Annotated in this window: 104 protein-coding genes (2 of these 104 running past the window's edge); 35 read left to right on the top strand and 69 right to left on the bottom strand. The window is 73.2% G+C overall.

What is annotated here, in order from left to right; genetic code table 11:
* The 3 genes from pepN to EIZ62_RS24900 all read right to left on the bottom strand — a co-directional run.
* Nucleotides 1-476 carry the 5' portion of an aminopeptidase N gene (gene pepN, locus EIZ62_RS24910; RefSeq protein WP_156694915.1) on the bottom strand. Its footprint begins 2008 nt before the window's first position, so only the first 476 of its 2484 coding nucleotides appear in the window; the start codon lies at nt 474-476; its stop codon lies off the left edge, out of view.
* Nucleotides 477-561: 85 nt separating this feature from the next.
* Nucleotides 562-879: a chorismate mutase gene (locus tag EIZ62_RS24905; protein WP_156694914.1), complete on the bottom strand. Its 318-nt coding sequence runs from the start codon at nt 877-879 to the stop codon at nt 562-564.
* 11 nt (nt 880-890) lie between these two features.
* Complete coding sequence (locus EIZ62_RS24900; protein ID WP_156694913.1) at nt 891-1778, bottom strand: helix-turn-helix domain-containing protein; 888 nt, start codon at nt 1776-1778, stop codon at nt 891-893.
* A 165-nt stretch (nt 1779-1943) separates the two neighbouring features.
* Between EIZ62_RS24900 and EIZ62_RS24895 the strand changes: the two genes are divergently transcribed.
* Entirely contained in the window at nt 1944-3758 is a 1815-nt protein-coding gene (locus EIZ62_RS24895) for a glycoside hydrolase family 35 protein (protein WP_156694912.1), read from the top strand.
* Here the strand turns inward: EIZ62_RS24895 and EIZ62_RS24890 are convergent.
* Nucleotides 3755-4525: a S1 family peptidase gene (locus EIZ62_RS24890; protein ID WP_156694911.1), complete on the bottom strand. Its 771-nt coding sequence runs from the start codon at nt 4523-4525 to the stop codon at nt 3755-3757. The two genes, EIZ62_RS24895 and EIZ62_RS24890, sit on opposite strands and share 4 nt — an antisense overlap.
* 225 nt (nt 4526-4750) lie before the next feature.
* On the opposite strand from EIZ62_RS24890, the gene EIZ62_RS24885 reads away from it, so the two are divergent.
* Nucleotides 4751-5647, top strand: a complete 897-nt coding sequence (locus tag EIZ62_RS24885; protein ID WP_156694910.1) for a hypothetical protein — start codon at nt 4751-4753, stop codon at nt 5645-5647.
* 50 nt (nt 5648-5697) lie between these two features.
* Here EIZ62_RS24885 and EIZ62_RS24880 read toward each other — a convergent pair whose 3' ends face one another.
* From EIZ62_RS24880 to EIZ62_RS24870, 3 genes are all read right to left on the bottom strand, one after another.
* A complete protein-coding gene (locus tag EIZ62_RS24880; protein ID WP_156694909.1) occupies nt 5698-6111 on the bottom strand; it encodes a guanyl-specific ribonuclease in 414 nt (137 codons plus the stop codon).
* A 182-nt stretch (nt 6112-6293) separates the two neighbouring features.
* Nucleotides 6294-7229 carry an SDR family oxidoreductase gene (locus EIZ62_RS24875; protein ID WP_156694908.1) on the bottom strand — a complete coding sequence of 312 codons (936 nt, stop codon included), beginning with the start codon at nt 7227-7229 and terminating at the stop codon, nt 6294-6296.
* Nucleotide 7230: 1 nt separating this feature from the next.
* Complete coding sequence (locus tag EIZ62_RS24870) at nt 7231-7995, bottom strand: SDR family oxidoreductase (RefSeq protein ID WP_156694907.1); 765 nt, start codon at nt 7993-7995, stop codon at nt 7231-7233.
* A gap of 64 nt (nt 7996-8059) precedes the next feature.
* Here EIZ62_RS24870 and EIZ62_RS24865 point away from each other — a divergent pair, with 64 nt between their 5' ends.
* From EIZ62_RS24865 to EIZ62_RS24850, 4 genes are read left to right on the top strand one after another with little or no spacing between them, the layout of a single operon-like run.
* Nucleotides 8060-8830: an enoyl-CoA hydratase family protein gene (locus EIZ62_RS24865; RefSeq protein ID WP_156694906.1), complete on the top strand. Its 771-nt coding sequence runs from the start codon at nt 8060-8062 to the stop codon at nt 8828-8830.
* Nucleotides 8831-8850: 20 nt separating this feature from the next.
* A complete protein-coding gene (locus EIZ62_RS24860; RefSeq protein ID WP_156696586.1) occupies nt 8851-9687 on the top strand; it encodes a CoA transferase subunit A in 837 nt (278 codons plus the stop codon).
* On the top strand, nt 9684-10406 hold the full coding sequence (locus tag EIZ62_RS24855) for a CoA-transferase subunit beta (protein ID WP_156694905.1): 723 nt from the start codon (nt 9684-9686) through the stop codon (nt 10404-10406). The genes EIZ62_RS24860 and EIZ62_RS24855 overlap by 4 nt, the downstream gene beginning before the upstream one ends.
* Nucleotides 10406-11449 carry an NAD(P)H-dependent flavin oxidoreductase gene (locus EIZ62_RS24850; protein WP_156694904.1) on the top strand — a complete coding sequence of 348 codons (1044 nt, stop codon included), beginning with the start codon at nt 10406-10408 and terminating at the stop codon, nt 11447-11449. The genes EIZ62_RS24855 and EIZ62_RS24850 overlap by 1 nt, the downstream gene beginning before the upstream one ends.
* A 73-nt stretch (nt 11450-11522) precedes the next feature.
* Here EIZ62_RS24850 and EIZ62_RS24845 read toward each other — a convergent pair whose 3' ends face one another.
* From EIZ62_RS24845 to EIZ62_RS24825, 5 genes are all read right to left on the bottom strand, one after another.
* Complete coding sequence (locus EIZ62_RS24845; RefSeq protein ID WP_156694903.1) at nt 11523-13100, bottom strand: DEAD/DEAH box helicase; 1578 nt, start codon at nt 13098-13100, stop codon at nt 11523-11525.
* A 115-nt stretch (nt 13101-13215) separates the two neighbouring features.
* Nucleotides 13216-13419 carry a cold-shock protein gene (locus tag EIZ62_RS24840; protein ID WP_005318814.1) on the bottom strand — a complete coding sequence of 68 codons (204 nt, stop codon included), beginning with the start codon at nt 13417-13419 and terminating at the stop codon, nt 13216-13218.
* 199 nt (nt 13420-13618) lie between these two features.
* The gene (locus EIZ62_RS24835) at nt 13619-14776 is read right to left on the bottom strand and encodes an acetyl-CoA C-acetyltransferase (RefSeq protein ID WP_156694902.1); all 1158 of its coding nucleotides are present in this window, start codon (nt 14774-14776) and stop codon (nt 13619-13621) included.
* Between the two features lie 12 nt (nt 14777-14788).
* Nucleotides 14789-15406, bottom strand: coding sequence for a TetR/AcrR family transcriptional regulator (locus EIZ62_RS24830; RefSeq protein WP_156694901.1), 618 nt, complete (start codon nt 15404-15406; stop codon nt 14789-14791).
* Nucleotides 15407-15421: 15 nt separating this feature from the next.
* Nucleotides 15422-16231, bottom strand: coding sequence for an SDR family oxidoreductase (locus EIZ62_RS24825; protein WP_156694900.1), 810 nt, complete (start codon nt 16229-16231; stop codon nt 15422-15424).
* Between the two features lie 56 nt (nt 16232-16287).
* Between EIZ62_RS24825 and EIZ62_RS24820 the strand changes: the two genes are divergently transcribed.
* Together EIZ62_RS24820 and EIZ62_RS24815 are read left to right on the top strand one after the other, a co-directional pair.
* Nucleotides 16288-17403: an acyl-CoA dehydrogenase family protein gene (locus EIZ62_RS24820; RefSeq protein ID WP_156694899.1), complete on the top strand. Its 1116-nt coding sequence runs from the start codon at nt 16288-16290 to the stop codon at nt 17401-17403.
* Nucleotides 17403-18374, top strand: a complete 972-nt coding sequence (locus EIZ62_RS24815; protein ID WP_156694898.1) for an acyl-CoA dehydrogenase family protein — start codon at nt 17403-17405, stop codon at nt 18372-18374. Before EIZ62_RS24820 ends, EIZ62_RS24815 begins: the two co-directional genes overlap by 1 nt.
* Before the next feature lie 28 nt (nt 18375-18402).
* On the opposite strand, the gene EIZ62_RS24810 is transcribed toward EIZ62_RS24815, so the two are convergent.
* From EIZ62_RS24810 to EIZ62_RS24780, 7 genes are all read right to left on the bottom strand, one after another.
* Complete coding sequence (locus EIZ62_RS24810; RefSeq protein WP_156694897.1) at nt 18403-18855, bottom strand: hypothetical protein; 453 nt, start codon at nt 18853-18855, stop codon at nt 18403-18405.
* Nucleotides 18856-18951: 96 nt separating this feature from the next.
* Nucleotides 18952-19512, bottom strand: a complete 561-nt coding sequence (locus tag EIZ62_RS24805; protein ID WP_156694896.1) for a HutD/Ves family protein — start codon at nt 19510-19512, stop codon at nt 18952-18954.
* Nucleotides 19509-20225, bottom strand: a complete 717-nt coding sequence (locus EIZ62_RS24800; RefSeq protein WP_156694895.1) for a vWA domain-containing protein — start codon at nt 20223-20225, stop codon at nt 19509-19511. The genes EIZ62_RS24805 and EIZ62_RS24800 overlap by 4 nt, the downstream gene beginning before the upstream one ends.
* A gap of 44 nt (nt 20226-20269) precedes the next feature.
* A complete protein-coding gene (locus tag EIZ62_RS24795; protein ID WP_244375955.1) occupies nt 20270-21124 on the bottom strand; it encodes an inositol monophosphatase family protein in 855 nt (284 codons plus the stop codon).
* A gap of 429 nt (nt 21125-21553) precedes the next feature.
* Nucleotides 21554-23014 carry a glutamate synthase subunit beta gene (locus tag EIZ62_RS24790; RefSeq protein ID WP_156694894.1) on the bottom strand — a complete coding sequence of 487 codons (1461 nt, stop codon included), beginning with the start codon at nt 23012-23014 and terminating at the stop codon, nt 21554-21556.
* Complete coding sequence (gene gltB, locus EIZ62_RS24785) at nt 23007-27566, bottom strand: glutamate synthase large subunit (RefSeq protein ID WP_156694893.1); 4560 nt, start codon at nt 27564-27566, stop codon at nt 23007-23009. Before gltB ends, EIZ62_RS24790 begins: the two co-directional genes overlap by 8 nt.
* A gap of 487 nt (nt 27567-28053) precedes the next feature.
* Nucleotides 28054-28782: a VIT1/CCC1 transporter family protein gene (locus tag EIZ62_RS24780; protein ID WP_156694892.1), complete on the bottom strand. Its 729-nt coding sequence runs from the start codon at nt 28780-28782 to the stop codon at nt 28054-28056.
* 253 nt (nt 28783-29035) lie between these two features.
* Between EIZ62_RS24780 and EIZ62_RS24775 the strand changes: the two genes are divergently transcribed.
* From EIZ62_RS24775 to EIZ62_RS24745, 7 genes are read left to right on the top strand one after another with little or no spacing between them, the layout of a single operon-like run.
* Nucleotides 29036-30148, top strand: a complete 1113-nt coding sequence (locus tag EIZ62_RS24775; protein ID WP_244375953.1) for an ADP-ribosylglycohydrolase family protein — start codon at nt 29036-29038, stop codon at nt 30146-30148.
* Nucleotides 30148-31584 carry an ADP-ribosylglycohydrolase family protein gene (locus EIZ62_RS24770; protein WP_156694891.1) on the top strand — a complete coding sequence of 479 codons (1437 nt, stop codon included), beginning with the start codon at nt 30148-30150 and terminating at the stop codon, nt 31582-31584. The genes EIZ62_RS24775 and EIZ62_RS24770 overlap by 1 nt, the downstream gene beginning before the upstream one ends.
* Nucleotides 31520-32686, top strand: coding sequence for an ADP-ribosylglycohydrolase family protein (locus EIZ62_RS24765; protein ID WP_156694890.1), 1167 nt, complete (start codon nt 31520-31522; stop codon nt 32684-32686). Before EIZ62_RS24770 ends, EIZ62_RS24765 begins: the two co-directional genes overlap by 65 nt.
* The gene (locus EIZ62_RS24760) at nt 32683-34101 is read left to right on the top strand and encodes an ADP-ribosylglycohydrolase family protein (protein WP_156694889.1); all 1419 of its coding nucleotides are present in this window, start codon (nt 32683-32685) and stop codon (nt 34099-34101) included. The genes EIZ62_RS24765 and EIZ62_RS24760 overlap by 4 nt, the downstream gene beginning before the upstream one ends.
* Nucleotides 34098-34982: a ribokinase gene (gene rbsK / locus EIZ62_RS24755; RefSeq protein ID WP_156694888.1), complete on the top strand. Its 885-nt coding sequence runs from the start codon at nt 34098-34100 to the stop codon at nt 34980-34982. Before EIZ62_RS24760 ends, rbsK begins: the two co-directional genes overlap by 4 nt.
* On the top strand, nt 34979-36175 hold the full coding sequence (locus EIZ62_RS24750; protein ID WP_156694887.1) for a CaiB/BaiF CoA transferase family protein: 1197 nt from the start codon (nt 34979-34981) through the stop codon (nt 36173-36175). The genes rbsK and EIZ62_RS24750 overlap by 4 nt, the downstream gene beginning before the upstream one ends.
* Nucleotides 36172-37020 (top strand): HpcH/HpaI aldolase/citrate lyase family protein, encoded by an 849-nt coding sequence (locus EIZ62_RS24745; protein WP_156694886.1) that lies wholly within the window; start codon nt 36172-36174, stop codon nt 37018-37020. The genes EIZ62_RS24750 and EIZ62_RS24745 overlap by 4 nt, the downstream gene beginning before the upstream one ends.
* A 57-nt stretch (nt 37021-37077) precedes the next feature.
* On the opposite strand, the gene lgt is transcribed toward EIZ62_RS24745, so the two are convergent.
* From lgt to hisI, 11 genes are all read right to left on the bottom strand, one after another.
* Nucleotides 37078-38094 (bottom strand): prolipoprotein diacylglyceryl transferase, encoded by a 1017-nt coding sequence (gene lgt / locus EIZ62_RS24740; protein WP_156694885.1) that lies wholly within the window; start codon nt 38092-38094, stop codon nt 37078-37080.
* Between the two features lie 81 nt (nt 38095-38175).
* A complete protein-coding gene (locus EIZ62_RS24735; protein ID WP_156694884.1) occupies nt 38176-39027 on the bottom strand; it encodes a DsbA family protein in 852 nt (283 codons plus the stop codon).
* A gap of 63 nt (nt 39028-39090) precedes the next feature.
* Nucleotides 39091-39906, bottom strand: coding sequence for a tryptophan synthase subunit alpha (gene trpA / locus EIZ62_RS24730; protein WP_156694883.1), 816 nt, complete (start codon nt 39904-39906; stop codon nt 39091-39093).
* A complete protein-coding gene (gene trpB / locus EIZ62_RS24725) occupies nt 39903-41216 on the bottom strand; it encodes a tryptophan synthase subunit beta (RefSeq protein ID WP_156694882.1) in 1314 nt (437 codons plus the stop codon). The genes trpA and trpB overlap by 4 nt, the downstream gene beginning before the upstream one ends.
* 121 nt (nt 41217-41337) lie before the next feature.
* Complete coding sequence (trpM, locus tag EIZ62_RS32860) at nt 41338-41538, bottom strand: tryptophan biosynthesis modulator TrpM (protein WP_156696583.1); 201 nt, start codon at nt 41536-41538, stop codon at nt 41338-41340.
* A gap of 294 nt (nt 41539-41832) precedes the next feature.
* Complete coding sequence (gene trpC, locus EIZ62_RS24715) at nt 41833-42642, bottom strand: indole-3-glycerol phosphate synthase TrpC (protein WP_156694881.1); 810 nt, start codon at nt 42640-42642, stop codon at nt 41833-41835.
* A 137-nt stretch (nt 42643-42779) separates the two neighbouring features.
* Complete coding sequence (locus EIZ62_RS24710; RefSeq protein WP_156694880.1) at nt 42780-43322, bottom strand: DUF2752 domain-containing protein; 543 nt, start codon at nt 43320-43322, stop codon at nt 42780-42782.
* Between the two features lie 82 nt (nt 43323-43404).
* The gene (locus tag EIZ62_RS24705; RefSeq protein ID WP_156694879.1) at nt 43405-43680 is read right to left on the bottom strand and encodes an HGxxPAAW family protein; all 276 of its coding nucleotides are present in this window, start codon (nt 43678-43680) and stop codon (nt 43405-43407) included.
* A 120-nt stretch (nt 43681-43800) separates the two neighbouring features.
* A complete protein-coding gene (locus EIZ62_RS24700) occupies nt 43801-44460 on the bottom strand; it encodes a TIGR02234 family membrane protein (RefSeq protein WP_425281845.1) in 660 nt (219 codons plus the stop codon).
* Nucleotides 44461-44483: 23 nt separating this feature from the next.
* Complete coding sequence (locus tag EIZ62_RS24695; protein ID WP_156694877.1) at nt 44484-45983, bottom strand: anthranilate synthase component I; 1500 nt, start codon at nt 45981-45983, stop codon at nt 44484-44486.
* A gap of 11 nt (nt 45984-45994) precedes the next feature.
* Nucleotides 45995-46345, bottom strand: a complete 351-nt coding sequence (gene hisI, locus EIZ62_RS24690) for a phosphoribosyl-AMP cyclohydrolase (RefSeq protein ID WP_073752349.1) — start codon at nt 46343-46345, stop codon at nt 45995-45997.
* A gap of 84 nt (nt 46346-46429) precedes the next feature.
* Between hisI and EIZ62_RS24685 the strand changes: the two genes are divergently transcribed.
* Nucleotides 46430-47065, top strand: coding sequence for a TIGR03085 family metal-binding protein (locus EIZ62_RS24685; protein ID WP_156694876.1), 636 nt, complete (start codon nt 46430-46432; stop codon nt 47063-47065).
* Nucleotides 47066-47117: 52 nt separating this feature from the next.
* On the opposite strand, the gene hisF is transcribed toward EIZ62_RS24685, so the two are convergent.
* From hisF to hisD, 8 genes are read right to left on the bottom strand one after another with little or no spacing between them, the layout of a single operon-like run.
* Entirely contained in the window at nt 47118-47882 is a 765-nt protein-coding gene (gene hisF / locus EIZ62_RS24680) for an imidazole glycerol phosphate synthase subunit HisF (RefSeq protein WP_156694875.1), read from the bottom strand.
* The gene (locus EIZ62_RS24675) at nt 47879-48295 is read right to left on the bottom strand and encodes a RidA family protein (RefSeq protein WP_156694874.1); all 417 of its coding nucleotides are present in this window, start codon (nt 48293-48295) and stop codon (nt 47879-47881) included. Before EIZ62_RS24675 ends, hisF begins: the two co-directional genes overlap by 4 nt.
* Complete coding sequence (gene priA / locus EIZ62_RS24670) at nt 48292-49017, bottom strand: bifunctional 1-(5-phosphoribosyl)-5-((5-phosphoribosylamino)methylideneamino)imidazole-4-carboxamide isomerase/phosphoribosylanthranilate isomerase PriA (protein ID WP_156694873.1); 726 nt, start codon at nt 49015-49017, stop codon at nt 48292-48294. Before priA ends, EIZ62_RS24675 begins: the two co-directional genes overlap by 4 nt.
* Before the next feature lie 37 nt (nt 49018-49054).
* The gene (gene hisH, locus EIZ62_RS24665; protein ID WP_156694872.1) at nt 49055-49699 is read right to left on the bottom strand and encodes an imidazole glycerol phosphate synthase subunit HisH; all 645 of its coding nucleotides are present in this window, start codon (nt 49697-49699) and stop codon (nt 49055-49057) included.
* Between the two features lie 5 nt (nt 49700-49704).
* The gene (locus EIZ62_RS32035) at nt 49705-49872 is read right to left on the bottom strand and encodes a hypothetical protein (RefSeq protein ID WP_167536425.1); all 168 of its coding nucleotides are present in this window, start codon (nt 49870-49872) and stop codon (nt 49705-49707) included.
* A 34-nt stretch (nt 49873-49906) separates the two neighbouring features.
* Nucleotides 49907-50500, bottom strand: a complete 594-nt coding sequence (hisB, locus tag EIZ62_RS24660) for an imidazoleglycerol-phosphate dehydratase HisB (protein ID WP_023589163.1) — start codon at nt 50498-50500, stop codon at nt 49907-49909.
* Nucleotides 50497-51615, bottom strand: coding sequence for a histidinol-phosphate transaminase (locus tag EIZ62_RS24655; protein ID WP_156694871.1), 1119 nt, complete (start codon nt 51613-51615; stop codon nt 50497-50499). The genes hisB and EIZ62_RS24655 overlap by 4 nt, the downstream gene beginning before the upstream one ends.
* Complete coding sequence (gene hisD / locus EIZ62_RS24650) at nt 51612-52934, bottom strand: histidinol dehydrogenase (protein WP_156694870.1); 1323 nt, start codon at nt 52932-52934, stop codon at nt 51612-51614. Before hisD ends, EIZ62_RS24655 begins: the two co-directional genes overlap by 4 nt.
* A gap of 160 nt (nt 52935-53094) precedes the next feature.
* Here hisD and EIZ62_RS24645 point away from each other — a divergent pair, with 160 nt between their 5' ends.
* The 4 genes from EIZ62_RS24645 to ybaK all read left to right on the top strand — a co-directional run bounded on the left by EIZ62_RS24645 (nt 53095) and on the right by ybaK (nt 57126).
* The gene (locus EIZ62_RS24645) at nt 53095-54705 is read left to right on the top strand and encodes an oxidoreductase (RefSeq protein WP_156694869.1); all 1611 of its coding nucleotides are present in this window, start codon (nt 53095-53097) and stop codon (nt 54703-54705) included.
* 123 nt (nt 54706-54828) lie between these two features.
* Nucleotides 54829-55866: a hypothetical protein gene (locus tag EIZ62_RS24640; RefSeq protein ID WP_156694868.1), complete on the top strand. Its 1038-nt coding sequence runs from the start codon at nt 54829-54831 to the stop codon at nt 55864-55866.
* A gap of 5 nt (nt 55867-55871) precedes the next feature.
* A complete protein-coding gene (locus tag EIZ62_RS24635) occupies nt 55872-56612 on the top strand; it encodes an LON peptidase substrate-binding domain-containing protein (RefSeq protein WP_156694867.1) in 741 nt (246 codons plus the stop codon).
* 16 nt (nt 56613-56628) lie between these two features.
* A complete protein-coding gene (gene ybaK, locus EIZ62_RS24630) occupies nt 56629-57126 on the top strand; it encodes a Cys-tRNA(Pro) deacylase (protein ID WP_156694866.1) in 498 nt (165 codons plus the stop codon).
* A gap of 39 nt (nt 57127-57165) precedes the next feature.
* Here ybaK and EIZ62_RS24625 read toward each other — a convergent pair whose 3' ends face one another.
* Genes EIZ62_RS24625 through EIZ62_RS24610 form a run of 4 tightly spaced genes read right to left on the bottom strand, consistent with a single transcriptional unit; the run spans nt 57166 to nt 61087 of the window.
* Nucleotides 57166-57777 carry a DUF2567 domain-containing protein gene (locus EIZ62_RS24625; RefSeq protein ID WP_156694865.1) on the bottom strand — a complete coding sequence of 204 codons (612 nt, stop codon included), beginning with the start codon at nt 57775-57777 and terminating at the stop codon, nt 57166-57168.
* Nucleotides 57778-57811: 34 nt separating this feature from the next.
* Complete coding sequence (locus EIZ62_RS24620; RefSeq protein WP_156694864.1) at nt 57812-58645, bottom strand: ABC transporter permease; 834 nt, start codon at nt 58643-58645, stop codon at nt 57812-57814.
* A gap of 13 nt (nt 58646-58658) precedes the next feature.
* Nucleotides 58659-59630, bottom strand: a complete 972-nt coding sequence (locus EIZ62_RS24615) for an ABC transporter ATP-binding protein (RefSeq protein WP_208828261.1) — start codon at nt 59628-59630, stop codon at nt 58659-58661.
* A 38-nt stretch (nt 59631-59668) separates the two neighbouring features.
* The gene (locus EIZ62_RS24610) at nt 59669-61087 is read right to left on the bottom strand and encodes an NYN domain-containing protein (RefSeq protein WP_156694863.1); all 1419 of its coding nucleotides are present in this window, start codon (nt 61085-61087) and stop codon (nt 59669-59671) included.
* 223 nt (nt 61088-61310) lie between these two features.
* Here EIZ62_RS24610 and EIZ62_RS32030 point away from each other — a divergent pair, with 223 nt between their 5' ends.
* Nucleotides 61311-61478 (top strand): hypothetical protein, encoded by a 168-nt coding sequence (locus EIZ62_RS32030; protein WP_167536424.1) that lies wholly within the window; start codon nt 61311-61313, stop codon nt 61476-61478.
* A gap of 103 nt (nt 61479-61581) precedes the next feature.
* Here EIZ62_RS32030 and dnaE read toward each other — a convergent pair whose 3' ends face one another.
* Entirely contained in the window at nt 61582-65121 is a 3540-nt protein-coding gene (gene dnaE / locus EIZ62_RS24605; RefSeq protein ID WP_156694862.1) for a DNA polymerase III subunit alpha, read from the bottom strand.
* Between the two features lie 178 nt (nt 65122-65299).
* Here dnaE and EIZ62_RS24600 point away from each other — a divergent pair, with 178 nt between their 5' ends.
* From EIZ62_RS24600 to EIZ62_RS24585, 4 genes are all read left to right on the top strand, one after another.
* Nucleotides 65300-66634 (top strand): DUF2252 domain-containing protein, encoded by a 1335-nt coding sequence (locus tag EIZ62_RS24600; RefSeq protein ID WP_156694861.1) that lies wholly within the window; start codon nt 65300-65302, stop codon nt 66632-66634.
* A 76-nt stretch (nt 66635-66710) separates the two neighbouring features.
* Nucleotides 66711-67397, top strand: a complete 687-nt coding sequence (locus EIZ62_RS24595) for a hypothetical protein (RefSeq protein WP_156694860.1) — start codon at nt 66711-66713, stop codon at nt 67395-67397.
* Between the two features lie 47 nt (nt 67398-67444).
* Complete coding sequence (locus EIZ62_RS24590; RefSeq protein WP_156694859.1) at nt 67445-68260, top strand: DsbA family protein; 816 nt, start codon at nt 67445-67447, stop codon at nt 68258-68260.
* A gap of 116 nt (nt 68261-68376) precedes the next feature.
* Nucleotides 68377-70032 carry an alkaline phosphatase D family protein gene (locus EIZ62_RS24585; protein WP_156694858.1) on the top strand — a complete coding sequence of 552 codons (1656 nt, stop codon included), beginning with the start codon at nt 68377-68379 and terminating at the stop codon, nt 70030-70032.
* Nucleotides 70033-70150: 118 nt separating this feature from the next.
* On the opposite strand, the gene EIZ62_RS24580 is transcribed toward EIZ62_RS24585, so the two are convergent.
* Entirely contained in the window at nt 70151-70720 is a 570-nt protein-coding gene (locus EIZ62_RS24580; RefSeq protein ID WP_156694857.1) for a dienelactone hydrolase family protein, read from the bottom strand.
* Nucleotides 70721-70751: 31 nt separating this feature from the next.
* Between EIZ62_RS24580 and EIZ62_RS24575 the strand changes: the two genes are divergently transcribed.
* Nucleotides 70752-71945: a mechanosensitive ion channel family protein gene (locus tag EIZ62_RS24575; protein ID WP_156694856.1), complete on the top strand. Its 1194-nt coding sequence runs from the start codon at nt 70752-70754 to the stop codon at nt 71943-71945.
* 31 nt (nt 71946-71976) lie between these two features.
* Here the strand turns inward: EIZ62_RS24575 and EIZ62_RS24570 are convergent, their stop codons facing one another.
* From EIZ62_RS24570 to EIZ62_RS24550, 5 genes are read right to left on the bottom strand one after another with little or no spacing between them, the layout of a single operon-like run.
* A complete protein-coding gene (locus tag EIZ62_RS24570) occupies nt 71977-73563 on the bottom strand; it encodes a Na+/H+ antiporter (protein ID WP_156694855.1) in 1587 nt (528 codons plus the stop codon).
* A 58-nt stretch (nt 73564-73621) separates the two neighbouring features.
* Nucleotides 73622-74089 (bottom strand): GNAT family N-acetyltransferase, encoded by a 468-nt coding sequence (locus EIZ62_RS24565; RefSeq protein WP_156694854.1) that lies wholly within the window; start codon nt 74087-74089, stop codon nt 73622-73624.
* Nucleotides 74086-75027: an RluA family pseudouridine synthase gene (locus EIZ62_RS24560; protein WP_156694853.1), complete on the bottom strand. Its 942-nt coding sequence runs from the start codon at nt 75025-75027 to the stop codon at nt 74086-74088. Before EIZ62_RS24560 ends, EIZ62_RS24565 begins: the two co-directional genes overlap by 4 nt.
* Nucleotides 75028-75044: 17 nt before the next feature.
* Nucleotides 75045-75605, bottom strand: a complete 561-nt coding sequence (lspA, locus tag EIZ62_RS24555; RefSeq protein ID WP_156694852.1) for a signal peptidase II — start codon at nt 75603-75605, stop codon at nt 75045-75047.
* A 58-nt stretch (nt 75606-75663) separates the two neighbouring features.
* Entirely contained in the window at nt 75664-77214 is a 1551-nt protein-coding gene (locus EIZ62_RS24550) for a TraR/DksA family transcriptional regulator (RefSeq protein ID WP_156694851.1), read from the bottom strand.
* A 589-nt stretch (nt 77215-77803) separates the two neighbouring features.
* Here EIZ62_RS24550 and ileS point away from each other — a divergent pair.
* On the top strand, nt 77804-80935 hold the full coding sequence (ileS, locus tag EIZ62_RS24545; protein WP_156694850.1) for an isoleucine--tRNA ligase: 3132 nt from the start codon (nt 77804-77806) through the stop codon (nt 80933-80935).
* Between the two features lie 472 nt (nt 80936-81407).
* On the opposite strand, the gene EIZ62_RS24540 is transcribed toward ileS, so the two are convergent.
* From EIZ62_RS24540 to rsmH, 16 genes are all read right to left on the bottom strand, one after another.
* Nucleotides 81408-82508: a DivIVA domain-containing protein gene (locus EIZ62_RS24540; protein WP_156694849.1), complete on the bottom strand. Its 1101-nt coding sequence runs from the start codon at nt 82506-82508 to the stop codon at nt 81408-81410.
* 56 nt (nt 82509-82564) lie between these two features.
* The gene (locus tag EIZ62_RS24535; RefSeq protein WP_073752292.1) at nt 82565-82861 is read right to left on the bottom strand and encodes a YggT family protein; all 297 of its coding nucleotides are present in this window, start codon (nt 82859-82861) and stop codon (nt 82565-82567) included.
* Between the two features lie 70 nt (nt 82862-82931).
* Nucleotides 82932-83570: a cell division protein SepF gene (locus EIZ62_RS24530; RefSeq protein ID WP_156694848.1), complete on the bottom strand. Its 639-nt coding sequence runs from the start codon at nt 83568-83570 to the stop codon at nt 82932-82934.
* 142 nt (nt 83571-83712) lie between these two features.
* Complete coding sequence (locus tag EIZ62_RS24525; protein ID WP_156694847.1) at nt 83713-84432, bottom strand: YggS family pyridoxal phosphate-dependent enzyme; 720 nt, start codon at nt 84430-84432, stop codon at nt 83713-83715.
* Between the two features lie 2 nt (nt 84433-84434).
* Nucleotides 84435-85148 carry a peptidoglycan editing factor PgeF gene (pgeF, locus tag EIZ62_RS24520; RefSeq protein WP_156696581.1) on the bottom strand — a complete coding sequence of 238 codons (714 nt, stop codon included), beginning with the start codon at nt 85146-85148 and terminating at the stop codon, nt 84435-84437.
* A 30-nt stretch (nt 85149-85178) separates the two neighbouring features.
* Nucleotides 85179-86393 carry a cell division protein FtsZ gene (ftsZ, locus tag EIZ62_RS24515; RefSeq protein ID WP_156694846.1) on the bottom strand — a complete coding sequence of 405 codons (1215 nt, stop codon included), beginning with the start codon at nt 86391-86393 and terminating at the stop codon, nt 85179-85181.
* Nucleotides 86394-86671: 278 nt separating this feature from the next.
* Complete coding sequence (locus EIZ62_RS24510; RefSeq protein WP_156694845.1) at nt 86672-87532, bottom strand: cell division protein FtsQ/DivIB; 861 nt, start codon at nt 87530-87532, stop codon at nt 86672-86674.
* A gap of 13 nt (nt 87533-87545) precedes the next feature.
* A complete protein-coding gene (gene murG / locus EIZ62_RS24505) occupies nt 87546-88640 on the bottom strand; it encodes an undecaprenyldiphospho-muramoylpentapeptide beta-N-acetylglucosaminyltransferase (protein WP_156694844.1) in 1095 nt (364 codons plus the stop codon).
* Between the two features lie 6 nt (nt 88641-88646).
* The gene (gene ftsW / locus EIZ62_RS24500) at nt 88647-90071 is read right to left on the bottom strand and encodes a putative lipid II flippase FtsW (protein WP_156694843.1); all 1425 of its coding nucleotides are present in this window, start codon (nt 90069-90071) and stop codon (nt 88647-88649) included.
* A 49-nt stretch (nt 90072-90120) separates the two neighbouring features.
* Nucleotides 90121-91551 (bottom strand): UDP-N-acetylmuramoyl-L-alanine--D-glutamate ligase, encoded by a 1431-nt coding sequence (gene murD, locus EIZ62_RS24495; RefSeq protein WP_156694842.1) that lies wholly within the window; start codon nt 91549-91551, stop codon nt 90121-90123.
* Entirely contained in the window at nt 91533-92603 is a 1071-nt protein-coding gene (gene mraY, locus EIZ62_RS24490; protein ID WP_156694841.1) for a phospho-N-acetylmuramoyl-pentapeptide-transferase, read from the bottom strand. Before mraY ends, murD begins: the two co-directional genes overlap by 19 nt.
* A complete protein-coding gene (locus EIZ62_RS24485; protein WP_156694840.1) occupies nt 92600-94027 on the bottom strand; it encodes a UDP-N-acetylmuramoyl-tripeptide--D-alanyl-D-alanine ligase in 1428 nt (475 codons plus the stop codon). Before EIZ62_RS24485 ends, mraY begins: the two co-directional genes overlap by 4 nt.
* A 4-nt stretch (nt 94028-94031) precedes the next feature.
* Nucleotides 94032-95699, bottom strand: a complete 1668-nt coding sequence (locus tag EIZ62_RS24480; protein ID WP_156694839.1) for a UDP-N-acetylmuramoyl-L-alanyl-D-glutamate--2,6-diaminopimelate ligase — start codon at nt 95697-95699, stop codon at nt 94032-94034.
* A 17-nt stretch (nt 95700-95716) separates the two neighbouring features.
* Nucleotides 95717-97669, bottom strand: a complete 1953-nt coding sequence (locus EIZ62_RS24475; protein ID WP_156694838.1) for a peptidoglycan D,D-transpeptidase FtsI family protein — start codon at nt 97667-97669, stop codon at nt 95717-95719.
* A gap of 4 nt (nt 97670-97673) precedes the next feature.
* Nucleotides 97674-98084: a cell division protein FtsL gene (ftsL, locus tag EIZ62_RS24470; RefSeq protein WP_425281844.1), complete on the bottom strand. Its 411-nt coding sequence runs from the start codon at nt 98082-98084 to the stop codon at nt 97674-97676.
* A gap of 115 nt (nt 98085-98199) precedes the next feature.
* On the bottom strand, nt 98200-99156 hold the full coding sequence (gene rsmH / locus EIZ62_RS24465) for a 16S rRNA (cytosine(1402)-N(4))-methyltransferase RsmH (RefSeq protein ID WP_156694837.1): 957 nt from the start codon (nt 99154-99156) through the stop codon (nt 98200-98202).
* 378 nt (nt 99157-99534) lie between these two features.
* On the opposite strand from rsmH, the gene EIZ62_RS24460 reads away from it, so the two are divergent.
* The 4 genes from EIZ62_RS24460 to EIZ62_RS24445 all read left to right on the top strand — a co-directional run bounded on the left by EIZ62_RS24460 (nt 99535) and on the right by EIZ62_RS24445 (nt 105288).
* Nucleotides 99535-100077 (top strand): beta-class carbonic anhydrase, encoded by a 543-nt coding sequence (locus EIZ62_RS24460; RefSeq protein WP_156694836.1) that lies wholly within the window; start codon nt 99535-99537, stop codon nt 100075-100077.
* A gap of 209 nt (nt 100078-100286) precedes the next feature.
* Complete coding sequence (locus EIZ62_RS24455) at nt 100287-101486, top strand: AAA family ATPase (RefSeq protein ID WP_244375949.1); 1200 nt, start codon at nt 100287-100289, stop codon at nt 101484-101486.
* The gene (locus EIZ62_RS24450; RefSeq protein ID WP_156694835.1) at nt 101486-102865 is read left to right on the top strand and encodes a DUF58 domain-containing protein; all 1380 of its coding nucleotides are present in this window, start codon (nt 101486-101488) and stop codon (nt 102863-102865) included. The genes EIZ62_RS24455 and EIZ62_RS24450 overlap by 1 nt, the downstream gene beginning before the upstream one ends.
* The gene (locus tag EIZ62_RS24445) at nt 102862-105288 is read left to right on the top strand and encodes a transglutaminase TgpA family protein (protein WP_156694834.1); all 2427 of its coding nucleotides are present in this window, start codon (nt 102862-102864) and stop codon (nt 105286-105288) included. The genes EIZ62_RS24450 and EIZ62_RS24445 overlap by 4 nt, the downstream gene beginning before the upstream one ends.
* Nucleotides 105289-105537: 249 nt before the next feature.
* Here EIZ62_RS24445 and EIZ62_RS24440 read toward each other — a convergent pair whose 3' ends face one another.
* The 3 genes from EIZ62_RS24440 to EIZ62_RS24430 all read right to left on the bottom strand — a co-directional run bounded on the left by EIZ62_RS24440 (nt 105538) and on the right by EIZ62_RS24430 (nt 107511).
* A complete protein-coding gene (locus EIZ62_RS24440) occupies nt 105538-105933 on the bottom strand; it encodes a DUF3040 domain-containing protein (RefSeq protein ID WP_156694833.1) in 396 nt (131 codons plus the stop codon).
* A 263-nt stretch (nt 105934-106196) separates the two neighbouring features.
* Entirely contained in the window at nt 106197-106955 is a 759-nt protein-coding gene (locus tag EIZ62_RS24435; RefSeq protein WP_156694832.1) for a methyltransferase, read from the bottom strand.
* Between the two features lie 49 nt (nt 106956-107004).
* A complete protein-coding gene (locus tag EIZ62_RS24430) occupies nt 107005-107511 on the bottom strand; it encodes an SAV_6107 family HEPN domain-containing protein (protein WP_244375947.1) in 507 nt (168 codons plus the stop codon).
* Between the two features lie 295 nt (nt 107512-107806).
* Between EIZ62_RS24430 and EIZ62_RS24425 the strand changes: the two genes are divergently transcribed.
* The 4 genes from EIZ62_RS24425 to EIZ62_RS24410 all read left to right on the top strand — a co-directional run bounded on the left by EIZ62_RS24425 (nt 107807) and on the right by EIZ62_RS24410 (nt 113279).
* A complete protein-coding gene (locus tag EIZ62_RS24425) occupies nt 107807-108643 on the top strand; it encodes an ATP-binding cassette domain-containing protein (protein ID WP_244376276.1) in 837 nt (278 codons plus the stop codon).
* Complete coding sequence (locus tag EIZ62_RS24420) at nt 108615-110708, top strand: YhgE/Pip family protein (protein WP_156694831.1); 2094 nt, start codon at nt 108615-108617, stop codon at nt 110706-110708. The genes EIZ62_RS24425 and EIZ62_RS24420 overlap by 29 nt, the downstream gene beginning before the upstream one ends.
* An 11-nt stretch (nt 110709-110719) precedes the next feature.
* Nucleotides 110720-111328, top strand: a complete 609-nt coding sequence (locus tag EIZ62_RS24415) for a TetR/AcrR family transcriptional regulator (protein ID WP_156694830.1) — start codon at nt 110720-110722, stop codon at nt 111326-111328.
* Between the two features lie 436 nt (nt 111329-111764).
* Entirely contained in the window at nt 111765-113279 is a 1515-nt protein-coding gene (locus EIZ62_RS24410; RefSeq protein ID WP_208828030.1) for a phytoene desaturase family protein, read from the top strand.
* A 19-nt stretch (nt 113280-113298) separates the two neighbouring features.
* Here the strand turns inward: EIZ62_RS24410 and EIZ62_RS24405 are convergent, their stop codons facing one another.
* Nucleotides 113299-113669, bottom strand: partial view of a hypothetical protein gene (locus EIZ62_RS24405; protein WP_156694829.1) — the end only. It continues 433 nt past the right edge of the window; only the last 371 of its 804 coding nucleotides appear in the window; its start codon lies beyond the right edge, outside the window — the gene reads right to left on this strand; the stop codon is at nt 113299-113301.

Below are 113669 nucleotides of genomic sequence, written 5' to 3'. Positions count from 1 at the left end.
CCGTTGGCGAGGACGGTCCAGCGGTCGGGGGCGGTGACGGTGACGTCGAAGACGGCCTTGAGGTCGGGCTGGTCGAAGGCGGCGAAGACGCGCTGGACGTCGTCCATGAACAGCTGGGTGTAGACGTACGTCTCGCCGTCGCTGGGGTCGGTGAAGCGGTGCATGCCCTCGCCGGTGCGGGAGTAGCGCATGGCGGCGTCGACGCGGAGGGTGTGCTCGCCCTCGGTGAGGGTGAGGTGCAGGCGGTTGCCGGCGAGGGCCTCGGGGTCGAGGTGCTCGCCGTCGAGGGTGACGGAGCGGAGGGTGACCGGCTTGAGCTCGACGAAGGTGGTCCCGGCGGTGCGGGCGGTGAAGTGGACGAGGGTGGTGGAGTCGAAGGTCTCTTCGCCGGTGGTCAGGTCGAGGTCGACCGTGTACCGGTGGACGTCGAGGAGCCGGGCTCGGGTCTGCGCTTCGTCGCGCGTCAGTACGGGCATGGGGCCATGCTGCCCGATGGGGTGGGTTCGGGGCACGGGGGTTCGGCTCAGGGCTGACCTGCGCCGCGGTGCGGGTCGGTGCGGGTCAGGGTGCGGGCGCCTCGCCGGCGATCGTCTCGTGGTGGCGGATCACCTCGGCGATGATGAAGTTCAGCAGCTTCTCCGCGAACGCCGGGTCGAGGTTGGCGCTCTCGGCGAGCTGCCGCAGCCGGGCGATCTGACGGGCCTCCCGGGCCGGGTCGGCCGGGGGCAGGTGGTGGCGGGCCTTGAGGTGGCCGACCTGCTGGGTGCATTTGAAGCGCTCGGCCAGCATGTGGACGACCGCCGCGTCGATGTTGTCGATGCTCTCGCGCAGCCGCGTCAGCTCGGCGCTCACGGTGGCCTCGGTCTCGCTGGTGCTCATGGTCAGCGAGCTTAGACGTGTCCCGTGATGATCGTCGGAGGGTGTTCGGCATCCGGGATCCGGGTGCTCCAGCCGCCCGGTACGGTACGGCCCTGCTGCGCGCGGAAGCGGACGGGGGCGGTGCCGACGCGGCGGGTGAAGAGGCGGGAGAAGTAGGCGGGGTCGTCGTAGCCGACGCGGCGGGCGACGGCGGCGACCGGCAGCTCGGTTGCGGCGAGCAGTTCCTTGGCGCGGCCCAGCCGGATGCCGAGCAGGTAGTCCTTGGGGCTGCAGCCGGCGCCCCGGCGGACCGCCGTGCGCAGCTCGGCCGGGGTCATGCCGTGCCGGGCGGCGTGTTCGGCGACCGTCAGGGGCCGGCAGGCGTCGCGGGCGAGGGCCTCCAGGACGAGGTCGCCGTCGGCGTTGGTGTCGGCGCGGGCCCTGCGCAGGGCGACCAGCAGTTCGTGTACGGCGGCGGACGTCTCGACCTCCAGGAGCGGGTTGCCCCTGCGGGCGGCGCGGGCGATGCGGCCGATGACGGAGCGGGGGCCGCCCGCATCGGCGAGCGGGACGACGGGCCGGTCCGGCTCGATGTGGCCGAGTTCGGTGTAGGTGGCGGTGACCGGTCCGGTGAAGTCGACGAAGCCCTCGTCCCAGCCGGTGCCCGGGTCGGGTGCGTAGTGGTGGGGGACGCCGGGGGTGAGCCAGAGCAGGGCGGGCGCGGTGACGGTGGTGCGCCGCCCGTCGGGGAACCGGTACCAGCCGCTGCCCGCGCTGATCACGACGGCGACGTGATGGTCGAGGGTGCGGGGGCCGACGGTGGGGAGGGTGCCGTGCTGGAGCCCGACGCCGAGGCAGACGAGGCCGAGGCGTCGGTGGAGCGGGCTGGGCGTGAAGAAGCGCATCCAGGTGTGGTACATCCCCGGCCTCCCCGGCGAATCGTTGCTGCGGGCCGCTCATGTCCAAACAGTGCCGATCTTTGTCCATGGACGCGCCGTCCGCCAGAGGCCGACGGTGGGCTGTGACGGGTCGTGGCGGATCGTGGCGGGTCACGGCCAGCGGCCGGTGGCCGGAGGGGCGGGATCGTGGCTTCGTTCGCGGTGGGTGACCGGGACTTTCTGCTGGACGGCAGGCCGGTGCGGGTGCTGTCGGGCGCGTTGCACTACTTCCGGGTGCACGAGGAGCAGTGGGGCCACCGGTTGTCGATGCTGCGGGCGATGGGCCTGAACTGCGTGGAGACGTACGTCCCTTGGAACCTGCACGAGCCGGAGGAGGGCCGCTACCGGGACGTGGCCGCCCTGGGGCGCTTCCTGGACGCGGTGCGGGAGGCGGGGCTGTGGGCGATCGTGCGGCCGGGCCCGTACATCTGCGCCGAGTGGGAGAACGGCGGGCTGCCGCACTGGCTGACGGGCGGCTTGGGGCGGCGGGTGCGGACGCGGGACGCCGGGTACCTGGCGCACGTCGACCGCTGGTTCCGCACGCTGCTGCCGCAGGTGGTGGCGCGGCAGATCGACCGCGGCGGCCCGGTGATCCTGGTGCAGGCGGAGAACGAGTACGGCAGTTACGGTTCGGACCGGGGCTACCTGCGGTACGTCGCGGACCTGCTTCGGGCGTGCGGGTTGAGCGTGCCGCTGTGCACGTCCGACGGGCCCGAGGACCACATGCTGACGGGCGGGTCGATCCCGGGGGTGCTGGCCACGGTGAACTTCGGGTCGGGGGCGCGGGCGGCGTTCGGGGCGCTGCGCCGGCACCGGCCGCGCGGGCCGCTGATGTGCATGGAGTTCTGGTGCGGCTGGTTCGGCCACTGGGGAGACGGGAGCACCGTGCGGGACGCGGAGGACGCGGCCGGGGCGCTGGCGGAGATCCTGGAGTGCGGGGCGTCGGTCAACGTCTACATGGCGCACGGCGGCACCAGTTTCGGTGGCTGGGCGGGTGCGAACCGGGCCGGCGCCCTGCACGACGGGGCGCTGGAGCCGACGGTGACGTCGTACGACTACGACGCGCCGGTCGACGAGGCGGGGTGGCCGACCGCGAAGTTCTGGGCGTTCCGGGCGGTGCTGGAGCGGTACGCGGACGGGCCGCTGCCGCCGGTGCCGGAGCCGCCCGCGCGGCTGGCGGGCCGGGTGCGGGCGGCGGTGCGCGCGTGGGCGCCGCTGGCGGAGGTGCTGGAGGTGCTGGGCGGCGAGGAGTGGGACGGGCCGGTGCCGCCGTCGTTCGAGGAGCTGGGCGTGGACCGGGGCCTGGTGCGCTACCGGCTCCGGGTCCCGGGGCCGCGCCGGGCGTACCCCTTGTCGGTGACGGGTCTGCGGGACCGGGCGGTGGTGTACGTGGACGGGGTCCGCGCGGGTGTGCTGGAGGCGGAGGACGCGGTGCTGGCCGCTCCGGTGGCGGGCCCGGCGGTGGTGGACCTGTGGGTGGAGTCGCTGGGCCGGGTCAACTACGGGCCGCGGCTCGGTGAGGGCAAGGGCGTCACGGGCGGTGTGCTGCACGAGCGGCAGTACCTGCACGGGGTACGGGCGCGGGGGCTGCGGCTGGACGCGTTCACCGCGGACGGGGTGGCGAAGGTGCCGTTCGCCCGCCCGGCGGGTGGTGGGCCGGGGGCGGACGGGGCGCCCGGGGCTCCGGGGCTCTACCGGGCCGTCGCGGAGGTGGCCGGCGCGGGGGACGCGGTGCTGGAACTGCCCGGCTGGACGCGGGGGTTCGTGTGGGTGAACGGGTTCTGCCTGGGCCGGTACTGGGAGGTGGGGCCGCAGGAGTCGCTGTTCGTGCCGGGGCCGGTGCTGCGGGAGGGGACGAACGAGGTGTGGGTGCTGGAGCTGGAGGGTGCCGGGACGTCCGTACGGCTGGCGGCGCGGCGAGAGGGGCAGGCCCCGCCGGGCCTGCCCCTCACCAGGTGCTAGAGGGTCGCCGCCGCGGACTTGATGGCGGAGGCGAAGGTGGACACCTCGGTGTACACGCCCGGGTAGTTCGGCCGGGCGCAGCCCTGGCCCCAGCTGACGATGCCGACCTGTATCCAGGCACCGGCGTTGTCGCGGCGGAACATGGGGCCGCCGGAGTCGCCCTGGCAGGTGTCGACGCCGCCCTGGGTGTAGCCGGCGCAGATCTCCTCGCCGGGCACGAGGTCGCCGCCGTACGACTGCTGGCAGGAGGCGTCGGAGACGAACGGCACGGTGGCCTTGCGCATGTAGCGCTGCTGGCCGCCGCCCTCGCGGGTGGCGCCCCAGCCGGCGACGGTGAAGGTGCCGCTGTTGTACGTGGTGTTGGTGGCGATGTTCAGGGTGGGCAGGTTGATGGGCCGGGCGAGCTTGATCAGGGCCCAGTCCTTGCCCTTGCCGTTGTAGCCGGGGGCCTGGAGGATCTTGGTGGAGCGGACCTTGATGGCACTGGCGCTCTGGAGGTCGACGACGCCGGCGGTGGCGGTGATGCTGGTGTTGTTTCCGGAGCCGCTGACGCAGTGGGCGGCGGTCAGCACGATCTGCTGGGTGAGCAGGGAGCCGCCGCAGCCCATGGAGAGCCTGACCATCCAGGGGAACTCGCCCTGGGAGGCCTGGGTGCCTCCGACGACCGGCTGGGGGGCGGCGGACGCGGAGGTGGGCTGGAGGCTGACGGCGGCGAGGGCGACGGCACCGGCCGCCGCGCATCTCTTGAGGGTACGAAGGAGATTCATGTGTCTGCCTTTCGTGGGGGGTTGTGCCGTGCGCACACGACGGCCCCCGTCAGAGGCAGCTCACTGACATGGGCCCGTCAAGGCGTGTCCCGGATTATCCGGACGTGATCGGCGTCACCACAAGGCGGCGTTTTCGGCCAATCACCGGCGGGCGCGCACCGGCACCCGGGCGCCGGACCGCTCGTACAGTGGAGGGAGGTCGACGTCGCACATGGGGGTAGGGACGTGGCGAACGGCAGCGAGGTCGTGCACGGCTACCCGCACCTGGACACCGTGCGGGCGGCGATCACGGCCCTGTACCGGCGGCTGACCCCGGAGGGGCTGTACGCGTACGCGGGCAGCGTCGTCCCGGCCGACGTGGCCTTCGCCGACCACGACGACCTGCACCTGGGCGCGCAGCGGGTGGCCCACGCGCTGGTGCGGCAGCTGCGGCTGCCGGACGCGCGGATGATCGTCGGCTTCCGGGAGATGACGCACGCGGCGAGCGTCGAACTCACGGCGGGCCCGGAGTACTTCATCGAGCTGAACGACCGGTTCCGGACGCACCGCCGGGACATCGGCGCGGCCCTCGCCCACGAGATCACCCATGTGCTGCTGCACCGGCTGGACCTGGGCTTCCCCGGCACGCGGGACAACGAGATCCTGACCGACACCGTGACGACGTACCTGGGGGCCGGCTGGCTGCTGCTGGACGCGTACCGCGAGGACGGGCTGACGAGCCAGAAGCTGGGCTACCTGACGCCGGAGGAGTTCGGGTACGTCCTGGCCAAGCGGGCGCTGGCGTTCGGCGAGGACCCGTCGCCGTGGTTCACCAGCCCGCAGGCGTACGTCGCGTACGGCGAGGGGCGGGCCGTGGCGCTGCGCGACGCGCGGCAGCCCCCGCTGACGGCGGCGGGCCGGGCAGGACGGCACCGGTACGCCAGGGACCGCCGCCACGCCCGGGACCACCCGGGGGCCCGCACCGGAGCGCCGTACGCCTTCGAGGCCGGCGGGGAACGGGACGCCGGGCTGCGCGTCTCGTTCCCCTGTCCGACCTGTCACCAGCGGATCCGGGTCCCGGTCCGGGGGCGGGTACGGGCCCGCTGCGGGCTGTGCCGCACGGTGCTGGAGTGCGACACCTGAGCCACCGGCACCGGCCGCGACCGGAACGGGCCCGGCCCCGGCACCGCGGTTCAGCAGCCGTGGTCGACGAGGTCGAACGACGCGTAGTGGTCGGCGGTGTAGTAGTCCTCGCGCTCGGCGTCGCCGGTGACGACGCGGCGGGCGCCCCGGTTGTCGGCGCCGGGGGTGGTGACCGTGTACTCGTGGTAGTAGCCGGTGGTCCGGCTCGGCAGGACGCCCTCGCGGTTCTGGAAGACGGTACCGTCCTGGGGGTACGGGAAGGGGCCGCCGGCGTCGATCAGGCGGAGGGTGTCGTGGGCCTGGGAGGGCAGGGCGGAGTAGCAGATCTCACCGACCGCGGTGACGGTCGTGAGGACGGCGGGCGCTGCGGGCGTGGCCGTGGGGGCGGCCGTGGCCGGTCCTGCGAGCAGGGTGGACAGCAGCGCGGCGGCGCCGATCAGGGTGAATCGTGGGGGGATTCGCATACGCCGATGATGACGCGTGTAGACGTGGGCACGTCAACGTCAAGTGGCGTGAATTCCCCGTTTGTTGACCGGTCGGACACGTAGACGGCGAGATGGTGAACGTCCTGTCCGCACGGGCGTTCACCCCCTCACCCGGACGGGTGGCCGGATGGGGGCGGCCCGGCGGCAGGAGCGCCTCCCCGTCACTCCGCCGCCGTGCCGTACACCGGGAGCGGCGGGACGGAGGCGGCCAGCAGCTCGCGGGCGGCCGCACCGGCTTCGGCGGGGGTCCAGCGGGCCGCCTTGTCGGCGGTGGGGCCGGGGCGCCAGCCGTCCATGACGGTGATGCGGCCCGCCTCCGCCTCGAAGACCCGGCCGGTGACCCCCGCGCTCGGCGCGCCCGAGCCGAGCCAGACGACGAGCGGGGAGACGTTCTCGGGGGCCATGGCGTCGAAGCCGCCGTCTCGGGGGGCGGCCATGGCGGCGGCGAAGGTGCGCTCGGTCATCCTGGTGCGGGCGGCCGGGGCGAGGGCGTTGACCTGGACCCCGTAGCGGCCCAGTTCGGCGGCGGCCACGAGGGTGAGCGCGAGGACACCGGCCTTGGCGGCGGCGTAGTTGCCCTGGCCGACGCTGCCGAGGAGCCCGGCGCCCGAGCTGGTGTTGACGATCCGGGCGTCGGGCCGGCGGCCCGCCCGGGTTTCGGCGCGCCAGTGCGCGGCGGCGTGCCGGAGGGGCAGGAAGTGGCCCTTGAGGTGGACGCGTACGACGGCGTCCCAGTCGTCCTCGCCGAGGTTGACGAGCATCCGGTCGCGCAGGAAGCCCGCGTTGTTGACGAGCGTGTCCAGCCGTCCGAAGGCGTCCAGGGCGGTGGTGACGAGGGAGGCGGCGCCGTCGGGGGTGGCGACGTCGCCGCCGTGCGCGACGGCCTCCCCGCCGGCGGCGCGGATCTCGTCGGCCACCCGCCGGGCGGGGCCGTCGGCCGCGGGCGTGCCGTCGAGGCCGACGCCCAGGTCGTTGACGACGACCCGGGCGCCCTCCGCGGCGAAGGCCAGCGCGTGGGCGCGGCCCAGCCCCCGGCCGGCGCCGGTGACGGCGACGACGCGGCCCGCGCAGAGTCCGGTGCTTCCGGGATCGCTCATGTCAGACCTCCTGATGGGCGTTCGCGGCGTCCAGGAAGGCGGGGCGTTCGCCGCCGCCGTGGACGAGGAGCGATGCTCCGGTGATGTACGCGGCGCGGGCGGAGGCGAGGAACACCGCCGCGTCGCCCACGTCCGACGGCTCGGCGAGCCGCCCCAGCGGGACGGTGCGGGCGACCGCGGCGACCCCGGTGTCGTCGCCGTAGTGCAGGTGGGCCAGTTCGGTGCGGACCATGCCGGGGACGACGGTGTTCACCCGTACCTCCGGCGCCCACTCCACGGCCATCGAGCGGGCCAGGTGCGCCAGGCCAGCCTTGGCCGCGCCGTAGGCCGTCGTGCCGGGCGAGGGCCGCGTGCCGCTGACGCTGCCGATCATGACGACCGAGCCGCGCGCGGCACGCAGGTGCTCGTACGCGGCGAGGGACGCCGTGAGCGGGGCGAGCAGGTTCAGGCCCACCACCCGGGCGTGCTGCTCGGTGGTCCCGTCCGCCAGCGGGCGGTACGGCGTGCCGCCCGCGTTGTTGACGAGCGTGTCGAGGCGGCCGTGTGTCGCGACCACGTCGGCGAAGAGGCGGCCCGCGGCGTCCGGTTCGCGCAGGTCGACGGCGTGGAACGCGGCGTACCGCCCCGCCGTTCCGACCGGCTCCGGGGGCGGCCGGCGGGCGCAGACCACGACATGGGCGCCCGCCGCCAGGAACGCCCGCGCGATGCCCGCGCCGACACCGCGCGTGCCGCCGGTGACGACCGCGACCCTCCCGTTTAGCTCCATCCGCTGCTACCTTCCACCAGAGCGCGCCTAACAAATGTTTGGTGGAAAGGTAGCTGATCCGCCCATGGGTGTCTCCACCACGAACCCGGACCGGGGCATCGCCCTCGTCACCGTCGACTTCCCGCCCGTCAACGCCCTTCCCGTACGGGGCTGGTACGAGCTCGCCGACGCCCTGCGCGCCGCGGGGCACGACCCGGCCGTCCGCTGCGTGGTGCTGGCGGCCGCCGGGCGGGGCTTCAACGCGGGCGTCGACATCAAGGAGTTGCAGGCGGACACCCCCGACCGCCGGGCGCTCATCGGGGTGAACCGGGCCTGCGCCGAGGCGTTCACGGCCGTCTACGAGTGCGAGGTGCCGGTCGTCGCGGCGGTGCACGGGTTCTGCCTGGGCGGCGGGGTCGGGCTCGCCGGCAACGCGGACGCGATCGTCGCCTGCGACGACGCCGTCTTCGGGCTGCCCGAACTCGACCGGGGCGCGCTCGGTGCGGCCACCCACCTGGCCCGCCTGGTGCCCCAGCACCTGATGCGGACGCTGTACTACACCTCGCGCACGGTCGCCGCCGCCGAACTGCACGCCCACGGGTCGGTGTGGCGGGTCGTGCCGTGCCGGGAACTCCCCCGCGCCGCGCTCGGCCTGGCGCGGGACATCGCCCGCAAGGACGGCGGACTGCTGCGGCTCGCCAAGGCCGCCATCAACGGCATCGACCCCGTCGACGTACGCCGCAGCTACCGCTTCGAGCAGGGCTTCACCTTCGAGGCGAGCCTCGGCGGCGTCGCCGACCGCGTACGCGACAGCTTCGGGAAGCCCGACACCTCCGGGAAGGAGGCGACGTCTTGACCATCACCACCGACAAGACCATGACGCCCGACGAGGCCGTCGCGCGGCTGCGCAGCGGCATGACGGTCGGGATCGGCGGCTGGGGCTCACGCCGCAAGCCGATGGCCCTGGTGAGAGCACTGCTCCGATCCACGATCACCGATCTGACGGTGATCTCGTACGGCGGTCCCGACATCGGCCACCTCGTCGCGGCCGGCCGCGTCCGCAGACTGGTCACCGCGTTCGCCACCCTCGACTCGATCCCGCTGGAACCGCACTTCCGGGCGGCCCGCGAGCGCGGCGCCCTCGAACTGACGGAGCTGGACGAGGCGATGGTCATGTGGGGTCTGTACGCGGCGGCGCACCGCATGCCCTTCCTGCCCGTCCGCGCCGGGCTCGGCTCCGGCGTCATGGACGTCAACCCCGCCCTGCGCACGGTGCGCTCGCCGTACGAGGACGGCGAGGAGTTCGTGGCCGCGCCGGCCCTGCGCATGGACGCCGCCCTGGTCCACGTCAACCGCGCCGACCGCCTCGGCAACGGCCAGTACCTGGGCCCGGACCCCTACTTCGACGACCTGTTCTGCCGGGCCGCCGACGCGGCGTACGTCTCGTGCGAACGGCTCGTCGAGACCGCCGAGCTGACCAAGGACGCCGCCCCGCAGACGCTCCTCGTCCAGCGCCACCACGTCACCGGGGTCGTCGAGGCGCCCGACGGCGCCCACTTCACCTCCTGCGACCCCGACCACGGGCGCGACGAGGCGTTCCAGAAGCTGTACGCGACGACGCCCTGGCCCGAGTTCGCCGGCCGTTTCCTGTCGGGCGGCGACGAGAGCGCCTACCAGGCGGCCGTCCGGGCGTGGCGGGAGGGGCGGCGATGAGCGCCAGTCGTGCCGAGACCTGCGTCGTCGCCTGCGCCGAGGCCTGGCGCGGCGACGGTGAGGTCCTGGCGAGCCCCATGGGCCTGATCCCGTCGCTCGGCGCCCGGCTGGCCCGGCTCACGTTCTCGCCGGACCTGCTGCTCACGGACGGCGAGGCGATGCTGGTCCGCCCCGACGGCACGGTCGAGGGGTGGCTCCCCTACCGCCGCCACCTCGCCCTGGTCACCGGCGGGAGGCGGCACGTGATGATGGGCGCGAGCCAGCTCGACCGGTACGGCAACCAGAACATCTCCTGCGTCGGCGACTGGGCCCGGCCCACCCGCCAGCTCCTCGGCGTGCGCGGGGCACCCGTCAACACGCTCAACAACCCGACCAGTTACTGGGTCCCCCGGCACTCTCCCCGCGTCTTCACCGAACGCGTCGACATGGTGTGCGGGGTCGGCAACGACCGCGTCCCGCCCGGGGCCGTCCGGTTCCACCGCCTCCGGCGCGTCGTGAGCGACCTCGGCGTCTTCGACTTCGCCACCCCGGACCGGTCCCTGCGGCTCGCCTCCCTGCACCCGGGCGTCACCGTCGAGCGGGTCCGGGAGGCGACCGGCTTCGCGCTCACCATTCCCGATGACGTCCCGCGCACCCGCGAGCCCACCGCCGCGGAGCTGACGCTCATCCGCGAGGTGCTCGACCCGGACGGCGCCCGCGACCGTGAGGTCACCGCGTGATGGACACCGCGCTGACCAGGCTCACCGGCGTCCGCCACCCCATCGTCCAGACCGGCATGGGCTGGGTCGCCGGTCCCCGCCTGGTCACCGCCACCGCCCGCGCGGGCGCCCTCGGCATCCTCGCCTCCGCGACCATGACGACCGGCGAACTGCGCGCCGCCGTGCGGGAGGTGAGGTCCCGCACCGACGCCCCGTTCGGGGTCAACCTGCGGGCGGACGCGGCGGACGCCCGGGAGCGGGTGCGGATCATCGCCGACGAGGGCGTACGGGTCGCCTCGTTCGCGCTCGCGCCCTCACGGGAGCTGATCGCCGAGCTGAAGGACGCCGGTGTGGTGGTCGTCCCGTCGGTGGGCGCCCGCCGCCACGCCGAGAAGGTCGCCGCGTGGGGCGCGGACGCGGTGGTCGTGCAGGGTTCCGAGGGCGGCGGCCACACCGGTGGGGTGGCCACGTCCGTGCTGGTCCCGCAGGTCGTCGACGCGGTGGACATCCCGGTCGTCGCCGCGGGCGGGTTCCACGACGGGCGCGGTCTGGTGGCGGCGCTCGCGTACGGCGCGGCGGGCATCGCGATGGGCACCCGGTTCCTGCTCACCTCCGACTCGCCCGTCCCCGCCGCCGTGAAGGCCGCCTATCTGGCGGCGACCGTCGGGGACGTCACCGTGACGACCGCCGTCGACGGGCTGCCGCACCGCATGCTGCGCACCGACCTCGTCGCCACCCTCGAACGGGCGGGCCGCGTCCGGGCGTTCGCGGAGGCGGTCCGCGGGGCGGCGCGGTTCCGCGAGCTGTCGGGCCTGTCCTGGTCGCGCCTGGTCCGGGACGGGTGGGCGATGAAGCACGGCAGGGACCTGTCCTGGAGCCAGGTCCTGCTCGCCGCCAACACGCCGGTGCTCCTGCGCGCGGCGATGGTCGACGGCCGCACCGACCTGGGCGTCATGGCGTCGGGCCAGGTCGCCGGTGTGATCGGGGACCTGCCGAGCTGCGAGGAGCTCGTGAGCCGGGTGATGTCCGAGGCGCAGCGGGTACGCGAGCGCCTCGCCCCGTAGCGCCCGCGCGCCGGGGCGGCGGAGCAGCCCGGGTTAAGGGCGCGGCCCCCGCGCACGGGGGCCGCGCCCGGGGTCACGCGGCGTTGCGGCGGGGGCGGCGGGCCTGGGGGCGGCCCGTGGCGGCGGGCTGGCCGCCACGGCGGCGGGGCGCGCCGGCCTGGGTGCTCGCACCGGCCTCACCGGCACCGGGGCCCTGGCCGCTGCGGCGGGGGCGGCGGCGACGGCCGGGCTTGCCGGAGGTCTGCGCGGCGGGCTGGGCCTGCTGCGGGACCTCGATGGTGACCGGTATTCCGGAGGGCTCACGGGCGCCGGTGAGCCGGGCCAGCTCCTCGTCGGACGACTTCACGCGCGCGGTGCCGGGCGTGATGCCCGCGTGGGACATCAGCCGGCTCATGTCGCGCTTCTGGTCGGGCAGGACCAGTGTGACGACGCTGCCGGACTCGCCCGCGCGGGCGGTGCGGCCGCCGCGGTGCAGGTAGTCCTTGTGGTCGGTGGGCGGGTCGACGTTCACGACGAGGTCGAGGTCGTCGACGTGGATGCCACGGGCCGCCACGTTGGTCGCGACGAGCGCGGTGACCTGGCCGTTCTTGAACTGGTCCAGCGTCCGGTTGCGCTGCGGCTGCGAACGTCCGCCGTGCAGGCCCGCGGCCCGTACGCCGCTGGCGAGGAGCCGCTTGACCAGCCGGTCGACGGACCGCTTGGTGTCCAGGAAGAGGATCACCCGGCCGTCGCGGGCCGCGATGCGGGCGGTGACGGCCTTCTTGTCGGTCTCGTCGGCGACGTACAGCAGGTGGTGCTCCATGGTGGACACCGCGCCCGCCGACGGGTCGACCGAGTGCACGACCGGGTCGGTGAGGAACATCCGCACCAGCCGGTCGATGTTCTTGTCGAGCGTCGCCGAGAACAGCATGCGCTGCCCGTCCGGCTCGACCTGCTTCAGCAGGGCGGTGACCTGCGGCAGGAAGCCCATGTCGGCCATCTGGTCGGCCTCGTCCAGGACGGTGACCGACACCTGGTCGATGCGGCAGTCGCCGCGCTCGATGAGGTCCTTGAGGCGGCCGGGGGTGGCGACCAGGATCTCGGCGCCGCGGCGCAGCGCGCCCGCCTGCCGGCTGATCGACATGCCGCCCACGACGGTCGCCACGCGCAGCTGCACGGAGGTCGCGTACGGGGTGAGGGCGTCGGTCACCTGCTGCGCGAGTTCGCGCGTGGGGACCAGGACCATGCCCAGCGGGGCCTTCGGCTCGGCGCGGCGGCCGGCCGTGCGGGCCAGGAGGGCGAGCCCGAAGGCGAGCGTCTTGCCGGAGCCGGTGCGCCCGCGGCCGAGGATGTCGCGGCCCGCGAGGGAGTTCGGCAGGGTCGCGGCCTGGATGGGGAACGGCTCGGTGACGCCCTGGGCGGTGAGCGTCTTGAGGAGGGCGGCCGGCATGTCGAGGTCGTCGAAGGCCGCGACCGGGGGCAGCGCGGGGGTGGCGGTTTCCGGCAGGGTGAATTCCCGCGGGGGCGCGACGGGGGCGCGGTTGCCCGCGCCGCGGGCGGGCGCCTTGCCGTTTCCGGCCGTCCTGCCGCCGTTCGCGGAGCGGGCGGAGTTCGCGTTGCCGGTGCGCGCGGGGCGCTTACGGGCGGGGCGTTCGGGTCGAGTCGTCGTCATGCATTTGCCTTCCTTGGCCTGAACAGGGCCTGAGCACAGCACAAGCCGGGACCCGCACCTGCGACTGCATGGTGCGGGTCCCGGCTGCGGGATACCGGTGCTGCGTGTCCGGTGATCAGGCGGGGAGGATGTTCTCCGCCTGGGGGCCCTTCTGGCCCTGCGTGACGTCGAAGGTCACCTTCTGGCCTTCCTGGAGCTCACGGAAGCCCGAGGTGGCGATGTTGGAGTAGTGGGCGAAGACGTCGGCGCCGCCGCCGTCCTGCTCGATGAAGCCGAAGCCCTTTTCCGAGTTGAACCACTTCACGGTACCGGTGGCCATAATAATTCTCCTGATGGTGTCGGGGCCCCATCCGGAGAAAGCCGGTAAAACAATAATGCGCCTGAGGAACATTCCCGTCAGGCGCACATAAAGTTCATGGGTACCAAAACTGCAACGTGGACAACCGTAGCACACCATCTCGGCGGCCCGACCGCAACCAGGCACGCCGCCACGTGCGCCACGGCGCCACACCGGTGCGCTACAGCCTCTCGATGATCGTCACGTTCGCCTGGCCGCCGCCCTCGCACATGGTTTGGAGCCCGAACCGGCCGCCGGTGCGTTCCAGTTCGTGGAGGAGCGTGGTCATCAGGCGGGCGCCGGTGGCGCCGAGCGGGTGGCCGAGGGCGATGGCGCCGCCGTTGACGTTCACCCGGGCGGGGTCGGCGCCGGTCTCGGCCAGCCAGGCGAGGACGACGGGGGCGAACGCCTCGTTGATCTCCACGAGGTCGATGTCGTCGATGGCCATGCCCGCCTTCTTGAGGGCGTGGTCGGTCGCGGGGATGGGGGCCGTCAGCATGCGGATGGGGTCCTCGCCGCGCACGGACAGGTGGTGGACGCGGGCGCGCGGGGTCAGCCCGTGGGTGGTGACGGCCCGCTCGCTCGCCAGCAGCAGGGCCGCCGCGCCGTCGGAGACCTGGGAGGAGCAGGCGGCGGTGACGGTGCCGCCCTCCAGGACGGGCTTCAGGGCGGCCATCCTGGCCGGGGTGGTGTCGCGGCGCGGGCCCTCGTCCGCCGTGACGGATCCGTACGCCACCGTCTCGCGGGCGAAGCGCCCGTCGTCGAGGGCCCGGATCGCGCGCCGGTGCGAGGTGAGGGCGTACTCCTCCTGGGCGGAGCGGGTGATGCCCCACTGCCGGGCGATCGTCTCCGCGCCGGCGAACTGGTTCACGGGGGCGTCGCCGTACCGGGCCCGCCAGCCCTCCGAACCGGCGAAGGGGCCCTCGGTCAGCCCGAGCGGCACGGCGGCCTGGCGGGAGGCGTACGCGATGGGGACCATCGTCATGTTCTGGGTGCCGCCCGCGACGACCAGGTCCTGGGTGCCGGACATGACCGCCTGGGCGGCGAAGTGGACGGCCTGCTGCGAGGAGCCGCACTGCCGGTCGACGGTGACGCCGGGCACCTCCTCCGGCAGCCCGGCGGCCAGCCACGCCGTGCGGGCGATGTCGCCGGCCTGGGGGCCGACCGTGTCCAGACAGCCGAAGACCACGTCGTCCACGGCCGCCGGGTCGACGCCCGAGCGTGCGACCAGCGCCTTCAGGACGTGGGCGCCGAGGTCGGCCGGGTGGACGGCGCCGAGGCCCCCTCCGCGCCGGCCGACGGGGGTGCGTACCGCTTCGACGATGTAGGCCTCACCCATCACACATCTCCTCTAGGTGCGTACGGCGATTCCGTCCAGCACCATCGACAGGTACTGGCGGGCGATCTCCTCCGGGCTGTGCAGGCCCCCCGGCCGGTACCAGGACGCCGCCACCCACACGGTGTCGCGCACGAACCGGTAGGTGAGCCGGACGTCCAGGCCGTCGCGGAAGACCCCGGCTGCCACGCCGCGCTCCAGCGTCCCGAGCCATGCCTTCTCGAACCGGGTCTGGGAGTCGGAGAGGTACTGGAAGCGGGGCTGGGTGGCGAGTTGGCGCCATTCCTTCTGGTAGATGGCGACGGCGGCGCGGTGCCGGTCGATCTCGCGGAACGACTCGGTGACCAGCGCCTCGATCGTCTCGCGCGGGCCGAGCCCGGCGGCGAGGACGGCGTCGTAGCCCGTCCACAGTTCGCCGAGGAAGGCGGAGAGGATCTCGTCGACCATCGATTCCTTGGAATCGAAGTGGTAGTAGAGGCTGCCGGCGAGCATGCCCGCCTCGTCGGCGATCCTGCGGACGGTCGTGGCGTTGTACCCGTGCGCGGCGAACACCTCCGCCGCGGTGGCGAGGATTTCGGCGCGCCGCTCGGGCGCGGGGGCGGTCACCTGGGGCTTCTTCGTCTGCTTCGGCACGGGGCCATTGTGGGGCTAGGCGTGCTGGCTGCTGACGGACACGGTCTCGCCGGTCATGTACGAGGCGTAGCCGCTGGCGAGGAAGACGATGACGTTGGCGACCTCCCAGGGCTCGGCGTACCGCCCGAAGGCCTCGCGCGCGGTGAGTTCCTCCAGCAGTCCGGCGGAGGTCACCTTCACCAGGTGCGGGTGCATCGCGAGGCTCGGCGCGACGGCGTTGACGCGGACGCCGTACGGGGCGGCCTCGATCGCCGCGCAGCGGGTGAGGGCCATGACGCCCGCCTTGGCGGCGGCGTAGTGGGCCTGGCCCGCCTGGGCGCGCCAGCCGGCGACGGAGGCGTTGTTGACGACGGCCCCGCCGCCGCCCGGCTGGTCGCGGAGCAGCCGCAGCGCCGCCCTGGTGCAGCGGAAGGTGCCGCCCAGGGTGACGTCCAGGACGCGGCTCCACTGCTCGTCGGTCATGTCGGCGAGGTGCGCGGTGCCGCCGAGCCCGGCGTTGTTGACGACCACGTCGAGGCGGCCGTGGAGCCGTACCGCCGTGTCGAAGAGTGCCCCGACCTGGTCCTCCCGGGTGACGTCGCAGGGCTGGGCGGCGACGGCGGACGCGCCGAACTCCTCGGCGAGCGCCCGCTCGGTCTCCTTCAGGCGCCGGGCGTGAGCGTCGCTGAGGAGCACCCGGGCGCCCTCCTCCAGGAAGCGGCGCGCGGTGGCGCCGCCGATGCCGGCGCCGGCGGCGGCCGTGATGACGGCGGTACGTCCGGCCAGCAGGCCGTGCCCGGGGAGGTACTCGGGTCCGGGGTCGGGCGGGTGCTCGACGCTCTTCATACGCGTACGCTAACCTGCCAAACGCTTGTTAGGGAAGCCGTCGCACAGGGGGCGCCGTGGACGAGTCCGTCGAAGCCTTCCGGTCACAGGCCCGCGCCTGGCTGGCCGCCCACGTTCCGTCCGAGCCGCTGCCGTCCCTGGAGACGGCGGAGGGCTTCGCGGCGCACCGGGCCTGGGAGGCGGAGCTGCACGAGGGCCGCTGGTCGGTGGTCAACTGGCCGGAGCGGTACGGCGGGCGGGGCGTGGACCTCCCGCACTGGCTGGCGTTCGAGGAGGAGTACTGGGCGGCGGGGGCGCCCGGCCGCGTCTCGCAGAACGGCGTCAGCCTCCTCGCACCCACCCTCTTCGACCACGGTACCGAGGAGCAGCGGGCCCGCCTCCTGCCGTCCATGGCGGGCGGGCGGACGGTGTGGGCGCAGGCCTGGTCGGAGCCGGAGGCGGGCTCCGACCTCGCCTCGCTGCGCTCGCGGGCGGTGCGCACGGACGGCGGCTGGCTGCTGCACGGGCAGAAGGCCTGGTCGTCGCGGGCCGCGTTCGCCGACCGGGCGTTCGGCGTCTTCCGTTCGGACCCGGCGGCGGACCGGCCGCACCGGGGCCTGACGTACCTGATGTTCGGGCTGCGGGAGCCGGGGGTGACCGTGCGGCCGGTCGCGCGGCTGGACGGGAAGCCGGCGTTCGCCGAGCTGTTCCTGGACGGGGTGTTCGTCCCGGACGAGGACGTGATCGGCGCACCCGGCGACGGCTGGCGGATCGCGATGTCGGCGACCGGCAACGAGCGCGGCCTGATGCTCCGCTCCCCCGGCCGTTTCCTGGCGTCCGCCGGCCGGCTGGTGCGGCTGTGGCGGGAGGCCGGGTGCGACCCGGCGGTGCGCGACCGGGTGGCGGACGCGGTGGTCGGGGCGCGGGCGTACCAGCTGTTCACGGAGCTGGCGGCGGGCGGCGGGGCGATGGGCGCGGAGTCCAGCCTGACGAAGGTCTTCTGGTCCGAGTACGACATCGCCCTGCACGAGACGGCCCTGGAACTCCTCGGCGCGGTGGCCGAGTTCGCCGACACCGACTGGGCCGAGGGGTACACCTTCGCGCTCGCCGGGCCGGTCTACGCCGGGACGAACGAGATCCAGCGGGACATCATCGCCGAGCGGCTGCTCGGCCTGCCGAAGGGCCGCCGCTGATGGGTGCGTACCTGACGGACGGGCAGCGGGACTTCACCCGCGCGCTGGACGCCATGCTCTCCGCCGGTGACACCCCGTCGGCGGCGCGGGCGTGGGCGGCCGGGGACCCGGGCCCGGGGCGGGCGCTGTGGGGACGGCTCGCGGAGGCCGGGGTCTTCGCGCTGGCGGTGCCCGAGGCGTACGAGGGCGGGCTGGGCGTCCTGCCGCCGGAGGTGGCGCTGGCGTTCACCGAGCTGGGCCGCCACGCGGTGCCGGGCCCGGTGGTGGAGACCGTGGCGGTCGCGGCGCTGCTGGGGCGGCTCGGGGAGCGCGGGCCCGCGAAGCGGCTGCTGCCGGCCCTCGCGGCGGGCGGGCTGACGGCGACCCTGGCGGTCGGGCCGGGGTACGCCCTGGACGCGGACACCGCAGGCCTCGTCCTCGTGGCGGACGGCGAGGAGCTGCGGGCCGCGCCCGGGCACGGCCCGGTGCGGGTGAGCGCCGATCCGGTGCGGCGGCTCGCACGGCCCGCGCCGGGCGGGGAGGTGCTGGCGGCGGGCCCGCACGTGGCGGAGGCGGTGCGGTACGCGGCCGGGTGGGCGGCGCTGGCGACGGGCGCGCAGGCGCTGGGCGTCGGGTACGCGCTGCTGGACCGGACGGTGGCGTACGTGAAGCGGCGCACGCAGTTCGGGGTGGCGGTCGGCTCGTTCCAGTCGGTCAAGCACCGGCTGGCGGACACGCTGCTGGCGCTGGAGTTCGCCCGGCCGCTGCTGTACGGGGCGGCCCGGTCGCTGCGTACCGCCGATGTGGCGGCGGCCAAGGTGGCGGCCGGCGAGGCGGCGTACCGGGCCGCCCGCACCGCGCTCCAGCTGCACGGCGCCGTCGGCTACACCGAGGAGCTGGACCTGGCCCTGTGGCTGCGCAAGGCGCGCCCGTTGCGTGACGCCTGGGGCACGCCCGCCCGGTGCCGGGAACAGGTGCTGGGCGGGTGCTGAACGGTCCCTTGAGTCCGCCCGGCGGCGGTCAGAAGCCGTAGCTCGGGTTGTACGGGTTGAAGCTGGTGTACCGGGTCTCGCAGTGGTCGGGCATGCCGGCCTGTCGGCGGCACAGGGTCATCGTGACGCTGCGGATGCCGCTCGGGTCGGTGGCCCGCAGGTCGCGGAAGTCGGTGGTCGTGCCGCAGCCACGGGTGTTGTGGCGGTCCTCCGCCGCGAGGGTGGTGCCGGAGCCGGTGCGGACGGTGAGGGTGGCGTAGAGGGTGCGGTCGTCGCACGTCTGGTCGGCGACGGCGAGGGTGCCGTCACGGAACGAGTTCCGGTCGGTCCAAGTCAGCTGGATGCGGGTGCGGTCGCCCCAGCTGGTGGTGATGTCGCCGCTGGAGGTGCTGGAGGCACTGGAGGTGCCGGCCCAGCCCTGCCCGGAGGCCGCGAGGGCGAGCGCGGTGGTGGCGGCGAGGACGAAACTCGAACGGTGCATGGCGTGTCTCCTGTGCGGTGGTCCGGGCCCCGAGGTGCAGCCCTACCCGCCGGGCCCCGCCCCTCACGAAGGGCCGGGGACAATCACACGGCCGGCTCAGCCCGGCCGGCGGAACGTGACGACCGCCGCGTGCCCGCCGGTGCGCACCGTCGCCCCGGGGGCGTCGCACAACACCGCGTCGTACCGCTCCAGTTCGGCGCCCGCGACCACCGCAGGGGCGTCCAGGGCGACCACGAGCACCGTCGCGTCCGGCGCAACCGGGACGGGCGCCCCGCCCCGTACGACGGTGACGCCCGCCGTGACCGCGCCGCGCAGGTGCATCACGTTCAGGTTGACGACCGGCCCGGCGAGGAGCCGTCCGACGGTCGGGACGTCACCGGGGAAGGGCAGCGGGACGTACGGCTCCGCCCGCAGGAGCCGTTCGCCGGCGGTCAGGTCCATCCCGGCGCCCTCGACGACCGTGAGGATGCGCTCGGTACCGGGGAACGCGGAGAACGGCCCGTCCGCCCCGACGTCCGCGAGGCTGACCCGCCAGTCGAAGCCGGCCGCCCCGGCGCCCCCGTGCCGGGCGGCGACCTCCCGGGTGACGCCGCCGCCGTTCCGCCACGGCACCGCCGCCCGGCCGGCCGCCCTCAGCACCCGCACGCGCCCGCTCATCGCACGATGCCCTGGGCGCGGGCGGCGGCGAGCCAGTGGGGGAACTCGGCGACCAGCCGGTCGTACAGCTCGGTGTCCGGGACGCGCCGGGGGTCGGCGCCGGCGTGGAAGAAGCCCGCGTTGTCGACGCGGCGCTTGGCGGGGACGGCCAGCTCGTCGAGCTTGCGCAGGAAGTCGAACTGGCGGCTGCCCGGGTCGCCGAAGCCGATGAACTGCCAGAACAGCGGCAGCTCGGCCGCCTTGCAGAGGTAGCGCTCGGCGGCGAGCTTGTTGATGGGGCCGCCGTCCGTCTGGAAGACGACGAGCGCCGGGGCGGTGGTGCCGCTGTCGAGGTAGTGGTCGATGACGGCGTCCATGGCCAGGTGGTAACTGGTCTTGCCCATGTGGCCGAGCCCGGCGACGATCCGCTCGATGCGGCCCTGGTGGCCGTCGAGGGCGATGTCCGTCTCGGCGTCGATGTCGGTGGAGAAGAAGACCACCGGGACCCGGCCGTCGTCGTCGAGGTTGGCCGACAGGCCCAGCACCCGGTCGGCGAGCGCCTGGACACTGCCGTCCTTGTAGTAGGGCTTCATCGAGCCCGAGTAGTCGATCACCAGGTAGACCGCGGCCCGCTCCCGGCCCAGTCCGTGCTTGCGCAGCGACACGCCCGCGCTCTTGTAGAGGTCGACGAGCGCGGGCGCGGTCGCCTCCATCTTCTGCAGGCTGATGGGCATATGGCGAGCCTATGCGATCGTCACCGCCCGCCACCGGGGAGTCGTCAAGATGCCCTCCTGAGCACCGCGGCGACCTCCTCCAGGACGTAGGTGAGGGTTTCCGCCCGGGCGGCGACGAAGCCGCGCCCGGTGTCGGGGCCGCCGAACCCGGGCCGGAACGGGGCGCCGCGCAGGGTGCGCAGCTCCGCGCCCGCCTCGGCGGCCAGCAGCGCGCCGGGCGGCAGGCCGACGCCCTCGGCGCGGTAGCCGACGAAGCCGTCGACGGTGCCGCGCGCGAGCAGGCTCCACCCCAGCAGCGGTGCCCACAGGCGCAGGACGCGCCGGCAGCGCCGCTCCAGGGCGCCGCGCAGCGCGGTCGCCGTGCGGTCGGCACGGTCCACGGCCTGGCCCTGCGTCCAGGCCAGCACGGGGCCCGGTCCCGGCAGGGTGCTGCGGGGGCCGCGCAGCCGGGCGCCGTCGCCGTCGTGGGCGCCCTGTCCGGTGACGGCGTGCCAGGTGCGGCCGGTGACGGGTTCGTGGACGACGCCGACGACCGGGATGTCCCCGACGCACAGCCCGATGCCGACGGCGTACGCGGGCAGGCCGATGGCCGCGTTGTCGCGGCCGTCCAGCGGGTCGACCAGCCAGGTGCGGCCGGTGCCGGTGGCCGGGAGCGCGGCACCCCGGGAGAGGATGCGGTCGTGCGGGAAGTGATGCCGCAGCCGGGTGAGGATCAGCTCCTCGGCGGCCGGGGCGAGGGCGGTGACCACGTCGCCGTGGGGCCGCATGGTCCGTACGGCTCCGGTGTCGCCGAAGTGGCCGCACAGCAGTCGCCCGCCCGCCTCGGCCGCGGCGACGGCGACCCGCCGCTCGGCCGCGAACGGGGGGCGCCGGCCGAGGTCAGGCAGGGGGTGCCGCACGGGGCCTCCCCGGGGCGGTGCGCTCGCGGTGGTGCGGGGCGAGCACGCCCACGCGTTCCCTCCGGTTCGTCCGTGCCGTCGGCATGGCCGGCCCCCTCCCCCGTGCGAGCAACCGGTCGGGCGGCCGACCGGGCAGTCCGATCGTAGGAGGAACGGGGTGCCGGCCGACAGGGCGCACTCGGCGCGCACACCGGCGCCGCACGCGCCGCACGCGGAAAGGGCGCAGCGCCTGCCAAGGTCCGGTCGGGGACACGGCAGACGCTGCTGTGTTCCGCACGCCGTTGTACGGGACGTATGAGGGGTGCCCTGGCACGCCGGGCCGGCTCGTGACGCGGTGGCCGTCTCCGGCCGGGGCGGTCCGCACGCCGCGGGGCGCTGCGGCCGGGGGCGTCCCGCACGGCGTTGTGCGGGGCGCCCGGCTCCATGATGTCAGACCGTGAGTGCGCGGTCCGTCGGGCGGATGGGGGCCGGCAGCTCGCTGGCGCCCGTGAGGTAGCGGTCCACGCCGCGCGCGGCGGAGCGGCCCTCGGCGATGGCCCAGACGATGAGCGACTGGCCGCGGCCCGCGTCACCGGCGACGAAGACGCCGTCGACGTTGGTCGCGTAGTCGGCGTCACGGGCGACGTTGCCGCGCTCGTCGAGCTCCAGGCCGAACTGCTGCACCAGGCCGTTGGACTGGTCGGTGCCGGTGAAGCCCATGGCGAGGGTGACCAGCTGTGCGGGGATCTTCCGCTCGGTGCCGGGCTTCTGCTCGAGCTTGCCGTCCTTGAACTCGACCTCGACGAGGTGGAGGTACTGGACGTTGCCGTCCTCGTCGCCCTCGAAGTGGGTGGTGGAGACGGAGTAGACCCGCTCGCCGCCCTCCTCGTGGGCCGAGGTGACCTTGTAGAGCATGGGGAAGGTCGGCCAGGGCTGGCCGGGGTTCCGCTCCTCGCCCGGGCGCGGCATGATCTCCAGCTGGGTGACGGAGGCCGCGCCCTGGCGGTGGGCGGTGCCCACGCAGTCCGCGCCGGTGTCGCCGCCGCCGATGACCACGACGTGCTTGCCCTCGGCGGTGATGGGGGGCGCCACGAAGTCGCCCTCCTGCACCTTGTTGGCGAGCGGCAGGTACTCCATCGCGAAGTGGATGCCCTTGAGGTCGCGGCCCGGGACGGGCAGGTCGCGCGAGACGGTGGCACCGGCCGCGATGACGACCGCGTCGTAGCGCCGGCGCAGCTTCGCCGCGTCGATGTCGACGCCGATCTCGACCTCGGTGCGGAACTTGGTGCCTTCCGCGCGCATCTGCTCGATGCGGCGGTTGATGTGCACCTTCTCCATCTTGAACTCGGGGATGCCGTACCGCAGCAGGCCGCCGATGCGGTCGGCCCGCTCGTACACGGCGACCGTGTGGCCGGCGCGGGTCAGCTGCTGGGCCGCGGCGAGGCCCGCCGGGCCGGAGCCGATGACGGCGACGGTCTTGCCGGACAGCCGCTCCGGGGGCTGCGGCGTGACGTCACCGGAGTCCCACGCCTTGTCGATGATCGAGACCTCGACGTTCTTGATGGTGACGGCGGGCTGGTTGATGCCCAGCACGCACGCCGACTCGCAGGGAGCGGGGCACAGCCGCCCGGTGAACTCCGGGAAGTTGTTGGTGGCGTGCAGCCGCTCGGAGGCGGCCTGCCAGTCCTCGCGGTAGGCGTAGTCGTTCCACTCGGGGATGAGGTTCCCGAGCGGGCAGCCGTTGTGGCAGAACGGGATGCCGCAGTCCATGCACCGGCCGGCCTGCTTGCTGATGATCGGCAGCAGGGAGCCGGGGACGTAGACCTCGTTCCAGTCCTTGACGCGCTCGTCGACGGGGCGGGTCTTGGCGACCTCGCGCCCGGTGGTCAGGAAGCCCTTGGGGTCAGCCATGGGTCGCCGCCTCCATCATCTTCTCGGTGGTCTCCTGCTCGGAGAGACCGGCGAGCTCAGCGGCGTCCTTGGCGGCGAGCACGGCCTTGTACGTGGTCGGGATGATCTTGCTGAATCGGTCCGCGGCGGTGGACCAGTCGGCAAGGAGCTTCTCGGCTACGGTCGAGCCCGTCTCCTCGTGGTGGCGGCGCACGACGTCGTGCAGCCACGCCTTGTCCGTCTCGTCCAGTGCCTCGACCGCGCCGAGGTTGCCGGAGTTGACGTTCTCCCGGTCGAGGTCGATGACGTACGCGACACCGCCCGACATGCCGGCCGCGAAGTTGCGGCCCGTCTCGCCGAGCACCACCGCGTGACCGCCGGTCATGTACTCGCAGCCGTGGTCGCCCACGCCTTCGGAGACCACCAGCGCGCCGGAGTTGCGGACGCAGAACCGCTCGCCGGTGCGGCCGCGGAGGAAGACCTCGCCGCCGGTGGCGCCGTACGCGATGGTGTTGCCGGCGATGGTCGAGTACTCGGCCAGGTGGTCGGCGCCCCGGTCGGGGCGGACGATCACACGGCCGCCGGACAGGCCCTTGCCGACGTAGTCGTTGGCGTCGCCCTCCAGGCGCAGCGTGACGCCGCGCGGCACGAACGCGCCGAAGGACTGGCCGGCCGAGCCGGTGAAGGTGATGTCGATGGTGTCGTCGGGGAGCCCCGCTCCACCGAACTTCTTCGTCACCTCGTGGCCGAGCATGGTGCCGACCGTCCGGTTGATGTTGCGGATCGCGACCTGGGCGCGGACCGGCCGGGCCTCCTCCGCACAGGACGCGCCGAGTGCCTCGGCGGCCAGCTCGATGAGCTGGTTGTCCAGCGCCTTCTCCAGGCCGTGGTCCTGCTGGTGCTGCTGGTGGCGCACCGCGCCCTCCGGCAGCTCCGGCACGTAGAACAGCGGCTCCAGGTCCAGGCCCTGCGCCTTCCAGTGCGTGACCGCGCGGGTGGTGTCGAGCATCTCGGCGTGGCCGACGGCCTCCTGGAGCGTACGGAAGCCCAGCTCGGCGAGGAGCTCGCGCACCTCCTCCGCGATGAAGCGGAAGTAGTTGACGACGTACTCGGCCTTGCCGGTGAAGCGGTCGCGCAGCACCGGGTTCTGGGTGGCGATGCCGACCGGGCAGGTGTCCAGGTGGCAGACGCGCATCATGACGCAGCCGGAGACGACGAGCGGCGCGGTCGCGAAACCGAACTCCTCGGCGCCGAGCAGCGCGGCGATGACGACGTCGCGGCCGGTCTTGAGCTGGCCGTCGGTCTGGACGACGATCCGGTCGCGCAGGCCGTTGAGCAGCAGGGTCTGCTGGGTCTCGGCGAGGCCGAGCTCCCAGGGGCCGCCCGCGTGCTTCAGCGAGGTGAGCGGGGAGGCGCCCGTACCGCCGTCGTGGCCGGAGATGAGGACGACGTCCGCGTGGGCCTTGGACACACCGGCGGCCACGGTCCCGACGCCGACCTCGGACACCAGCTTCACGTGGATGCGGGCGGCCGGGTTGGCGTTCTTGAGGTCGTGGATCAGCTGCGCCAGGTCCTCGATGGAGTAGATGTCGTGGTGCGGCGGCGGGGAGATCAGGCCGACGCCCGGCGTCGAGTGCCGGGTCTTGGCGACCCACGGGTAGACCTTGTGGCCGGGCAGCTGGCCGCCCTCGCCGGGCTTGGCGCCCTGGGCCATCTTGATCTGGATGTCGTCCGCGTTGACCAGGTACTCGCTGGTGACGCCGAAGCGGCCGGAGGCGACCTGCTTGATGGAGGAACGCCGCGCCGGGTCGTACAGGCGCTCGGGGTCCTCGCCGCCCTCACCGGTGTTGGACTTGCCGCCCAGCTGGTTCATGGCGATGGCGAGGGTCTCGTGCGCCTCCTGGGAGATGGAGCCGTACGACATGGCGCCGGTGGAGAACCGCTTGACGATCTCGGAGACCGGCTCGACCTCCTCGACCGGGATCGAGGGGCGGTCGGAGCTGAAGCCGAACAGGCCGCGCAGCGTCATCAGCCGCTCGGACTGCTCGTTCACCCGGTCCGTGTACTTCTTGAAGATGTCGTAGCGGCCGGAGCGGGTGGCGTGCTGGAGGCGGAAGACCGTCTCGGGGTCGAACAGGTGCGGCTCGCCCTCGCGGCGCCACTGGTACTCGCCGCCGATCTCGAGCGCGCGGTGCGCGGAGGGGACGCCGGAGGCGGGGTACGCCTTGGCGTGACGGGCGGCGACCTCCTTGGCGACGACGTCCAGGCCGGCGCCGCCGATCTTGGTGGCGGTGCCGTTGAAGTACTTCTCGACGAAGGTCTCGTCCAGACCGACGGCCTCGAAGACCTGCGCGCCGCGGTAGGAGGCGACGGTCGAGATGCCCATCTTGGACATGACCTTCAGGACGCCCTTGCCGAGGGCGTATATGAGGTTGCGGATGGCCTTCTCGGCCTCCAGGCCCTCGACGAAGGTGCCGGCGCGGACCAGGTCCTCGACCGACTCCATGGCGAGGTACGGGTTGACGGCGGCGGCGCCGTAACCGATGAGCAGCGCGACGTGGTGCACCTCGCGGACGTCACCGGCCTCGACCAGCAGGCCCACCTGGGTGCGCTGCTTGGTGCGGATGAGGTGGTGGTGGACGGCCGAGGTGAGCAGCAGCGACGGGATCGGCGCGTGCTCGGCGTCGGAGTGCCGGTCGGAGAGCACGATCAGGCGGGCGCCGCCCTCGATGGCGGCGTCGGCCTCGGCGCAGATCTCCTCGATCCGGGCGGCGAGGGCCTCACCGCCGCCGGAGACCCGGTAGAGGCCGGAGAGCGTGGCGGCCGTCATGCCGGGCATGTCGCCGTCGGCGTTGATGTGGATGAGCTTGGCCAGCTCGTCGTTGTCGATCACCGGGAACGGCAGGGTGACGCTGCGGCAGGACGCGGCGGTCGGCTCCAGCAGGTTGCCCTGGGGGCCGAGCGAGGAGTGCAGCGAGGTGACGAGCTCCTCGCGGATGGCGTCCAGCGGCGGGTTGGTGACCTGCGCGAACAGCTGGGTGAAGTAGTCGAACAGCAGACGCGGGCGCTCGGAGAGCGCGGCGATCGGCGAGTCCGTGCCCATGGAGCCGATCGGCTCGGCGCCCGTGCGGGCCATCGGCGCGAGGAGGACGCGCAGCTCCTCCTCGGTGTAGCCGAAGGTCTGCTGGCGGCGGGTGACCGAGGCGTGGGTGTGGACGATGTGCTCGCGCTCGGGGAGGTCCTCGAGCTCGATGATCCCGGTCTCCAGCCACTCCTGGTACGGGTGCTCGGCGGCCAGGGCGGCCTTGATCTCGTCGTCCTCGATGATGCGGTGCTCGGCGGTGTCGACCAGGAACATCTTGCCGGGCTGGAGGCGGCCCTTGCGGACCACCTTGGCCGGGTCGATGTCGAGGACGCCGACCTCGGAGGACAGCACGACGAGGCCCTCGTCGGTGACCCAGTAGCGGCCGGGGCGCAGACCGTTGCGGTCGAGAACGGCACCGACCTGGACGCCGTCGGTGAAGGTGACGCAGGCCGGGCCGTCCCAGGGCTCCATCATCGTGGAGTGGTACTGGTAGAAGGCGCGCCGGGCCGGGTCCATGGAGTCGTGGTTCTCCCACGCCTCGGGGACCATCATCAGGACGCTGTGCGGCAGCGAACGGCCACCGAGGTGGAGCAGCTCCAGGACCTCGTCGAAGGAGGCGGAGTCGGAGGCGTCCGGGGTGCAGACCGGGAAGATCCGGTCCAGCTTCTCGGCACCGAAGGCGTCCGAGACGAGCTGCGACTCGCGAGCCCGCATCCAGTTGCGGTTGCCCTTGACCGTGTTGATCTCGCCGTTGTGCGCGACGAAACGGTACGGGTGGGCGAGCGGCCAGCTCGGGAAGGTGTTGGTCGAGAACCGGGAGTGCACGAGCGCGACGGCGGTGGCGCAGCGGCGGTCCGACAGGTCCGGGAAGAAGGGCTCCAGCTGCCCGGTGGTGAGCATGCCCTTGTAGACGATGGTGCGGGCGGAGAGCGAGGGGAAGTAGACCCCGGCCTCGCGCTCGGCGCGCTTGCGCAGCACGAACGCCTTGCGGTCCAGGTCGATGCCCGTGCTCGTGCCGTCGCCGACGAACAGCTGACGGAAGACCGGCATGGTCGAGCGGGCGCTGGCGCCGAGCAGCTCGGGGGCGACGGGGACCTCGCGCCAGCCGAGGACGGTGAGGTTCTCCTCGGCGGCGATCGTCTCGATCCGCGAGACGGCCTGTGCGGAGCCGTCGGCGGGGAGGAAGGCGATGCCGACGGCGTACTCGCCGGCCGCGGGGAGGGCGAAGTCGGTGACCTCGCGGAGGAAGGCGTCCGGGACCTGGAGCAGGATGCCCGCGCCGTCGCCGGAGTCGGGCTCGGAGCCGGTGGCGCCCCGGTGCTCCAGGTTGCGCAGAACGGTCAGCGCCTGCTCCACCAGTGCGTGGCTGGCTACACCGGTGAGGGTGGCAACGAAGCCGACACCGCAGGCGTCGTGCTCGTTGCGGGGGTCGTACATACCCTGCGGGGCGGGGCGACCGTCCATGGGCGACCAGGCGTCGGAACGCATCGGCTCTCCCGTCGTCGTCGTGGCATAAGCAAGTGCCAGAGGGACGACGTTGGCCCTCCGCGAAATTTCGTGCAGGTTACATGATGGAGTGAATCCCGAAAAGCGGATAGAACATTCCACCATGCGGACACCGCGCGTAGCGGTGGAGGTTGAAGACGAGCCACGGGCGGACGGAGCGACATCCGACGGCCAGTGAAGAGGCGCGGGCCTCGTTGCCCGCAGCGCTAACGGCTCATGCCCTGTGATGGAGGATTCGAAACCGCCGTATTGCGACTAGGTATGTGCCGCGTTGCATAGTGTCGCACCGGCGGGGCGGATAGGGCTATTGGATGTTCGTCACAACGGTGGGCCGACGGTAGGCCAACCATACGGGCGAACCCCCTCGCACGCCTGTCGAGGGGGCTGACCAGCGACGACACCGGTCCGGGCGGACGCGCGGACCGGGCCGGCGGAAGACCGGCCCGTGGACCGTCGATGACCGGACGGGTCAGAGCGCCGCGCCGAACAAGGCGCCGAGGGCGTACGTGACGGCCGCCGCCGCGCCACCCAGGGCGAGCTGGCGCAGGCCGCTGTACCACCAGCTGCGCGCGGTCACCCGGGCCACCAGGGCGCCGCACGCGAACAGCCCCAGCAGCGCCAGCAGCACCGCGGGCCACAACACGGTGGCACCCAGCAGGTACGGCAGGACGGGCAGCAGCGCGCCCAGCGCGAACGACCCGAAGGACGACACGGCGGCGACGGCGGGCGACGGCAGATCGTCCGGGTCGATGCCCAGCTCCTCGCGGGCGTGGATCTCCAGCGCCTGCTCCGGGTCCTTCGACAGCTGCATGGCGACCTCGCGGGCCAGCGGCGGCTCAACGCCACGCGCCACGTACAGCGCGGCGAGCTCCTCCATCTCGTCGACCGGGTGCTTGCGCAACTGCTGGCGCTCGACGTCCAGTTCCGCCTGGACCAGTTCGCGCTGCGACGCCACGGAGGTGTACTCGCCGGCGGCCATGGAGAAGGCACCGGCCGCGAGCCCGGCGAGGCCCGTGATGACGATGGTCTGCTGCGACACCGCGCCGCCCGCGACACCGGTCATGAGGGCCAGGTTGGACACGAGACCGTCCATCGCGCCGAACACGGCGGGGCGCAGCCAGCCGCCGTTCACGTCGCGGTGGGTGTGGTTGTCGCGGTGCGCCTCGTGCAGCGTCGCCTCGGTCTCGATGATGGACACAGCTATCCCCTTACACCTTGCGTACAGCAGCGGGTCCGGGTGACCCCGCTCCCCCAACACCCTCGAAAATACGCGCGATGTAAGGGGCGCGCCAGCAAGGCAGGCTTTACTTACTGAGCCTTGCCTGAGTGCCGGAACGGCGTGGTGGAGCGGCGCTGGGGCAGGTGGGTGAAGGTCTCCTCGCGCCGACAGCGCCGGACCTCCGCGTGGCACAGATGCAGGAATGGGTCGGTGCGCACGGAAGGGCCACGCGATGGAGTCGACTGCCTACGATCCCGCCCGCCCCGCGCCCGGATTCCCGCCCGGCGTCACGTCCGGCGTCGCGCCAGGCGTCACGTCCGGCGTCACGGGCGGTCCGGCCCGGGCGGGGGCCGGCGGCGCGGTGCTGCTGGACCGTGCGCGGGGCGCCCTGCTGGGGCTGGCGGTGGGGGACGCGCTGGGGGCCCCGGCCGAGAACATGCGGCCCTCCGAGATCCGCCGCCGCTGGGGCCGTATCGAGGGGTTCGTCAGCGACGACCCCGTCGGCACGGACGACACGGAGTACGCGATCTTCTCCGGGCTCCTGCTGGCCCGGCACGGATCGGCGCTGACCGTCCCGCACGTCGAGCAGGCGTGGCACCGCTGGATCGCCGACCTCGACGAGGGCCCGTTCCGCGGTGCGGGATTCAGTGAGCGCGGCACGCTGGAGAACCTCCGGCGCGGCCTGGCCGCCCCGATCTCGGCCCAGCACCGGCACGCGTGGAGCGACGGGCTCGCCATGCGGGCGGCCCCGTTCGGGGTGTTCGCGGCGGGGCGGCCGGCGGAGGCGGCGCGGCTGGTGGCGATCGACGGCACGGTGAGCCACGACGGCGAGGGCATCTACGGGGGCCAGGCGGTCGCGGCGGGCGTCGCGGCGGCGATGTCGGGCGCGGGGCCCGCCTCGGTCATCGCGGCGGCCCTGTCCGTCGTGCCGATGGACTCGTGGACGGCCCGCTCGATGCGCCGCGCGGTCGTCGCCGCCCAGCGCGTCCAGCCCGACGCGCTCGTACGGGAACGGACCGTCCGCTCGGCGGTGGTCATCGGCGGCTACCCGTGGACGGACCTGGCCCCGGAGGCGGTCGGCCTCGCCTTCGGCGCGTTCGCCGCCGCCCGAGGCGACTTCCGTACGTCGGTCCTGACGGCCGTCAACATGGGCCGGGACGCCGACACGACCGCCGCGGTGGCGGGCGCGCTGGCCGGCGCGATGTCCGGCGCGACGGCGATCCCCCCGGACTGGGCGGCCGCCATCGGTCCGGTACGCGGCAGCTGCCTGCCCTCGATGCGCGGCTACCACGTGCTGGACATCGCGGAGTTGCTCACCCCGTACGACGAGGCGGAGGCCCCCTGATGCAGCCCACGTCCCCCTCCGCCCCCGGTGCCGCCCCGGCCGAACCAGCCCCGAAGCGGCGCCCCGCAACGCCCCGGACCACCGGCCGCACCGCCGACGGGCAGCCTCGCAGCCCCGCGGACACGCGCGAGCCCGGGCAGCGGCCACCGGGGCGGGGGCCACGGGAACAGGCGCCCGAGCCCGTGCCCGCCGGACCGGCGCCCGCGCGGGGGGCCGGTGCCGCAACCGGTGTGTCCGGGACCCGACGGCGGGGGGCGCGGCGGGTCGAGGGGCTGCTGCTGGGGATGGCCGCGGGGGACGCCGCGGGCTGGCCGGCGGCCCGGCACCGCGCCGCCCGCATGCCGGAGTGGACCCGCCGCCTCACCCGCGAGCTCGACACGTTCGCCGAGCAGAACGCCACCACCACCCTCCCCGTCCCCATCGCGCTCAACCAGCCGCCCGAGCCGCTGCGCCTCGGGCCGTCCGACGACGCCGAGTGGGCGGCGTTCACCGCCGAGACGCTGCTGACCGCCGCCGGCCCGCTCTTCAGCGCCCTTCCCCCGGCCCGCCGCACGTGTGCCGCCGTCGACCTCGCCTGGAACTCCCTCGCCGCCGAGATCGCCGCGGCCGCCGACCGCGCGCCCGAGGTCGAGTCCGCCGTGCTCCCCCTGCGCGCCCGCATCTCCGTACGCGCCGGTCTCGGCAACCTCGCCACCGGGCTGCGCCCGCCCGCGACGGGCCACGACAACCCGCACTTCTTCGACGACGCCGCCTGCGTACGCGCCGCCGTCCTCGCGGCCGCCCACCCGGGCGACCCGCGCGCCGCCGCCGAGCTCGCCGAGTTCGACGCCCGCTACACCCAGGACGGCGACGGCGTCCACGGGGCCCGCGCCATGGCCGCCGCCGTCGCCGCCGCGCTCGGCGGGGCGCCCGTCGACGACGCCGTGGAGGCCGCGCTCGACCAGCTCCCGGCCGCCACCGAGATCGGCCGCAACGCCCGGCACGCGACCAGACTCGCCCGCGCCGCCGACAGCGCGTTCGCACTCGTCCCACTGCTGGAGCACCAGATCGTCGACCACGTCTACAGCTACGGCATCGCTGCCGCCGAGACCGTCCCGGTCGCCCTCGCGCTCGCCACGGCCGCCCGCGGCCGGGTCACCGAGGCCGTACCGGCCGCCGCCTGCCTGTCGCGGGTCGCCGACTCCGCACCCGCCCTGGCGGGCGCGCTGACCGGCGCGCTCAGCGGCGGCACCGGTGTGCCCGGCACCTGGCGCGACGCCTGCCGCACCCTCGCGGGCTGCGCGCTGCCCCGTCTCCGGGGCACCGACCTCGTGGAACTCGCCGAACAGCTGGCAGACACGGAACTCGCCACCCCGGGTGGACAATTCCGACATGACGCCGAAACCCACACTCGAGGAACGGATCACCGGCAGCCTCGTCGGAGCAGCTGTCGGTGACGCGCTCGGCGGCGCGGTCGAGGGGTACGCCCCCGACCGGATCGCCGAACGCCACGGCGGCCGTGTCACCGGCATCGTCGGCCCCTGGAACGGCGACGAGTGGCGCACCGCCCGCCCCATCGCCCCGTACCACAAGGGCGACGGGCACGTCACCGACGACACCCTGATGACGCACGCGCTCGTCCGGGTGTACGACGCGGTCCGCGACCACCTCGACGCGTACGCCGTGGCCGACCACCTCGTACCCGACCTGCTCTCCACCCCCCGCTGGATCCCCGAACTCGAAGTCGAGGCACTGCCCCTCCAGCGGATCTTCCTCGCCGAGAAGTGGCTGGTGGCCCGGATCCACTACGGTCACGTCGACCCGCGCGAGGCCGGCACCGGCAACATCGTCAACTGCGGCGCCGCGATGTACATGGCGCCGGTCGGCCTGGTCAACGCGGCGAACCCGCCCGCCGCGTACGCCGAGGCCGTCGACGTCGCCGGCGCCCACCAGTCCTCGTACGGCCGCGAGGCCGCCGGAGTGTTCGCGGCGGCGGTCGCCGCGGCCTGCCTGCCCGGTGCGACACCGTCCTCCGTCGTCGAGGAGGCGATCCGGCTGGCGAAGGACGGCACCCGGTCCGCGATCGAGGCGGTGGCCGAAGTCGCCGTACGGCACACCGACTTCGAGTCCGCCCTGCGCCCCCTGCGGGAGGCCGTCGCCCCCTTCGACACGGTCGGCCCCGACTACCGCTCCCCCTCCCTGGGCGCGCGCCGCCCGTCCCGGCTGCACGCCATCGAGGAGCTCCCGATCGCTCTCGGCATGCTGCTGGTGGGCGAGGGCGACTACCGCCGTACGGTGCTGGGCGCCGTCAACTACGGCCGGGACTGTGACTCGACCGCCACCATGGCGGGGGCCCTCGCGGGCGCCCTGCACGGGGAGGCCGCGGTGCCCGCCGAGTGGGCGAAGCAGGTCGCCGAGGCGAGCCGCCTCGACCTGCACGCGCCGGCGGTGGTGCTGGCTGACGTCGCCCACGAGGTCTTCACCCTCGACACCGCCCGCCGCCGGGCCCACGAGCGGGCGTTCGTCGCCCTCTCCCCCGCCCCCGGGGTCCCCCGGTGAACGTGCGGCTCACCTGGGTGCAGCCCGAGGACCTGGTCGGCCACGAGCTGCGCCAGGCCACCGAGGACGGTCGTGACGTCTCCGCCGTCGCCGCCCGCTGGCGCGCCGCCGGAGGCACCCCCGCCCCGCCGTCGGCCGGCGCGTCCGCCACCCCCGCGCCCCCGCACCTGCGCGCCCTCGCGGAACACCTCCTGGACGAACTGGCCGCGCTCCCCTCCCCGTTGACCCCCGCCGAACCCACTCCCCTCGCCCACATCAAACGCCTCTGCCCAAACTGGCCCACACCGCCCGCCGTCCGGAGCACCGGGCCCGGTTCCGCACCCCGCGTCGCACCGGGGCTCGGGCAGCGGCTGCACGCCGCGTGGCTGGGGCGGGCCGCCGGGTGCCTGCTCGGCAAGCCGGTCGAGAAGCTGCCGCTGCCCGCCATCCGGGCCCTCGCCCGCGCCACCGGCAACTGGCCGCTCACCTCCTGGTTCACCGGCAGGGGCGTACCCCCCGCCCTCGCCGCCGCCCACCCGTGGAACCGCCGCTCCGCCGCCACCTCGCTCGCCGAGAACATCGACGGCATGCCCGAGGACGACGACCTCAACTACCCCCTCCTCAACCTCCTGCTCCTCCAGCGTCACGGCCCCGGCTTCCGCACCGCCGACGTCGCCCGTCTCTGGCTGGACCAGCTCCCGGCCGGCCGCACCTTCACCGCCGAACGCGTCGCCTACCGCAACCTCCTCTCCGGCCTCGAACCACCGCTCACCGCCTCCCACCGCAACCCGTTCCGCGAGTGGATCGGCGCGCAGATCCGCGCGGACGTCCACGGCTGGACGCACCCCGGCGACCCGGGCGCCGCCGCCGAGCAGGCCCACCGGGACGCGTCGCTCACCCACACCGCCAACGGCGTGTACGGGGCGATGTTCACCGCGGCCGTCATCGCCACCGCCGCCTCCGGCACGGCCGACGTCCACCACGCGCTCGCCACCGGGCTGACCGTGGTCCCGCCCGACTCACGCCTGGCCCGCGCGGTCCGCTTCGGTGTCGCGACGGCCCGCGCCCACAGCGACTTCGACACCGTCGCCGACCGGCTGCACGCCGCCTACGGCTCCTACCACTGGGTGCACGCCGTCCCCAACACCGCCCTCCTCGCCGCCGCGCTCACCCACGCCGACGGCGACTTCGGCCCCTCCATCTGCCGTACCGTTTCCGGCGGATGGGACACCGACTCCAACGGGGCCACCGCCGGATCCGTCGCCGGTCTGCTGGCCGGCCGGCCCGACCGGATCCCCGACCGCTGGACCACCCCGCTCAAGAACCGCCTCACCACCTCCGTCGCCGGCTTCGACGGCACCGGTTTCGACGCCCTCGCCGCGCTCACCCTCCGGCTCGCCCACCCGCTCACCGACCAGGAGGCACCCCACCCATGACCCATGTCGTGGTGCTCGGCAGCACCAACATGGACCTCGTCGCCTACGTGAGCCGCGCCCCCGGGCTCGGCGAGACCGTCACCGGGCGCGAGTTCCGCACGATCCCCGGCGGCAAGGGCGCCAACCAGGCCGTCGCCGCCGCCCGCGCCGGGGCCGAGGTGTCGATGATCGGCGCCGTCGGCTCCGACGAGTTCGGCACCCGCCTCCGGGCCGGCCTCACCAGCGCCGGCGTCGACACCGACCTCTTCCGCACCGTCGACGCCCCCTCCGGCACCGCCCACATCGTCGTCGACGACGAGGGCGCCAACGCGATCGTCGTCATCCCCGGCGCCAACGGCACCGTCACCTCCCTCTCCCCCGGCGACGAGAGGCTCATCGCCACCGCCCAGTCCCTGCTGCTCCAGCTGGAACTCCCCCTCTCCGCCGTCACCGCCGGCGCCGAAGCAGCCCGCCGCCACGGCGTCCGCACGATCCTCACCCCCGCGCCGGCCCAGCCCCTGCCGCCCGAACTCCTCGCCGCGACCGACCTCCTGGTGCCCAACGAGCACGAGGCGGCGACCCTCACCGGCCTCACCGATCCCCGCGCGGCGGCGGACGAGCTGCTCCGCCACGTCCCCGAGGTCGTCATCACCCTCGGAGCGGCCGGCAGCCTCCACGCGGCCCGCGGCACCGACCCGGTGACCGTCCCCGCCCCGCGGGTGCGGGCCGTCGACACCACCGCCGCGGGCGACACCTTCGTCGGCGCCCTGGCCGTCGCCCTCGGCGAGGGCAAGCCCGTACCGGACGCGCTCGCCTGGGCGTCGTCGGCCGCCGCCCTGTCCGTCCAGCGCCCCGGCGCCTCGTCCTCGATGCCGTACCGCACGGAGATCGACACCGCATGAGCACCCCCACTCCCCCACTGCGAGGACTGCGCGTCCTCGACCTCGCCACCCTCTTCGCCGGCCCGCTGGCGGCGACCCTGCTCGGCGACTTCGGCGCCGACGTCATCAAGATCGAGCACCCCCGCAAGCCCGATCCGTCCCGGGGCCACGGCCCCGCCAGGAACGGCGTCGGCCTCTGGTGGAAGGTGCTCGGCCGCAACAAGCGCGCCATCACCCTCGACCTGTCCACCCCCGGCGGCCGCGCCACCCTGCTGCGCCTGGCCGCCACCGCCGACGTGGTCGTGGAGAACTTCCGGCCCGGCACCCTGGAGAGATGGGGTCTCGGCTGGCCCGAGCTCTCCGCCGCCAACGAGCGGCTGGTCCTGGCCCGCGTCACCGGATTCGGCCAGTTCGGCCCCTACGCCCGGCGCCCCGGCTTCGGCACGCTCGCCGAGGCCATGAGCGGCTTCGCGGCCATCACCGGCGAACCCGACGGCCCGCCCACCCTCCCTCCCTTCGGTCTCGCCGACTCCATCGCGGCCATGGCCACCGCCTACGCCGTGATGACCGCCCTGCACGCCCGCGGCACCACCGGCCGCGGCCAGGTCGTCGACATGGCGATCATCGAACCGATGCTCGCCGTCCTCGGCCCGCACCCGCTCTGGTACGACCAGCTCGGCTACGTCCAGCCCCGCACCGGCAACCGCTCCCGCAACAACGCCCCCCGCAACACCTACCGCACCGCCGACGGCGCGTGGCTCGCCGTCTCCACCTCCGCCCAGTCCGTCGCGGAACGCGTGATGTGCCTGGTCGGCCGGCCCGAGCTGATCACCGAGCCCTGGTTCGCCGAGGGCACCACCCGCGCCCAGCACGCGGACGTCCTCGACGAGGCGGTCGGCGGCTGGATCGCCCGGCACACCCGCGACGAGGCCATGGCGGCCTTCGAGAAGGCGGAGGCGGCGATCGCCCCGGTCTACGACGTCCGCGACGTCATGACCGACCCCCAGTACCAGGCGCTCGACACGGTCACCGAGGTCCCCGACCCGGAACTCGGCCCCCTCCGTATGCAGAACGTCCTCTTCCGCCTCTCCGAGACACCCGGCTCCATCCGCTGGACCGGCCGCCCCCACGGCTCCGACACCGACGCGGTCCTCACCGAACTCGGCCTCGACCCCGCCGAGATCACCGCCCTGCGCGCCGAGGGGGCCCTGTGACCGCCCGCGCCCTCACGTCTCTCGCCTGGCCCCTGACCTGGCTCTACGCCCCCGGTGACCGGCCAGATGTCGTCGCCAAGGCCCTCACGTCCGGCGCCGACGTCGTGATCGTCGACCTGGAGGACGCGGTCGCCCCCGACCGCAAGGCCTACGCCCTCGCCGCCACGACCGAACTGCTCTCCTCGCCCCACCCCGTACCCGTCCACGTCCGCCTCCCCAGCGCGCACGACACCACGGCGATCGCGGCCCTGGCCCCTCTGCCCGGGCTCGCCGCCTTCCGTGTTCCCAAGGTGACAGACGGCACTGACATCGCCCGGATCGCCGGTCTCGCCCCGGGCGTCGCGCTGCACGCGCTGCTCGAATCCGCCCTGGCCGTGGAGCGCGCCCACGCCCTCGCCACCGCCCACCCGGCGGTCCGCGGCATCGCCCTCGGCGAGGCCGACCTCCGCGCCGACCTCGGCGTACGCGACGACCGCGGACTCGACTGGTCACGCAGCCGGGTCGTGGTGGCCGCCCGCGCCGCGCACCTGCCCCCGCCCCCGCAGTCCGTCCACCCCGACATCCGCGACCTCGAAGGACTGGCCGCGTCGTGCGCCCACGGCCGTGCGCTCGGCTTCCTGGGCCGGGCCGCGATCCACCCCCGCCAGCTGCCGGTGATCGAGCGGGCGTACCTCCCGGCGCCCGAGGAGGTCGAGGCGGCGGAGGAGGTGGTCGCGGCGGCGGCCACCGGCGCCGGGGCGCTGGCCCTCCCCGACGGCCGTTTCGTCGACGCGGCGATCGTGGCGGCCGCCCACCGCACGCTGGCCCTCGCCAGGGCGCACCGCTCCCGGGCCCACCGCACATGAGACGGGGCGGCCGCCGGAACCTTCCGGTCCCGGCGGCCGCCCCACGTCACGGTCGGGTCAGCGCTTCTCCGCCGGCCCCGGCTTCACATCGGCCCCGCTGCCACCGGCCGGCTTCCCACCGGCCGGCTTGGCGCCCGCCGGCTTGGCACCGGCCGGCTTGGCACCGCTCCCGGGCATGTCCCCGGCGGCGCCCGCCGCGTCCGCGGCACGGGTCTCCGCCGCGTCCGCCTTCGCCGCGTCCGCCTTGGCGATGTCCGCGAGTGCCGCCGGCTCCACGACCTCCTCGCGCCCCGGCCGCTTCCGCGCCGAGACGACGATGTAGGTCACGGCCAGCAGGAACACCACGATCGCGGTCCACACGTTCAGCCGGAGGCCGAGGACGTGGTGCGCCTCGTCCACGCGCATGTACTCGATCCAGCCGCGCCCCGCGCAGTACGCCGCGACGTACAGCGCGAACGCCCGGCCGTGGCCGAGCCTGAACCGGCGGTCGGCCCAGACGACGAGCAGGGCGACGCCGACGCACCACAGCGACTCGTACAGGAACGTCGGGTGGTAGAGCCCGGCCTCGCGGTTGGGGCCCTCGCTGATCTCCAGCGCCCACGGCAGGTCGGTGGGGCGGCCGTACAGCTCCTGGTTGAACCAGTTGCCCCAGCGGCCGATGGCCTGGGCCAGGGCGATACCGGGCGCGATGGCGTCCGCGTACGCCGGCAGCGGGATGCCCCGGCGGCGGCAGCCGATCCAGGCGCCCACCGCGCCGAACGCGATCGCGCCCCAGATACCGAGGCCGCCCTCCCAGATCTTGAAGGCGTCGACCCAGTCCTCACCCTCGCTGAAGTACAGCTGGTAGTCGGTGATGACGTGGTAGAGCCGGCCGCCGATCAGGCCGAAGGGCACCGCCCAGACGGCGATGTCGGCCACGGTTCCGGCTTTGCCGCCCCGGGCGAGCCAGCGCTTGTTGCCGTACCAGACGGCGACGAAGACACCGATGATGATGCAGAAGGCATAGCCGCGCAGCGGGACCGGTCCGAGGTGGAGCACACCGGTCGACGGGCTGGGAATGTAGGCAAGGTCCATGGCAGGACCGACGCTACCCTGCCGGGCGGGAGACAGGGCAACCCGCCCGGCAAAGAGTGCATAACAGCGCGGGCCGCGCGGTCAGCCCGCCGTGGGGCTCGCGGGGGCCGAGGGCGCGGCGGGGGACGGGAAGGCCGTGCCGGGCTTCTTGCCCTTGTTCGCCTCGGCGACCCACTTCTTCAGGTTCTCGATGGAGATCTGTTCCTTGCCCTTGGTGGGGAAGATCGACTCGCCGTTGAGGAGCACGGTCGGGGTGCCGCGGAAGTCACCGGCGCGGAAGGCCTCGTTCGACTTGTTCACCCAGCCGTCGTGGGTGCCTTCCGACACGCACGCGCGGAAGGCCGGGGTGTCCAGGCCGGGCACCTTGGCCGCCAGCTCGAAGAGCTTCGCGTCCCGGGCGAAGGCGTCGTCCGGCTCCGGCGGCTGGTTCTGGTAGAGCACGTCGTGGTACGGGACGAACTTGCCGGCGTCCTGGGCGCATGCCGCCGCGTTCGCCGCGTTGAGCGAGCCGCTGCCGCCCATGTTGCCGTCGATGATCGTCGCAAGGTGGTACTCGACCTTGACCTGACCCGAGTCGGTCAGCTCGTGCATGGTGTCCCGGACGGCGTTCTCGAACTGGGCGCAGGCCGGGCAGCGGAAGTCCTCCCAGATCGTGAGCGTGGACGGGGCGTCGGTGGCGCCGACCGGGATGGCCGGCTGGTCCCCGCCGGACGCGCCGGTCGGGGCGGCGACGGGGCCGGAGCCGGAGCTGTCGCTGCTGTCGCCCGCGTTGGCGGCGATGAGCCCGACGACCGCGGCCAGCCCCAGGACGCCGACGACGGCCGCCGAGACGATCAGGGTGCGCCGTCGCTTCTCGCGCGCCTGGTCCCGCCGGCGTTCCTCCTGGAGCCGTTCTCGCGCGCTCCGCTTCCCTGCACTGTTCTTCTCGCTCACGCCCACAGCAACGAACCGGGGAGGCGCCCGCGCGCCTCCCCGGTCCACTTCCACCCGTACGAGTTACGAAACTCGCCGCACTCCTCGTGCCAGTTCGCCCGCCAGTTCCCGTACGGCGGCGATGCCGGCGGCCTGGTCGGCGGCGTCGAGCATCCGCTTGACGAAGGCGGACCCGACGATGACGCCGTCGGCGAAGGTCGCGACCTCGGCGGCCTGTACGGCGTTGGAGACGCCGAGGCCCACGCAGACCGGCAGTCCGGAGGTGGCGCGGGTGCGTCGCACCAGATCGGCGGCCTGCTCGCCGACGGATTCACGGGTCCCGGTGACGCCCATCAGGGACGCGGCGTACACGAAGCCGGACCCGGCGGCGGTGATGGTGGCGAGCCGCTCGTCCTTGCTGCTGGGCGCGACGACGAAGACGGTCGCCAGGCCGTGCTTCTCGGCGTGCTCGCGCCAGACGGCGGACTCCTGGACCGGCAGGTCGGGCAGGATGCAGCCCGCGCCGCCCGCGTCGGCCAGCTCGGCGGTGAAGCGCTCGACGCCGTACCGGTCGATGGGGTTCCAGTACGTCATGACGAGGACCGGCTTGCCGGTGGCCTCGTGTGCCTCACGGACCGTGCGCATCACGTCGGCGATCTTCACGCCGCCGCGCAGCGCGATGTCGTCGGCGGTCTGGATGACGGGGCCGTCCAGGACCGGGTCGCTGTGCGGGAGGCCGACCTCGACGATGTCCGCGCCGCCCTCGAAGACCGCCTTGACGGCCTCGATCCCGCCGTCGACGGTGGGGAAGCCCGCCGGGAGGTAGGCGATGAGCGCGGCCCGGTTCTCGGTCTTGGCCCGCTCCAGGGTGTCGCTCAGCAGCTGGATGTTCCCGCTCACTTGGTGCCCCCCTGGATCTCGGTGTCCGTCTGGATCTCGGCGGCGCCGTCGTCGGCGGAGGCGTCGGCCTCGACCGGGGCGGCGTCGGTGCCGTACAGCCCGAAGTAACGGGCGGCGGTGTCCATGTCCTTGTCGCCGCGGCCGGACAGGTTGACCACGACGAGGCCGTCCTCGCCGAGTTCCCGGCCCAGCTCCAGGGCTCCGGCCAGCGCGTGCGCCGACTCGATGGCGGGGATGATGCCCTCGGTGCGGGACAGCAGGCGCAGGGCCTGCATGGCGACGTCGTCGGTGACCGCGCGGTACTCGCCGCGTCCGCTGTCCTTGAGGTACGCGTGCTCCGGGCCGATGCCGGGGTAGTCCAGGCCGGCGGAGATCGAGTACGGCTCGGTGATCTGGCCCTCGTCGTCCTGGAGGACGTACGAGCGCGAGCCGTGGAGGATGCCGGGCTCGCCGGCGGTGAGGGTGGCCGCGTGCTCGCCGGTCTCGACGCCGTGCCCGGCCGGCTCGCAGCCCACCAGGCGTACGCCGGCGTCCTGGACGAACGCGTGGAAGAGGCCGATGGCGTTGGAGCCGCCGCCGACGCAGGCGACGGCCGCGTCGGGCAGCCGGCCGGCCCGCTCCAGGATCTGGCGGCGGGCCTCCACGCCGATGACGCGGTGGAAGTCGCGGACCATCGCGGGGAAGGGGTGCGGTCCGGCGACCGTGCCGAAGAGGTAGTGCGTGCGGTCGACGTTGGCGACCCAGTCGCGGAACGCCTCGTTGATGGCGTCCTTGAGGGTGCGGCTGCCGGACTTGACCGGGATGACCTCGGCGCCGAGCATTCGCATGCGGGCGACGTTCAGCGCCTGGCGCTGGGTGTCGATCTCGCCCATGTAGATGGTGCATTCGAGGCCGAACAGGGCGCAGGCCGTGGCGGTGGCGACGCCGTGCTGCCCGGCGCCGGTCTCGGCGATGACGCGGGTCTTGCCCATGCGCTTGGTGAGCAGGGCCTGGCCCAGCACGTTGTTGATCTTGTGCGAGCCGGTGTGGTTCAGGTCCTCGCGCTTGAGGAAGATCCGCGCGCCGCCCGCGTGCTCCGCGAAGCGGGGCACCTCGGTGAGGGCGCTGGGGCGGCCGGTGTAGTTGACCAGCAGGTCGTCGAGCTCGGCGGCGAACGCGGGGTCGCTCTTGGCCTTGTCGTACTCGACGGCGACCTCGTCGACCGCTGCGACGAGGGCCTCGGGGATGAACTTGCCGCCGTAGGCACCGAAGTAGCCCTCGGCGCTGGGGACCTGGCCCTCGGGATCGGGAATGAAGAACTCGCTGGGCATGCGACATGCTCCTTGGCGGGGGCGGCAACGGCCCCCGGAATGACTCGGCTTGACGGTGGTCTCGGTGTGCGCCGACGCCACCTGCCGCCCGCTGCCCGCCCCGGGAAGGGGTGTGGTGGGGTCAGCGGTGGCGGCGGTGGCGCGCGGTGCGCGCACGCCATCGCATGCCGTTGACCTGGCCGGGCTCATCGCCGATGACGTAGCGGACGCGCCGCCCGTGCACGCGCCGCGCCGGGGCACGGCAGCCGCGCGGCCGGCAGCCCCGGGCGAGCCGGGCGTACGGGTCGCGGGAGGCCGTGGTGTCGGGCGCCGGAACGGCCAGGTACGCGCGCGTGGCGCCGGTCACGGGGCGGCCGGGGGTCCGCGCGGCGAGGGGGGCCGGGTCACCGCCGGGGGTGGCCGGCCAGCCGTCCGCGACGGCCTGCGCACCGGTGCACGCGCGCGTGGCGCCGTGCGCCGCGTCGTCCGCCGGGCCCTGAACCGGGCCGTCCACCGCGCCGGTCGGGCCGCCGTCACCCGGGCGCGCGTCGGCGCGCGAGGGCCGGGCCGGGCGCGGGTACGTCCGGTACGGCGTCGCGGCGGCGACGGGGCGGGCGGCGGCGGTCATCGGGAGGGGTCAGCCCCGTCCGTGCCGGAGGGCCGGGTGGGCGCCGGCGGCGACCAGGTCGGCCACCGCGGACTTGGGGTCGCGTCCGGTGACCAGCGACTCGCCGACGAGCACGGCGTCCGCACCGGCGTTGGCGTAGGCGATCAGGTCGTGCGGGCCGCGGATACCGGACTCGGCGATCTTCACGATGTGGGAGGGGATCTCGGGGCCGACCCGCTCGAAGGTGGAGCGGTCCACCTTGAGGGTCTTGAGGTTGCGCGCGTTGACGCCGATGACGCGGGCGCCCGCGTCGACGGCACGCTCGACCTCGTCCTCGTCGTGCACCTCGACCAGGGGGGTGAGGCCGATGGACTCGGCCCGCTCGATCAGCGACTCCAGGGCGGGCTGCTCCAGGGCGGCGACGATCAGCAGGGCGAGGTCGGCGCCGTACGCCCTGGCCTCCCAGAGCTGGTAGGCGGTGACGATGAAGTCCTTGCGCAGGACCGGGATGTCGACCTTGGCGCGCACCGCCTCCAGGTCGGCGAGGGAACCGCCGAACCGCCGCTGCTCGGTCAGCACGGAGATGACGGAGGCACCGCCGGCCTCGTAGTCCGCGGCGAGCCCCGCGGGGTCCGCGATGGCGGCCAGCGCGCCCTTGGACGGGCTGGAGCGCTTCACCTCGCAGATGACCTTGACGCCGTCACCGCGCAGTGCGGCGGCGCCGTCCTTGGCCTGGGGCGCCTTCGCGGCCCGCTCCTTGAGCTCGTCGAGGGACACCCGCGCCTGCCGCTCTGCGAGGTCGGCGCGAACGCCTTCGATGATCTCGTCGAGCACACTCACGCGAGAGGCCCCCTTCCAGGTCGGTGATGTTGGATCAGGATCAGTCACCTCGATGGTATCCGCACCGGGGCCCAGAGTCCTCATCCGGCCAAACCCACCGCCGTGACCAGCGGTTTCACCGAGCTTCCAGGCCCCGGTCAGGGGGCGAGGGCGGAACCGAACGGAAGGTTCCGGACGACGGAGAAGACGGCCAGCAGGGCGCCCGCGGACCACCACCAGACGGGTCCGAGGGTGATCCGGAACGGCGTCCCCCGTACGGCGCGAACCAGCCAGAGCGCCATCACCACGGCGAAGACCAGGTAGCCGGCGACGGCGAAGGCGTTCGCGCCCAGCGCGGTGGCCAGGTCGCCGTGGACGAAGGCGTGGGCGCTGCGCAGGCCGCCGCAGCCGGGGCAGAGGATGCCGGTGAAGCGCACCAGGGGGCAGACCGGGTAGTGCCCGGGCTCGTTGGGGTCGACCGCCCCGACGTACACGAAGGCCGTCACGGCCGCCGCGAGGATGCCCAGGGGCGCCGTCAGCCGCCGCGCGCGGGACGGTGGACCCGGCGGGCCCACGACGGCGTGGCGGGCCCAGGAGGGCGGCGTGACGGCCCCGGGCGCGGGTTCCACGGGTTCGGGTGACCGGGCCGGCGAGCGGGGCGGCGGGGCGGGGCTGGCGAGGGGCGGCGGCTTGGGGTCCACCGGCTGATTGTCGCCGCTCGTGCGCGAAGGCGCAGCCCGGCTCGTGCCGGACCGCGCCTCGTGTCGTGATGCCCCGGACGGGTCAGGCGTGGGCGTCCGCGCGGGCGGTCTCGGGAGTGCTGTCCCTGCGGGCGGCCTCCGCGCGCGCACGGTCGAGCTCCGGGGTCGGCTTCTGGCCGAGGCCGGCGAGCTTCATCGCGAACCCGACGACACCGCCGAGCACGATGACGCCCATGCCCGCCCAGAAACCGAGCGGGTTGGCCGCCACCATGAAGGCGCCGGCGACGCAGAAGCCGATGAAGGAGATGGTGACTCCGGTCCAGGCGGCCGGGGTGTGTCCGTGGTCGCTGCCCGCCATGAATTGCTCCTCGTTGCTGTTGCTCTGTGTACGGCCCCGCCGGGTGCGGACGCTCAAGCGTCATTGTCCCGCACGCGCGCGTGCGGGGTGATCCGGGGGTCACCCGGCGCACGCCCCGCGTCAGGCGTCGTGCGTGGGGTCCTCGCCGCGGTCCAGCGCCTTCCAGAGGTCCTCGGGCCGGTCGGGGCCGGCGGCGCCCGCCGGGCGGGTGGTCCTGGGCGCGCGGGGGCCGCCGTCGCGCTCGTACCGCCCGGACATCGCGGGCCAGGTCCGGCCGTGCCGCAGGGCGAGCAGCCCGGCGACGACGATGAGCAGGGCGCCGGCGGCGGTGACGTAGGGCCAGGGCGTGTGGGTGAGGGCCTCGACGCGGGCCGCGGCGTCCCCGGTGGTCCCGGCGGCCTTCTCGTCGAGCGCCGCGCGGTCGGAGGCGCCCAGGTACGCGGCGACGGCCGCGCCCGCCCCGCTCAGGGTGAGCAGCAGCGACACCAGGAACCGGCCGGCGCGGCGGACCGCGAGGACGGCGACCAGGGCGGCGAGGCCCACGATGGCGAGCGCGGTGGGTACGCCGGTGACGTCACCGCCCGCGGCGTCCAGCGGCACCGAGCCGCCGCCGACGGCGACCGTGCCCTCGGCCCACGTCTGGCCCGAGGCGAGCAGGACGACGGCCGCGCCCAGGGCGCCCAGGAGCAGGGCGGCGGCGAGGCTGCGGCGACCGCCCGGGGCGGCCGCCGTCTCCTCCGCGCGGGTGGCACGGGGCTGGGGTACGGATGCGGCAGTCACGCGACCCACTATCCCTTATGCCCTCATGCGCCGTTCATCCGGTTGGCGGTGTGCACGGCGCGGAGCACCGCGGCGGCCTTGTTGCGGCACTCGGTGTCCTCGGCGACCGGGTCGGAGTCGGCGACGACCCCGGCACCGGCCTGGACGTACGCCGTGCCGTCGCGCAGCAGCGCGGTGCGGATGGCGATGGCGGTGTCCGAGTCGCCGGCGAAGTCCAGGTAACCGACGCAGCCGCCGTACAGTCCGCGCCTGGTGGGCTCCAGCTCGTCGATGATCTGCATGGCGCGCGGCTTGGGCGCGCCCGAGAGGGTGCCGGCGGGGAAGCAGGCGGTGAGGACGTCGAAGGCGGTGCGGCCCTCGGCGACGCGGCCGGTGACGGTGGAGACGATGTGCATGACGTGGGAGTACCGCTCGATCGACATGAAGTCGACGACCTCCACGGAGCCGGGTTCGCAGACGCGGCCCAGGTCGTTGCGGCCGAGGTCGACGAGCATCAGGTGCTCGGCGCGCTCCTTGGGGTCGGCGATGAGCTCGTCGGCGAGGGCCTGGTCCTCCTGCGGCGTGGCCCCGCGCGGGCGGGTGCCGGCGATCGGGTGGACCATGGCGTGCCCGTCCTCGACCTTGACCAGCGCCTCGGGGCTGGAGCCGACGACGTCGAAGCCGTCGAAGCGGAAGAGGTACATGTACGGGGACGGGTTGGTGGCCCGCAGGACCCGGTAGACGTCCAGGGCGCTCGCCGTGCAGGGGGCCTCGAAGCGCTGCGAGGGCACCACCTGGAAGGCCTCCCCGGCCCGGATGCGCTCCTTGATGTCCTCGACGGCCTCCTGGTAGGCCTCGCCGCCCCACAGGGCGGTGTACGGCGGCAGCTCGGAGGGCGGGAGGGCGACGGGTTCGGTGCGGACCGGCTGGGCGAGGTCGGCCGCCATGGCGTCGAGGCGGGCCATGGCGTCCGCGTACGCCTCGTCGACGCCCGTGTCGAGGTCGTTGTGGTTGATGGCGTTGGCGATGAGCAGGACCGTGCCGTCCCAGTGGTCCAGCACGGCGAGGTCCGAGGTGAGCAGCATGGTCAGCTCGGGCAGGTGGAGGTCGTCCCGGCCGTGGTCGCCGATGCGCTCCAGGCGGCGGACGATGTCGTACCCGAGATAGCCGACCATGCCGCCGGTGAAGGGCGGCAGGCCGCCGTCGAGGGTGCGGCCGAGGTCCCGCGGGGTGTGCAGGGCCTCCACGGTGGCGCGCAGCGCCTTCAGGGGGTCGCCGTCCACGGGGACGCCGACGGGCGGGGTGCCGAGCCAGTGGGCCTGACCGTCCCGGGCGGTGAGCGTGGCGGCGCTGCGTACGCCGATGAACGAGTACCGGGACCAGGAGCGGCCGTTCTCGGCGGACTCCAGGAGGAAGGTGCCGGGGCGTTCGGCGGCGAGCTTGCGGTAGAGCCCGACCGGGGTGTCGCCGTCCGCGAGGAGGCGCCGGCTGACGGGGATGACGCGGCGGTCGGCCGCCAGCTTGCGGAAGGTCTCGAGGTCCATGGCGCCAGACCCTACTTTCCGAGGGGGAGGACGTCGGCGTCGAAGCAGGTGCGGGCGCCGGTGTGGCAGGCGGCTCCCACCTGGTCGACCTTGACCAGGACGGTGTCGGCGTCGCAGTCGAGGGCGACGGACTTGACGTGCTGGACGTGCCCGGAGGTGTCGCCCTTGACCCAGTACTCCTGGCGGCTGCGGGACCAGTAGGTGCAGCGGCCGGTGGTGAGGGTGCGGTGCAGGGCCTCGTCGTCCATCCAGCCCAGCATGAGCACCTCGCCGGTGTCGTACTGCTGGGCGATGGCCGGGACCAGCCCGTCGGGGCTGCGCTTGAGACGGGCGGCGATGGCCGGGTCAAGGTTGCTGGTCATGTGGCCATTGTGCCGTGACGGCGGGGGCTCGCCGGGGTGGCGTCCACTGGGCGGACCGGACCGTCCGGCCGTACCCTGGCCCCCATGTCGACCCATGCCAAGCGTGAACGACTCCTGCTCGCCGACCTCTTGGAGGCCGCGGGCCCCGATGCGCTGACCCTGTGCGAGGGGTGGAAGACCCGCGATCTGGCGGCTCACGTGGTGGTGCGCGAGCGCCGCCCGGACGCGGCCGCGGGGATACTGCTGAGCCCCCTGCGCGGGCGCCTGGAGCAGGTGCAGGCGGAGTTCGCCTCCAAGCCGTACGAGGAGCTGATCCAGCTGATCCGTACGGGCCCGCCCCGGATGTCCCCGTACGCGATCAAGCAGGTGGACGAGGGCGCGAACACGGTCGAGTTCTACGTGCACGCCGAGGACGTCCGCCGGGCGCAGCAGGGCTGGACGGCGCGCGAGCTGGACCCGGTGTTCGCGGAGGCCCTGTGGGTGCGCCTGGAGAAGGCGGCGCGCATGCTGTGCCGCAAGGTTCCCGTGGGGTTGGTGCTGCGCCGCCCGAACGGCCAGACCGCGGTCGGTCACCGGGGCACCCCGGTGGTGACGGTCACCGGTGAGCCGGGCGAGCTGACGATGTTCGCCTTCGGCCGCCAGGACGCGGCCGACGTCGAGGTGGAGGGCGACAAGGACGCTGTCGAGCGCCTGCACGGGACGAAGCAGCTGGGCATCTAGGGCGCGTTGCGAGGGGAGCGTCACCGCCCGGGGCGGTGACGCTCCGCGTTCGCTAGCGCACCGGGTGGCCCGCCTCGCGCAGGGTGGACTTGACCTCGGCGATCCGCAGGTCGCCGAAGTGGAAGACCGACGCGGCCAGCACCGCGTCCGCGCCCGCGTCGATCGCGGGCGGGAAGTGGGCGAGCGCACCCGCGCCGCCGGAGGCGATCACCGGCACCGTGACGTGCTCGCGCACGGCGGCGATCATCGTGGTGTCGTAGCCGTCCTTGGTGCCGTCGGCGTCCATCGAGTTGAGCAGGATCTCGCCGGCGCCCAGCTCGGCGGCCCGGTGGGCCCATTCGACGGCGTCGATGCCGGTGCCGCGGCGGCCGCCGTGGGTGGTGACCTCGTAGCCCGAGGGCGTACCGGCGTCGGTGCGGCGGGCGTCGACGGACAGCACCAGCACCTGGCGGCCGAAGCGCTCGGCGATCTCCTGGATCAGCTCGGGCCGGGCGATGGCCGCGGTGTTGACGCCGACCTTGTCCGCGCCGGCCCGCAGCAGCTTGTCGACGTCGTCGGCGCTGCGCACACCGCCGCCGACGGTGAGCGGGATGAAGACCTGCTCTGCGGTGCGGCGCACCACGTCGTAGGTGGTCTCCCGGTTGCCGGACGACGCGGTGATGTCGAGGAAGGTCAGCTCGTCGGCGCCCTCGGCGTCGTACAGCTTGGCCATCTCGACGGGGTCGCCCGCGTCCCGCAGGTTCTGGAAGTTGACGCCCTTGACGACCCGGCCGTTGTCCACGTCCAGGCAGGGGATGACTCGGACCGCGAGGGTCATGACTGCTGCGCTCCTCGCTCAGCCGGTGCTCGGTACGCCTCGACCTCGACCTCGACGACCAGGCTCGGGTCGACGAAGCCCTGGACGATGATCATCGACGCGGCGGGGCGGACGGCGTCGAACAGCTCCTTGTGGGCGCGGCCGACCTCCTCGACGTCCCGGGCGTGGGTGAGGTACATGCGTGTGCGGACCACGTCGCCCGTGCCGAGCCCGAGCTGCCCGAGCGCGCCGATGGCCACGTTGAAGGCGTTGACGGCCTGCTCGTAGGGGCCGCCGCCGGCGATCTGGCCGTCGACGATGGAGGTGCAGCCGGAGACCAGGACCAGGCCGTTCGGCAGTTCGACGGCCCGGGAGTAGCCGAACTGCTCCTCCCACGGCGCGCCGGTCACCACACGGCGTACGGAGCCGGTCATCCGGCCACCGCCGCGAGCGCTTCCTCCAGGGTGAACGCCTTGGCGTACAGCGCCTTGCCGACGATCGCGCCCTCGACGCCGAGCGGGACGAGCTCCGACAGGGCGCGCAGGTCGTCCAGCGAGGAGACGCCGCCGGAGGCGACGACCGGCTTGTCGGTGGCCGCGCAGACGTTCCGCAGCAGCTCCAGGTTGGGGCCCTGGAGGGTGCCGTCCTTGGCGATGTCGGTGACGACGTAGCGGGCGCAGCCCTCGGAGTCGAGGCGGGCCAGCGTCTCGTAGAGGTCGCCGCCGTCGCGGGTCCAGCCCCGGCCGCGCAGCGTCGTGCCGCGTACGTCGAGGCCGACCGCGATCTGGTCGCCGTGCTCGGCGATGACCTTGGCGACCCACTCGGGGGTCTCCAGGGCGGCCGTGCCCAGGTTGACGCGGGTGCAGCCGGTGGCGAGCGCGGCGGCGAGCGAGGCGTCGTCGCGGATGCCGCCGGACAGTTCCACCTTGATGTCCATGGCCTTCGCGACCTCGGCGATCAGCTCCCGGTTGTCACCGGTGCCGAACGCGGCGTCGAGGTCGACGAGATGGAGCCACTCGGCGCCCGCGCGCTGCCAGGCGAGGGCCGCCTCCAGCGGGGAGCCGTAGGAGGTCTCCGTGCCGGACTCGCCGTGGACGAGCCGGACGGCCTGGCCGTCCCGGACGTCGACGGCGGGGAGGAGTTCGAGCGTGCTCATCTCAGCGGGTCCCGGATTTCTCGAGAGGGAAGGTCGGTCAGAAGGTGTGGAGCCAGTTGGTCAGCAGCTGGGCGCCGGCGTCGCCGGACTTCTCGGGGTGGAACTGGGTCGCCCACAGGGCGCCGTTCTCCACGGCCGCCACGAACCGCTCGCCGTGGGTGGCATGGGTGACCCTGGGCGCCCGCATGGCGGGGTTGGTGATCTCCAGGCTCCAGTCGTGCACGGCGTAGGAGTGCACGAAGTAGAACCGGGCGTCGGCGTCGAGTCCGGCGAACAGTTCGCTGTCCTCGGGGGCCTCGACGGTGTTCCAGCCCATGTGGGGGACGACCGGCGCCTTGAGGGGGCCGACGGTGCCGGGCCACTCGTCCAGGCCCTCGGTCTCCACCCCGTGCTCGACGCCGCGCTCGAAGAGGATCTGCATGCCGACGCAGATGCCCATGACGGGGCGGCCCCCGGCGAGCCTGCGCTCCACGATCCAGTCGCCGCGGGCCTCCTTGAGGCCGGCCATGCAGGCGGAGAAGGCGCCGACGCCGGGGACGAGGAGGCCGTCGGCGTTCATCGCCCTGTCGTAGTCGCGGGTGATCTCGACGTCGGCGCCGACGTGGGCGAGGGCCCGCTCGGCGGAGCGGACGTTGCCGAACCCGTAGTCGAGGACCACGACCTTGCGCTTCGCAGTGCTCATGCCGCTCACTCCCAGATTCCCTGGAGCCGCAGGACGCCGGCCAGCAGGCACATCACCGAGGCGATGGTCAGCAGGACGATGACGCCCTTGGGCATCCCCTGCTTGCTGAAGGAGTACACGCCTCCCGCCAGGAAGAGGCCGACGACGATCAGGATGGTCGAAAGACCGGTCACAGTGCTTGTCCGTTCTGCCCCGAGGCCGGCTCGCTCACAGCGCGCCCTTCGTGGAGGGCAGGATCCCGGCGGCGCGCGGGTCGCGCTCGGAGGCGTACCGCAGGGCGCGGGCGAGGGCCTTGAACTGGCACTCCACGATGTGGTGCGCGTTGCGCCCGTACGGGACGTGGACGTGCAGCGCGATCTGGGCCTGGGCGACGAAGGACTCCAGGATGTGCCGGGTCATCGTCGTGTCGTAGGCGCCGATCATGGGTGCCATGTTCTCGGGCTCGGTGTGCACCAGGTAGGGGCGGCCGGAGAGGTCGACGGTGACCTGGGCGAGGGACTCGTCCAGCGGCACGGTGCAGTTGCCGAACCGGTAGATGCCCACCTTGTCGCCGAGGGCCTGCTTGAAGGCGGCGCCGAGCGCGAGGGCGGTGTCCTCGATGGTGTGGTGCGAGTCGATGTGCAGGTCGCCGTCGGTCTTGACCGTGAGGTCGAACAGCCCGTGGCGGCCGAGCTGGTCGAGCATGTGGTCGTAGAAGCCGACGCCGGTCGACACGTCGACCTTTCCGGTGCCGTCGAGGTCTATCTCGACGACGACGGACGTCTCCTTGGTGGTGCGCTCGACCCGTCCTACGCGGCTCATGAGCTCTGCTCCTTCTTCAGTGCGCGAACCGCATCCAGGAACGCGTCGTTCTCTTCGGGTGTCCCCGCGGTGACCCGCAGCCGGCCCGGTACGCCGTTGTCACGGACGAGTACGCCCCGGTCGAGGATCTCGCGCCACACCGCGTGGGCACCGCCCTCACCGTCGAACCGTCCGAATTGTACGAAGTTGGCGTCGGAGTCGGTCACCTCGTAACCGAGGGCGCGCAGCTCGGTGACCAGCCGGTCCCGCTCGGTCTTCAGCTGCTCCACGTACCCCAGCAGCGTATCGGTGTGCTCCAGGGCCGCGAGCGCGGTGGCCTGGGTGACGGCCGACAGGTGGTACGGCAGGCGGACCAGCTGGACGGCGTCGACCACGGCCGGGTGCGCCGCCAGGTATCCCAGGCGCAGGCCCGCGGCACCGAACGCCTTGGACATGGTCCGGGAGACCACCAGGTGGGGGCGGCCCTCGATGAGGGGCAACAGCGACGGGCGGTGGCTGAATTCCACGTACGCCTCGTCGACCACGACCAGGGACGGCTTGGCCGCCTGGGCCGCCTCGTACAGGGCGAGCACGGTCTCGGCGTCGACGGCGGTGCCGGTGGGGTTGTTGGGCGAGGTGATGAAGACGACGTCGGGGCGGTGCTCGGCGATGGCGGCCGCGGCGGCGGCGACGTCGATGGTGAAGTCCTCGTGGCGCGGCCCGGAGATCCAGCCGGTGCCGGTGCCGCGCGAGATCAGGCCGTGCATCGAGTACGAGGGCTCGAAGCCGATCGCGAGGCGGCCCGGTCCGGCGAAGGTCTGGAGCAGCTGCTGGAGGACCTCGTTGGAGCCGTTGGCCGCCCAGACGTTGGCGGCGCCGACCTCGTACCCGGTGGTGCGGGTGAGGTAGGCGGCCAGTTCCGTGCGGAGTTCGACGGCGTCCCGGTCGGGGTAGCGGTTGAGGCCGCGGGCGGCCTCCCGGACACGCTCGGCGATCCGCTCGACGAGCGGCTCGGGCAGCGGGTACGGGTTCTCGTTGGTGTTGAGGCGTACGGGCACGTCGAGCTGCGGCGCGCCGTAGGGGGACTTGCCGCGCAGCTCGTCGCGGATGGGCAGGTCGTCGATGCCGATGGTCACCGGGGCGGCACCTTCCACTCGAACCTGGCCTTGATCGCGGCGCCGTGCGCCGGGAGGTCCTCGGCCTCGGCGAGGGTCACCACGTGGTGGGCGACCTCGGCCAGCGCGTCGCGCGTGTAGTCGACGATGTGGATGCCGCGCAGGAAGGACTGCACGGACAGGCCCGAGGAGTGGCAGGCGCAGCCGCCGGTGGGCAGGACGTGGTTGGAGCCGGCGCAGTAGTCGCCGAGGGAGACCGGCGCCCAGGGGCCGACGAAGATCGCGCCGGCGTTGCGGACGCGCTGGGCGACGGCGGTCGCGTCGGCGGTCTGGATCTCCAGGTGCTCGGCGCCGTACGCGTCGACGACCCGCAGGCCCTCGTCCAGGCCGTCGACCAGCACGATCGCGGACTGCTTGCCGCGCAGGGCGGGCAGGATCCGGTCCTCGACGTGCTTGGTGGCGGCGACCTGGGGCTCCAGCTCCTTCTCGACGGCCTCGGCGAGGTCGGGCGAGTCGGTGACCAGGACGGCGGCGGCGAGCGGGTCGTGCTCGGCCTGGCTGATCAGGTCGGCGGCGATGTGCGCCGGGTCGGCGGTGTCGTCGGCGAGGACGGCGATCTCGGTCGGGCCGGCCTCGGTGTCGATGCCGATCCGGCCGGTGAAGTACCGCTTGGCGGCGGCGACCCAGATGTTGCCGGGGCCGGTGACCATGTTGGCGGGGGCGCAGGACTCGGTGCCGTACGCGAACATGGCGACCGCCTGGGCGCCTCCGGCCGCGTACACCTCGTCGACGCCGAGGAGGGCGCAGGCGGCGAGGATGGTGGGGTGCGGGAGGCCGCCGTGCTCCTTCTGCGGCGGGGACGCGAGCGCGATCGACTCGACGCCCGCCTCCTGGGCCGGGACGGCGTTCATGATCACGGACGAGGGGTAGACCGAGCGCCCGCCGGGCGCGTACAGGCCGACGCGCTGGACCGGGACCCACTTCTCGGTGACCGTGCCGCCGGGGACGACCTGGGTGGTGTGCTGCTGCCGGCGCTGCTCCCGGTGGACGATCCGGGCGCGCCGGATCGACTCCTCCAGGGCGGCGCGGACGGCCGGGTCGAGCTCCTCCAGCGCGCGCGTGAGCGCGGCGGCCGGAACGCGCACCCGGTCGAGGACCACACCGTCGAACTTCTCCGCGTAGTCGATCAGCGCCGCGTCGCCCCGATGGTGCACGGCCTCGCAGATCGGCCGCACCTTCTCCAGGGCGGCTTCCACGTCGAACTCGGCACGGGGCAGCAGGTCGCGCAGCGCGCCGCCCTTCGGGAGGGCGTCGCCGCGCAGATCGATTCGAGAGATCACAGGTCAATTCTCGCAGACGGCGTCGCGCTGCCGAGCGCCCGTATCACTGGCTGATACACGCCGCAGTGGCGTCTTGTTGTCACACCTGACCGTTAGCGTTCGGTCCGTCACACAGCGGGAAGAACAGTCGTACGAATCAGGGGAAACGGAGGGGGCGGCAGTGACCGAGCCGCACGACGACGATGTGCCGGACGATCTGACCCCGTCCGAGGTGGGGATGTGGCAGGCGTTCCGGATCGGTGCGACCTATGACCTGAGCACCGGGAACGCGATGCTGGACGACCCGTTCTCGCCGCGCGTGTGGCCCCCCGAGCGGAGCGTGCGGGCCGACAAGGTGGCGCTGCTGCTGCTGGACGGGCCGCCCGCGCTGGCCGGCCGGGTCTCGGCGCTGAAGCTGCGCGGGGTGCACGTCACGGGGACGCTCGACCTGGCCGGTGGCACGGTCGGGCCGTACGTGGAGCTGCACGGCTGCCGGTTCGAGAACGAGGTGGTGCTGCCGGAGTCGCGGTTCACGACGCTGCGCATGGTCAAGTGCGCGATACCCCGGCTGGAGGCGGCGCGGCTGCACACCGAGGGCGACCTGCACCTGCCGCGCTGCCGGGTGGACCGCGGGGTGCGGCTCACCGACGCGCAGATCGGCACCGATCTGCTGATCAGCCAGATCCACGTGGGCCCCGACCGGCGCGGCCGGGCGATCGTCGCGGACGGGATGTCGGTGGCGCAGGACCTCCAGGCGGAGCTGATCGAGACGCACGGCGAGTTCTCGCTGCGGGGGGCGAAGGTCGGCGTCTCGCTGAGCCTGCGCGGCAGCCGGCTGCGCGGCGCGGAGGGCCGGCGGGCGCTGAACGCGCCGCAGCTGACCGTGGAGCGGACGCTGTACATGACGTACGCGTGGGTCAGCGACCGGACGGGGAACGCGGCGGGCGCGACGCCGCCCGGCGGGCTGGCCAACTTCAACACGCCCATGCGCGGCACGCGCGTGCAGCCGTTCGAGTGCCGGGGCGGGGTACGGCTGGACGACGGCCGGTTCGGGGACGCGGTGGACTTCCACCACGCGCGGTTCCTGCTGTCGTCGGAGCGCCGCGAGGAGCTGTCGCTGCGCCGGATCGTCACGCCCGAGCTGCGGTTCAACGGCGAGCGCCCGGAGGAGGGGCGGGTGGTGCTGAACGGCGCGAAGGTGGTGACGCTGATCGACCTGTCGACCAGCTGGCCCGGCCCGGGCGGCCTCGCCATGGGCGGGTTCGTGTACGAGAACCTCGTGCCGTACGGGCACTTCCCGCTCACCCGCCGCCTGGAGTGGGTGGCGGCGGCGACCCCCGAGTTCGCCCCGGAGCCGTACGAGCGGCTGGCGACGGTGCTGCGCAACTGCGGCGAGGACGCCGACGCGCGCGAGGTGCTGCTGGCCAAGCAGCGGCGGCGGCGCGAGACGCTGCCGCTGGCCGCGAAGATGTGGGGCTACCTCCAGGACTGGACGGTGGCCTACGGGTACCGGCCCGGGCGGGCGGCGCTGTGGATGGCGGTGCTGTGGGCCGCCGGGGCGCTCGCCTTCTCGCGGTGCGACCCGCCGGCGATCAAGCCGGGTGAGCACCCGAACTGGAACGCGGCGCTGTACGCGCTGGACCTCCTCCTGCCGGTGATCAACCTCAACCAGGACGGGTACTGGCGGGTGGAAGGCGTCTGGCAGTGGGCGTCGACGGTGCTGATCCTGCTGGGCTGGATCCTCGCGACCACCGTCGCGGCGGGCGCTTCGCGTCTCCTCAGGCGCAGTTGACACACTCGCACCACCCGCACATCGCTTTCTTTACGTTCTCTTGGCATTCGGCCGTGCAACCATTCCGCCGCCACCAAAGCTTCACAGCAGCACCCCTGGCGCGGCTCCCACCTGCGGTTTTCAATGGTCCGCACCATGTCATTGCTCCAGGTCCTGATCAGCACCGCGCGCGGGGTCCGGCACGCGCCGCAGCTCGCCGACGAGCTGCCGCCGGACCACGCGGTGCTGCTCGACGCGCCGGACGACCGGCTCGCCCCGGCGCTGGTCGCCGCCGCGCTGGGGGACCACGAGCCGGCCGCCAAGCTGCTCGCGACCACCCGCGGGGCCGCCGAGTGGGAGAGCCGCGACCGGTACGTCACCCGGCTGGCCGCCTTCGCACAGGGCCGGGAGGAGTGGCTCGCGGGCTGGCTCGAGGAGACGCCGCACGACCCGGACGCCCTGCTGGTCAAGGCCGAGGTCGCGGTCCGCAGGGCCTGGGAGTCCCCGGCGCGGGCGGAGCGGCTGCGCGACGTCGGACCACTGATCGACGCGGCCGCCGACGCCTCGCCCCGCGACCCGGTGCCCTGGCGCCTGGCCCTGGACCACGCGCGCGGCACGGGCGCCGGGCACCCCGCGTTCGAGGCGCTCTGGGAGCAGGCCGTGCGCCGCGCCGCGCACCACCACGGGTGCCACGTGGCCGCGCTGAAGTACCTGTCGGCCCAGCGGCGTGGCGCCCACGGCTCGTACCGGGAGTGCTTCGACTTCGCCGAGCAGGCCGCCGACGACGCCCGGCCGGGTTCGCTGATCAGGGCCCTGCCGGTGCGGGCGGCGTACGCGCAGCTGCGCGCGGGCGACACCGGGTCCGTACGGGAGGACCGGATCGACGCGGCGGCGGACCAGGCGATCGAGCTGTCCGGGCGGTACGCGGTGGCCGACCCGTGGCCGGCCGAGATGCGCAACGTGCTGGCGTACGTGCTGACCGGGCGGTCGCGGTGGGCGGCGGCGCTGGACCAGTTCCGGCTGATCGGCCCGTACGCGACGTCGTTCCCGTGGTCGTCGGTGAGCGACGATCCCCTGGGCCGGTTCCTCGACGCACGCGACGGAGTGCGCCTCGAAGTGGCCTCGGCCGTCCCGTCCCGGGGACGGGCCGGACGCGGCCGCTTCGGCGGCCATTACGCTTGACCGCTGTGACCACCGCTCGCCTGCCACTCTTCCCGCTGAACGCGGTGCTGTTCCCGGGCCTCGTGCTGCCCCTGAACGTCTTCGAGGAGCGCTATCGCGCCATGATGCGCGAGCTGCTCAAGACCGACGAGTCGGAGCCGCGCCGCTTCGCCGTCGTGGCGATCCGCGACGGGCGTGAAGTCGCGCCCACGGCGCCCGGGCTGCCCGACCAGACGGCGCTGCCGGAGAAGGGGCCGGCCGCGGGCTTCGGACCCGACCCCATCCAGGCGTTCCACCGCGTCGGCTGCATCGCCGACGCGGCGACCGTCCGGGAGCGGGAGGACGGCAGCTTCGAGGTCCTCGCGACCGGCACGACCCGGGTGAAACTGCTGTCGGTCGACGCGAGCGGGCCGTTCCTCACGGCGGAGCTGGAGGAGCTGGAGGAGGAGCAGGGCGACGGAGCCGGGGCGCTCGCCGAGGGAGTGCTGCGGGCCTTCCGCTCCTACCAGAAGCGGCTGGCCGGGGCGCGGGAGCGGTCCATGGCGGCGAGTCAGGAACTGCCCGACGAGCCGTCCGTCGTCTCGTACCTGGTGGCCGCGGCGGCGGTGCTGGACACGCCCGCCAAGCAGCGGCTCCTCCAGGCGCCGGACACCGCCACGCGGCTGCGGGAGGAACTGCACCTGCTGCGGGCGGAGACGGCCGTGCTGCGGCACCTGCCGTCGCTGCCGGCGGTGGAGCTGACCCGGGCGCCGACGAGCCCCAACTGACCCGAGGACACGACAGGTGGCGAAGAAGCCGAAGAAGCAGACGGGCGGCACCCCCGCGACGGTGGCCCTCACCGCCGCGGGCACGCCCTACACGCTGCACGCGTACGACCACGACCCCGCCTCGCCCTCGTACGGCGAGGAAGCGGCGGAGGCCCTCGGGGTCTCCCCCGACCGGGTGTTCAAGACCCTGGTCGCGGACGTGGACGGCGCCCTGACCGTCGCCGTCGTGCCGGTCGCCGGCCAGCTGGACCTGAAGGCCCTGGCGACGGCGGTGGGCGGCAAGCGCGCGACGATGGCCGACCCGGCCGCGGCCGAGCGCACCACGGGGTACGTCCGGGGCGGCATCTCCCCGCTGGGCCAGCGCAAGCGGCTGCGTACGGTACTGGACGCGTCGGCGGCGGAGCACGGCACGATCTGCGTCTCGGCGGGGCGCCGGGGGCTGGAGGTCGAGCTGGCTCCGGCGGACCTGGCGGCCCTCACGGACGCGGTGCTGGCACCGATCGGACGCGGCTGAGGCCCGGCGTCGCCGGGGCGGACGCGGGGAGCGGGACGGTCAGAGCGGAGCGTCCCAGTCCGGCTCCGGGTCCCGGGGGCCGAAGAGGGCCGTCAGGCCCAGGTGGACGAGCATCGCGGCCACCGGCCACGCCAGCACCGCGCCATGGGCCTGGAGCTTGAGCGGCGCGTCGAACGTGACGCCCGCCCCGACCGCCCGCGCGTGCGCCGCCACGTCGTGCGCCGGGCCGAGCAGCGTGCCGACGCCCCAGCCGAGCATCGCGCCGAACAGCCCGCCGAGGGCGAGCCCCACCACGATCGCGATGCCGCCGTGCCGGTGGAACCAGAACACGACCGCCGCGCTGAGCGCCCCGAGGCCGAGCGCCAGCAGGGTGAACACCCCGTCGGCGCCGACCGCGGCCTCGCCCTCCGTGTCCTTGAGGAAGACGGCCCTGCCGTCCGAGACGAGCGGGATCCGCGGCGCCAGCCACAGCCACAGCAGTCCGAGGGCGATCCCCGCGAGCGTCACCGCGAGCAGCACGACCGCGCCCTGGCGCACCTCGGCGGCCGTGTTCGGCGCCCCGTCCGTGCCCTCCTGGGCGGTGGGGTACGGCGGCGGCCACGCGGAGTCGTGCGGGGACGGCTGGTGCGGCGGAGTCAGCGGTGCGGTCACCCTGCCATCGTGCCAGGCGCCCCGGCGCGCTGCCTCACCGGACCGCCGCCCGCCGGTACGCCCACGTCGCGACGGCCAGCGAGACCACGCCGACCGCGGCGCACACCGCGAGGTCCAGCCCGACGGCCGCCCAGTCGGGCCGGGCGTCGAAGGTCCGCGCGAGCGCCTCCACCCCGTACGTCGACGGCAGCAGGTCGCGCGCCCAGCCGATGGGCGCGGGCAGCCGGTCCGCCGGGAGCACGCCCAGCAGCAGGGCGGCCGACATGCCGAGCTGGCCCAGCAGGGTGGCGAGCTCCTGCCGCGGCGCGAGCAGCCCGAGCGCCGCGCCGAGCCCGGCGAGGGCCGCCCCGGCGAGCGGGACGACCGCCGCGAGGATCCACAGATGGGTCAGCGGCAGCTGGAAGAGGACCGAGCCGACGACCGCCGTCACGACCGTCCCGGGCACCGTGAAGGAGGCGTACGCCCCGGCCGCGCCCAGCACCACGGCCGTCGGCGGCACCGGCAGCGTGGCGTAGTGGTCGAGGCCGCCGCTCGCCCGCAGCTGCCCGAAGTACTGCGCGAGCAGGTTCAGCGCGACGAACGCCACCACCAGCACCGACGATCCGGCGACGACGGCCCGCGCCTCCGCGCCCCCGTCGACGACCCCGCGCATCAGCACCATGATCCCGACGGACTGGAACGTCGCCACGAAGAGCAGCGGGATACGGGCCACCCGGGCGCGCGACAGCTGCGCCCCGTAGACGGCGGCGAGCGCGGGCAGCAGCCGTGCCCGGGGCGCGAGCGGCGCGGCGGCGCGCCGGGCCGGGTCGCCGGCCGGTGCGGCGGCGACCGCCCCGGAGGACACGGCCTGTGCGGGCAGGATGCTCACGTCATGCTCCTGTTCATGCCTTGACCAGGCCCTTCGTCTCGCCGCCCAGGGACAGGTAGACGTCCTCCAGGCTCGGCGTCGTCAGCGTGAAGTCGTCGAGCGCCGCGAACGCCGCGCCGCCCGTCACCGCCGCGACCGCCGCCCTGGCCTCCTCCGGCGCGAGCCGCAGCACCCAGGTGCGCCCCGACTCCTGCGCCGAGCCGCGCAGCGCCGCCACCTCGGGCACGTCCAGCGGAGGGCGCTCGCGCCACACCAGCTCCACGCGCACCTCGCCCGCCACCCGCTCCTTGAGCCCCGCCGGGGTGTCGCAGGCGATGACCCGCCCGTGCTCCAGCACGGCCACCCGGTCCAGGACCGTCTCGGCCTCGATGACGTTGTGGGTGACGAGCAGCACCGTCGTACCGGCCTGCGCGCGCCGCCGGTCGACGGCGGCCCAGACCGCCCGCCGGGCGACGGGGTCCATGCCGGTGGTCGGTTCGTCCAGGATCAGCACCGGCCGCTCCCCCACCAGCGCGGTCGCGAAGCAGGCGAGCCGCCGCTGTCCGCCGGACAGCTTCTTCAGCGGGCGTCCGGCGAGATCGGTGAGGCCCAGCTCGTCCAGGACGGCGTCCCGCTCGGCGCGGGCGTCCCTGGTCGTGAGGCCGCGCAGCCGCCCGGTGGTCTCGGCGGCGAGCGCGACGGTCAGCTCGTCGAGCGCCGTGGACTCCTGCCCGAGGTAGCCGATGAGGCGCGCGGCGCGGTCGGGGTGGCGCACGAGGTCGTGGCCGAGCACCTCGACGGTGCCGGAGTCGGGTCGCATCAGGCCGGTCAGCTGGCGGACGAGGGTGGTCTTGCCGGCGCCGTTGGGGCCGAGCAGGCCGAAGATCTCACCGCCGCGCACGTCCAGCGACACCCCGTCGGTGGCGCGCACCTCGGGCGTCCCGGGCCGCCCGCGCCTGCCGCGCGTGGCGGGGTACGTCTTGACCAGCTCCCGCACCACGCACACCGTACTCACGAGGGATGAGCCTAAAGGGTCGCCCTGCCCTATTCGCCCACGGGGGCGTGCTCGGCGGCCGCGCGCACGTCGATCTCGCGCCAGAATCCGGCCCGGATCGCGTACCGGTCGTGCTCGTCGATCTGGTCGTCCTTGTGTGCGAGCAGGCCGAACCGTGCCGCGTAGCGGAGCAGTTCCCCGTCGATGCGGTGCGGGATGCGCGGGTACATGGTGGAGAGCTTCTGCACGGGGGCGGGCTCGGGGAGCCGTTCCATCCAGCGCCGTGCGAAGACCTGGCCGACTTCGAAGGGGTCGCCGCCGACGGTGGTGATGTCCTCCTCGCGGTCGGCCCAGCGCTGCTCGGCGCTGGTGAGCTGGGCGAGGGTGGGCAGCGAAGCGGTCTCGGGCGGTTCGCCCGCGGTTCCGCCGGGCCGGTCGACCCAGCCCCGGTCGGAGGACCAGCGCAGGGTGGCGTTCGCGGGCGGGGCGGCTCCGGGGCCGGCGCCCTGGTGGCCGGGGGCGTGCAGGGCGGCCAGGTCCTTGGGGGTGGGGACGCCGTTCTTGGTGGCGCCGGACGGGCCGGACGCGCCCGTACCGTCGGCCACCTCGTCCTGGCGGGCCGTGCCGTCGACGGACGCGCCGGGGGCGGGGGCGCCGTGCGCCGACGCGCCATGGCCGGGCGCCCCTCCCGGCCTGGTGTGGACGGGCGTGCCGTTGACGGCGGGGGCGCCGCCCGCGGACGGCGCCGCACCGTTGACGCCGCCGGCGCCGCGCCCGGCACCCACGGCGGCAGCGGCGGCTTCGGCGGCACGTTCCGCGGAGGCGGCGAGCGCCGATTCGGGCAGCGGGGCGGAGAGGATCGCGGCGATCTCGGGGCGGGGCGCGGGGGACGGCGAGCAGGGGCCGGTGAGCTCCTTGGCCCGGACGGCCCGGGTGATCCACGCGCGGTCCAGGACGCGGCGCTCGTCGGCCTCGGCGACCAGGTCCTCGGACTGGTTGTAGTCGCCGTCGGCGGCCTGGACGGCCCAGAGGTGCACGGCGACGCCGTGTTCCTTGGCGGACATCAGGCCCGGCAGCAGGTCGCCGTCACCGGTGACGAGGACGATGTCGGAGCAGGCGCGGTTGCGCGCGAGTTCGGTGAGTTCGGCGTGCATCGCGGCGTCGACGCCCTTCTGGGCCCAGCGGCCGTCGCTGCGGGTGAGGGCGCCCAGGCGGACGGTGACCCGGGGCATGACGCGCAGCCTGCGGTGTTCCGGCTGGGGGACGCGGTCGGGGGCGCCGTCGAACCAGTAGATCCGGAGCAGGGGCTGCTGGGTGTCGGCCTCGGCACGTTCGCGGAGGCCCTGGATGAGGGCGGAGTGGTCGACGGTGATCCGGGAGCGGGCCGGTTCTCCGGCGAGAAGGCTGGCGGCGGCTCCCAGCAGATAGCCGGCGTCCACCAGAACGACGCAGCGGTCCACGTGTTCCACCCTCTTTCGGGAACCTCGGGATCGGAAGTTGCTTCGGATTTCCTTCGAGTCTGCCCGACTGCCGGGGGGTTAACGGCCGGAACTGGATCATCGGCGTGGCGGATCGGCCCCGGCTCGCGCGAGGGCACCCGGCTACCGTCCGCAATGATCCAAAATGCGGGCAATATTGAGGTATGTGAGTCTGGCAGCGGCCCTGGCCCCTACACCCCACGGAGGCAGCACCATGGCCAAGAACAAGAAGTCGGACCGGAGTCAGCAGAAGGCCTCGGCGGCGGAGCGTGGCGCGCAGGAGGCCCAGCGCACGTCGATGGAGGCGGAGCACCGCATGGCGACGGCGACGCCGGCGGACATCGCGCGCAAGGGCCGGCAGAAGCGGTTCGGCCACAACTGAGGCCGCGTCCGCGCCGCGTACGCCGGAAGGGGCGCACCCGTGACGACGGGCGCGCCCCTTCCGCGTGGCCGGGCGGGACGGCGGGAGGAGCCGGGCGGGCGGCTCAGCCGGCCAGGCAGGACGGGCCGAGCAGCACCTTGAGGTCACCGAAGAGCGCCGGGTCGGCCGTGACGCGATGCCGGTCGAGCCGGAGCACGGTGGTGGACCGCGGGCCCTGGAGCTTGATCCGCACCTCGGTGTTGCCCTTGTGGTGGCTGAGGATCTCGCCGAGGCGGCTGACCATCGGCGGGGTGACCTTCACCGTGGGGATGGTGAGGACCACGGGCGCGTTGGTGCCGGCCGACGACAGGTCGGGGACCATCAGCTCCATGGCGACCAGGCGGGGGACGTCCTCGCGCTTGTCGAGGCGGCCCTTGACGAAGACGACGGTGTCCTCGACGAGCTGGGTGGACACCAGCTGGTAGGTCGCGGGGAAGAACATGCACTCGATGGAGCCGGCGAGGTCCTCCACGGTCGCGATGGCCCAGGCGTTGCCCTGCTTGGTCATCTTGCGCTGGAGGCCCGAGATGATGCCGCCGATGGTGACGACGGCGCCGTCCCCGTGCTCGCCGCCGGTCAGCTGGGAGATCGCCGCGTCGGTCTTGTCCGACAGGACGTGCTCGATGCCGAAGAGCGGGTGGTCGGAGACGTACAGGCCGAGCATCTCGCGCTCCTGCGCGAGGAGGTAGGACTTCTCCCACTCGATGTCGGAGAACTCGACGTCGAGTCCGAAGCCCGGCTCGTCGCTGGTCTCCTCGCCCATGCCGCCGAAGAGGTCGAACTGCCCCTCGGCCTCCTTGCGCTTGACCGCGACCACGTTGTCGATCATCGGTTCGTGGTGCGCGACCAGGCCCTTGCGGGTGTGGCCCATCTCGTCGAAGGCACCGGCCTTGATCAGCGACTCGATGGTGCGCTTGTTGCAGACGACCGCCTCGACCTTGTCGAGGAAGTCGGGGAAGGTGGTGTACTTCCCCTTCGCCTTGCGGCACCGGATGATCGACTCGACCACGTTGGTGCCGACGTTCCGCACGGCGGAGAGGCCGAAGAGGATCACGTCGTCGCCCTGGGCGGCGAAGTTCGACTCGGACTCGTTGACGTTCGGCGGGAGCACCTTGATGCCCATGCGGCGGCACTCGTTGAGGTAGACGGCCGACTTGTCCTTGTCGTCCTTGACCGAGGTGAGCAGCGCCGCCATGTACTCGGCGGGGTGGTTGGCCTTGAGGTACGCGGTCCAGTAGGAGACGAGTCCGTACGCGGCGGAGTGGGCCTTGTTGAACGCGTAGCCGGCGAAGGGGACCAGGACGTCCCACAGCGCCTGGATCGCCTCGTCGCTGTAGCCCTTCTTCTTCGCGCCCTCCTGGAAGAGGACGAAGTTCTTGGCCAGCTCCTCGGGCTTCTTCTTGCCCATGACGCGGCGGAGGATGTCGGCCTCGCCGAGGGAGTACCCGGCGATGATCTGGGCGGCCTTCTGGACCTGCTCCTGGTAGACGATCAGGCCGTGGGTGACGCCCAGGACCTCGCGGAGCGGCTCCTCCAGCTCCGGGTGGATCGGGGTGATCTCCTGCTGGCCGTTCTTGCGCAGCGCGTAGTTGGTGTGCGAGTTCATGCCCATCGGGCCCGGCCGGTAGAGGGCCGAGACGGCGGAGATGTCCTCGAAGTTGTCGGGCTTCATCAGCCGCAGCAGGGACCGCATGGGTCCGCCGTCGAACTGGAAGACACCGAGGGTGTCGCCGCGCTGGAGCAGCTCGAAGGTGGTCGGGTCGTCGAGCGGCAGGCCGAGGAGATCGATGTCGATCCCCTTGTTGGCCTTCACCATCTTGACGGCGTCGTCCATGATCGTCAGGTTGCGCAGGCCGAGGAAGTCCATCTTCAGCAGGCCGAGCGACTCGCAGCTCGGGTAGTCCCACTGGGTGATGGTGACGCCGTCGGTGTGCCTGACCCAGACGGGGACGTGGTCGACGATCGGCTCGCTGGACATGATCACGCCGGCGGCGTGCACGCCCATCTGCCGGACCAGGCCCTCCACGCCGCGCGCGGTGTCGATGACCTTCTTCACGTCCGGCTCGTTCTCGTACATCCCGCGGACCTCGCCCGCCTCCGAGTACCGGGGGTGGGAGGGGTCGGTGATGCCGGAGAGCGGGATGCCCTTGCCGAGGACGTCGGCGGGCATGGCCTTGGTGATGCGGTCGCCCATCGCGTACGGGTAGCCCAGCACGCGCGCGGAGTCCTTGATCGCGTTCTTGGCCTTGATCGTGCCGTACGTGCCGATCATGGCGACCTTGTCCTCGCCGTACTTCTCGGTCACGTACCTGATCACCTCGACGCGCCTGCGCTCGTCGAAGTCGATGTCGACATCGGGCATGGACACGCGCTCGGGGTTGAGGAAGCGCTCGAAGATCAGTCCGTGCGGGATGGGGTCGAGGTCGGTGATGCCCAGGGCGTACGCCACGATCGAGCCGGCCGCCGAGCCACGGCCGGGGCCGACCGCGATGCCCTGGTTCTTGGCCCACATGATGAAGTCGGCGACGACGAGGAAGTACCCCGGGAACCCCATCTGGATGATGACGTCCATCTCGTACTCGACCTGCTGCTGCCGGTCGTCGGGGATGCCGCCGGGGAAGCGGCGGTGCATGCCCCGCTGGACCTCCTCCTTGAACCAGCTGACCTCGGTGTGGCCCTCGGGGATGTCGAACTTCGGCATGAGGTCGCGCTTCTCGAACATGCCGGTGGTGTCGATCTGCTCGGCCACCAGGAGGGTGTTCGCGCACCCCTGCTGCCAGGCGTCCGAGGAGTCGATGGCGTACATCTCGTCCGTGGACTTGAGGTAGTAGCCGGTGCCGTCGAACTTGAAGCGGTCGGGGTCGGAGAGGTTCTTGCCGGTCTGGATGCACAGCAGCGCGTCGTGGGCGGTGGCCTCGTGCGCGTACGTGTAGTGCGAGTCGTTGGTGACCAGGGGCGGGATGCCGAGCTTCTTGCCGATCTCCAGCAGGCCGTCGCGGACGCGGCGCTCGATCTCGATACCGTGGTCCATCAGCTCCAGGAAGTACCGGTCCTTGCCGAAGATGTCCTGGTACTCGGAGGCGGCCTTCAGGGCCTCGTCGAACTGGCCGAGGCGCAGCCGGGTCTGGAGCTCGCCGGAGGGGCAGCCCGTGGAGGCGATCAGCCCCTCCGACCACTGGGCGATGGTGTCCTTGTCCATCCGGGGCCACTTCTGCAGCCAGCCCTCCTTGTACGCGTCGGAGGAGAGCCGGAACAGGTTGTGCAGGCCGGTCGCGTTCGCCGCCCAGATCGTCTTGTGGGTGTAACCGCCGGAACCGGAGACGTCGTCCCGCTTCTGGTGCGGCTGGCCCCACTGCACCTTCCGCTTGTTGCGGCGCGACTCGGGGGCGACGTACGCCTCGATGCCGATGATCGGGGTGACGCCCGCCTTCTGCGCCGAGTGGAAGAAGTCGTAGGCCCCGTGGAGGTTGCCGTGGTCGGACATGGCGATGTGCGTCATGCCCATCTCGTTGCAGGCGTTGAACATGTCCTTGAGCCGCGCGGCACCGTCCAGCAGCGAGTACTGGGTGTGCACGTGAAGGTGCGTGAACGGCGGCTTCGACACGGTTGCTGCCTCCGGGGCCGGGGATGGGGGACAGCTCGGAAGTCTACGTCGCCGCACTGACAGCGGCGGGGCACTCGGGAGCGCGGTCACGCGTTGGAGGGGACGGAGGGCCGGTCCCTCCGCCGTGCGCGCGACGTGGCGCGCACCCGTGTACGTACGCACCAGGAGGCACCCCGCGATGTCGGTCCCGCAGCCCACCGCCGAGGAACGCGGTGAGCAGATCCTCTCCGTCTTCGGCACCGCCTTCGGCGAGCTCCTGGCCGCCGACCCGGCCGCCTTCCGGGTCAAGTTCCGGAAGATGGCCGGCTCCGCCTTCGCCTTCTACCGGGGCACGGCCTGCCTCTTCTACGCCGACCTCGACGAGGAGCGGCACGGCGGCCCCTACCTGGACGAGCGGACCGGCCGGGTGTGGATCCACGGTGACCTGCACGCGGAGAACTTCGGCACGTACATGGACGCCAACGGGCGGCTGATCTTCAACGTCAACGACTTCGACGAGGCGTACGTCGGCCCCTTCACCTGGGACCTCAAGCGGCTGTCGGCCTCCCTGGCCCTGATCGGCTACAGCAAGGCGCTCGGGGACGAGCAGATCACCGAGCTGGTGCGGATCTGCGCGGCCGCCTACCGGGAGCGGATCCACGCGCTGGCGACCGGCTCGCGGAACGCCGGTGAGTCGGACCTGCCGCCCTTCACCCTGGACACGGCCGACGGGCCGCTGCTGGACGCGCTGCGCGTCGCGCGGTCGCTGACCCGGTTCGGGCTGCTGGACTCGATGACGGAGATCCGTGACTTCGAGCGCCGGTTCGCGCCCGGCGGCGGGGCGATCGAGCTGGACGCGGCGACCCGGTACAAGGTGCTGGCCGCCTTCGACGGGTACCTGGAGACGCTGCCCGAGTCGAGCCTGGCGCGGCCCGACTCGTACCGGGTGAAGGACGTGGTGGGGCGGCGCGGCATCGGCATCGGGTCGGCCGGCCTGCCCTCGTACAACATCCTCCTGGAGGGGAACAGCGACGCCCTGGAGAACGACGTCGTGATCTACATGAAGCAGGCGCAGACCCCGGCGGTCTCGCGCCATGTGACCGATCCGGCGGTGCGCGGGTACTTCCGGCACGAGGGGCACCGCACGGTCATCTCGCAGCGCGCGCTCCAGGCGCACGCCGACCCGTGGCTGGGCTGGACGGAGCTGGACGGCGCCGGTCAGCTGGTCGCCGAGGTGTCGCCGTACGCGGTGGACCTGGACTGGTCGGACATCGACGACCTGGAGGAGATCGCGGCGACCGTCGCCGACCTGGGCCGCGCGACGGCCACCATGCACGCGGCGGCGGACGACGAGAGCGGGCACTCGCTCGTGCCGTTCTCCACGGAGCGGGCCATCGACGCGGCGATAGCCGCCGACGAGGAGGGCTTCGGGGAGCTGCTGGTGGACTTCGCGCACGCCTACGGCGCCCGCGCGCGGGCGGACCACCAGATCTTCGTCGACCTGTTCCGCAACGGCCGGATCCCCGGCCTGTAGGAGCGGCCTCCCGCGGATCCGGCCCGGCCGGATCCTTTAGGGACCGCTTACCGGCGCGCGTGGCACACTCTCGGCGATGGACGGCATATCCGGGACCCGGCTCAGGTGGCTGCGGGCAGCGTTCTTCACGGCACTGGTCGTGACGCTATCCGTGGCCTCCCACGTGCTGCTGTCGGGGGTCGCGCTGCCGGCGGCGACCGTCGCCGGGGTCGCCGCCGGGGTCTTCGGCGTGGCGTACGCGCTGGCGGGCGCCGAGCGCGGGTTCTGGAGCATCGCGGGGCTGCTCGTTCCGCTGGAGCTGGCCGCCGACACCGTCTTCACCACGGGCCAGCACCTCTGTTACGGCCCGGCCGGCGGCCCGGTGTCGGGCTCGCTGCGGGCGTTCGGGGTGGACGTGCTGTGCGGCGGCGCCGTGGGCGTCCCGCTGCCCGGTGTGGCCGCCCCGGAGAGCGGCGCGGCCGCCCTGCTGCGCTCCCCCGACCCGGCGCTGCCCTGGCTGCTGCTGGCCGCGCACGTCACGGTGGGGCTGGTCGCCTCGGCGTGGCTGCGACGGGGCGAGACCGCGCTGGCCTCGCTGGCGCGGTCGGTCGCGGCGTTCGCGTTCCGGCCGCTGCTGCTGGCGGTGGCCGTGGTCGGGGTGGCGGGCCGGGCCGTGCGGCGGAGCCCGGGGCGCACGAGCCGTCCGCGCTCCTCCCGCACCCGTCTGCTCGTGCACTGCGTGGGGCGGCGGGGACCGCCGTGCCGGGCGGCTCTCGCCGCCTGAGCACCAGCGTCCCCACCTTTCGCACGATCCCCACGGAGAACACCACCATGAGTGCACGCAACAGCCAGGCCAACAAGGCGGCCGCCCGCGAGCGGCTGCGCCAGGAGCGCGAACGCCAGGCGAAGAAGGACAAGGTCCGCCGGCAGGTCACGGTCGCCGTCTCGGCGGTCGCCGTCCTCGCGCTGGCCGGCGGCATCGGCTACGGCGTGATGCAGGCGAACAAGCCCTCCCACTGGGAGGCGGTGAAGGACCAGAAGAAGGTCACCGCCCCGAAGAACACCTCGGGCGACAACGGCACCACCCTCGTCGTGGGCAAGCCCGCCGCCAAGAAGACGCTGGAGGTGTACGAGGACTCGCGCTGCCCGATCTGCGCGACGTTCGAGCAGGGCGTGGGCGAGACGATCGAGAAGGACGTCGCCGCCGGCAAGTACAAGCTCCAGTACGTCGGCGCCACGTTCATCGACAACAGCGACCAGGGCGAGGGGTCCAAGAACGCCCTCTCCGCGCTGGGCGCCGCCCTCGACGTCAGCCCCGAGGCCTTCCTGGACTACAAGGCGGCGCTCTACTCGGCGGAGTACCACCCGGCGGAGAGCGACGACAAGTTCGCCAAGGACTCCTACCTCCTGGAGATCGCCGGCACCGTCCCGGCCCTCAAGAACAACGCCACGTTCAAGAAGAACGTCGAGGAGGGCACCTTCGACGCCTGGGCGCTCAAGATGTCCGAGGCCTTCGACAAGAGCGGCGTCAAGGGCACGCCCACGCTGATGATGGACGGCAAGCCGGTCACCGTCGCGGGCGGCAAGAACGCCCCCATGACGGCCCCCGACTTCACCACGGCGATCGACAAGGCGCTCAAGGGCTAGCCGGCGGTCCGGCGCCGGCGAGCGCGCCGACGGGGCACGACTTTTGGCCAACGAGCGGGCGAACTCTGCGGACTTCGCCCGCTCATGCGCTCTACCGATCAGTAATCTGATCGGCCGTGACCAGTCGTCTTCCTTCCGCTCCCAGCCGCCGCACGGTCGTCAAGGCCGCTGCCGCCGGCGTCGTCGCCGCTCCCGTCCTCGCCTCCGCCCCGTCCGCCGCGGCGGACGTCAGGGCCCCCGCCTTCCTCCACGGGGTCGCCTCCGGTGACCCGCTGCCCGACGGCGTCCTGCTGTGGACGCGCGTGACCCCCTCCCCCGACGCCCTCCCCGGATCCGGCAAGGGCCCGGACACCGAGGTGAGATGGGAGGTCGCCGAGGACAGAGCCTTCACCCGGACCGTCGCCCGCGGCGCGGTCACGGCCACGGCCGCGACCGACCACACCGTCAAGGTGGACGTAAGGGGCCTCCGCCAGGAGACCGGCTATTACTTCCGCTTCACGGCCGGTACGGACGCCTCGCCGGCCGCCTCCCCCGTCGGCCGGACCCGTACGACCCCGGGCGTCGACGCCACGACCGACGGTGTCCGTTTCGGCGTGGTCTCCTGCGCCAACTGGGAGTCCGGCCACTTCTCCGCCTACCGCCACCTCGCCGCCCGGACCGACCTGGACGCGGTCCTCCACCTCGGCGACTACATCTACGAGTACCCGACGGGCAGTTACCCCGAGCCCAAGTACGTCGTACGGCAGCACGAGCCGAAGCACGAGATCGTCACCCTCGCCGACTACCGCCTGCGGCACGCCACCTACAAGACGGACGGCGACCTCCAGGCGCTGCACGCCGCGCACCCGGTGATCGCGATATGGGACGACCACGAGTTCGCCGACGACACCTGGTCCGGCGGCGCGGACAACCACACGCCGGGCACCGAGGGAGAGTGGGCGGCCCGCGCGGCGGCGGCGAAGCAGGCGTACTTCGAGTGGATGCCGGTGCGCGCCTCGACCGAGGGCACGGTCTACCGCCGGCTGCGCTTCGGCAAGCTGGCCGACCTGCACCTGCTGGACCTGCGGTCGTTCCGCTCGCAGCAGGCCAGGACCGGCAGCGGCGAGGTCGACCACCCGGACCGGACCATCACCGGCCGCGCCCAGCTGGACTGGCTGAAGGCGGGGCTGGCGGCCTCGGATGCGGCCTGGAAGCTGGTCGGCACCTCGGTGATGATCTCGCCGGTCGCCTTCGGCTCCCTGCCGTCCCACCTGCTGGGGCCGGTCGCGGAGCTGCTGGGCCTGCCCAAGGGCGGCCTGGCGATCAACGTGGACCAGTGGGACGGCTACACGGACGACCGCAAGGAGCTGCTCGCGCACCTCACGGACCGGTCCGTCACCAACACCGTGTTCCTGACCGGGGACATCCACATGGCGTGGGCCAACGACGTGCCCGTGACGGCGGCCACCTATCCGGCGTCACGGTCGGCGGCGACGGAGTTCGTGGTCACGTCGGTGACGTCCGACAACCTGGACGACATCCTCCACGTCGCGCCCGGCACGGTCTCCCTGGTCGCGGCGACGGCGATCCGGGGCGCCAACCGTCATGTGAAGTGGCTCGACATGGACAACCACGGGTACGGCGTCCTGGACGTGACCGCGGAGCGCTCGCAGATGGACTACTACAAGGTCTCCGACAAGACGGATCCCGGCGCGTCCTCGGCCTGGGTCCGCTCCTACCGGACGCTCAGCGGGACGCAGAAGGTCGAACGGGTCCAGGCACCGGTCCGCTGACCCTTGCCCCCCGGTCGCCGGGCGCCGGGCGCCGCAGGGGCGATTCCCGGCCATTCCTCCGTGCGGACGCGGGTCCGCACGGAGGCGCACCGGCCCGCCGGAGCCCCTGAACGCGGCCCTACAGGCTCTCCAGGAAGGCGAGCGCGATCGCCCAGGTCCGCTCGGCGGCCTCCTCGTCGTAGTCGGGCAGGTCGGGGTCGGTGTACAGGTGCCCGGCGCCGGGGTAGCGGTAGACCTCGGTGTCGGCGCCCGCCCGCCTCATCCGGAGGTACCAGGCGTTCAGCCAGTCGTGCGACTCGAACGGGTCCGGGTCGGCGACGTGCAGTTGCACCGGCAGGTCGTCCACCGAGGCGTTGTCGGCGATGTCGGACGTGCCGTGCAGGAGCAGCAGCCCGCGCGCCTTCTCGTCACCGAGCGCCATGGTCTGCGCGATGGACGCGCCCATGGAGAACCCGGCGTACACGAGCCCTTGCTCCGAGTACGGGGCGGCGGCCATGACGGCCCGCTTGAGCAGCTCTTCCTTGCCGATGCCGTCCTTGACGGCCATGCCCTCCTCGAGGCTGCCGGCCGTTTGACCGCCGTACAGGTCGGGCACGTGCACGTGGTGCCCGGCGGCGCGCAGCCGGTCGGCTGCGGCGTGAACGGCCGGGCGCGGACCGTAGGCCGAGTGGAAGAGCATGATGTTCATCCGGCCATCCTGCCAGCTGGAATCCGGAGCCATGGAGAACGTACTGCGCCCGTTGACCGTCGTCGGTGGCTCGGTCGTGCTCACGCTGGTCGTCGGCTACGTCGCCGACGTCGTCCTGCGCCGAGCCGACGCCCGGCACCACGAGACCCCGCTGTGGGGGCTGCTGCGCCGGTGCCGGCTGCCCCTCCAGGTCGTCCTGCTCACCGCGCTGCTGCGCGGCTCGTACCGGCAGACCAAGTGGCCGGTGATCGAGGACCACGAGACCGGCATCGGGCAGGTGCTGTCCCTGGTGCTGATCGGGGCGAGCGCCTGGCTCGTGGTGCGGATCGCCGCCGCGATAGTGGAGTCCACGTACGCCCGGTACGCCTCGTCGACCCGCGACGCGGCACGCGTGCGCCGGGTCCGCACCCAGGTCACGCTGATCATGCGGATCGTGACGGCGGTGGTCTGCGTGGTGGCGGCCGCGGCGATGCTGCTGACCTTCCCGGACTTCAAGACGATCGGTACGTCGATGCTGGCCTCGGCGGGCATCATCGGCATCGTCGCCGGTGTCGCGGCGCAGTCCACGCTCGGCAACCTCTTCGCCGGCTTCCAGATCGCCTTCGGCGACATGGTGCGGATCGGCGACACGGTGGTGGTGGACGGCGAGTGGGGCGTGGTCGAGGAGGTCACGCTGACGTTCCTGGCGGTACGCACGTGGGACGAGCGGCGGATCACGATGCCCGTGTCGTACTTCACCAGCAAGCCGTTCGAGAACTGGTCGCGCGGCGGGGCCCAGATGACCGGCACGGTCTTCTTCCACCTGGACCACTCGGCACCGGTGGGCCTGATGCGCGAGAAGCTCAAGGAGGTCCTCGCGGAGTGCTCCGCCTGGGACGGCCGTGACTGGTCCCTGGCTGTCACGGACACCACGCCGACCACGATCCAGGTACGGGCGGTCGTCACCGCCAAGGACGCGGACGACATATGGACGGCGCGGTGCGTGGTGCGCGAGCAGCTGGTCGCCTGGCTCTGCGAGAAGCACCCCTACGCGCTGCCGCGCGTCGCCACGTCGCCGGCGTCGCTGCCGCCGGACGGCCAGTGGCCCGAGCGCGGCAGGGCCTCGGCCCGGCTGCCGCGCCCGGCGGAGGTCCACAGCAACAACGCGGACAACTACGTCCCGGACGGCGAGTCCCCGAACGGCGACTCCCCGGCCGCGGAGGCCCCCCGCACCGGCCGCGGCTGACCTCCCGTACCGCTCCCTCCTCGCCCGCCCGTCAGCGCAGGCTGCGGACGTCCAGGTGGCGCAGCACGCGGTCGACGACCTCCGGGTCGGCGCCGGGCTCGCTGCGGGCGGCGAGGACCTCGTGGCGGGCCGCCGACATCAGTTCCCGCTGGATGCGCTGCATGGCCCGGTACCGCTCCGCGCGCTTGGCCGTGGCGGACCGCCGCTCCTCGTCGACCAGGTCCGGGCTGATCCGCGCCCCCACGTCGAACGCGACGCGCTGCAGCCGCTCCTGGAGCTCCTCCGGGAGGTCCTCGACCTCCTCGATCTCCTTCAGCCGCCGCTTGGCGGCCGCGGCCGCCCGCAGCGCGAGCTTCCGCTCCAGCTCGCGCTCCGCGTCCGTGTCGGCGCGTACGCCCAGCTTCCTGACGAGCCACGGCAGCGTGAGGCCCTGGACCACGAGCGTCGCCATGATCACGCAGAACGCGATGAACACGATCTCGTCCCGCCCCGGGAACGGCGCCCCGTCCTCCGTGCGCAGCGGGATCGCGAGGGCCAGCGCGACCGACGCCACGCCCCGCATGCCGGACCACCACATGACGACGGTCTCCCGCCAGCTCATGGGGATCTCCTCGTCGTAGTCCCGCCGTGTGTGGAGCCGTTTGGCGAGCCAGGTCGCCGGCAGCAGCCACAGCAGCCGGACGCCGACGACACAGGCGACGACGGCCGCGCCCCAGCCCAGCATCCGCAGCTCCCGCCCGTCGGCGGTGCCGAAGACGTTGTGCAGCTCCAGGCCGATCAGCCCGAAGGCGACGCCCGTGACGAGGGTGTCGACGATCTCCCAGAAGGTACGGCCGGCGAGCCGCCCCATCACGTCGTCCGCGTCCGTGGCGCGTTCGGCGAGGAAGAGGGCGGTGACGAGGACGGCGAGGACACCGGAGCCGTGCAGCTCCTCGGCGAGCACGTACGAGACGAAGGGCACGAGGAGGGTGAGCCCGACCTGGAGGGTGGGGTCCCCGAGCAGCGCCATCAGCTTGTTGGAGAGCCAGCCCAGCGCGATCCCGACCGCCACGGCGACGACGGCGGACAGCACCAGTTCACCGGCGGCTTCCCCGTACGAGAACGTCCCTCCGACGGCCGCGCCGATCGCCACGTGGTAGAGCACGATCGCCGTGACGTCGTTGAACAGGCCCTCGCCCTCCAGGATCGACACCAGCCGGCGCGGCAGCCCCAGCGAGCCGGCGACGGCGGTCGCGGCGACCGGGTCGGGCGGCGCGACGAGCGCGCCGAGCGCCACGGCCGCGGCGATGGGCAGGCCCGGGACGACGGTGTGCGCCACGGCGGCCACGGCGGCCGTGGTCACGAAGACCAGCGCCACCGCGAGCAGGAGGATGGGGCGCACATTGGCCGCGAACTGGCGCCACGACGTCCGCTGCACCGCCGCGTACAGCAGGGGCGGCAGCACCAGCGGCAGGATGAAGTCCGGCGGGATCTCCACGTTCGGCACGAAGGGCAGCAGGGCCAGCACCACTCCGGCGAGCGTCATCAGTACGGGGGCGGGCAGCCCCAGCCGCTCCCCGAGGGGCACGGTCAGCACCGCCCCGAGCAGCAGCACGAGCAGCAGAGCCAGCTGGTCCACGGTGCGCCCTCCGGCCGTTCACTCCGTCAAGATCCGGAGGTCAACCCTGCCACGGGCGTCACAGGACCCGGCGCATCGCCCGGTGCGGGATCCCCGCGTCCTGGAACTCGTCCCCGTACGCCTCGTAGCCGAGCCGCTCGTAGAACCCGAGTGCGTGCGTCTGTGCGTGCAGGTCCACCGCCGTCAGGCCACGCGCGCGTGCCGCGTCCTCGATGCCCCGCACCAGGGCCACGCCGACGCCGAGGCCCCGCGCGTCCCGGGCCACCGCGAGCCGGCCCAGCGAACCCACGCCCTCGGCGCCGCCCGTCTTGCCGGCCGCGTCCGCCCCGTACAGCAGCCGGCCGGTGCCCAGGGCGGTCCCGTCGGCGCGGCGGACGGCCAGGACGTGGACGGCGGTCGCGTCGTACGCGTCGTACTCGATGTCCTCGGGCACGCCCTGCTCGACGACGAACACCTCACGGCGGACGGCGAAGCCCGCCTTCCGGTCGGCCTCGCTCACGGCCTCCCGTACGACGACGTCACTCACGCGCTCTCCGCGGCGATCCGGTCCAGGGCGGCCTGGAGGTCCTCCGGGTAGGTGCTCTCGAACTCGACCCACCGGCCGTCCGCCGGGTGCTCGAAGCCGAGCCGCACGGCGTGCAGCCACTGCCGGGTGAGGCCGAGGCGCTTCGCCATGGTCGGGTCGGCGCCATAGGTCAGGTCGCCGGCGCAGGGGTGGCGGTGGGCCGACATGTGGACGCGGATCTGGTGCGTGCGGCCGGTCTCCAGCTTGATGTCGAGCAGGGAGGCGGCGCGGTAGGCCTCGATCAGGTCGTAGTGGGTCACCGAGGGCTTGCCGTCGGCGGTCACGGCCCACTTGTAGTCGTGGTTCGGGTGGCGTCCGATCGGCGCGTCGATGGTCCCGCTCAGCGGGTCCGGGTGGCCCTGCACGAGCGCGTGGTACCGCTTGTCGACCGTGCGCTCCCGGAACTGCGCCTTGAGCAGCGTGTACGCCCGCTCCGACTTGGCCACGACCATGAGCCCGGACGTACCGACGTCGAGGCGGTGGACGATGCCCTGCCGCTCGGCGGCGCCGGACGTCGAGATCCGGTACCCGGCCGCCGCGAGGCCGCCGATCACGGTGGTCCCGGTCCAGCCGGGGCTCGGGTGCGCGGCCACGCCGACGGGCTTCACGATCACGACGATGTCGTCGTCGTCGTGGACGATCTCCATGCCCTCGACGGGCTCGGCGACGATCTGCACGGGCGCGGGGGCGCCGGGCATCTCCACCTCGAGCCACGCACCACCGCTGACCCGCTCGGACTTGCCGACGGCGGCGCCGTCGACGAGCACCTTCCCGGCGGCGGCCAGCTCGGCCGCCTTGGTGCGGGAAAACCCGAACATACGGGCGATGGCGGCGTCGACGCGCTCGCCTTCCAGGCCATCGGGAACGGGCAGCGTACGGATCTCGGGAAGCGTGCTCACCCGTCGAGTATGCCTTGTCAGTCCTTGTGGACGGTCCCGTCGGGGTCCAGCCCCCGGAACGACAGGATCACAATGAGGAACCCGCCACACACGATCGCCGAGTCCGCCAGGTTGAACACCGCGAAGTGCGCGGGCGCGATGAAGTCCACGACCGCGCCCTCGAAGACGCCGGGCGAGCGGAAGATCCGGTCGGTGAGGTTGCCGAGCGCCCCGCCGAGCAGCAGGCCCAGCGCGATCGCCCAGGGCAGGCTGTAGAGCTTGCGCGCCAGCCGGATGATCACCACGATCACCGTCGCGGCGATGCAGGTGAAGATGACCGTGAAGGCCTCGCCCATCCCGAACGCCGCGCCCGGGTTGCGCACCGCCACGAACCTCAGCCAGTCACCGATGACCTGGATCGGCTCGTGGTGCTCCAGCTTGGCCACCACGATCATCTTGCTGCCGAGATCGAGCAGGTAGGCCACCATGGCCACGACGAACAGCGCCAGGACGCGGCGCCTGCCCCTGGGCCGCTCGGCGGGCGCCGCGGCCTCGTCGTCAACGTCCGGCGTACCGATGGTGCGCTCCGCCTCTGCCACGTGAGTCCCTCAACCTAGGTGCCTACTGTGCACGAGGGTACGGCACACACGTACGGGTTCAGCCTCGCCGTTCCTGCTTCTGCTTGTCCTCCACGCAGAGCGTGGCCCGCGGGAAGGCCTGCATCCGCGCCTTGCCGATGGGCTTGCCGCACACCTCGCACAGTCCGTACGTCCCGGTGTCCAGCCGTTCCAGCGCGTGCTGGATCTGCTCCAGGGTGGCCCGGGCGTTGGCGGCGAGCGCCATCTCGTGCTCCCGCGTGATGTTCTTGGTGCCGGTGTCGGCCTCGTCGTGCCCGGCACCGTCCCCGGAGTCCCGCATCAGCCCCGACAGGGCCTCCTCGGAGGCGGTGATCTCCGCCTCGAGGCGGACCGCCTCGCCCTCCAGCTCGGCCCGCGCCCCGGCGACCTCCTCGGAGGTCCAGGGGTCCTCCCCGGGCCGTACGGCGAGCTCCTCCGGTGCCGTGTCGGCGACGCCGCCCCGGGCAAGGGGCACGGCCGAGCCGGCTGGCGCCGTGGTCACGTCCGCGGTCTTCTTCGCTGCCACTGTCCTGGCTCCTGTCTGTTCCGCGGCCTGGGCCGCCCCCTCGGCCGCGGCTGCGGCCTGTTCCGCGGCCTTGCCGGCCACGCGCTTGGTACCCGCCCGGCGCCCTCCCACGGCGCCGCTCTTCCCGTCCGCCGGCCCGGCGTCCGCCGTCCTCCGCCCCTGCGGTGGGGCCTTCTTGGCGGCCTTGTGGGCGGTGGTCTTCTTGGCGGCCGCCTTCTTCGCCGCAGCGGCCTTCTTGGCCGCCGCCCTGCCGGCGGGCGCCTCCGCAGGCGGGGCCTCCTCGCCGACGGCCGCCTCAGAGACAGCTTTCTTGCCGGGCGCCTTCTTGGCGGGCGCCTTCTTGGCAGGCGCCGTCTTGGCGGCGGCCTTCCTGGCGGGAGCCTTGCTGGCGGGCGCCTCCCCAGGCGGGGCCTCCTCGCCGACGGCCTCCTGAGCGACAGCCTTCTTGGAAGGAGCCTTCTTGGCGGCGGCCTTCCTGGCGGGAACCTTGTCGGCGGGAGCCTTGCCGACGGGCGCCTCCGCGGGCGGGGCCTCCTCGCCGACGGCCGCCTCGGAGACCGCCTTCTTGGCAGCCTTGTGGGCGGTGGTCTTCTTCGCGGCCGCCTTCTTCGCCGCAGCGGCCTTCTTGGCGGCGGCCTTGCCGGCGGGGGCCTTTGCGGCCGGAGCCTCGGCGGCGGGCGCCTTTCGCGTGGCTGCCTTCCGGGAACGGGGGCCGTCCGCGGCCGACGGTCCGGCGGCGGGCGCCTTTCGCGTGGCTGCCTTCCGGGCACGGGGGCCGTCCGCGGCCGGAGCCGCGGCCTCCGCCGTCTCGGCGCGCTTCGCGGACCGGTCCGCCTTCTTCGCGGCGGCGTCGGCCCGCGCGGCCCCGGAACCGCCCACCGCCTTCTTCACGACCGTCTTGCGCGCCCGCGCCCGCGCCGGCGCCTCCCGGTCCGCGGCCGACGACGCCGACGGCGACGCCGTGGTCTTCTTCCCCGTCGTGTCCTTGGCCGCCGCGCCCGTGGCCGTGGCGGTGGATCTGCCGGACGACGCCGTCTTCTTCACGGCGGTCTTCTTCGCCACCATCTCGCGGCCCCTTCACATATTGTGATCTTGCTCGCGAATCGTGCTGGGACGATAAATCGACTGGGGCCCCGCGGCAACGGGGCACGCCGCCGTCCGGACGCCCCTCCCCCGTGGCACCGACGGCCTGCATCCGTTGTGCCCAGCTCCCCGCCCGGTAATCCGCCTCCGATCGCGCCCGGAGGCCGCCCCGGAGCCCGCCGGACCGCGTGTGGCCATTCGGGTCACCCCGCACCGCTGGCCGCACCCCGGCCGCCCGCCCGGAAAACCGGTCGGCCGCTGCCTTGCCGGGCGCTTACACTGGGCGCAGCGAAAGGCTTGGATGGGGACGAGTAGCGTCGTACGCAGCCATGAGCGACCCGGGGACGGTGAGAGCCCGGGGGCGAGCGCGACGTGAAGCATCACCCCGGAGCCGCCGGAAGAACACCCGCGGGAGACCGCGCGGCCAGTAGACCCGGCATCGCGACCCCAATGAGGGGGCTCAGGACGCCCACGAGGCGCCCGGGCCAAGGAGGGTGGTACCGCGGGAGCCGCGCAGCGCAGGCGCTCTCGTCCCTCCGACGGAACGAGGAACAGTCCGCCGGAGGATTCGATGTCGCAGTACCGCCAGGTACCCGCCCAGGTCGACCTGCCCGCGCTCGAGCACGCCGTGCTCGATTTCTGGCGCGAGGCCAAGGTCTTCCAGAAGTCCCTTGAGCAGTCCGAGGGCCGCCCCGAGTGGGTCTTCTACGAGGGTCCGCCCACCGCCAACGGCATGCCCGGCGCGCACCACATCGAGGCCCGCGTCTTCAAGGACGTCTTCCCCCGCTTCCGCACCATGCGCGGTTACCACGTGGCCCGCAAGGCCGGCTGGGACTGCCACGGGCTGCCGGTCGAGCTCGCCGTCGAGAAGGAGCTCGGCTTCTCCGGCAAGAAGGACATCGAGGCGTACGGCATCGCCGAGTTCAACGCCAAGTGCCGCGAGTCGGTGACCCGCCACACCGACGCGTTCGCCGAGCTGACGACCCGGATGGGCTACTGGGTCGACCTGGACGACGCGTACCGCACCATGGACCCGGAGTACGTCCAGTCGGTCTGGTGGTCCCTGAAGGAGATCTTCGACAAGGGCCTGCTGGTCCAGGACCACCGCGTCGCCCCGTGGTGCCCCCGCTGCGGCACGGGCCTGTCCGACCACGAGCTGGCCCAGGGCTACGAGACGGTCGTCGACCCCTCGGTCTTCGTCCGCTTCCCGCTGACCTCCGGCCCCCTCGCCGGCGAGGCGTCCCTGCTGGTCTGGACGACCACCCCGTGGACCCTGGTGTCCAACACCGCCGTCGCCGCCCACCCCGACGTCACGTACGTCGTCGCGACCGACGGCCGGGAGAAGCTGCTCGTCGCCGAGCCGCTCCTCGCCAAGGCCCTCGGCGAGGGCTGGGAGGCCACCGGCCAGACCTTCACCGGCGCCGAGATGGAGCGCTGGACCTACGAGCGCCCGTTCGACCTGATCGAGTTCCCGGCCCCGGCGCACTACGTCGTCAACGCGGACTACGTCACCACCGAGGACGGCACCGGTCTGGTCCACCAGTCGCCCGCCTTCGGTGAGGACGACCTCAAGGTCTGCCGCTCCTACGGCCTGCCCGTGGTGAACCCGGTCCGCCCGGACGGCACCTTCGAGGAGGACGTGCCGCTCGTCGGCGGCCAGTTCTTCAAGAAGGCCGACGAGGCGCTCACGGCCGACCTCCAGGCCCGTGGACGGCTCTTCAAGCACATCGCGTACGAGCACAGCTACCCGCACTGCTGGCGCTGCCACACGGCGCTGCTGTACTACGCGCAGCCGTCCTGGTACATCCGTACGACCGCTGTCAAGGACCGCCTGCTCCAGGAGAACGAGAACACCAACTGGTTCCCGGACTCCGTCAAGCACGGCCGCTTCGGCGACTGGCTGAACAACAACATCGACTGGGCGCTCTCCCGCAACCGCTACTGGGGCACCCCGCTGCCCATCTGGCGCTGCGAGGACGACCACCTCACCTGCGTCGGCTCGCTCACCGAGCTGTCCGAGCTGACGGGCACCGACCAGTCGTCGCTGGACCCGCACCGCCCGTACATCGACGACGTGACCTTCCCGTGCCCCACCTGCCAGGAGACGGCCACCCGCGTCCCGGAGGTCATCGACGCCTGGTACGACTCGGGCTCGATGCCGTTCGCGCAGTACGGCTACCCGTACAAGAACAAGGACCTCTTCGAGAAGCGCTACCCGGCGCAGTTCATCTCCGAGGCCATCGACCAGACCCGCGGCTGGTTCTACACCCTCATGGCCGTCGGCACCCTCGTCTTCGACAAGTCGTCGTACGAGAACGTGGTCTGCCTGGGCCACATCCTCGCCGAGGACGGCCGGAAGATGTCCAAGCACCTGGGCAACATCCTCCAGCCGATCCCGCTCATGGACCAGCACGGCGCGGACGCCGTGCGCTGGTTCATGGCGGCCGGCGGCTCCCCCTGGGCGGCCCGCCGCGTCGGCCACGGCACGATCCAGGAGGTGGTCCGCAAGACCCTCCTCACGTACTGGAACACCGTCGCCTTCCAGGCCCTGTACGCCCGCACCTCCGACTGGGCGCCCAGCGAGGCCGACCCGGCGCCGGCCGACCGCACGGTCCTGGACCGCTGGCTGCTCTCCGAGCTGCACGCGCTGACCGACCAGGTCACCCAGGCCCTGGAGGCGTACGACACCCAGCGCGCCGGCAAGCTGCTGTCCGCCTTCGTCGACGACCTCTCCAACTGGTACGTACGCCGCTCCCGGCGCCGCTTCTGGCACGGGGACAAGGCGGCCCTGCGGACCCTGCACGACGTGATCGAGACCGTCACCCGCCTGATGGCGCCCCTGACCCCGTTCATCACCGAGCGCGTGTGGCAGGACCTGGTCGTCCCGGTCACCCCCGGCGCGCCCGAGTCGGTCCACCTCTCCACCTGGCCGGAGGCGGACCTGTCCGCCATCGATCCGGCCCTCTCCTCCCAGATGGCCCTGGTGCGCCGCCTGGTGGAGCTGGGCCGCGCCACGCGCGCGGAGTCGGGCGTGAAGACCCGCCAGCCCCTCTCCCGCGCCCTGGTGGCCGCCACCGGCTTCGAGGCCCTCTCCCCCGAGCTCCACGCCCAGATCACCGAGGAGCTGAACGTCACCTCCCTCGCCAGCCTCTCCGAGGTGGGCGGCTCGCTGGTCGACACGACCGCCAAGGCGAACTTCCGCGCCCTCGGCAAGCGCTTCGGCAAGGGCGTCCAGGACGTCGCCAAGGCGGTCGCCGCCGCCGACGCGGCCGCGCTCTCCCTCGCCCTGCGCAACGGCGAGGCGACCCTCGACGTCAACGGCGAGACGATCACCCTCGCTCCCGACGAGGTGATCATCACGGAGACCCCGCGCGAGGGCTGGTCGGTGGCCTCCGACGCGGGCGCGACGGTCGCCCTGGACCTGGAGATCACCCCGGAGCTGCGCCGCGCGGGCCTGGCCCGTGACGCGATCCGCCTGATCCAGGAGGCCCGCAAGAACAGCGGTCTGGACGTGGCGGACCGGATCGCCCTGCGCTGGGAGTCCACCGACCCCGAGGTCGTCGCGGCCCTCGCGGACCACGCGGAGCTGATCGCGGACGAGGTCCTGGCGACCGACTTCTCCTCCGCCGACGCGGACGCCACCTACGGCGCCCCGTTCACCGACGAGGGCCTCTCCCTCACGTTCCGCCTCCGCAAGGCCTAACCGCCCCGAAGGGCCCGGCCACCCTCCCGTGGCCGGGCCCTTCCGCGTTCCCGCACCCGGCGACGTACCCGGGGCGGGGCCGTGCAGGGTCGCCCCCGCAGGGGACCGGCGGCGTTACCGGGGCTCCCCTTACGCGTAACCCGAGGCCGCCGGCCCCGAGGAGGCGAGCCCGGAGGGGCCACGCCCCCCACCCACGGGGGTCACCGGCACGAGGCACCGCCCGCAGGCGAACCGGGAACAGGCACCGCCCCGCAGGGAACCGACGACAGGCACCGCCCCGGTCCCGTTGCGCCCACCCTCCCCCAAGCTCTCGGCTCCGCTCGAGCAGGGGGGACCCCCATCGCCCCAGCGGGACGCCCACAACGGGTACGAGCGACAAACGGGCCGGGGCCCGGGACGTCACTACGTCCCGGGCCCCGGCCCGACTGCCTGCCGACCGACGGCTACGCGCTGCGCGCGCGACCCGCCGCCGTCAGTTGTCGTCCTCGTCGATGAGGAAACCGCGCATCGGCGACGGCGCCTGCTGCATCGGCTGCGGCGCCTGCGGCCGCACCGGTGCCATCGGCTGCGTCATCGCGGGCGACATCTGCTGCTGGCCGCCGTAGGACGGGCCACCGCCCATCGACGGGCCGCCGCCCATGGTCTGGTTGCCGCCGTACGACGGTGCGCTCGCGCCCGCGGACGCCATCGACGGGGAGGGCGGCAGCGACGGCGCGGCGGACGGGGTCCGCGGCGGGGCCAGCGAGTCGTCGGCCTGGGTCTCCAGCTGGCGCAGCTGGCTCTCCAGGTACGACTTCAGGCGGGTGCGGTACTCGCGCTCGAAGCCCCGCAGGTCCTCGACCTTGCGCTCCAGCGTGGCGCGGGCGGACTCCAGCGAGCCCATCGCGACGCGGTGCTTCTCCTGGGCGTCCCGCTCCAGGGCGTCGGCCTTGGCGCGGGCGTCGCGCTCCAGGCCCTCGGCGCGCGACCGGGCCTCGCCGACGATCTTGTTGGCCTCGGAACGGGCCTCCGCGATCGCCTGGTCGGCGGTCTGCTGGGCGAGGGAGAGGACGCGGGCCGCGCTGTCGCCGCCGGGGCCCTGACCGGGCTGCGGCATCTGCGGGCCGTGACCGCCCATGGGACCACCCATGGGACCGCCCATCGGGCCACCCATGGGACCGCCCTGCATGGGGCCGCCCTGCATGGAGCCGGGGCCGTGCTGGCCCTGGGGGCCGCCGTGGCTCGGGCCGGCCGGCAGCTGCGGGGCACCACCGGGCAGCTGGGGCGGACCCATCTGCGGGGGCTGCTGCTGGACCGGTGGTCCGGATATGGCGGCGGGGACGGGAGCGCCGGGACCCACGGGCCGGTCCTGCTGCTCCGGCGGCTTGCGCATCCCCTGCTGCTGCTGGTTCTGCGCGGCCGCGCGCGTGGCGGCGGCCAGCTTGGCGCGCAGGTCCTCGTTCTCGCGGAGCAGGCGCGTCAGTTCGGCTTCGACCTCGTCGAGGAAGGCATCGACCTCGTCCTCGTCATAGCCTTCTCGGAGGCGGACGGTCGTGAACTGCTTGTTCCGCACGTCCTCGGGGGTCAGCGGCATCTTTCCTTCACCTCTACGTAGTCGTCGGCAGTCGGCAGGACCGGATCGCTACACCCTCACACCCTCATCATGAAGCTGTTCACGATGGAGATCAGGATGTAGACGATGATCATCAGAACGAAGAAGGACAGGTCGAGTGCCACGCCCCCGAGACGCAGCGGCGGGATGAACCGCCGCAGAAGTTTCAGTGGTGGATCGGTGACAGTGTAGGTGGCCTCCAGAACGACCACCATCGCCTTCCCGGGTTGCCATGAACGTGCGAACTGGAAGACGTAGTCCATGACCAGCCGGAAGATCAGGACGACAAGGAAGCACATCAGAGCGATGTAGATCACTTGTAGTGCGACGCTCATCCCGCGCTTCCCTCTCCCCTGATCCCATGTCCACCGGCCTCCCGGCCGGGTCGTTCCCGGTGTCGTGCTCTCAGCTCTGGTTGAAGAATCCGCCCTCTGCGATGCGGGCCTTGTCCTCCGCCGTGACATCGACGTTAGCAGGCGACAACAGGAACACCTTCTGCGTCACTCGCTCAATGCTGCCATGCAGCCCGAAGACGAGACCGGCGGCAAAGTCGACAAGTCGCTTCGCGTCCGTGTCATCCATCTCGGTGAGGTTCATGATCACAGGGGTGCCCTCGCGGAAGTGTTCCCCGATGGTACGGGCCTCGTTGTAGGTCCGTGGGTGAAGTGTGGTGATGCGGTAGGGCTCCCGCTCGGACACGACCTTGGGCATGATCACCGGTGCGTTCTTCTCCAGGCTCGGGCGTTCAGGTGTGATGGATGCCACGGGGGCGATTCGCGCCGGACGTCCGCTTTCAGCGGGAAGCGGAACGGGCTCGCGCTGCACGGGCGGCTGCTGGACCACCCGCACCGGCTCCTCGCGCTCCGCCTGGTGCGAGACCTGGTGCGAAGCCTGGTGCGGGGGCTGGTGGCGCCGTCGGTCGCGCTCGGGCTCCGGCTCCAGTTCGGGTTCGAAGTCGTCATCGGGGTCGAAGCCCCGGCCGTCGTACCCATCGTCCTCCACGAGGCCGAGGTAGACCGCCATCTTGCGCATCGCGCCGGCCATTCTCTGAGTCCTCCGCTCTGTGGTGGATCGCCCTCACCATTAGTGGGCACAGCGTCACCAAGTGCCCGCGATCCACGAGGCCTGTCCGCTGTTCGGCGGAAATGACCATATTTTCTGCTGTGGTCCGACTTGCTTCGCGACGTTACCCGAGCCTGGGTCGGTCTCCGAGTACCGCCGTACCGATGCGCACATGTGTCGCCCCGGCCGCCACCGCGTCCTCGAGGTCCGCACTCATCCCTGCTGACACCATGTTCGCAGCAGGACGGGACGCGCGCAGGCGGGATGCCAATTCCATCAGCCGGTCGAACGCGGCCCGTTGCCGTCCGGCGTACGGCCCGGCCAGCGGTGCCACGGTCATGAGCCCGTCGAGCCGGAGGCCCGGCGCCTCCTCCACCGCCGCCGCCAACTCCTCGACGCCGTCCGGGGCGACGCCTCCGCGCTCCCCCCGCTCGCCGGACTCCGCGTCCAGCGCGACCTGGATCAGGCACCCCAGTTCACGCCCGGCGCGCGCCGCGGCGGCGGAGAGCGAGCCGACGAGCTTCAGCCGGTCGACCGACTGCACCTCGTGCGCGTAACTCGCCACGGAACGGACCTTATTGGTCTGCAACTGGCCGACGAAGTGCCAGGTGAGGTCGAGGTCGGCACAGGCGGCGGCCTTGGGGGCCGCGTCCTGGTCCCGGTTCTCGGCGACGTGGCGGACCCCCAGCTCATGCAGCAGCCGCACGTCGCTCGCGGGGTAGGTCTTGGTGACCACGATCAGGGTCACCTCCTCGCGGCGGCGGCCGGCGGCCCCGCACGCGGCGGAGATACGTTCCTCCACCCGCGCCAGGTTCTGGGCGAGTTCAGCCTTGCGGTCCGTCATCCTCAACCGTCCAACCAGACATATCCGGCGAGCCGCCCGGTCGTGCGGTCGCGGCGGTACGAGTAGTGGTCGCGCGACTCGAGCGTGCACACCGCCGACGCACTCCGGTCGCGCACCCCCAGCGCGTCGAGCTGCGCGTGCACTCCGGCGGTCACGTCGACGGCCGGAGTGCCCCAACTCGTCTCGGAGTGCGCCGACGGTACGGCGGCGGCCACCTCGTCCCGCATGGCCGCGGGCACCTCGTAGCAGCGTCCGCAGACGGCCGGGCCGGTACGGGCGGTGATCCGCGACGCCTCGGCGCCGAGAGCGATCATGGCCTCGACCGTGGCCGGGACGACGCCCGCGACCATCCCGGGGCGGCCGGCGTGCGCCGCGCCCACGACGCCCGCGACCGGGTCGGCCAGCAGGACGGGGGTGCAGTCGGCGGTGAGCACCGCGAGCGCGAGCCCGCGCCGGGCGGTGACGACGCCGTCCACCGCCGGGACCGGTTCGTCCGGCGCCCACGGTCCGTCGACCACGGCGACGTCACGCCCGTGCACCTGGTTCATCCAGACGACCCGCCGCGGGTCGAGCCCCAGGCTCTCGGCGGCGAGCCGACGGTTCGTCATGACGGAACCGGGGTCGTCCCCGACCGCTCCGCCGAGGTTGAGCTCCTCGTACGGAACGGCGCTCACCCCGCCCCACCGGTCGGTGAAGGCGAAGTGCGCGCCGCTCACTGTGTCGTGCTGCCCTATCACGTCACACGGTCACTTCAGGAAGTCCGGGACGTCCAGCTCCTCGGCGGAGGTGTCCGGGTACGGGCGGGCCGGCGGGACCGCCGGCGGGGTGACCGACAGGGAGCTGTCGTTCGCCGCCGGAGCCGGTTCGGCCGCCGGGGCCGGGGACTCCTCGCGCACCGGGACGGTCCCGAGGCCGCTCACCGGCCGGGGCTGCTCGGTCGCGCGTGCCGGGGGCGCCGGCTCCTCGCGCTTGCTCGACCCGGCGCTCAGCACGTTGTCGCGCCGGGCCGGCGGCTGGCCGCCGTCGAAGCCGGCCGCGATGACCGTGACCCGTACCTCGTCACCGAGGGCGTCGTCGATGACGGCACCGAAGATGATGTTGGCCTCGGGGTGGGCGGCCTCGCTGACCAGCTGGGCCGCCTCGTTGATCTCGAACAGTCCGAGGTCCGAGCCACCGGAGATGGAGAGCAGCACACCGCGGGCGCCGTCGATGGACGCCTCCAGCAGCGGCGAGGAGATCGCCATCTCGGCGGCGGCCACCGCGCGGTCGTCGCCGCGGGCGGAGCCGATGCCCATGAGGGCGGATCCGGCCTCGGACATGACCGACTTGACGTCGGCGAAGTCGAGGTTGATCAGGCCCGGGGTGGTGATGAGGTCGGTGATGCCCTGAACGCCGGAGAGCAGCACCTGGTCGGCGGACTTGAACGCGTCCAGCACGCTGACCTGGCGGTCCGAGATGGACAGCAGCCGGTCGTTCGGGATGACGATGAGGGTGTCGACCTCTTCGCGGAGCTCGGCGATGCCGTCCTCCGCCTGGTTGGCGCGGCGCCGGCCCTCGAAGGTGAACGGCCGGGTGACCACACCGATGGTGAGGGCGCCCAGCGAGCGCGCGATGTTGGCGACGACGGGAGCGCCGCCGGTGCCGGTGCCGCCGCCTTCGCCGGCGGTGACGAAGACCATGTCGGCCCCCTTGAGGACCTCCTCGATCTCCTCGCGGTGGTCCTCTGCCGCCTTGCGACCGACTGCCGGGTTGGCTCCGGCCCCGAGGCCGCGGGTGAGTTCACGGCCGACGTCGAGCTTGACGTCGGCGTCGCTCATCAACAGAGCTTGCGCGTCCGTGTTGATGGCGATGAACTCGACGCCCTTGAGACCGACCTCGATCATTCGGTTGATGGCATTGACACCACCGCCGCCGACACCGATGACCTTGATGACTGCGAGGTAGTTCTGCGGTGCTGCCACGTCGAAGGCCTCTCGCCTCGAGTTACGTGTCGCCACTGCGCGGTGGTCCCGCGCCGCGACGACGGATGCCGATGGGACGGTCCGAAACGCCGACCCAAACCCTAACGTTGAAGTTTAGGGTTACCAGTGTCTCTGTTCGCTGGACTCTTCCGAACAGGACACTAAGTCGACAAGTGGCGCACGTTCAACGAACACGCCGAACCTCCCGTTTTTCTTTTCACCCTATGTGATCACCCATAGCGCTGACCAACCAGGGTGCTGGCCAGGGCATATGTGCGTCAACTCCGCGACGCCGCCGGGGCGGTCGGGGCACTCACGTCGAAGTGCCCCGCTTTGGGCGCCGCTTTCATCAGTGCGGTCAGCGCACGCGCTTTCGCCTCGCCGTCCTCGCCGCTCCCCCACTCCACGGTCCGGCCGCCCGTCAGCTCCAGGGTGATGGAGTCGTACGAACGGACCCGGAGAACCTTGGCGTCCTCGGCAACCCGGCCGGGCAGGTCACCCGCGACGCCGACCGCCTCGACGGTCAGCCGCTCGGCGTCGAAGCGGCGCAGGCTGGGCGACGAGGCGACCGCCAGCTCCAGCAGGGGCACGCCCTCGGGGGCCTTGGCCGCGTCGACCGTGGCGAACCGCACACCCTTGGCATCCACTTCGGTGAACCTGCCTCCCTTGCCGATGAGGAGGACCGGGGTGCGCTCGACCACCCGCAGGGCGATGCCGTGCGGCCAGTCGCGGACGACGTCCACCGTGTCGATACGGGGCAGGGCGCGCCGCAGCCGGGCCTCGATGCCGTCCGTGTCGACCGACACCAGCGGCGCCCCAACGGGCACCGCGGCCACCGCCTCGACCTGCGCGGGCGTCAGCACCCGCGTACCGGAGGTGGTGACCTGCTCGACCCGCAGCCAGGCGGAGCCGTAGAAGAGCCACAGCCCGCTGGCGAGCAGCCCGAGCACGATGACGATCAGGAGCACGGCACGGGGGCCGGGCAGGGCGCGGCGGCCGCCACCCGGCCGCCCCGGGCGCCACCGCGGGGCGAGCCGGGCCGGGGACGACCCCTTGGGTCCGGAGCCCTTGGCCCGCGGGCCCCTGGCGCCCCGGGAGCCCGGCGCGCCGCGCTCGGTGGTCGTCGTCGGCCCGGCCATGCTCCCTGCCTTCTCACGCCCTGTGGCGTGCCGCGATCGCCTCGTAGACCATGCCGACGAGCAGGTCGTCGGCGTCCCGGCGGCCGAACTCGGCGGCGGCGCGGGACATCTCGTACAGCCGGTGCGGGTCGGAGAGCACCGGGAGCACGTTGCCCTGGACCCACTCGGGCGTCAGCTCGGCGTCGTCGACCAGCAGGCCGCCGCCCGCCTTCACCACCGGCTGGGCGTTGAGCCGCTGTTCGCCGTTGCCGATGGGCAGCGGCACGTACGCGGCCGGCAGCCCGACGGCGGAGAGTTCGGCGACGGTCATCGCGCCCGCGCGGCACAGCATCATGTCGGCCGCGGCGTACGCGAGGTCCATCCGGTCCACGTACGGTACCGGGATGTAGGGCGGCATCCCGGGCATGTTGTCGGCGTGCGGCAGTTCGTTCTTCGGGCCGACCGCGTGGAGGATCTGGATGCCGGAGCGCTGGAGGACCGGGGCGACCTGCTGGATCACCTCGTTGAGGCGGCGGGCGCCCTGCGAGCCGCCGGAGACCAGCAGCGTCGGCAGGTTGGGGTCCAGTCCGAACGCGGCGCGCGCCTCGGGGCGGACCCGGGCGCGGTCGAGCGTGGCGATGGTGTGCCGCAGCGGGATGCCGATGTAGCGGGCGCCGCGGAGCTTGCTGTCGGGCGTGGCGACGGCGACCCCGGCCGCGTACCGCGAACCGATCTTGTTGGCCAGGCCGGGCCGGGCGTTGGCCTCGTGGACCACGATCGGCACGCCGAGCCGCTTGGCGGCCAGGTAGCCGGGCAGGGCCACGTACCCGCCGAAGCCGACGACACAGTCGGCCTTGGCGCGCTCGAGGATCTGCTCGGCCGCCTTGATGGTGCCGCGCAGCCGCCCCGGGACGGTGATCAGCTCAGGGGTGGGCTTGCGCGGCAACGGGACGGCGGGGATGAGCGCCAGCTCGTAGCCACGCTCCGGTACGAGCCGGGTCTCCAGACCCCGCTCCGTACCGAGGGCCGTGATCCCCACGGTCGGGTCCTGCCTGCGCAGGGCGTCCGCGAGGGCGAGCGCCGGCTCGATGTGGCCGGCGGTCCCCCCACCGGCGAGTACGACATGCACCGAAATTCACCGCTCTCCGGACGGACGCTTCTTGACGCGCCGTCGCATCGACTTCCAACTCACCCCGGCCCATGTGCCCGGACCGGGCTGTCGCATGGCCAGGGCTGCCTTCGCCGCGGGCTCCTCCCGCGCGAAGGCGATGAGCAGACCGACGGCGAACATGGTCGGCAGCAGGGCGGAACCTCCGTAGGAGAACAGCGGGAGGGGGACCCCGGCGATCGGCAGCAGCCCGAGCACCGCACCGATGTTGACCACGGCCTGCGCCGTGATCCAGGTGGTCACACCTCCCGCGGCATACCTCACGAAGGGGTCCTCCGTGCGTCCGGCCACGCGGATACCCGCATAGCCTAGAGCCGCGAAGAGGGCGAGTACCGACAGCGTCCCCGCCAGCCCCAGTTCCTCCCCGGTGATGGCGAAGATGAAGTCGGTGTGAGGTTCGGGGAGTTGGCCCCATTTCTCCACACTCGCGCCCAGCCCCGAACCGAACCATCCGCCCGACGCCAGAGCATAGATGCCGTGCACGGCCTGCCAGCACGAGTCACCGGGACCGGGCTCGGTGGCGCCGATGCAGGCCAGCCGGGCCATCCGGTTCGCGCTGGTCCGGATCAGCGTCACGCCGATCGCGGCGGCCACGGCCAGCACCCCGACGAACATCCGCGTGGGTGCACCGGCCAGCCACAGCAGGCCGAAGAGGATGGCGGTGAGGATGATCGCCGTCCCCATGTCACCGCCCAGCATGATCAGCCCCAGCAGCATGAACGCGACCGGCACGAGCGGGACGAGCAGGTGCTTCCACTGGGTCAGCAGCCGCTTGTCCTGTTTGCGCGCCAGCAGGTCCGCGCCCCACAGGATCAGCGCCAGCTTGCCGAACTCGCTGGGCTGGAGCTGGAAGGGGCCGCCCAGGTAGAGCCAGTTCTGGTTGCCGTTCACGGAATGCCCTATCCCGGGCACCTGGACGAGGATCATCAGGAAGACGGTGCCCACCAGCAGCGGGTAGGCGAGCGCCCGGTGCAGCTTGGCCGGGACCCGGGAGGCGAACAGCAGCAGCCCGGTGCCGATGGCGGCGGCCAGGAACTGCTTGCGGAAGAAGTACGTGTCGGACAGCGACAGTTCCAGCGCCTTGATCTGCGACGCCGAGTAGACCATCACGAGGCCCAGGACGGTGATCAGCAAGCTGGCGCCCAGGATCACGTAATAGGCGGTCAGGGGCCGGTCCCAGGCCCTCCGTGCCCGTTCGTAGAACCCGCGTACGCCGCTCCCGCGCGGCGGCCGGGGCGCGGGGGCCCTGCGGACGCGCCCGGCCGCCTTGCGGGCGCTGGGAGGCCGCCGCAGCCCCGTCGCCCGGCCGCGCAGGGCGGCCAGACCGGTGACGCGGCCCGCGAAGAGGTGCGCGCGGTGCGGTGCGTACGCGGCGGCGTGGTCGGCCGGCATGGTCGCTGTCCCCTCCAGTCGTGCCCGGCGCGGCCGGACCGGTGGGCTGTCAGGCGCGCTCGGCGGCGAGTGCGCGGACCGCGTCCGCGAACGCCTCGCCCCGCTTGTTGTAGTTGACGAACATGTCCATCGAGGCGCAGGCCGGGGCGAGCAGGACGGTGTCCCCGGGCCGGGCCAGCTCTGCCGCTTCGCGGACCGCCGCGGACATCGCCCCAGTGTCGGTCCGGTCGAGGTCGACGACCGGCACCTCGGGCGCGTGTCGCGCGAGGGCTTCCCGGATCAGGCCGCGGTCGGCGCCCATGAGCACGACGCCGCGCAGCCGCTTCGCCGACCCGGCCACCAGCTCGTCGAAGGTCGCGCCCTTGGCGAGGCCCCCGGCGATCCAGACGATCGGGTCGTACGCGGCCAGCGACGCCTCCGCGGCGTGCGTGTTGGTGGCCTTGGAGTCGTCGACGTAACGGACGCCGCCGATCTCCTCCACCAGCTCGATGCGGTGCGGGTCGGGCCGGAAGGCCCGCAGCCCGTCCCGTACGGCGGTGGCCGGGACGCCGAAGGCGCGGGCCAGCGCGGCCGCGGCGAGCGCGTTGGCGATGTTGTGCGGTGCGGGCGGGTCGATGTCGGAGACGGAGGCGAGCTCCTGGGCCTGCTCCCGCCGGTTCTCCACGAAGGCCCGGTCCACCAGGAGGTCCTCCACCACGCCGACCTGGGAGGGGCCCGGCGTGCCGAGGGTGAAGCCGATCGCCCGGCAGCCCTCCTCGACGTCGGCCTCGCGCACCAGGTCCTCGGTGGCCTTGTCGGCGACGTTGTAGACGCAGGCGATCCGGTTGCCCTCGTAGATGCGGCCCTTGTCGGCGGCGTACGCCTGCATCGAGCCGTGCCAGTCGAGGTGGTCCGGTGCGAGGTTCAGCACGGCAGCCGAGTGGGCCCGCAGGGAGGGCGACCAGTGCAGCTGGTAGCTGGAGAGCTCGACGGCGAGGACGTCGTACTCCTCCTCGCCGAGGACGGCGTCCAGCAGCGAGACGCCGATGTTCCCGACGGCGGCGGTCCGCAGTCCCGCCGCCTCCAGGATGGCGGCGAGCATCCGCACGGTGGTCGTCTTGCCGTTGGTGCCGGTGACGGCGAGCCAGGGCGCGGCGTCGGGGCCGCGCAGGCGCCACGCCAGTTCGACGTCGCCCCAGACCTCGACGCCCGCCTCGGCGGCGGCCGCGAACAGGGGCTTGTCGGGCTGCCAGCCGGGGGTGGTGACGACCAGTTCGGTGCCCTCCGGCAGGGTGGCCCCGTCGCCGAGGCGGACGGTGATGCCCTCCGCCTCCAGCTGTGCCGCCTGCGTGCGGGACCGCTCGTCGTCGCCGTCGTTGACGACCGTGACGCGTGCGCCCAGTCCGGCGAGGACGCGGGCGGCGGGGATGCCGCTCACGCCCAGGCCGGCGACGGTGACGTTCTTGCCCTGCCAGGAGGTACTCACTTGTCGGCTGCCCATCCCGCGTAGAAGAGGCCGAGACCCACGATGACGCACATGCCCTGGATGATCCAGAACCGGACCACCACGAGGACCTCGGACCAGCCCTTGAGTTCGAAGTGGTGCTGGAGCGGTGCCATCCGGAACACCCGCTTGCCGGTCATCTTGAACGAGCCGACCTGGATGACGACGGACATGGTGATCAGGACGAACAGGCCGCCGAGGAGGGCGAGCAGCAGCTCGGTGCGGGAGCAGATGGCGAGGCCCGCGAGCGCGCCGCCGAGGGCGAGCGAACCGGTGTCACCCATGAAGATCTTGGCGGGCGAGGTGTTCCACCACAGGAAGCCGAAGCAGGCACCCATGAGGGCGGACGCCACGACGGCGAGGTCGAGCGGGTCGCGCACCTCGAAGCAGGCGTTGGGGTTGGTCAGGGTCTCGGCGTTGGCGCAGGACTCCTGGAACTGCCACAGCCCGATGAAGGTGTACGCGCCGAAGACCATCACCGAGGCGCCGGTGGCGAGGCCGTCGAGACCGTCCGTCAGGTTCACGCCGTTCGACATGGCCAGGATCATGAACAGCGCCCAGACCACGAACAGCACCGGTCCGATGGACCAGCCGAAGTCGGTGATGAAGGAGAGCTTGGTCGAGGCGGGCGTCTGGCCCCGGCTGTCGGCGAACTGGAGCGCGAGGACGGCGAAGGCGATGCCGACGATGAGCTGGCCGGCCATCTTCGCCTTGGCCCGCAGGCCCAGCGAACGCTGCTTGACGATCTTGATGTAGTCGTCGAGGAAGCCGACGAGACCCATGCCGGCCATCAGGAACAGCACCAGCACGCCCGAGTAGGTCGGGTCCTCACCGGTGATGACCTTGGCGAGCGCGTACGCGATGAGCGTGGCCAGGATGAAGGAGATGCCGCCCATGGTGGGCGTGCCCTTCTTGCTGCCGTGGGTGCGCGGGCCGTCGTCCCGGATGAACTGCCCGTATCCCTTGCGGGCCAGAAGCTTGATCAGCAGCGGTGTGCCGATCAGGGTCAGGAAGAGCCCGATGGCTCCCGCGAAGAGGATCTGCCTCATCGGCCGGTGACCTCGCCCTCGGTGCCCTCGAGCAGTGCCGTGGCGATCCGCTCGAGCCCGACCGACCTTGATGCCTTCACCAGCACGACGTCTCCCGGGCGCAGCTCACTGCGCAACAGGTCGATCGCCGCCCGCGCGTCGGACACGTGCACCGACTCCTCACCCCACGAACCCTCGTTATATGCGCCCAGTTGCAGCCAGGACGCTTCCCTGCCCCCGACTGCGACGAGCTTGCTGACGTTGAGCCGGACGGCGAGCCGTCCGACCGCGTCGTGCTCGGCGAGCGCCTCGTCCCCCAGCTCGGCCATCTGGCCGAGCACCGCCCACGTCCGGCCCCCCTTGGCCTGTGCTGCCTTGCCCATGGCCGCGAGCGCGCGCAGGGCGGCTCGCATGGACTCGGGGTTCGCGTTGTAGGCGTCGTTGACGATCGTCACACCGTCCGGACGCTCGGTGACCTCCATGCGCCAGCGGGAGAGGGTGCCCGCCCCGGAGAGCGCGGTGGCGATCTCGTCGACGGACATGCCCAGCTCATGGGCGACGGCGGCCGCGGCGAGCGCGTTCGACACGTGGTGCTCACCGTACAGGCGCAAGGTCACGTCACTGCACCCGGTGGGTGTGTGAAGCCTGAAAGAGGGCTGTCCGGTCTCTGTGAGCCGGACATTCTCGGCACGTACGGCGGCGTCGTCGGCCTCGCCGAACAGCGTCACGCGCGCGTGGGTGCGGGTGTGCATGGCCCGTACGAGAGGATCGTCCGCGTTCAGCACGGCGATGCCGCCCGCCTCGGCGGCCGGCAGGGCCTCCACCATCTCGCCCTTGGCCTGGGCGATCTGCTCGCGGCCGCCGAACTCGCCGATGTGGGCGCTGCCCACGTTCAGCACGAGGCCGATCGTCGGCGGGGTCAGCTCGGCGAGGTAGCGGATGTGGCCGATTCCGCGCGCCCCCATCTCCAGGACGAGGTGCTCGGTGTCCTTCTCCGCGCGCAGGGCGGTGAGGGGCAGGCCGATCTCGTTGTTGAGGGAGCCGGGCGTCCAGACCGTGGGGCCCTTGTGCTGGAGCACCTGGGCGATCAGGTCCTTGGTGCTGGTCTTGCCGGCCGAGCCGGTCAGCGCGACGACCGTGGTGCCGAGGCGGCGGACGACCGCGCGGGCGAGTGCGCCGAGGGCCGTCTGAACGTCGTCGACGACGATGGCGGGCACGCCGACGGGGCGGGTGGCCAGCACGGCCACCGCGCCCGCGTCCACGGCGCGCTGCGCGTAGTCGTGGCCGTCGACGTTCTCACCGGCGAACGCGGCGAAGAGCGAGCCGGGCCCGACCTGACGGGAGTCGATGACGACGGAGCCGGTGACCTGGACGGCCGGATCCGGTATGTCGTGCGACTGCCCGCCGGTGATGTCGGCGATCTCGGCGAGGGAGAGGGCGATCACAACTTCATCCCTGACTGTTCTGGATTGCTTCGCGGAGGACCTGGCGGTCGTCGAAGGGGCGTACCACTCCGGCGATGTCCTGGCCCTGCTCGTGGCCCTTGCCCGCTACCAGCACGGTGTCGCCGGGCCGGGCGCGCCCGACGGCGGCGGCGATCGCGGCGGCCCGGTCCTCGAAGACGGCGACCTCGCCGCGTTCGTGGGAGGGCACCCCGGCGGCGCCGGCGAGCATCGCGGCCAGGATCGCGAGGGGGTCCTCGGAGCGGGGGTTGTCGGAGGTGAGCACGGCGGTGTCGGCGAGACGTGCGGCGGCGGCGCCCATGGGGCCGCGCTTGGTGACGTCCCGGTCGCCGCCGCAGCCGAGGACGACGTGCAGCTGGCCCTCGGTGACCTTGCGCAGCGAGCGCAGGACCGATTCGACGGCGTCCGTCTTGTGGGCGTAGTCGACGACCGCGAGGTACGGCTGCCCGGCGTCGACGCGCTCCAGGCGGCCGGGTACGCCGGGGACGGCGGCGACGCCGTCGGCGGCGGTCTGGGGGTCGATCCCGGCCACGGCGAGCGTCACGACGGCGGCCAGGGCGTTGGCGACGTTGAACGGGCCGGCCAGCGGCGCCTTGGCGCTGATGCGCTCGCCCTGGGGGCCTCGGATCGTGAACGTGCTTCCGAGGGCCCCGATCTCGACGTCCTCGGCGTGCCAGTCGGCGTCCGGGTGGCCCTCGGCGGAGAAGGTGACGATCGGGACGGACGCCTCCTTGACCAGCCTCCTGCCGTACTCGTCGTCGTAGTTGACCACTCCCCGGCGGCTGCGGCGCGGGGTGAACAGCTGCGCCTTGGCCTGGAAGTAGTCCTCCATGCCGGAGTGGAACTCCATGTGCTCGGGGCTGAGGTTGTTGAAGACGGCGACGTCGAAGACGCAGCCGTCGACTCGGCCGAGCACGAGGGCGTGGCTGGAGACCTCCATGGCGACCGCCTCGACGCCGCGTTCGCGCATCACCGCGAACAGCGCCTGGAGGTCGGTGGCTTCCGGGGTGGTCCGTTCGGACTTGATGCGTTCGTCGCCGATGCGCATCTCGACGGTTCCGATGAGCCCGGTGTTCCGTGCCGCGGCCCGGAGGCCGCCTTCCACGAGGTACGCCGTCGTGGTCTTGCCGGAGGTACCGGTGATGCCGATCTGGAGCAGGTCGCCGCCCGGACGGCCGTAGATCTCGGCGGCGAGCTCGCCCATCCGGCCGCGCGGGTCCTCGGTGACCAGGACCGGCAGGCCGGTGGCGCCGGCGCGTTCGGCGCCGGTCGGGTCGGTGAGGATCGCGACGGCTCCGAGGTCGGCGGCCTGGCCGGCGAAGTCGGCGCCGTGGAGGCGGGAGCCCGGCAGGGCCGCGTACACGTCTCCGGGGCGTACGGCCCGGGAGTCGTGGGTGATGCCGGTCGCCTCGCCGGCCGGTCGGGGCTGTGCGCCCAGCCGGGCCGCCAGCTCGCCCAGGGGTGTGGGGCGGACCTGGGCCGGCCGTGGCGCCCCGGGGCGTTTCGCGGGGGCGTCCGTCGGGGTGGTTCGGGACTGATCAGCGTGTGGCACGGCGGTGAGCGTACCGGGCGCACCCGTGATCGGGCTAAATGAGGGCGCCTGTGCAGCGTGGCCGCCGGATCGGTTCCCGGGGTCGGGGGTGATGGTCGTCACTGGTTGCTCCCGCCGGCTCACTCGCCGGGTTTGAACGTGACCGGCATCCGGGGTGCGGGCTTGCCGGTGGGTGCGACTTGCAGGGTCTTGAGGGCGAACTCCATGACCTTCTTGTAGATGGGTCCGCAGATCTGGCCACCGAAGTAGCTGCCTCGGGTGGGGTTCTGGATGGCGCAGTAGACGGTGATCTGGGGGTCGTCGGCGGGGGCGAAGCCCGCGAAGGAGGCGGTGTAACCCTTGTAGCGGCCGAGTTGGGGGTCGACGCGGTTGGCGGTTCCGGTCTTGCCGGCGACACGGTAGCCGGGGATGGCGGCCTTGGTTCCGGTGCCCTCCCGGTCGTCGACGACGGATTCGAGCATGGCGGCGAGGGTCTTCGCGGTCTTCTCGCCGACGACCCTGGTCTGCTTGGGGGCGGGCGCCGGGGTGAAGCGGCCGTCGGGGCCCTTGGTGCCGCGTACGAGCGTGGGCTCGATGCGTACGCCGCCGTTGGCGATGGTGGAGTAGACGGACGCGGCCTGCATGGCGTTGAGGGACAGGCCCTGGCCGAAGGGGATCGTGTACTGCTGCGAGGTGGACCAGTCCTGCGGCTTGGCGAGGATGCCGGCGGTCTCGCCGGGGTAGCCGAGGCCGCTGGGGCTGCCGAGGCCGAACTTGCGCAGGTAGGAGTGCAGCACCCGGTTCGCCTGGGCCTGGGTGGGCCCGAGCTGGCCGGTGGCCAGGATGGTGCCGATGTTGCTGGACTTGGCCAGGACGCCGTTGAGCGTCAGGTACCAGGTGGGGTGGTCGATGTCGTCCTTGAACAGCCGGTCGCCCCGGTGGAGCCGGTTGGGGACGACGACGTGGGTGCCGGGGGTGGCGGCGCCCTCCTCCAGGACGGCGGCCATGGAGATGACCTTGGCGGTGGAGCCGGGCTCGTAGGCGTCCTGGAGGGCGGCGTTGCCCATGGCGGCGGAGTTGGCCTGGGACAGGTCGTTGGGGTCGAAGCCGGGCGCGTTGGCCATGGCGAGGACCTCGCCGGTCCGGGCGTTCTGCACTATCACGTACCCGCGGTCCGCCCTGGACTCCTCGACCTGCCGGGTGATGGCCTGCTGGGCGGCCCACTGGATGTCGCGGTCGATGGTCAGCTCGATGTCGGAGCCGGGCACGGCGGGGGTCTCGCGGGCGCCGACGGTGGGCACCCGGCGGCCGCCGGACTGGGCGTACTTGATCTTGCCGTCCTTGCCGGCCAGCTCCTCGTCGAGCATGGACTCCAGGCCGCCTCCGCCGCGGCCGTCGGCGTTGACGTACCCCAGTATCCCGGCGGCGAGGGTGCCGTTGGGGTACACGCGCTTGCTGCTCGGCTCGTTGAAGACGCCCGCGAGGACGCTGACACCGGCGCCGCCGCCCGCCTTGTCGGTGCGGGCCTTCTCGGCGAAGACGTTCTTCAGGTCCTTGATCTGCTTCCAGACCTGCGGGGTCTGACGGCGGGCCAGCAGCGCGTAGCGGGAGCCGGGCGCCTTGAGCTTGCGGACGAGTTCGCCGGGGTCCTTGCCGAGGATCGGGGCGAGGAGGGCGGCGGCCTGCTCCGGGGCGTCGGGGGCCTTGCTCTCCTTGGGCGTGAACATCTTCGGGTCGGCGGTGATGTCGTAGGCGTCGACGCTGGTGGCGAGCGCGACGCCGGAGCGGTCGGTGATCTCACCGCGCTCGGCGGACAGCGTGTACTCCTGGAACCGGTTCTTCTCCGCCTTGGCGGCGTACGCCCCGGCGTCGACGGCCTGGACCTGGAGGAGGCGCACGACGAAGACCAGCATCACCAGCGTCAGGCCGAGGCTGACCAGCCGCAGCCGGGGCCTGGGGTTGCCGAGCCGGATGGTGCCGGCACGGGCGGGCCGGCGGGGTGCCTGGCGCGGGCGCCGGGCTGCCGGGCGGCCCGGGCGCGGCGGGCGGGCGGGGGCCGGTACGCGGCGGCGTGGGGGCTGGGCGGGGGGCACTGGGTCACCTGCCGGGCGTCGTCGTCGGGGCGGTGGTCGGCACGGGTTCGGCCGTCGCCCTGCCGGGTACGCCGCGGACGCTGCCGTCGGGACTCAGGAAGGCGGGGCTGCCACCGGGCACCATGCCGAGCTCGCGGGCGCGGCGCTCCAGGGCGTCAGGGGCGGAGCGGTCGTCCACGTCCCGCTGGAGCTCCTGCTCCTCGTCGGTGAGTTCGGTGGTCCTCTTCTTGAGTTCGCTGAGCCGGAAGGAGCCCTCGTTGAGGGAGGAGTTGAGCAGCAGGAGGGCGATCAGGCCGCCGCCGAGGAGCACGACGACCAGCAGGACGAAGGGGGTCCGGGCCGCGGTGCTCGGCCCGGACGGCATGAGCCGCGCGAGCCGCGCGGCCCGCCCCTTCAGCGGTCCCGCTTTGGTCACCTGTCCTCCCGGTTCGCCCCGCCGACGTGCCCGTGGTCCGCCTGGCCGTCGTGCGCCGGTGCGTACGCCCGTGCGTGCCCGTGGCGGGGCACGCGCGCGTGGTGCGGCGCGCCGCTCACAGGTCGTCCGCCCTGATCCGCTCGGCGCCCCGGAGCCTGGCGGGGGCGGCCCGGCGGTTCTCGGCGACCTCTTCCTCCGTCGGAAGTTCGGCACCCCGGGTCAGCAGCTTGAGCTTCGGCTGGTAGCGCTCGGGGACGACGGGCAGCCCCGGCGGCGCGGTAGTGGCGGCCCCGGCCGCGAAGACCTGCTTGACCAGCCGGTCCTCCAGCGAGTGGTAGGACAGCACGGCGATCCGGCCGCCGACCGCGAGGGCCTTGACCGCCGCGGGGACGGCCCGCTCCAGGACGGTCAACTCCCCGTTGACCTCGATGCGCAGGGCCTGGAAGGTCCGCTTCGCCGGGTTGCCGCCGGTGCGCTTGGCGGCCTGCGGGAGGGCGTCACGGATCAGTTCCACGAGCCGGGCGCTGTTGGTGAACGGTTCCTTCTCCCGTTCCCGTACGACCGCCGCCACGATCCGCTTGGCCTGCTTCTCCTCGCCGTACTGGCGCAGGATGCGGACCAGCTCGCCGGGCGGGTAGGTGTTGAGGACCTCCGCCGCGCCGATGCCGGTCGTCTGGTCCATGCGCATGTCGAGCGGGGCGTCCTGGGCGTACGCGAAGCCGCGGTCGGCCTCGTCGAGCTGCATCGAGGAGACACCGAGGTCGAACAGGACGCCCTGGACGTGCGGGACGCCGAGCCGGTCCAGTACGGCGGGCAGCTCGTCGTAGACGGCGTGGACGAGGGTCGCGCGGTCGCCGAACGGGGCGAGCCGCTCGCCGGAGAGCCGCAGCGCCTCCTTGTCCCGGTCGAGCGCGATCAGCCGCGCCTCCGGGAAGCGGGTCAGCAGCGCCTCGCTGTGGCCGCCCAGGCCCAGGGTGCAGTCGACGACCACCGCACCCGGCTGCCCCAGTGCGGGTGCCAGCATGTCCAGGCACCGCTGGAGCATCACCGGCACGTGTCGGGTCTCGCTCATGCGCCCTCTCAGATTCGGCGCGGCGTACGTACCGCCGGGTCCCGCCGGCGCACCGGCGGGGAGCGACGGCCGGCCGGCGAGCGGGAGGAGGCCGACCCCTACGTACCGCCGCACGCGCGGGGGAGAAACCGCGGATTCGCTGTGATTCGCTCGATGTCTCCGTGAACTTCGCGTCACTTTAGTCCACTCCCCCGCCCGGTCAATCAACCGGGCAGCGCGTCGCGCCGGGCGGCCGCGGAAGGGGCGGGATCACGGTGCCCTCACCCGGACGGCGCCCCCGCCCACTCTTGTGCCTTAGCTCACATCGAGGCCCCGTTGACGCACTTTGTCCCAGGTCGGAGCGCGCCGAGGAGCTCGCGGACAACTAACGTCATCAGCATGTCGTCTTCTGCTCACTCCGCATCCAGCGATGTCCGTCCCGACGGCTCGGTCATCGACCGCATCGTCGAGGCCAACCGCCGGTACGCCGCGGGCTTCGAGGACCCGGGCCTCGAGGGCCGGCCGAAGCTGCACGTGGCCGTCGTCGCCTGCATGGACACCCGCCTCGACCTGCCCGCCGCGCTCGGCCTGGAGGTCGGCGACGCCCACACCATGCGCAACGCGGGTGGGGTCGTCACCGACGACATGATCCGGTCGCTCGCCATCAGCCAGCGTGAGCTCGGCACCCGCAGCGTGGTGCTGGTGCACCACACGCAGTGCGGGATGCAGACCATCACGGAGCACTTCCGCGACGAGCTGGAGGACGAGGTCGGCCAGCGCCCGACGTGGGCGGTCGAGTCCTTCAAGGACGCCGAGCAGGACGTCCGGCAGTCCCTGCGGCGGGTGCGCACCTCGCCGTTCATCCCCCACACCGACGACGTCCGGGGCTTCGTCCTCGACGTGACGTCGGGGCTGCTGCACGAGGTCGACCCGGCTTCCTGACGTTTCCGGGCGGCGAACACCCGCCCGGACCGGCCCATCTCCGACATTTCTCGCACGGTTATCCACAGCCGAGTGACACGTACGGGTAACGCCAACAAGAATGCGGGTGTGACACCGCTCCTGAATGGTTCGGCGGCGGTGTCCGTGTTTCAAGGGTGGACCGTGCCGTCAGTCGCGCACGGCCCATGGAACGGGCCGAGGAGGGCCGTGTGACGACCTATGACGATCGAGCGAGCCTCACAGATCTGACCACCACAGCGGAACGGGTCCGCCGGTCGGTGGAGGGTGTGATCGAGGGCAAGCCTGAGGTCGTACGGCTTTCGCTGACCGTGCTGCTCGCCGAGGGGCACCTCCTCATCGAGGATGTCCCCGGCGTCGGCAAGACCATGCTGGCCAAGGCCCTGGCGCGGTCGATCGACTGCTCCGTGCGGCGTATCCAGTTCACGCCCGACCTGCTGCCGTCCGACATCACCGGTGTGTCCGTCTACGACCAGCAGCGTCGCGAGTTCGAGTTCAAGCCGGGCGCGATCTTCGCGCAGATCGTGATCGGCGACGAGATCAACCGCGCCTCGCCCAAGACCCAGTCGGCGTTGCTGGAGTCGATGGAGGAGCGCCAGGTCACCATGGACGGGCAGACGTACGAACTGCCCAGCCCCTTCATGGTGGTGGCCACGCAGAACCCGGTCGAGATGGAGGGCACCTACCCGCTGCCCGAGGCCCAGCGCGACCGCTTCATGGCCCGGGTCTCCATCGGGTACCCGAGCGCCGAGGCCGAGCTGCAGATGCTGGACGTGCACGGCGGCGTGTCGCCGCTGGACGACCTCCAGCCGGTGGCGCACGCCCACGACATCGTGAAGCTGATCGACGCGGTGCGCTCGGTCCACGTGTCCGAGGCGGTCCGGCGGTACGCGGTGGAGCTCGTCGCGGCCACCCGCACCCACCCCGACCTCCGGCTCGGCGCCTCCCCGCGCGCCACCCTGCACCTGCTGCGCGCCGCGAAGGCGTCCGCCGCGCTGAGCGGCCGTGACTACGCCCTGCCGGACGACGTCCAGGCGCTGGCCGTCGCCGTGCTGGCGCACCGGCTGCTGCCCACGGCCCAGGCCCAGCTGAACCGGCGCACGTCGGAGCAGGTCGTACGGGACATCCTGCAGCGCACGCCGGTGCCGACGGCGGCGCCCGCGGCCACCCCGCCCGGCTCCCCGGTGTCCGGTGGCCGGATTTCCGGAGGCCGGATGTCCGGTGGCCCGATGCAGGGCGGTGGGCAGCGGTATGGCGACCCCGTGCAGGGCGGCCGGATGTCCGGCGGTCCGGGACCGGGCGGTTCCGGTCCGGGCGGTTCCGGTCCCGGCGGCCCGGGCTCCGGCGGCCCGATGTACGGCCAGCAGCAGCCCGGCGCACGGCGGCCGTGATGGCGGCCGGGGGGCCCGCCGCCCGGGACGGCGAGAGCACGGGCGGAGTACGGGCCGCCCTCGGTGGGCTGACCACGCGCGGCCGGTCCTTCCTGGCTGCCGGTGTCGCCGCGGCGGCCTGCGCGTACGTACTGGGCCAGGGCGACCTGCTGCGCGTCGGGCTGCTGCTCGCCGTGCTGCCGCTGGTCTGCGTGCTGGTGCTCTACCGCACCCGCTACCAGGTGGCCGGCAGCCGGCGGCTGTCGCCGCAGCGGGTACCGGCCGGGGCCGAGGCGCGCGTGCACCTGCGGATGGAGAACGTCTCACGCATGCCCACCGGGCTGCTGATGCTCCAGGACCACGTGCCGTACGTGCTGGGGCCACGGCCCCGGTTCGTGCTGGACCGGGTGGAGGCAGGCGGGCGCCGCGAGGTGTCCTACCGCGTCCGGTCCGACCTGCGCGGGCGCTATCCGCTCGGGCCGCTCCAACTGCGTCTGAGCGACCCGTTCGGGATGTGTGAGCTGGCCCGTTCGTTCAGCGCCTACGACTTGCTCACGGTGATACCGCGTACCGAACCCCTGCCGCCGGGCCGGCTGCCCGGGGACGCGTCGGGGTACGGCGAGGGACGGCAGCGCTCGCTGGCGCTGGCCGGCGAGGACGACGTGATCCCGCGCGAGTACCGCTACGGCGACGACCTGCGGCGGGTGCACTGGCGCTCCACGGCCCGGTACGGGGAGCTGATGGTGCGCCGCGAGGAGCAGCCGCAGCGCGCGCGGTGCACGGTCCTCCTGGACACCCGGGACGTCGCCTATCAGGGCTCCGGGCCGGACTCCGCCTTCGAGTGGGCGGTTTCGGGCGCGGCGTCGGTCCTGGTGCACATGCTGGAGCAGGGCTTCGCCGTACGGCTGCTGACGGACGAGGGCAACCCGCTGCCCGGCGACGCCGCCGACGGGTTCACCGGGTCGGCGCAGGACTCCGCCGAGGCGGCGGGGCTGATGATGGACACGCTCGCGGTCGTCGACCACTCCGACGGCGCCGGGCTCTCGCGCGCGTTCGACCTGCTGCGCGGCGGGAACGAGGGGCTGCTGGTCGCCTTCGTCGGCGACCTGGACGAGGAGCAGGCCGCGATCGCGGCCCGGATGCGGCAGCGCAGCCGCGCGGCCGTCGCGTTCGTCCTGGACAGCGGTACGTGGCTGACCGGTGGAGCGGTGGCCGGGACGGTGGAGGACACCCTGCGGCGGCTGCGCGAGGCGGGATGGACCGCGGTGGCCGTTCCGGCCGGGGCGTCGCTCGCCGATCTGTGGCGCCACGCGGGCCGGGCCGGTGCGGCACCGGGTGCGGCCGGCGGTGGCACGAGTGGTACGAGCGGTATGACAGGGGTTTCGGGGGGTTGGTCATGAGCGGTCGCGGAAGGCTCGCGCTGTGCGCCTTCGCCGCCACGCTGCTGGCGGCGGGGGCGTTGCTGCCGCTGGTCGATCCGGCCACGTGGATCATCCAGGCCGCGCTGCTGCTGGCGGTGCAGAGCGGGGCGGGCGCGCTCGTACGGCGGTGGTCCTCGGCGCGGGCGCTCACCGTGTCGGTGCAGGCCCTGGTGAGTCTGGTGGCGCTGACGGCCGTCTTCGTCCGGGACCAGGCACTCGCCGGGTTCCTGCCCGGGCCGGAGGCGGTCGGGCGGTTCGGCGCCCTGCTGACCGCGGGCGCCGACGACGTCGGGCAGTACGCGATACCGGCGCCCGCGACGGACGGCATCCGGCTGATGCTGGTCGGCGGTGTGCTGGTGATCGGTCTCGCGGTCGACGCGCTCGCGGTGACGTTCCGCAGCGCCGCCCCGGCCGGGCTTCCGCTGCTCGCGCTGTACTCGGTCGCCGCCGGGCTGTCCGGCGGGGGCGCGAGCTGGCTGTGGTTCCTGCTGGCCGCCGCCGGCTACCTGGTGCTCCTGCTGGCCGAGGGCCGCGACCGGCTCTCCCAGTGGGGCCGGGTGTTCGGCGCCGCGCCGCCCCGGGGCGGGCGTGCCGCGGCGGGGTCCGCGGCGCCGGGCGGTCGTGGTCCGGTGGCCCCGGTGCGTACCGGGCGGCGGATCGGCGTGGTGGCCCTGGGCGTCGCGCTGGCGGTTCCGGCCGCCCTGCCGTCGCTCGGCGGCGGGCTGCTGGACGGGACCGGCCCCGGAGGCGGGGGCGGCGGCGGGGGCATGATCAACGCGGTGAACCCGCTGGTGTCCCTGCAGGACAGCCTGAACCAGCCCGAGGACCGAGAGGTGCTGCGCTACCGCACCAACGCGAAGGACACGTCCGGCCTGTACCTGCGGCTGACCTCGCTCGACGACTTCGACGGCGAGATGTGGAAGCTCACGCAGCGCCCGCTCGGCGACGTCCCCGAGCGCCTTCCGCGGCCGGCCGGGCTGAGCGGGGAGGTCACCACGACGGAGATCACCACCAGCATCTCCGCGTCCGACGCCTATGCGCAGGTGTGGCTGCCGATGCCCTATCCGGCCACCCGTGTCGCCGCCGACGGGCGGTGGCGGTACGAGTCGGTCGGACGCACGCTCGTCGGCGACAAGGACCAGACGACCAAGGGCGTGCAGTACACGGTGACCAGCCTGGCGGTGAAACCGACCCAGCAGCAGCTGGCCGGCGCACCCCGCGCTCCGGAGCAGCTGCTGCGCGAGTACACCCGGCTGCCCGCGTCGCTGCCGGCGGACGTGAGGTCGACGGCGCTGCAGGTGACCAAGGACGCACCGAACGACTACGAGCGGGCGGTCAGGCTCCAGGACTGGTTCGCGGTGGAGGGCGGCTTCCGCTACGACACCGAGGTGTCGTCGGGCACGGGCCCCGGCGCGATCTCCCGGTTCCTGAAAGACAAGGAAGGGTTCTGCGTCCACTTCTCGTTCTCGATGGCGGCGATGGCCCGGACGCTCGGCATCCCGGCACGGGTCGCCGTCGGGTTCACCCCCGGCGCTCCCCGGTCGGACGGCGACATGTCGGTCGGCATCCGGGACGCCCACGCCTGGCCCGAGCTGTACTTCGAGGGTGTGGGCTGGACGCGCTTCGAGCCCACGCCGTCGCGCGGCTCGGTGCCCGAGTACACCCGGCCGGAGACGCCGACGAACCGGCCGAGCGCTCCGGCGCAGCCCGAGCAGAGCGCCTCGGCGGCACCGTCCGCGGCCCCTTCGGCGCAGGACAGCTGCCCGCCCCAGGCACGGCGGCTCGGCGAGTGCGGTGACCCGGAGCAGTCCGGCGCCGCCGCCCCGTCCGACCCTGGGCCGCCGATCGGCACGATCCTGCTGGTCGCCGCGGGAGTGGCGGCCGCGGTCCTGATTCCGTTCCTGCCGCTGCTGTGGCGCACTCGGGTACGGGCCCGGCGCCTCGGAGCGGCCGGGCGCGGCGCCGAGGAGGTGGCCGCGCGGACGCTGGCGGTCTGGGCCGAGGTCATCGACACGGCCTGGGACCACGGCATTCCGCCGGACGACTCGCGGACACCGCGCGGGACCGCCGAGCGGATCGTCACGCTGGGCGGGCTCGAGGGCGAGCCGGCCGAGGCGGTGCACCGGGTCGCCGGTGCGGTGGAGCAGGTGCTCTACGCGCCGCAGCCGCGTCCCGTGGCCGGTCTGGCGGACGACGCGGCCCGGATCCGCGTGGGCCTGGCCGCCCCGCTGGGAAGGGCCGGGCGGCTGCGCGCGCTGCTGGTCCCGCGCTCGACCGTCCGGGTGGTGTGGGCGTTCTCGAGCGGCTGGGCCGCGTTCACGGCCCGCTGGGCCGACCGTCGCGGGCGTCTCCTGGCCCGCTGGTCGTCGGCCCTCCGCCGCCCCTCCCGCCAACGCGGCTGACGGGCCCGCTCCCGCCGCGGAGGCGGTGCCCCGGCACTGCCCCTCTCGCTGCCCGCCGTGGTGACGGGCGGCGAGGGAGGAGGCCGGACCGGGCGCGCGCGGGCGCGCCGGGGCGTAACGGGCCGGGACGGCGTACGGGCCAGTCGTGCGGGCCGGAAGGGTCTACGGGTACGGGTGAGGGGCGACCGCCCGGAAGCGGTCGCCCCTCACCCGTACGTCACGCCGCGGCGCGGCCTCGCGGCCGTGCGTTCAGTGGCCCTGCTCGTCGCGGCGGCGCTGCCACCGCTGCTCGATCCGGTCCATCATCGAGCGGCGCTGCCGAGGGCGGTGGGCCTGCGCGGCGGTGCCTCCCTCGGTCTGCTGCTCACCCGGTTTGGGCGCCTTGCGCCATCCGGTGACTGCCAGGACCGCACAGCCGAGCATGACGAGGAATCCCACCACGCTGATCCAGATCTGCTGCGCGACCATACCGGCCATGAGGAGCGCGATACCCACCAGGAAGCCTGCGACCGCCTGGTAGACCCGTCGCCGGGTGTGTGTACGCAGCCCGCTTCCCTCGAGCGCTGTCGCGAACTTGGGATCTTCGGCGTACAGCGCTCGCTCCATCTGCTCGAGCATTCGCTGCTCGTGCTCCGAGAGCGGCACGGAGTCCTCCTCGTCGTCGGTCGCTGGGGGCGACCGGTATGCGGCCCTTTCAGGATAGGCAGGGATTCGCCCCCGTGAAACCCGCCCTGTACCTTTCACCGATCGGACCGCCATGCCGGTTCGGCTGGTGAGGCGTTGATTCCCCGTCCTCCGATCCGTCATGCCGGATGGTGTCCCTCGATCATACGGTGAACCGCACGCGAGCGGGGGTCCTGTGGCGTACTCCATCTGCGCCTGCGTCGCTGATCAGCCCGCTGCTCGGGTCAGCCGCGCTTTTCGCCCAGGACGTGCAGTTGGGTGGCGACCGACCGGAAGGCGGGCAACTCGGCGGCCGCGGCCTCCAGCTTGAGGAGCGCGTCCAGGGCTCCGGGCTCGGTGTCGACGAGGACTCCGGGGACCAGGTCGGCGAAGACGCGCACCCCGTGCACGGCGCCGACCTCGACGCCGGCGGCCTCGACCGCCTCGGTCAGCTGCTCGGCGGTGAAGCGCCTCGGCACCGGGTCGCCCTCGCCCCAGCGGCCGGCCGGGTCGGTGAGCGCGTTGCGGGCCTCGGTGAAGTGCCCGGCGAGCGCCCTGGCGAGGACGGCGCCGCCGAGTCCGGCCGCGAGCAGGCTGAGCGCACCGGAGGGCCGCAGGGCCTCCACCGCGTGGCGCACGCCCTCGGCGGGGTCCTCCACGTACTCCAGGACCCCGTGGCACAGCACCGCGTCGTAGCCACCGCGCTCGACGACGTCGAAGAGGCCGTGGATGTCGCCCTGGACGCCGCGCACCCGGTCGGCCACGCCCGCTTCGGCGGCGCGGCGCTCCAGCGCGAAGAGCGCGTTGGGGCTCGGGTCGACGACGGTGACCCGGTGACCGAGCCGCGCGACGGGCACGGCGAAGTTTCCGCTGCCGCCGCCGGTGTCGAGGACGTCCAGGGCGCCCTGGCCGGTCGCCTTGACCCGGCGGTCGAGGGCGTCCTCGAGTACGTCCCACACCACGGCGGTACGGAGGGAGGCGCGGGGGCGCTGCGGGTCCGACACGGCAGTTGACTCCTAGGTGACGGTTACGAACGCTTCCCACCCTATGGCCTCACGGGGCGTGCCCGGTCCCTCCGTTCGCACGCTCCGCCCCGGCCGTCCGGGCCCTCGGGCGCGGCAGCGCGGACTCCGGGACCAACAGCCGCTCCACCAGGCCCAGGAACATGGTGACGTCCCGGATCAGGTCGTCGGCGTCGCGGCCGGTGGCCGCGCCCGTCACGCCCGCTTCCGCACGGGCCCTGCGGGCGGCTCCGGAGGCGAACAGGGCGCTCCACTCGGTCAGCTCGGGTGCGACCTCCGGCAGCACCTCCCACGCGCTGCGTATCTGCCGGCGCTTGCGCGGGGTGGGTTCGGGGCGGCCCCGGACGGCGAGCACGGCGGCCGCGGTCCGGAGCGCGGCGAGGTGAGCGGTCGCGTACCGCTCGTTGGGGGTTTCGAGGACACGCGCCTCTTCCAGCGCCGCGCGGGCCTGGTCGAGCAGGTCGAGCGCGGCGGGTGGCGCCGAGGCCCGGCGCACCACGGGGTGGACATCGCCCGCCGCCGCGTGGGTACCAGCCATGACGAACCTCCTGTCGTCGTGTACGGCACCGCGGCCGTATGTGCCCATCGTGCAAGCCACCACTGACAGTCGGGGGTGACCTGCTCCTTTGCTCCTGCCCACATTCCGGGGTAACTTTTTGCACTGACCGGTCAGTTCAAAGAAATGGGGGCTCGTGGACAGCCAGGACGACCACCTGGACATCCCGGACGAGCGGGACGGCAACGAGCGGGACGGCAACGAGCGGAACGACGCACCGGACGACGCACGGGACGACGAGCCTCCGGGCGAGCACCGGCAGCCACACGGCGCCGCGGTGGTCGCCGAGGGGTTCGGGCTCAAGGGCCCCCGCGGCTGGGCCTTCCGCGGCGTGAGCGTGGACGCCGCACCCGGATCGCTCGTGACGATCGAGGGCCCCTCCGGCTCCGGCCGCACGTGCCTGCTGCTCGCCCTCGCCGGCCGCATGCGCGCGACGGAGGGCCACGCGGAGGTCGGCGGGTTCGCGCTGCCGCGCAAGATGGCTGCCGTACGCCGGATCAGCGCGCTCGGCCCGGTGACCGGGGTCAGCGACCTCGACCCGGCGCTGACCGTCGCCGAGCACCTGCGGGAGCGCGCCCTGTTGCAGCGCCGGTTCGACGGCTCCCCGCTCGCCCTGCTGCGCCCGCGCGCCGAGCGTGCCGCCGCCTCCCGGGCGCGCATCGAAACCGCCCTGGCCGCCGCGGGCCTCGACCTGGCCACCCTGCCCAAGGCGGAACGCACGTCTGTCCGGGACCTGGAGCGGCTGGAGGCCCTGCGCCTGTCGATCGCGCTGGCCCTCATCGGCGAACCGCGCCTGCTGGCCGTCGACGACGCGGACCTCAAGCTCTCCGAGTCCGCCCGCGCCGAGGCCTGGGCGCTGCTCCGGTCCGTCGCCGACAGCGGCACGACCGTGCTGGCCGTCTGCAGCGAGGCCCCCGGCGGAACGGTCACCGTCCGCACCGACGCCACCGCGACCACCGCGACCACCGCCACCACCGCCACCACCGACGCCGAAACCCCGACCGAGGCGAAGACCGACGCCGAGACCGGCACCGGCACGGACGCCGACACCGACACCGACACCGACACCGAGAAGGGGGCAGCCGATGCGCTCGCCGAAACTGGCCGCGCTTGAGCTGAAGCGGTTCGGCAGGGGGAAGCTGCCGCGTGCCGCGCTGGTGGCGATCCTGCTGCTGCCGCTGCTGTACGGCGCCCTCTACCTGTGGTCCTTCTGGGACCCGTACGGCAGGCTCGAGAAGTTGCCCGTCGCGCTCGTCAACGAGGACAAGGGCGCGACCACCGACGGCAAGAAGATCACCGCGGGCGACGACATCACCAAGAACCTGCGCGACAGCAAGGTCTTCGACTGGCACGAGGTGAGCGACGCCGAGGCCCGCCGGGGCGTCGAGAACGGTACGTACTACCTCTCCCTGACCATGCCCGGCGACTTCAGCGAGCGCATAGCCTCCAGCTCGGGCGACGCGCCCGAGACCGGTGCCCTTCAGGTGCGTACCAACGACGCCAACAACTACATCGTGGGGCAGATCTCGCGCACCGTGTTCGCCGAGGTCCGCACCGCGGCGTCGACGAAGTCGTCCCGGACGTTCCTCGACAAGATCTTCATCAAGTTCTCCGACCTCCACGACGCGACCGAGAAGGCCGCCAAGGGGGCCGACGAGCTCAAGAGCGGGGCCGCGAAGGCCAAGAAGGGTTCCAAGGACCTCTCCGACGGCCTGACCGACGCCAAGAAGGGCAGCGGCGAACTGGCCGGCGGCCTGACGAAGCTCAACACGGGCGCCGCCGACCTGGAGAGGGGCGCCCGGCAGGTCGCGGGCGGCACCCAGGTGCTGGCCGACAAGGTCAACGGCGTGGCCGCCGACGTACGTCCCTACCTCAAGGACAACGGCAAGAAGATCGGTGACTCGGCCCGGCTGGTCTCCGACTTCTCGCAGGGCATGCGCAACAGCCTGGACCTCATCGTCAAGAGCGGTCCCACGCTGAAGGCCGGCGCCCATGTGGCCGCCGACGAGCTGGCCGCCCTCCACAAGGAGGAGTGCGAGGACAAGCCCCTGCCCGACGCCACGCTGTGCCCGAAGATGGAGCGGGCGAAGGTCGCCTCCGCGGACGTGGCGAAGATCGCCGACGACATCGGTGTGCTGGCCGAGGACAGTAACGGCGACCTGAAGAAGCTGGACGCACAGCTGAAGGACCTCCAGACCAAGGCGGACGCGCTCGCCCGGCGGGCCCCGAAGCTCGACGAGGACCTCGCGTACGCCGTCGGCAAGATCAACGAACTGAACACCGGCGCCCACAAGGTGGCCACCGGCGCCGACACCCTGCACACGGGGCTGACCACTGCCAAGTCGGGCTCCACCGAACTCGACACGGGCGTCGGCAGGCTCAAGAAGGGCGCCGGCGAACTCGACAGCGGCCTCTACAAGCTCGCCGGCGGCTCCACCGACCTCGCCACCGGCCTCAACGACGGTGTCGACAAGATCCCGGACTACGACAAGCAGGCCCGCGACCGCCGTACCGAGGTGATGGCCGACCCGGTCCAGCTCGCCTCCCAGTCCCTGCACAAGGCGCCCAACTACGGCACCGGGTTCGCCCCGTACTTCATCCCGCTCTCCCTGTGGGTGGGCGCCATGGTGGCGTACATGCTGATCCAGCCGCTCAACCGCCGCGCCCTCGCCGCGGGTGCCTCCGCGTGGCGCATAGCGCTCGCCGGGTGGTTCCCGGTGGCCGCGATCGGGGTGCTCCAGGTGGCCGCGCTGATGTCGGTCCTCCACTGGGCGCCGGGTCTGGGCCTGGAGATGGCACGGCCCGCCGGAACGGTCGGGTTCCTCGTGCTGGTCACCTGCTGCTTCGCGGCGATCATCCAGTGGCTGAACGCCCGCTTCGGCGCCGCCGGGCGCATCCTCGTCCTGGCCCTGCTGATGCTCCAGCTGACCTCGGCGGGCGGCACCTACCCGGTGCAGACCAGCCCCGGCTTCTTCAACGCCGTCCACCCCTTCCTGCCCATGACGTACGTCGTCGAGGCACTGCGCCGGCTCATCACCGGCGGCGGCCTCGAACCGGTCTGGCAGGGCTGCGCCGTGCTGGCCGCCTTCACGCTCGGGGCACTCGCCCTGACGGCGCTGTCCGCGCGGCGCAAGCAGGTGTGGACCCTGGATCGCCTGCACCCGGAGCTGAGCCTGTGAGAATCGACGCCATGGACACCCAGAGCAGCAGACGGCAGGCCACCCGCACCAAGCTCTACGAGGCCGCCGTGACCCTCATCGCCGAGCAGGGCTTCTCGGCGACGACCGTGGACGAGATCGCGGAGCGCGCCGGGGTGGCCAAGGGCACGGTCTACTACAACTTCAAGAGCAAGACGGAACTCTTCGAAGAACTGCTGCGGCACGGCGTCGGGCTGCTCACCGAGTCCCTGCGGACCGCCGCCGACGAGACGGCCGCGCGCGGCGGGACCAGGGTCGAGGCACTGGACGCGATGATCCGCGCGGGCCTGGTGTTCATCGACCGCTACCCCGCCTTCACGCAGCTGTACGTGGCGGAGCTGTGGCGCACCAACCGCGCCTGGCAGTCTACGCTCCTGGTGGTGCGTCAGGAGGCGGTGGCCGTCGTCGAGACGGTGCTGCGGGAGGGCGTCGAGGGCGGAGAGCTCAGCGACGAGATCGACATCCCGCTGACGGCGGCCGCGCTGGTGGGCATGGTGCTGGTGGCGGCGCTGGACTGGCAGGCCTTCCAGCGGGAGCGCTCCATCGACGACGTCCACGCCGCCCTGTCCCGGCTGCTGCACGGACGCGTCGGCGGCCGCTGAACCCCGCCCCGGGCGCACGAAGAAGAACACGAAAAAGAAGCCGGTCCGGTGAGGCTCGATCCCCCCGAGCCTCACCGGACCGGCGTCCCCCGTGTCCCCCGTTCCCCCTGCGTCGCGCAGAGGGGACGTGGGAGAGCCCTGACCCCCGTTTTCCCCCGTCGGTCCCTGGGCTCTCCGTTGTGCACCCCCGTCCCGTCAGGTGCGCGGTGCCGGTTCCGCCGCCCCGTGTCGGCGGTCCCGGCCCCGCGCCCCTTCCGTGGTCCCCACTCTTCCGTCCGGGCCGGCCGGTGCCCATCCGCGCACCTACTCATCTCACCGGCTAGGTACGGGTACTCAGGGGCCCGTGCTCATGCCCACACGTGCCCACGCGGGCGTGGGTCCGTCCGGCGCGGCCCGCCCGGCCGGGTTGTCGGTGTCGCCGGATAGGGTCCCTGACATGGCACGGATTGTGGTGATCGGCGCGGGGATGGGCGCCATGGCGGCGGCTGCCCGGCTGGCGGTGGCGGGCCACCGGGTGACGGTCTACGAGCGCGGGGAGACGTACGGCGGCGCGGTCGGCCGGCTGGAGCGCGACGGCTTCGCCTTCGACACCGGCCCGGGGCTGCTGCACCTGCCGGCCGTGTACCGGGACCTGTTCGTGAAGACGGGCCGGGAACCGCTGGAGCGGTGCGTCGAACTGACCCAGGTCGACCCGGCGAGCCGGCACGTGTTCGCCGACGGTGTCGCGGTGTCGCTGCCCAACGCCTCCCGGGCCGGGATCGTCTCGGCGCTGGACGCCGCGCTCGGGGAGGGCGCGGGGGCGCGGTGGGGCGAGTTCCTGAACCGGGCGCGTCAGGCGTGGGACCGCTCGCGCAGGCCGCTCCTCGAGGAGCCCCTGCCGGCGGACGTGGGGCCGTTCGCGCGGGACCCCTACCCGGCGCTGAAGACCGGTCTGCTGCGCCGGCCCGCGACCACGCTGGCCGGCGTGGGGCGCCGGGAGCTGCGCGACCCGCGGCTGGCGGCGCTGCTGGAGAGCCACGCCCTGGCGTACGGCTTCGACCCGGCGACCGCCCCGCCCGCCGCGGCCGTGCTGCCGTACATGGAGCAGACCTTCGGGAGCTGGTACGTGCGCGGCGGCATCCGGGCGCTCGCGGACGCCGTGTACGAGCGGTGCCGGCAGCGGAGGGTGGAGTTCGTCCTCGGCACACCGGTGACCGGTGTCGTCGTGGAGGGCGGCCGGGCGGTCGGCGTCGAGCTGGCCGGAGGGGAGACGGTCGGGGCGGACCACGTCGTCGCGGGTGCCCCGCTGCCCGCCCTGTACCGGGACGGCGTGCTGCCCTGGGACGGCCCGGGCGAGGGGCCGCGTCACCAGCGGGCCGCCCGCGCGGGACGGGTCACGGTGTGCCTGGCCCTGCGGGGGGCACGGGAGGCGGGCGCCGTGCACCGGACGGTGGTGCACACCGCCGACCGGGACGACGAGCTGGACGCCCTCGCGCGGGGGCGGCTGTGCGACCGGCCCACGGTGGTGGTGCTGCGTCCGGACGACGAGCGGCTGCGCCCGGACGGCGACCACGAGTCGGTGACCGTCACGGCGACGGTCGCGACGGGCGGGGCGACGGCGACGGACGGCCTGTGGGGCGGGGCCGGGCAGGCGGAGGCGGAGGCGTTCGCCGACCGGATGGTCGAGGCCGCGACGGCCGCCGTACCCGGGCTGCGGGAGCGGCTGTTGTGGCGGGTGGTGCGCACCCCCGCCGACACGTTCCGGGAGACGGGTGCGTTCCAGGTGCCCGGCCCGGCGCTGGCGGGTGCGGGCGGCTCGCTGCTGCCCGCCGCGAACCCCGCGGGCGTGGCCGGGCTGTACTTCGCCGGTGGATGGGCGCACCCGGGCGGCGGGCTCGCCCACGCGGGCATGTCGGGAGCCCTGGTGGCCGGGCTGATCGTGGAGGGCGCGGACTTCCGCGGCTCCCGGTAGCGGCTCCCGGTAGCCCCCCTCAGTAGCGGTAGGGGTCGCCCTGGCCGCCCTGCTCGTAGCCGTAGGGCGGCGCCTGCGGGGCCTGGTACTCCGCGTCGCGCTGCTGCGGGACCCACACGCCGCCGGGCGGGGTCTCGGTTCCGCCGTACTGCGGGGCGTAGGGGTCGGGGTACTGCTGCTGGCCGCCGTAGCCGTTGTCGTAGGGGGCGGTGCCGATGTACGGGTCCGAGTACGCGGCGTAGCTCTGTTCGCCGACGGTGCCGTAGTCGTGGGCGGCCGTGGCGTAGGTGCCCTGCTGGTCGTAGCCCGGGCCGCCGTAGCCGCCGAAGCCGCTGTCGTACGTATGCGTCTGGGCGGCGTGGGGAGCGGCCTGGGCGGGTTCGCCGTAGA

The sequence above is a fragment of the Streptomyces ficellus genome, from assembly GCF_009739905.1.
GTDB classification, from domain to species: domain Bacteria; phylum Actinomycetota; class Actinomycetes; order Streptomycetales; family Streptomycetaceae; genus Streptomyces; species Streptomyces ficellus_A.
Note: the sequence above shows the minus strand (reverse complement) of the source record. Positions and strands in the feature narration are given on the sequence as shown.

Coding starts and splice junctions, on each gene's coding strand:
- EIZ62_RS24905 (WP_156694914.1), bottom strand. CDS start 879: ATGAGCACCAGCGAGACCGAGGCCACCGTGAGCGCCGAGCTGACGCGG.
- EIZ62_RS24900 (WP_156694913.1), bottom strand. CDS start 1,778: ATGTACCACACCTGGATGCGCTTCTTCACGCCCAGCCCGCTCCACCGA.
- EIZ62_RS24890 (WP_156694911.1), bottom strand. CDS start 4,525: ATGAATCTCCTTCGTACCCTCAAGAGATGCGCGGCGGCCGGTGCCGTC.
- EIZ62_RS24880 (WP_156694909.1), bottom strand. CDS start 6,111: ATGCGAATCCCCCCACGATTCACCCTGATCGGCGCCGCCGCGCTGCTG.
- EIZ62_RS24875 (WP_156694908.1), bottom strand. CDS start 7,229: ATGAGCGATCCCGGAAGCACCGGACTCTGCGCGGGCCGCGTCGTCGCC.
- EIZ62_RS24870 (WP_156694907.1), bottom strand. CDS start 7,995: ATGGAGCTAAACGGGAGGGTCGCGGTCGTCACCGGCGGCACGCGCGGT.
- EIZ62_RS24865 (WP_156694906.1), top strand. CDS start 8,060: ATGGGTGTCTCCACCACGAACCCGGACCGGGGCATCGCCCTCGTCACC.
- EIZ62_RS24860 (WP_156696586.1), top strand. CDS start 8,851: ATGACGCCCGACGAGGCCGTCGCGCGGCTGCGCAGCGGCATGACGGTC.
- EIZ62_RS24855 (WP_156694905.1), top strand. CDS start 9,684: ATGAGCGCCAGTCGTGCCGAGACCTGCGTCGTCGCCTGCGCCGAGGCC.
- EIZ62_RS24850 (WP_156694904.1), top strand. CDS start 10,406: ATGGACACCGCGCTGACCAGGCTCACCGGCGTCCGCCACCCCATCGTC.
- EIZ62_RS24845 (WP_156694903.1), bottom strand. CDS start 13,100: ATGACGACGACTCGACCCGAACGCCCCGCCCGTAAGCGCCCCGCGCGC.
- EIZ62_RS24840 (WP_005318814.1), bottom strand. CDS start 13,419: ATGGCCACCGGTACCGTGAAGTGGTTCAACTCGGAAAAGGGCTTCGGC.
- EIZ62_RS24835 (WP_156694902.1), bottom strand. CDS start 14,776: ATGGGTGAGGCCTACATCGTCGAAGCGGTACGCACCCCCGTCGGCCGG.
- EIZ62_RS24825 (WP_156694900.1), bottom strand. CDS start 16,231: ATGAAGAGCGTCGAGCACCCGCCCGACCCCGGACCCGAGTACCTCCCC.
- EIZ62_RS24815 (WP_156694898.1), top strand. CDS start 17,403: ATGGGTGCGTACCTGACGGACGGGCAGCGGGACTTCACCCGCGCGCTG.
- EIZ62_RS24810 (WP_156694897.1), bottom strand. CDS start 18,855: ATGCACCGTTCGAGTTTCGTCCTCGCCGCCACCACCGCGCTCGCCCTC.
- EIZ62_RS24805 (WP_156694896.1), bottom strand. CDS start 19,512: ATGAGCGGGCGCGTGCGGGTGCTGAGGGCGGCCGGCCGGGCGGCGGTG.
- EIZ62_RS24800 (WP_156694895.1), bottom strand. CDS start 20,225: ATGCCCATCAGCCTGCAGAAGATGGAGGCGACCGCGCCCGCGCTCGTC.
- EIZ62_RS24790 (WP_156694894.1), bottom strand. CDS start 23,014: ATGGCTGACCCCAAGGGCTTCCTGACCACCGGGCGCGAGGTCGCCAAG.
- gltB (WP_156694893.1), bottom strand. CDS start 27,566: ATGCGTTCCGACGCCTGGTCGCCCATGGACGGTCGCCCCGCCCCGCAG.
- EIZ62_RS24775 (WP_244375953.1), top strand. CDS start 29,036: ATGGAGTCGACTGCCTACGATCCCGCCCGCCCCGCGCCCGGATTCCCG.
- EIZ62_RS24770 (WP_156694891.1), top strand. CDS start 30,148: ATGCAGCCCACGTCCCCCTCCGCCCCCGGTGCCGCCCCGGCCGAACCA.
- EIZ62_RS24765 (WP_156694890.1), top strand. CDS start 31,520: ATGACGCCGAAACCCACACTCGAGGAACGGATCACCGGCAGCCTCGTC.
- rbsK (WP_156694888.1), top strand. CDS start 34,098: ATGACCCATGTCGTGGTGCTCGGCAGCACCAACATGGACCTCGTCGCC.
- EIZ62_RS24750 (WP_156694887.1), top strand. CDS start 34,979: ATGAGCACCCCCACTCCCCCACTGCGAGGACTGCGCGTCCTCGACCTC.
- lgt (WP_156694885.1), bottom strand. CDS start 38,094: ATGGACCTTGCCTACATTCCCAGCCCGTCGACCGGTGTGCTCCACCTC.
- trpB (WP_156694882.1), bottom strand. CDS start 41,216: ATGCCCAGCGAGTTCTTCATTCCCGATCCCGAGGGCCAGGTCCCCAGC.
- EIZ62_RS24705 (WP_156694879.1), bottom strand. CDS start 43,680: ATGGCGGGCAGCGACCACGGACACACCCCGGCCGCCTGGACCGGAGTC.
- EIZ62_RS24695 (WP_156694877.1), bottom strand. CDS start 45,983: ATGGACCTCGAGACCTTCCGCAAGCTGGCGGCCGACCGCCGCGTCATC.
- hisI (WP_073752349.1), bottom strand. CDS start 46,345: ATGACCAGCAACCTTGACCCGGCCATCGCCGCCCGTCTCAAGCGCAGC.
- EIZ62_RS24685 (WP_156694876.1), top strand. CDS start 46,430: ATGTCGACCCATGCCAAGCGTGAACGACTCCTGCTCGCCGACCTCTTG.
- hisF (WP_156694875.1), bottom strand. CDS start 47,882: ATGACCCTCGCGGTCCGAGTCATCCCCTGCCTGGACGTGGACAACGGC.
- EIZ62_RS24675 (WP_156694874.1), bottom strand. CDS start 48,295: ATGACCGGCTCCGTACGCCGTGTGGTGACCGGCGCGCCGTGGGAGGAG.
- priA (WP_156694873.1), bottom strand. CDS start 49,017: ATGAGCACGCTCGAACTCCTCCCCGCCGTCGACGTCCGGGACGGCCAG.
- hisH (WP_156694872.1), bottom strand. CDS start 49,699: ATGAGCACTGCGAAGCGCAAGGTCGTGGTCCTCGACTACGGGTTCGGC.
- hisB (WP_023589163.1), bottom strand. CDS start 50,500: ATGAGCCGCGTAGGACGGGTCGAGCGCACCACCAAGGAGACGTCCGTC.
- EIZ62_RS24640 (WP_156694868.1), top strand. CDS start 54,829: ATGGTCCGCACCATGTCATTGCTCCAGGTCCTGATCAGCACCGCGCGC.
- EIZ62_RS32030 (WP_167536424.1), top strand. CDS start 61,311: ATGGCCAAGAACAAGAAGTCGGACCGGAGTCAGCAGAAGGCCTCGGCG.
- EIZ62_RS24600 (WP_156694861.1), top strand. CDS start 65,300: ATGTCGGTCCCGCAGCCCACCGCCGAGGAACGCGGTGAGCAGATCCTC.
- EIZ62_RS24595 (WP_156694860.1), top strand. CDS start 66,711: ATGGACGGCATATCCGGGACCCGGCTCAGGTGGCTGCGGGCAGCGTTC.
- EIZ62_RS24590 (WP_156694859.1), top strand. CDS start 67,445: ATGAGTGCACGCAACAGCCAGGCCAACAAGGCGGCCGCCCGCGAGCGG.
- EIZ62_RS24580 (WP_156694857.1), bottom strand. CDS start 70,720: ATGAACATCATGCTCTTCCACTCGGCCTACGGTCCGCGCCCGGCCGTT.
- EIZ62_RS24575 (WP_156694856.1), top strand. CDS start 70,752: ATGGAGAACGTACTGCGCCCGTTGACCGTCGTCGGTGGCTCGGTCGTG.
- EIZ62_RS24550 (WP_156694851.1), bottom strand. CDS start 77,214: ATGGTGGCGAAGAAGACCGCCGTGAAGAAGACGGCGTCGTCCGGCAGA.
- ileS (WP_156694850.1), top strand. CDS start 77,804: ATGTCGCAGTACCGCCAGGTACCCGCCCAGGTCGACCTGCCCGCGCTC.
- EIZ62_RS24540 (WP_156694849.1), bottom strand. CDS start 82,508: ATGCCGCTGACCCCCGAGGACGTGCGGAACAAGCAGTTCACGACCGTC.
- EIZ62_RS24535 (WP_073752292.1), bottom strand. CDS start 82,861: ATGAGCGTCGCACTACAAGTGATCTACATCGCTCTGATGTGCTTCCTT.
- EIZ62_RS24530 (WP_156694848.1), bottom strand. CDS start 83,570: ATGGCCGGCGCGATGCGCAAGATGGCGGTCTACCTCGGCCTCGTGGAG.
- EIZ62_RS24525 (WP_156694847.1), bottom strand. CDS start 84,432: ATGACGGACCGCAAGGCTGAACTCGCCCAGAACCTGGCGCGGGTGGAG.
- EIZ62_RS24510 (WP_156694845.1), bottom strand. CDS start 87,532: ATGGCCGGGCCGACGACGACCACCGAGCGCGGCGCGCCGGGCTCCCGG.
- ftsW (WP_156694843.1), bottom strand. CDS start 90,071: ATGCCGGCCGACCACGCCGCCGCGTACGCACCGCACCGCGCGCACCTC.
- murD (WP_156694842.1), bottom strand. CDS start 91,551: ATGGGCAGCCGACAAGTGAGTACCTCCTGGCAGGGCAAGAACGTCACC.
- mraY (WP_156694841.1), bottom strand. CDS start 92,603: ATGAGGCAGATCCTCTTCGCGGGAGCCATCGGGCTCTTCCTGACCCTG.
- rsmH (WP_156694837.1), bottom strand. CDS start 99,156: ATGAGCGAGACCCGACACGTGCCGGTGATGCTCCAGCGGTGCCTGGAC.
- EIZ62_RS24460 (WP_156694836.1), top strand. CDS start 99,535: ATGTCGTCTTCTGCTCACTCCGCATCCAGCGATGTCCGTCCCGACGGC.
- EIZ62_RS24450 (WP_156694835.1), top strand. CDS start 101,486: ATGGCGGCCGGGGGGCCCGCCGCCCGGGACGGCGAGAGCACGGGCGGA.
- EIZ62_RS24445 (WP_156694834.1), top strand. CDS start 102,862: ATGAGCGGTCGCGGAAGGCTCGCGCTGTGCGCCTTCGCCGCCACGCTG.
- EIZ62_RS24430 (WP_244375947.1), bottom strand. CDS start 107,511: ATGGCTGGTACCCACGCGGCGGCGGGCGATGTCCACCCCGTGGTGCGC.
- EIZ62_RS24420 (WP_156694831.1), top strand. CDS start 108,615: ATGCGCTCGCCGAAACTGGCCGCGCTTGAGCTGAAGCGGTTCGGCAGG.
- EIZ62_RS24415 (WP_156694830.1), top strand. CDS start 110,720: ATGGACACCCAGAGCAGCAGACGGCAGGCCACCCGCACCAAGCTCTAC.
- EIZ62_RS24410 (WP_208828030.1), top strand. CDS start 111,765: ATGGCACGGATTGTGGTGATCGGCGCGGGGATGGGCGCCATGGCGGCG.